Source organism: Bremerella volcania (assembly GCF_007748115.1).
Taxonomy (GTDB): Bacteria; Planctomycetota; Planctomycetia; order Pirellulales; family Pirellulaceae; genus Bremerella; species Bremerella volcania.
The window spans coordinates 980,416-1,095,758 of the sequence record NZ_CP036289.1 but is presented as its reverse complement, the minus strand read 5'-3'; the positions used below and the strand labels follow the sequence as shown (position 1 = coordinate 1,095,758).

General features: G+C 56.8%; 73 protein-coding genes (1 of these 73 running past the window's edge). 40 read left to right on the top strand and 33 right to left on the bottom strand.

The window, feature by feature from the left end; translation table 11 throughout:
- Nucleotides 1-481: 481 nt before the first annotated feature.
- Nucleotides 482-928 (top strand): hypothetical protein, encoded by a 447-nt coding sequence (locus Pan97_RS04295; protein ID WP_144970910.1) that lies wholly within the window; start codon nucleotides 482-484, stop codon nucleotides 926-928.
- 74 nt (nucleotides 929-1,002) lie between these two features.
- Here Pan97_RS04295 and Pan97_RS04290 read toward each other — a convergent pair whose 3' ends face one another.
- The 6 genes from Pan97_RS04290 to Pan97_RS04265 form a co-directional block, all read right to left on the bottom strand.
- A complete protein-coding gene (locus Pan97_RS04290; protein WP_144970909.1) occupies nucleotides 1,003-1,503 on the bottom strand; it encodes a fasciclin domain-containing protein in 501 nt (166 codons plus the stop codon).
- Between the two features lie 365 nt (nucleotides 1,504-1,868).
- On the bottom strand, nucleotides 1,869-2,867 hold the full coding sequence (locus Pan97_RS04285; RefSeq protein WP_196782277.1) for a response regulator: 999 nt from the start codon (nucleotides 2,865-2,867) through the stop codon (nucleotides 1,869-1,871).
- Between the two features lie 149 nt (nucleotides 2,868-3,016).
- Nucleotides 3,017-3,556 carry a GrpB family protein gene (locus Pan97_RS04280; protein ID WP_144970908.1) on the bottom strand — a complete coding sequence of 180 codons (540 nt, stop codon included), beginning with the start codon at nucleotides 3,554-3,556 and terminating at the stop codon, nucleotides 3,017-3,019.
- Nucleotides 3,557-3,624: 68 nt separating this feature from the next.
- The gene (locus Pan97_RS04275) at nucleotides 3,625-5,220 is read right to left on the bottom strand and encodes an arylsulfatase (protein ID WP_144970907.1); all 1,596 of its coding nucleotides are present in this window, start codon (nucleotides 5,218-5,220) and stop codon (nucleotides 3,625-3,627) included.
- A 157-nt stretch (nucleotides 5,221-5,377) separates the two neighbouring features.
- A complete protein-coding gene (locus tag Pan97_RS04270; protein ID WP_144970906.1) occupies nucleotides 5,378-5,818 on the bottom strand; it encodes a GNAT family N-acetyltransferase in 441 nt (146 codons plus the stop codon).
- A 10-nt stretch (nucleotides 5,819-5,828) separates the two neighbouring features.
- Complete coding sequence (locus tag Pan97_RS04265; RefSeq protein ID WP_196782276.1) at nucleotides 5,829-6,923, bottom strand: thiamine phosphate synthase; 1,095 nt, start codon at nucleotides 6,921-6,923, stop codon at nucleotides 5,829-5,831.
- A 257-nt stretch (nucleotides 6,924-7,180) separates the two neighbouring features.
- Here Pan97_RS04265 and Pan97_RS04260 point away from each other — a divergent pair, with 257 nt between their 5' ends.
- Both Pan97_RS04260 and Pan97_RS04255 read left to right on the top strand, forming a co-directional pair.
- Nucleotides 7,181-7,804 (top strand): tetratricopeptide repeat protein, encoded by a 624-nt coding sequence (locus Pan97_RS04260; RefSeq protein ID WP_144970905.1) that lies wholly within the window; start codon nucleotides 7,181-7,183, stop codon nucleotides 7,802-7,804.
- Between the two features lie 71 nt (nucleotides 7,805-7,875).
- Nucleotides 7,876-10,452 (top strand): ATP-dependent Clp protease ATP-binding subunit, encoded by a 2,577-nt coding sequence (locus Pan97_RS04255; RefSeq protein WP_144970904.1) that lies wholly within the window; start codon nucleotides 7,876-7,878, stop codon nucleotides 10,450-10,452.
- A 108-nt stretch (nucleotides 10,453-10,560) separates the two neighbouring features.
- On the opposite strand, the gene Pan97_RS04250 is transcribed toward Pan97_RS04255, so the two are convergent.
- The 6 genes from Pan97_RS04250 to Pan97_RS04225 form a co-directional block, all read right to left on the bottom strand.
- Complete coding sequence (locus Pan97_RS04250; protein ID WP_144970903.1) at nucleotides 10,561-11,283, bottom strand: UBA domain-containing protein; 723 nt, start codon at nucleotides 11,281-11,283, stop codon at nucleotides 10,561-10,563.
- 158 nt (nucleotides 11,284-11,441) lie between these two features.
- On the bottom strand, nucleotides 11,442-11,969 hold the full coding sequence (locus Pan97_RS04245; protein WP_144970902.1) for a hypothetical protein: 528 nt from the start codon (nucleotides 11,967-11,969) through the stop codon (nucleotides 11,442-11,444).
- A gap of 416 nt (nucleotides 11,970-12,385) precedes the next feature.
- A complete protein-coding gene (locus Pan97_RS04240; protein WP_144970901.1) occupies nucleotides 12,386-13,801 on the bottom strand; it encodes a carbohydrate porin in 1,416 nt (471 codons plus the stop codon).
- A 238-nt stretch (nucleotides 13,802-14,039) separates the two neighbouring features.
- Nucleotides 14,040-15,101, bottom strand: coding sequence for a hypothetical protein (locus tag Pan97_RS04235; protein WP_144970900.1), 1,062 nt, complete (start codon nucleotides 15,099-15,101; stop codon nucleotides 14,040-14,042).
- A gap of 349 nt (nucleotides 15,102-15,450) precedes the next feature.
- On the bottom strand, nucleotides 15,451-15,744 hold the full coding sequence (locus Pan97_RS04230; RefSeq protein WP_144970899.1) for a hypothetical protein: 294 nt from the start codon (nucleotides 15,742-15,744) through the stop codon (nucleotides 15,451-15,453).
- An 11-nt stretch (nucleotides 15,745-15,755) separates the two neighbouring features.
- Nucleotides 15,756-16,037, bottom strand: coding sequence for a DUF4236 domain-containing protein (locus tag Pan97_RS04225; RefSeq protein WP_144970898.1), 282 nt, complete (start codon nucleotides 16,035-16,037; stop codon nucleotides 15,756-15,758).
- Nucleotides 16,038-16,251: 214 nt separating this feature from the next.
- Between Pan97_RS04225 and Pan97_RS04220 the strand changes: the two genes are divergently transcribed.
- From Pan97_RS04220 to lpxK, 5 genes are all read left to right on the top strand, one after another.
- Complete coding sequence (locus Pan97_RS04220; RefSeq protein ID WP_144970897.1) at nucleotides 16,252-17,526, top strand: outer membrane protein assembly factor BamB family protein; 1,275 nt, start codon at nucleotides 16,252-16,254, stop codon at nucleotides 17,524-17,526.
- 83 nt (nucleotides 17,527-17,609) lie between these two features.
- Nucleotides 17,610-18,089 (top strand): hypothetical protein, encoded by a 480-nt coding sequence (locus tag Pan97_RS04215; protein WP_144970896.1) that lies wholly within the window; start codon nucleotides 17,610-17,612, stop codon nucleotides 18,087-18,089.
- 157 nt (nucleotides 18,090-18,246) lie between these two features.
- Nucleotides 18,247-19,137 (top strand): hypothetical protein, encoded by an 891-nt coding sequence (locus tag Pan97_RS04210; RefSeq protein WP_144970895.1) that lies wholly within the window; start codon nucleotides 18,247-18,249, stop codon nucleotides 19,135-19,137.
- A gap of 441 nt (nucleotides 19,138-19,578) precedes the next feature.
- On the top strand, nucleotides 19,579-20,679 hold the full coding sequence (locus Pan97_RS04205) for an isocitrate/isopropylmalate dehydrogenase family protein (RefSeq protein ID WP_144970894.1): 1,101 nt from the start codon (nucleotides 19,579-19,581) through the stop codon (nucleotides 20,677-20,679).
- A 93-nt stretch (nucleotides 20,680-20,772) separates the two neighbouring features.
- Entirely contained in the window at nucleotides 20,773-21,855 is a 1,083-nt protein-coding gene (lpxK, locus tag Pan97_RS04200) for a tetraacyldisaccharide 4'-kinase (protein WP_144970893.1), read from the top strand.
- Here the strand turns inward: lpxK and Pan97_RS04195 are convergent.
- From Pan97_RS04195 to Pan97_RS04180, 4 genes are read right to left on the bottom strand one after another with little or no spacing between them, the layout of a single operon-like run.
- Nucleotides 21,849-22,493 carry a histidine phosphatase family protein gene (locus Pan97_RS04195; RefSeq protein WP_144970892.1) on the bottom strand — a complete coding sequence of 215 codons (645 nt, stop codon included), beginning with the start codon at nucleotides 22,491-22,493 and terminating at the stop codon, nucleotides 21,849-21,851. The genes lpxK and Pan97_RS04195 overlap by 7 nt on opposite strands.
- A complete protein-coding gene (locus Pan97_RS04190) occupies nucleotides 22,490-23,464 on the bottom strand; it encodes an ABC transporter substrate-binding protein (RefSeq protein WP_144978123.1) in 975 nt (324 codons plus the stop codon). The genes Pan97_RS04195 and Pan97_RS04190 overlap by 4 nt, the downstream gene beginning before the upstream one ends.
- A 5-nt stretch (nucleotides 23,465-23,469) precedes the next feature.
- Nucleotides 23,470-24,255, bottom strand: coding sequence for an ABC transporter permease (locus Pan97_RS04185; protein WP_241676406.1), 786 nt, complete (start codon nucleotides 24,253-24,255; stop codon nucleotides 23,470-23,472).
- Complete coding sequence (locus Pan97_RS04180; protein WP_196782275.1) at nucleotides 24,255-24,998, bottom strand: ABC transporter ATP-binding protein; 744 nt, start codon at nucleotides 24,996-24,998, stop codon at nucleotides 24,255-24,257. Before Pan97_RS04180 ends, Pan97_RS04185 begins: the two co-directional genes overlap by 1 nt.
- 357 nt (nucleotides 24,999-25,355) lie before the next feature.
- Between Pan97_RS04180 and Pan97_RS04175 the strand changes: the two genes are divergently transcribed.
- From Pan97_RS04175 to Pan97_RS04160, 4 genes are all read left to right on the top strand, one after another.
- A complete protein-coding gene (locus tag Pan97_RS04175) occupies nucleotides 25,356-27,293 on the top strand; it encodes a DUF1592 domain-containing protein (RefSeq protein ID WP_144970890.1) in 1,938 nt (645 codons plus the stop codon).
- A 37-nt stretch (nucleotides 27,294-27,330) separates the two neighbouring features.
- The gene (locus tag Pan97_RS04170) at nucleotides 27,331-28,689 is read left to right on the top strand and encodes a DUF1552 domain-containing protein (protein ID WP_144970889.1); all 1,359 of its coding nucleotides are present in this window, start codon (nucleotides 27,331-27,333) and stop codon (nucleotides 28,687-28,689) included.
- 329 nt (nucleotides 28,690-29,018) lie between these two features.
- Complete coding sequence (locus Pan97_RS04165) at nucleotides 29,019-30,629, top strand: sensor histidine kinase (RefSeq protein WP_144970888.1); 1,611 nt, start codon at nucleotides 29,019-29,021, stop codon at nucleotides 30,627-30,629.
- Between the two features lie 4 nt (nucleotides 30,630-30,633).
- Nucleotides 30,634-32,001: a sigma-54-dependent transcriptional regulator gene (locus tag Pan97_RS04160; RefSeq protein WP_144978119.1), complete on the top strand. Its 1,368-nt coding sequence runs from the start codon at nucleotides 30,634-30,636 to the stop codon at nucleotides 31,999-32,001.
- 139 nt (nucleotides 32,002-32,140) lie between these two features.
- On the opposite strand, the gene lexA is transcribed toward Pan97_RS04160, so the two are convergent.
- Complete coding sequence (gene lexA / locus Pan97_RS04155; protein ID WP_144970887.1) at nucleotides 32,141-32,752, bottom strand: transcriptional repressor LexA; 612 nt, start codon at nucleotides 32,750-32,752, stop codon at nucleotides 32,141-32,143.
- A 259-nt stretch (nucleotides 32,753-33,011) separates the two neighbouring features.
- Here lexA and Pan97_RS26755 point away from each other — a divergent pair, with 259 nt between their 5' ends.
- On the top strand, nucleotides 33,012-33,200 hold the full coding sequence (locus Pan97_RS26755; protein WP_144970886.1) for a Flp family type IVb pilin: 189 nt from the start codon (nucleotides 33,012-33,014) through the stop codon (nucleotides 33,198-33,200).
- A gap of 236 nt (nucleotides 33,201-33,436) precedes the next feature.
- Nucleotides 33,437-34,270 (top strand): AraC family transcriptional regulator, encoded by an 834-nt coding sequence (locus tag Pan97_RS04145; RefSeq protein WP_144970885.1) that lies wholly within the window; start codon nucleotides 33,437-33,439, stop codon nucleotides 34,268-34,270.
- Between the two features lie 74 nt (nucleotides 34,271-34,344).
- On the opposite strand, the gene nagB is transcribed toward Pan97_RS04145, so the two are convergent.
- A complete protein-coding gene (gene nagB, locus Pan97_RS04140; RefSeq protein WP_196782273.1) occupies nucleotides 34,345-36,234 on the bottom strand; it encodes a glucosamine-6-phosphate deaminase in 1,890 nt (629 codons plus the stop codon).
- Between the two features lie 308 nt (nucleotides 36,235-36,542).
- Between nagB and Pan97_RS04135 the strand changes: the two genes are divergently transcribed.
- The 10 genes from Pan97_RS04135 (at nucleotide 36,543) to waaF (ending at nucleotide 51,428) form a co-directional block, all read left to right on the top strand.
- Nucleotides 36,543-40,982: a PVC-type heme-binding CxxCH protein gene (locus tag Pan97_RS04135; RefSeq protein WP_144970884.1), complete on the top strand. Its 4,440-nt coding sequence runs from the start codon at nucleotides 36,543-36,545 to the stop codon at nucleotides 40,980-40,982.
- Nucleotides 40,983-41,262: 280 nt separating this feature from the next.
- Nucleotides 41,263-41,532, top strand: a complete 270-nt coding sequence (gene rpsR, locus Pan97_RS26750; RefSeq protein ID WP_105350180.1) for a 30S ribosomal protein S18 — start codon at nucleotides 41,263-41,265, stop codon at nucleotides 41,530-41,532.
- A 204-nt stretch (nucleotides 41,533-41,736) separates the two neighbouring features.
- Entirely contained in the window at nucleotides 41,737-42,171 is a 435-nt protein-coding gene (locus Pan97_RS04125) for an acyl-CoA thioesterase (RefSeq protein WP_144970883.1), read from the top strand.
- A gap of 212 nt (nucleotides 42,172-42,383) precedes the next feature.
- Nucleotides 42,384-43,328, top strand: coding sequence for a prenyltransferase/squalene oxidase repeat-containing protein (locus tag Pan97_RS04120; protein ID WP_144970882.1), 945 nt, complete (start codon nucleotides 42,384-42,386; stop codon nucleotides 43,326-43,328).
- Between the two features lie 6 nt (nucleotides 43,329-43,334).
- Nucleotides 43,335-44,027, top strand: coding sequence for an ABC transporter ATP-binding protein (locus Pan97_RS04115; protein WP_144970881.1), 693 nt, complete (start codon nucleotides 43,335-43,337; stop codon nucleotides 44,025-44,027).
- 19 nt (nucleotides 44,028-44,046) lie between these two features.
- A complete protein-coding gene (locus tag Pan97_RS04110) occupies nucleotides 44,047-47,586 on the top strand; it encodes an ABC transporter permease (RefSeq protein WP_144970880.1) in 3,540 nt (1,179 codons plus the stop codon).
- Nucleotides 47,587-47,697: 111 nt separating this feature from the next.
- Entirely contained in the window at nucleotides 47,698-48,282 is a 585-nt protein-coding gene (locus Pan97_RS04105; protein ID WP_144970879.1) for a hypothetical protein, read from the top strand.
- Between the two features lie 22 nt (nucleotides 48,283-48,304).
- Nucleotides 48,305-48,670 carry an amidohydrolase gene (locus Pan97_RS04100; RefSeq protein ID WP_144970878.1) on the top strand — a complete coding sequence of 122 codons (366 nt, stop codon included), beginning with the start codon at nucleotides 48,305-48,307 and terminating at the stop codon, nucleotides 48,668-48,670.
- A gap of 165 nt (nucleotides 48,671-48,835) precedes the next feature.
- Nucleotides 48,836-50,338, top strand: coding sequence for a D-glycero-beta-D-manno-heptose 1-phosphate adenylyltransferase (rfaE2, locus tag Pan97_RS04095; protein WP_196782272.1), 1,503 nt, complete (start codon nucleotides 48,836-48,838; stop codon nucleotides 50,336-50,338).
- Between the two features lie 22 nt (nucleotides 50,339-50,360).
- Nucleotides 50,361-51,428, top strand: coding sequence for a lipopolysaccharide heptosyltransferase II (gene waaF / locus Pan97_RS04090; protein WP_165698606.1), 1,068 nt, complete (start codon nucleotides 50,361-50,363; stop codon nucleotides 51,426-51,428).
- 28 nt (nucleotides 51,429-51,456) lie between these two features.
- Here the strand turns inward: waaF and Pan97_RS04085 are convergent, their stop codons facing one another.
- The 3 genes from Pan97_RS04085 to Pan97_RS04075 form a co-directional block, all read right to left on the bottom strand.
- Entirely contained in the window at nucleotides 51,457-51,693 is a 237-nt protein-coding gene (locus Pan97_RS04085) for a BON domain-containing protein (RefSeq protein WP_165698605.1), read from the bottom strand.
- A gap of 178 nt (nucleotides 51,694-51,871) precedes the next feature.
- On the bottom strand, nucleotides 51,872-52,543 hold the full coding sequence (gene cysC, locus Pan97_RS04080) for an adenylyl-sulfate kinase (protein WP_144970875.1): 672 nt from the start codon (nucleotides 52,541-52,543) through the stop codon (nucleotides 51,872-51,874).
- A 52-nt stretch (nucleotides 52,544-52,595) separates the two neighbouring features.
- On the bottom strand, nucleotides 52,596-53,675 hold the full coding sequence (locus Pan97_RS04075) for an acyl-CoA dehydrogenase family protein (RefSeq protein ID WP_144970874.1): 1,080 nt from the start codon (nucleotides 53,673-53,675) through the stop codon (nucleotides 52,596-52,598).
- 404 nt (nucleotides 53,676-54,079) lie between these two features.
- Here Pan97_RS04075 and glgP point away from each other — a divergent pair, with 404 nt between their 5' ends.
- On the top strand, nucleotides 54,080-56,275 hold the full coding sequence (gene glgP, locus Pan97_RS04070; protein WP_144970873.1) for an alpha-glucan family phosphorylase: 2,196 nt from the start codon (nucleotides 54,080-54,082) through the stop codon (nucleotides 56,273-56,275).
- A gap of 321 nt (nucleotides 56,276-56,596) precedes the next feature.
- Nucleotides 56,597-58,768, top strand: a complete 2,172-nt coding sequence (locus tag Pan97_RS04065) for an SHD1 domain-containing protein (protein ID WP_165698604.1) — start codon at nucleotides 56,597-56,599, stop codon at nucleotides 58,766-58,768.
- A gap of 87 nt (nucleotides 58,769-58,855) precedes the next feature.
- Here the strand turns inward: Pan97_RS04065 and Pan97_RS04060 are convergent, their stop codons facing one another.
- Nucleotides 58,856-59,716 carry a hypothetical protein gene (locus tag Pan97_RS04060; RefSeq protein ID WP_144970871.1) on the bottom strand — a complete coding sequence of 287 codons (861 nt, stop codon included), beginning with the start codon at nucleotides 59,714-59,716 and terminating at the stop codon, nucleotides 58,856-58,858.
- Between the two features lie 516 nt (nucleotides 59,717-60,232).
- Here Pan97_RS04060 and Pan97_RS04055 point away from each other — a divergent pair.
- The 5 genes from Pan97_RS04055 to Pan97_RS04035 all read left to right on the top strand — a co-directional run bounded on the left by Pan97_RS04055 (nucleotide 60,233) and on the right by Pan97_RS04035 (nucleotide 63,840).
- Nucleotides 60,233-60,862 carry an antibiotic biosynthesis monooxygenase gene (locus Pan97_RS04055; protein ID WP_144970870.1) on the top strand — a complete coding sequence of 210 codons (630 nt, stop codon included), beginning with the start codon at nucleotides 60,233-60,235 and terminating at the stop codon, nucleotides 60,860-60,862.
- 116 nt (nucleotides 60,863-60,978) lie between these two features.
- Entirely contained in the window at nucleotides 60,979-61,560 is a 582-nt protein-coding gene (locus tag Pan97_RS04050) for an antibiotic biosynthesis monooxygenase (RefSeq protein WP_144970869.1), read from the top strand.
- 50 nt (nucleotides 61,561-61,610) lie between these two features.
- Nucleotides 61,611-62,162, top strand: a complete 552-nt coding sequence (locus tag Pan97_RS04045) for a DUF1697 domain-containing protein (RefSeq protein WP_144970868.1) — start codon at nucleotides 61,611-61,613, stop codon at nucleotides 62,160-62,162.
- A 215-nt stretch (nucleotides 62,163-62,377) separates the two neighbouring features.
- Nucleotides 62,378-63,343 (top strand): DUF1559 domain-containing protein, encoded by a 966-nt coding sequence (locus Pan97_RS04040; RefSeq protein WP_165698603.1) that lies wholly within the window; start codon nucleotides 62,378-62,380, stop codon nucleotides 63,341-63,343.
- 104 nt (nucleotides 63,344-63,447) lie between these two features.
- On the top strand, nucleotides 63,448-63,840 hold the full coding sequence (locus tag Pan97_RS04035; protein WP_144970866.1) for a hypothetical protein: 393 nt from the start codon (nucleotides 63,448-63,450) through the stop codon (nucleotides 63,838-63,840).
- Here Pan97_RS04035 and Pan97_RS04030 read toward each other — a convergent pair.
- Entirely contained in the window at nucleotides 63,759-64,424 is a 666-nt protein-coding gene (locus Pan97_RS04030) for a DUF456 domain-containing protein (protein ID WP_144970865.1), read from the bottom strand. The two genes, Pan97_RS04035 and Pan97_RS04030, sit on opposite strands and share 82 nt — an antisense overlap.
- A gap of 207 nt (nucleotides 64,425-64,631) precedes the next feature.
- Here Pan97_RS04030 and Pan97_RS04025 point away from each other — a divergent pair, with 207 nt between their 5' ends.
- Nucleotides 64,632-65,594 carry a deoxyhypusine synthase family protein gene (locus Pan97_RS04025; RefSeq protein ID WP_144970864.1) on the top strand — a complete coding sequence of 321 codons (963 nt, stop codon included), beginning with the start codon at nucleotides 64,632-64,634 and terminating at the stop codon, nucleotides 65,592-65,594.
- Between the two features lie 136 nt (nucleotides 65,595-65,730).
- Here the strand turns inward: Pan97_RS04025 and Pan97_RS04020 are convergent, their stop codons facing one another.
- Both Pan97_RS04020 and Pan97_RS04015 read right to left on the bottom strand, forming a co-directional pair.
- On the bottom strand, nucleotides 65,731-67,179 hold the full coding sequence (locus Pan97_RS04020) for a type VI secretion system contractile sheath domain-containing protein (RefSeq protein ID WP_165698602.1): 1,449 nt from the start codon (nucleotides 67,177-67,179) through the stop codon (nucleotides 65,731-65,733).
- 50 nt (nucleotides 67,180-67,229) lie between these two features.
- Nucleotides 67,230-69,566, bottom strand: a complete 2,337-nt coding sequence (locus Pan97_RS04015) for an FHA domain-containing protein (protein WP_144970862.1) — start codon at nucleotides 69,564-69,566, stop codon at nucleotides 67,230-67,232.
- 388 nt (nucleotides 69,567-69,954) lie between these two features.
- Between Pan97_RS04015 and Pan97_RS04010 the strand changes: the two genes are divergently transcribed.
- The 7 genes from Pan97_RS04010 to Pan97_RS03980 all read left to right on the top strand — a co-directional run bounded on the left by Pan97_RS04010 (nucleotide 69,955) and on the right by Pan97_RS03980 (nucleotide 87,414).
- Nucleotides 69,955-71,571: a methyltransferase regulatory domain-containing protein gene (locus tag Pan97_RS04010; RefSeq protein WP_144970861.1), complete on the top strand. Its 1,617-nt coding sequence runs from the start codon at nucleotides 69,955-69,957 to the stop codon at nucleotides 71,569-71,571.
- 247 nt (nucleotides 71,572-71,818) lie between these two features.
- On the top strand, nucleotides 71,819-76,630 hold the full coding sequence (locus Pan97_RS04005) for a hypothetical protein (RefSeq protein WP_144970860.1): 4,812 nt from the start codon (nucleotides 71,819-71,821) through the stop codon (nucleotides 76,628-76,630).
- Between the two features lie 307 nt (nucleotides 76,631-76,937).
- Nucleotides 76,938-78,161, top strand: coding sequence for a hypothetical protein (locus tag Pan97_RS04000; protein WP_144970859.1), 1,224 nt, complete (start codon nucleotides 76,938-76,940; stop codon nucleotides 78,159-78,161).
- Between the two features lie 258 nt (nucleotides 78,162-78,419).
- A complete protein-coding gene (locus Pan97_RS03995; protein ID WP_144970858.1) occupies nucleotides 78,420-83,723 on the top strand; it encodes a vWA domain-containing protein in 5,304 nt (1,767 codons plus the stop codon).
- Nucleotides 83,724-84,122: 399 nt separating this feature from the next.
- Entirely contained in the window at nucleotides 84,123-84,614 is a 492-nt protein-coding gene (locus Pan97_RS03990; RefSeq protein ID WP_144970857.1) for an Hcp family type VI secretion system effector, read from the top strand.
- Nucleotides 84,615-84,762: 148 nt separating this feature from the next.
- Nucleotides 84,763-87,099 (top strand): type VI secretion system Vgr family protein, encoded by a 2,337-nt coding sequence (locus Pan97_RS03985; RefSeq protein ID WP_144970856.1) that lies wholly within the window; start codon nucleotides 84,763-84,765, stop codon nucleotides 87,097-87,099.
- A 24-nt stretch (nucleotides 87,100-87,123) separates the two neighbouring features.
- Nucleotides 87,124-87,414 carry a PAAR domain-containing protein gene (locus Pan97_RS03980; protein WP_144970855.1) on the top strand — a complete coding sequence of 97 codons (291 nt, stop codon included), beginning with the start codon at nucleotides 87,124-87,126 and terminating at the stop codon, nucleotides 87,412-87,414.
- Between the two features lie 68 nt (nucleotides 87,415-87,482).
- Here Pan97_RS03980 and Pan97_RS03975 read toward each other — a convergent pair whose 3' ends face one another.
- The 3 genes from Pan97_RS03975 to Pan97_RS03965 form a co-directional block, all read right to left on the bottom strand.
- The gene (locus Pan97_RS03975; protein WP_165698601.1) at nucleotides 87,483-88,712 is read right to left on the bottom strand and encodes an FHA domain-containing protein; all 1,230 of its coding nucleotides are present in this window, start codon (nucleotides 88,710-88,712) and stop codon (nucleotides 87,483-87,485) included.
- A 186-nt stretch (nucleotides 88,713-88,898) separates the two neighbouring features.
- The gene (locus Pan97_RS03970; RefSeq protein WP_144970853.1) at nucleotides 88,899-94,364 is read right to left on the bottom strand and encodes a WD40 repeat domain-containing serine/threonine-protein kinase; all 5,466 of its coding nucleotides are present in this window, start codon (nucleotides 94,362-94,364) and stop codon (nucleotides 88,899-88,901) included.
- Nucleotides 94,365-94,564: 200 nt separating this feature from the next.
- Nucleotides 94,565-105,046 carry an autotransporter outer membrane beta-barrel domain-containing protein gene (locus Pan97_RS03965; protein WP_144970852.1) on the bottom strand — a complete coding sequence of 3,494 codons (10,482 nt, stop codon included), beginning with the start codon at nucleotides 105,044-105,046 and terminating at the stop codon, nucleotides 94,565-94,567.
- Nucleotides 105,047-105,492: 446 nt separating this feature from the next.
- Here Pan97_RS03965 and Pan97_RS03960 point away from each other — a divergent pair, with 446 nt between their 5' ends.
- The gene (locus Pan97_RS03960; protein WP_144970851.1) at nucleotides 105,493-106,485 is read left to right on the top strand and encodes a hypothetical protein; all 993 of its coding nucleotides are present in this window, start codon (nucleotides 105,493-105,495) and stop codon (nucleotides 106,483-106,485) included.
- Nucleotides 106,486-106,512: 27 nt separating this feature from the next.
- Here Pan97_RS03960 and Pan97_RS03955 read toward each other — a convergent pair whose 3' ends face one another.
- From Pan97_RS03955 to tssG, 5 genes are all read right to left on the bottom strand, one after another.
- Complete coding sequence (locus tag Pan97_RS03955; protein ID WP_144970850.1) at nucleotides 106,513-108,729, bottom strand: HlyD family efflux transporter periplasmic adaptor subunit; 2,217 nt, start codon at nucleotides 108,727-108,729, stop codon at nucleotides 106,513-106,515.
- A 12-nt stretch (nucleotides 108,730-108,741) separates the two neighbouring features.
- Nucleotides 108,742-109,626 (bottom strand): efflux RND transporter periplasmic adaptor subunit, encoded by an 885-nt coding sequence (locus Pan97_RS03950; protein ID WP_144970849.1) that lies wholly within the window; start codon nucleotides 109,624-109,626, stop codon nucleotides 108,742-108,744.
- 40 nt (nucleotides 109,627-109,666) lie between these two features.
- The gene (locus tag Pan97_RS03945) at nucleotides 109,667-111,685 is read right to left on the bottom strand and encodes an efflux RND transporter periplasmic adaptor subunit (RefSeq protein ID WP_165698600.1); all 2,019 of its coding nucleotides are present in this window, start codon (nucleotides 111,683-111,685) and stop codon (nucleotides 109,667-109,669) included.
- Between the two features lie 282 nt (nucleotides 111,686-111,967).
- Nucleotides 111,968-114,664 carry a type VI secretion system ATPase TssH gene (tssH, locus tag Pan97_RS03940; RefSeq protein ID WP_144970847.1) on the bottom strand — a complete coding sequence of 899 codons (2,697 nt, stop codon included), beginning with the start codon at nucleotides 114,662-114,664 and terminating at the stop codon, nucleotides 111,968-111,970.
- 82 nt (nucleotides 114,665-114,746) lie between these two features.
- Nucleotides 114,747-115,343, bottom strand: the 3' portion of a protein-coding gene (gene tssG / locus Pan97_RS03935; protein WP_144970846.1) for a type VI secretion system baseplate subunit TssG. The gene runs 543 nt beyond the window's last position; 597 of the gene's 1,140 nt are visible here — the last part of the coding sequence; its start codon lies off the right edge, out of view; it ends in the stop codon at nucleotides 114,747-114,749.

Here is a 115,343-nt window from a genome sequence, read left to right as displayed (position 1 = left end):
AGCATTGGGTTCACGATAGCGCTATGCTGCTTCGTCTCTGTCATCATCGACGAAACCCACCCTGCGGCTTCAGTAAGTTGTAACGATTAGAGAAACTATTCGCACACTTATTCATCTCGGCGGCTAGCAAGAATTGTCGGCGTGGCTAGAGCGTTTCCAAGTTAGGTGTAACGTCCTGGGCGTCGGCGAGGCAAGCTGGACAAGGCGACCGAAGCAGGCGAATCCTCTAGATTCGTCGATGCAGGTCAACGAAGTCCCGCGCAGCCGCAGCCAGCCAAAGACGCTACAGATAAATTGGAACCGCCCTAAGGCCGAACGATTTACCGCAATCCGCGGGAATGCTATTATCGAAAGCATTCGGTCCGTCGATAATTGTCCGACGAATCCCACCACCATCCACGTCGCGAGGGATTTCAGTTCGCGGCGTCCCCTTCTCCCCTACGACACGAGGCCGCAACTTCAACCGAAGCGGCAACCAACCATGATGGCAACCTTACGGGCCATTGTTTCGATTCCCTTGGGTGTCGTTGTCGGCATGGCCATGATGGTCTTGCTGTTGACTCCCTGCTTTTTGATGTACCCGCTACCCTCAGGAATTGACGTCAACGATCCCAGCGACGCCGAGGCGTTTGGCCGACATATCGCCTCGCTCCCCTTCACCGCGTTTGCATTGGTGTGGCTGGCCCACGCCGGTGGTTCGCTCAGCGGAGCCGCGTTCGGCCGCTTGATTGAAGGGGGAAAGGTATGGCGAGAATCGCTCGCAATCGGTGGTCTCTTCACCGCAATGGGAATCGTCAACGCCATCTCGATGGCGTTCCCTTTCTGGTTCGTCGCCATCGACCTGGCCCTGTACCTGCCAGCCGCGATCCTCGGCGGCTGGGGTTCCGATCAACTCCTGCAAAGTCGTGAAGCCGCCAGTAATAAGTAAGCCGAAGGGCTGGGCGCGTAAAAAAGGCCGAAGTCGATTCCGACCTCGGCCTCTCAATGTAGGTGGCAAAGGCGTTACGGCATGATGACCTTGTCAATCACGTGGATGACGCCATTCGAGGTGACGATGTCCGCTTTGATGACCTTCGCCTCGTCAATCATGACCGAGCCATCCTTTACCTGAATGTCGATCGTCGAACCTTCGACCGTTTTTGCCTCTTTCAACTTCATCGCATCCTTCGCCATCACCTTGCCTGGTACGACATGGTAGGTCAGAATTTTGATGAGCTTCTCTTTGTTTTCCGGCTTCAGCAGCGTTGCGACCGTACCTTCTGGCAGTGCAGCAAATGCGTCGTCAGTTGGTGCGAAAACCGTAAATGGACCTTTGCTCTTGAGCGTTTCAACCAGGTCGGCTTCCGTGACGGCAGCAACCAGTGTCTTGAAAGAGCCGGCGGAAACAGCCGTGTCGACAATATCTTTCGGACCTGCTTCCTTCTTCGCCTCATCAGCAAAGGAGGTCGTACAAATCAGTGCAACAGAGCAGAGTGCGGCGAACGCGATCTTGGGGAAAGCCATTGCGAATTACCTTTGAGTAATTGGAGGAATGTCAGATTTGGCAAATCCCGAAGCAAGGGGGGGACGCGTCAATGCCTCCGCCAACGCACTTGGCTACCGGGAACACGTGGACGAGATCTCGTGTTCTCGGTGAGCAACCGTGAGCGGTACGGTTCGATTAACGAAAGAATTTCGAAGTGGGCAGAAGTTGGCCTGACCGATCCAGCTAGAGCGTTTCCAAGTTAGCTGTAGCGTCATGGGCGTTGGCGAGGCAAGCTGGACAAGGCGACCGAAGCAGGCGAATCCTCTAGATTCGTCGATGCAGGTCAACGAAGTCCCGCGCAGCCGCAGGCAGCCAAGGACGCCACCGATGAATTGGAGCCGCTCTAGATCGATACTTCGTCGAAGGCCAGGTCGTCCCCCATCTTGGGACGGAAGATCATGGTGATCTCGTTGCCGACATCATTGAAGTTGACCTCGTCCATGAAGGTACGGATCAGAAAGAGCCCTCGTCCGCTCGGCCGGGTTAGCTGCATCGGATCGGCAGGATCGAATGCCTGACTCCGGACGTCAAACCCGGCTCCATGATCGCGAACGACGAAGCGTACTTCTTCACGACGGCAAGTCAGCGTGAAGTGAACTGTGCGATCGCGGTACGGATCCATCTGTTGGCGGCGTTCCGCTTCGGCGTAGAACTTCTCGGGATCCGATGCCCACAATTCCGATTCCAACTGCAAGTTGCCGTGGAACATCGCGTTGCGCAGCGCTTCGTCGAGCGCCACGCCCAGGCGTACCAGTTCGTTCTCAGGCACACCACGGAATTTCTGCAGATAGTTCTGGACGTGCCCCGTTACGGCACCGATCAAGGTCGCGTCGTTGGCCAACGTGAAGTGCGAGGTCGTTTCGTGCCAGCAATCGTCGAAACGTTTGGCGACACGCTCGTGATGGGCGGAGGCCAACACGTTGATCAGCGTCGAAGTGAGCTTTTGAATGAGGTCCTTCTTGGGAACGTAGCTCGCGGCCCCTTGTTGGAGGGCTTCGGCGGCGATCTCTTCACTTCCGTGGGCGGTCATCAGAATGCACGGAATGAATGGATAGTCATAGCGCATCGCTTTGACCAGTTCCAAACCATCCATGCCAGGCATCCGCAGGTCGGTCAGGACGATGTCGGGATCTTCGGCAGCAACCATCTCGAGGGCTTCTTCGCCACTTTCGGCAAAGTGGATTGTCAGATTGCCGGCATTGTTCTTCTGCAGAATGCCCCCGACTAATGCACGATCGACAGCCGTGTCGTCTACGACAAGGATCGTGATCTCTTCATACCCGGAGACAAAGATTCCTCCACTCCGAGGTTTGGCATTTTCCGAAATTTGAGTCGACTCCACGGGCAGCCTTCACACGACATCTTCACGGCGATTGAACACGCCGATGACCTTATTTTCCTATTAAGCTAATTAAGCTATCTCTCTGCGATGGATACCGTGTTCAGAGTTTGTAAAGATCCGATGAAGCCTGCATGGCACTTCATCGAATCCTAGCGCGTCGCCGACGAGAAATGGTCGACCGCTTCGGCCTCGATCCGCTGAATCCACTTGGACTTACAATCAGAATAGGCATGCGAGTCACCACGATGCCGCACCTGGCACTCTCTTTTAAGCTGCTCGTACTGACGGGCCAGGTCGGAATGTTTGCTCAGGTAATCTCGGAAAGCTAGGTGGCGAATGATCTCAGGCGACCCTTCTTCATAACAATGCAGCTGAGCCAGCCGAGCGGACGTGACCGAATCGTCCTTCGAGCAGTAGCGACGCCCCGGCAGACCAAGTTCTCCCCACCACTCGTAGCCGAGGGCTTCCACCTTGGATCGGCTTCGGTCGAGCAGTTCCAGACTGCCCACCACCGGCATCAGATCGATGACCGGCTTCGCGCAGATCCCTGGGATTGCCGTCGATCCGATGTGATAGACGGCAATCAGCAAGGTCCCCAGCGCCTCGGTCAGCTTGTGTGAGTACTCGGCGGCGATCTCTGCCCAGGCAGGATCGTGGGGAACCAATTCAACTTGGATGGGTGGAGGCATAAGATGTTATCAGGACAACGGTTCGATCGTGAGACCCCCACGATCAACGAGATCGCGTGGTAAGACGACTACTTTTTACCCTTCTTCTTCCCTTTCTTCTCTGGCTTGGGCATGACGTCGGAAGAAGTTGCCCAGTCTCGCCATTGTTTGCGAAGCTGCTCGACCTTTTGCGGATTGCTCTCGGCCAGGTTGACTTGCTCGGTGCGATCTTTGCTCAAGTCGTACAACTCCCAGCCCCTGCCAAGCCCCTGGCGTACCAGCTTGTCGTTGCCGATTCGGATGGCCGCGTTCCCTTCGTGCTCCCAGAAGAGGGCCCGCTGGGGGAAGCTTCCTTGTGCGGTCAGCAGCGGCTTCAAGCTTTGCCCCGGCATCGGCGTAATGGCACGATCGCCGATCTTCTCGGGATACTTCGCCCCGGCCAGATCGACGCACGTGCTCATGACGTCGATCACGTGGGTCGGCGTGTCGATCCACTGCGAAGACTCTTCCAACCTGGCAGGAATCCCCTTCGGCCAATGCGCGATCAGCGGCGTGGCGATGCCTCCTTCGTGGTTGTAATGCTTGTAAAGCCGAAACGGCGTATTGTTCAAATGGGCCCAGCAGCGGCCTATGAAGACGTTGGAATGAGGATCGCCCGGCGAGTCCCCTTCGTAACGGCCGTTGACGCCTGACTCGGCATTCCCGCCGTTGTCGGAAAGAAACAAGATCAGCGTGTTGTCGAGTTCTCCCCGCTTTTTCAGTGCCGCCACCAGGTGGCCGACGCTCTTATCGATCTCGACGATCATCGCCGCGTAGATGGCCATCATGTCGTCGTAACGAACCTTTTGCTCCTGCGACAGGCTGTCCCAACCCGGAATCGGTTCCGGTCGTGGTTCCAACTGCCAGGCTTTGTCGATCAGACCCGACTCAAGCTGTCGGGCATAACGCTCTTCACGCAGCTTGTCCCACCCTTGCATGTACTTGCCGCGAAACTGGGCAATCGTTTCTTCCGGCGCCATGCACGGAAAGTGAGGAGCCGTGTGGGCAATGTACAGAAAGAACGGCTTATCCTGCTCGATCGCCTCATCGATGAACTTGACCCCTTGCCGCGTCCACATATCAGTGCCGTACCACGGTGGATCGAACTGCGGATCGTCGCGTGAAACCTCCTGGCCATTGAGATAAAGCTTCGAGCCCCCTTTCGATCCGGTTTGATTCGAGAAGTGAATGCCCCCAGCCGGCAAGTTCAAGCTGCGGTCGAAACCTCGCTTCCAGGGAACCGTGCCGTGCTCGAAACCCACGTGCCACTTGCCGGTCATCGCGGTGAAGTAGCCAACATGCCGCAATACCTCGGCGATCGTCACGCAGTCGTCCGAAAGCTGACCGCGATACCCAGGTGCCCCTTGATCGGATGTCATCCAGCCAATACCGGCCTGATGAGAATAGAGCCCCGTGAGCAGCGAGGCCCGCGTCGGACAGCAGCGGCCGGTGTTGTAAAACTGCGAGAAACAAACGCCATCTTTGGCCAGCGCGTCGAGGCTGGGCGTGGGGATCTCGCTGCCATAAGGGCCAATATCGGAAAAGCCCATGTCATCGACCATGATCAGGATGATATTCGGGCGATCGTTCGCAAACAGAAGCGAAGGAGCGAGTAAAACCAAACCCAAAACGAGTAGTCGTGACATGAGAGAACCTCGCGGGAAGGACAAGACAAGAGCGGCGGCAAAAAACCGCGGTCAGGCAGCTTCAAAATTGACTCATCTGCGCTCGAGAATCAATGAGATTCCACGTAATGTCAGTAAGAATAATTGTCGCGTCAGGCAATCGCTGCCGGACAATTCTTTAATCGCCGTCCCAATTCTTCATCATCCGGTGCAAGATATCGCACTCGTAATACTCATCGCCGTAGGCATGAAAACCGTACTTCTCGTAGAAGCCAATCTTGTCGGCCTGGGCACTCATAAAGACGCGCGGCTTTCCCTTGGCCTTCAAATCCGCAAGAACAAACGCCAAGAGCCGCCCGCCGACGCCATGCCCGCGTTCCGCCTTGCGAACCGCGAACCGAGAGAGCTTGCACCCTTCTTCTTTATGGATCACCCGCGTCGTGGCGACGACGGTTCCATCCTTGACCAGCACATAGTGATCGGCGGTCAGGTCGTACGCGTCGAGCTCTTCCTCGGCTGGCACGCCTTGCTCGGTGACGAAGACTTCCCGGCGCAAAGTGAACGCCAGGTTGGCAAGATCGCTGAAGACGGGGACTTGCAGGATAAATTCATTGCTCATGGTAGGTTCCTCACGAGTTCGGAGAATCGAGCGTGAGAGACTTCCGCAATTCCCGAACCACCGCCCCCGGATCGTCCGCCTTCGTCACACATCCCGAAACAGCCACTCGCCGAATGCCTGCCTCCGCAACTTCCGTCACGTTGCTGACGTCAATCCCACCAATCGCGAAGCCTGGCAGCGTGATCTCTTTGGCGACTTCGCGAAGCAGTTTCACCCCTGGGAACGCATCAAACGTTTTCGTTCCGCTGGGGAAGGTCGGGCCGATGCCGATATAATCGGCTCCATCGCGCACCGCTTGCCGGGCCTGTTCGATGCTGTGGGTTGAAACGCCCACCAGCTTGCCCACGCCCAGCACGCTGCGCGCCTGGCTGACCGTTAACTCTTCCTGACCGACATGCACGCCATCGGCCCCACTGACCTTCGCCAAGTCGGTTCGGTCGTTGAGGATCATCTTCGTCGCCGTGCCGGCGGTTCGCTTGCGGAGCGCTTCTGCCCTGGCAAGAAGCGTGCGGTCGTCCAAGTTCTTATCGCGCAGCTGAATGACGTCGACTTCGGCTTCGACCAGCTTCGCCACGAACGTGTCGAACGACGGTCCATCGGCGCGGCCGTCGGTCAGCACGTAAATCGATACTTCCGGAAACGCACCACTGGCGGCGACCGTTGTCATTACCATCTTTTCCAACGAATAGGTGAGATAACGAGCCCGCTCGAAGGAAGCGGCCACTTCCGCGTCGATCAGCTTGGCATGTTCTTCCAAACTTCGCAGGGCTTGCTGAAGACGTTTGAAGTTGGCCGTCAGAAGGTCGGACCAGTCGGCCCGAGACTGTTCCAGCTTCCCTTGAACCGTCGTTCCGACGTCGCCGAAGGTGTCCCGCGATTGGATCGCTTGCGACCGATCGAAACGCTGGAGGGTACTGTCCAGTTGATGGCGCAGCGATTTGAGTTCGGTCGTAAGGAACGAATCGTTTTGACCATAGCGGACGAAGTCTTCGATGACTCGCAGCCCTTCACTGGCCCGATTGGCCGCGGCGTCGAGGGTGCGCCAAAGCGAAATGTCCATCGACGGCGGTAAGCCGCCATGGTCCAAATTGTTGGGATCGGTCATGGACTTACGGATTATGCGGAAAGATTGGCCCAGGCAATTGGTGCGTTTTCGGCCGATTTTGGGGCTCGGGAAAGGATGATTCCTCACCGAATGATGGGCTATTAACGATTGCCGGATGCTCCTAGTTTAGCTAACTGCAAGCACTCTGCCGACTTACCTTGCTCCCCCTGGTTTCTGAAGTTACAATTCCCCGGCGTTTCCTAGCGGACTGGGGGCTGAATTGCCAGCTACCTACCGCACATTATGGAATAGTAAGGATGCTATCAACGCCATGGATTACCTGCCTGTGGCCGGGGCTCAGCGAGCTTTGGGTACGCGGGCGCTGGACTGGACTGGTTTGGGCTCTAGGATTCACGCTACTACTCAATGTGGCGCTGGTATCCAAAGGAGTTTGGCCAGAGCTAGGAAACGTCTGGGTCCGTAGCGGACTCTGGTATTTCGTCCTTGGCTTCTGGCTGATGAACGCAGGGTGGATGGGCTTCCGAATTGCCTCGGGCAGTTGGGATGCCATTGATGCCACCATCGACCAACTCTACCAAAGCGCCCAAACTGCCTATTTAAAAGGTCAATGGTACCAAGCCGAGGCAGTATTACTTAGGCTTCTACGGCGCGAGCCGGATGACGCGGAAGCGCTCCTATTATTAGCAACGCTAAAGCGGCACACGAAGCAGTTTGACGAAGCGCATCAGACGCTCGAAAAATTAGAGCGGCTCGATGCAAGCCGACGCTGGTGGTTTGAAATCCATCGCGAGAAGCAGCTTCTCGCCGATCGAGAAGAGGGGGAATCGGAAGCCCGTGTCGAAGCATCCAAACCTTCGACAGACGACTTGGGTGAACAAAACGCGGAGAGTGGCGAACCCAGCCTACCGGAAGCCGCGTAATTGTGAGACAACATAGAGTTGGAACGACAGTAGTTGATGCAGTCGCCAACTCGAAATGAGGACGGATGACCATGTACGAACGATTTACAGATCGCGCTCGCAAGGTGATGCAGCTGGCCAACCAAGAGGCCCAGCGGTTCAACCACGAATATATCGGCACCGAGCACATCCTTCTGGGCTTGATCAAAGAAGGTAGCGGCGTGGCTGCCAACGTCTTGAAGACGCTGGAAGTCGACCTGCGTAAGATTCGACTCGAAGTCGAAAAGCTGGTCCAATCGGGTCCCGATATGGTGACCATGGGCAAGCTGCCGCAAACGCCAAGGGCCAAGAAAGTCATCGAGTATTCGATGGAAGAGGCTCGCAACTTAAACCATAACTACGTAGGCACCGAGCACATCCTGCTGGGCCTTCTGCGAGAACAAGAAGGCGTCGCCGCTCAGGTTCTGATGAACTTGGGTCTGAAGCTGGAAGACGTTCGCGAAGAAGTCCTCAACCTGCTGGGCCACGGCATGGAAGGGGACAGCAGCCGCGAAGGTCGTGGCGAGCCTGGCGGTTCTTCCGAGCCCGGCGGCAACCCCGGCAAAGGTAGCAAGAGCAAAACGCCTGCCCTGGATAGCTTCGGTCGCGACCTGACCGAACTGGCCAAGCAAGGCAAGCTCGACCCGGTCATCGGTCGCCAGCGCGAAATCGAACGTGCCATTCAGGTTCTCTGCCGACGTACCAAGAACAACCCGGTTCTGCTGGGTGAAGCAGGCGTCGGTAAGACGGCCATCGTCGAAGGTTTCGCCCAACGCGTGATCGACGGCGACGTGCCGGAACTTTTGGCCGAAAAGCGAATCGTCGTGCTCGACCTGGCGATGATGGTCGCCGGTACCAAGTACCGCGGTCAGTTTGAAGAGCGGATCAAGGCCGTGATGAACGAAGTTCGTCGTGCCAAGAACACGATCCTCTTCATTGACGAGCTTCACACCCTGGTCGGTGCAGGCGGTGCCGAAGGCGCCATCGACGCGGCCAACGTGCTCAAACCCGCCCTGGCTCGTGGTGAAATCCAATGTATCGGTGCGACCACCCTGGACGAGTACCGCAAGTACATCGAAAAGGACAGCGCCCTGGCTCGACGTTTCCAGGAAATCCAGGTCGATCCGGCCTCGAAGGACGAAACGGTCGAGATCCTCAAGGGTCTGCGTGATCGCTACGAAGAACACCATAACGTTCAGATCACCGACGACGCCATCGTCGCGGCGGCTGAATTCTCGGATCGGTACATCACCGGACGCTGCCTGCCCGACAAGGCGATCGACGTGATCGACGAAGCAGGTGCCCGCGTGCGGCTTCGCGTCATGACCCGTCCGCCGGATCTCAAGGAAATCGACGAAGAAGTCGAAACCTTGAACCGCAAGAAGGAACAGGCCGTCGCCGATCAAGATTTCGAGAAGGCCGCTTCCCTACGTGATCAGGCCGACAAGCTGAAGAAGAAGAAGGAAGACATCGTCAAAGAATGGCAAGCCAAGAGCCGCCAGAAAGACGGTGTGGTCGACGAAGAAGTGATCGCCGAAGTCGTCAGCAAGATGACCGGCATTCCGCTGACTCGTATGTCGACCGAAGACAGCATGCGTCTGATGCAGATGGAAGACGTGCTGCACAAGAAGGTCATCAGCCAGGACGACGCCATCAAGGCGATCTCCAAGGCAGTTCGCCGTAGCCGTAGCGGCCTGAAGGATCCGAAGCGTCCCACCGGTACGTTCGTCTTCGCTGGCCCGACTGGTGTCGGTAAAACTTTGCTGGCCAAGGCCCTCGCGGAATTCATGTTCGGCGACGCCGACGCTTTGATTCAAATCGACATGTCCGAGTACATGGAGAAGCACAACGTCAGCCGTCTGATCGGTGCCCCTCCCGGATACGTCGGTTACGAAGAAGGGGGTCAGCTGACCGAGAAGATCCGCCGTCGTCCTTACGCGGTCGTGTTGCTCGACGAAATCGAAAAGGCGCACCCGGACGTCTTCAACATGCTTCTGCAAGTGATGGAAGAAGGCCGCCTGACCGACAGCTTCGGTCGCAACGTCGACTTCCGGAACGTGATCTTGATCATGACCACCAACGCTGGTGCCGGCGCGATCAAGAACGAATCGGCTTTCGGTTTCCAGGCTCCTGACGAAGGCGCGGAGTACGAAAGCATGAAGGTTCGCGTGGAAGAAGAAATCGGCAAGGTCTTCCGCCCTGAATTCATCAACCGCCTGGACCAGGTCATCATCTTCCATCACCTGACGAAGGAAGACCTGAAGCAGGTCATCGACCTGGAACTGGCCAAGGTTCGCGAACGTCTGCAGGAACGTGGCTACGACCTCATCCTGACCGACGCCGCCAAGGAACTGATCATCAAGCGGAGCAACCAGTCGGACAAGGGCCAAGACTTTGGTGCCCGACCACTCCGCCGTGCGATCGAAAACTCGATCGAAGATCCGCTGTCCGAAGAACTGCTCAAGGGCGAGTTCCAAGGCCAGGACACGATCACGGTCGACGCCATCGCCAACGACGAAGGCAAACTGACTCGCTTGGACTTCAAGGGTTCGCTCCAAGAACCCGAAGCCGAAGAAGCAGTCGGCGCCGGCAGCAGCGGCGAAGGCAACGATTCGAGCGACGAAGGCTAAGCCTTTTCTCGCCGGTTCCTAATTGAAAATCAAAAGAGCCCCGCATCCCTTCGATGCGGAGCTCTTTTTTTGTGCTGGTCAGTTGTTCGCCTGTGTTCCACGAAATGCTTACACTCGAACACGCGTGGCAGACGTGTCGCCGATGAGTGCGAGCTGCTGCGGTGACAAATCAGCATCGGCCAGCACCCATTCCCTGGAAGCAAAGACGCCGTCATTGCTAACGTTCATTTCATGAACATTTACGATTCCGTGATCATCCAGTTTGGTTCGCTTGTAAACGACGAAGACCTTTCGCTTCGTCCAAAAAAGGAATCGCCGGTAAGGGTGCTGAAGGACGACGAAGTCGCATTCCCATTCCGACTGCGGCTTGGGCATCGTCACCACTGTTGCGAGGCGACTACCGGAATCAATCGTCTGGGCCACTGGCGGCGACTGGTTGTCATCATCACGGTCGATTAAGTTCCAGACCTCTTGCATGGCCCGGGTAGGATCATCAGCTACCATCTCACGGAATGTCTCGTCCGAAAGGAAGTACGCCGTGAGTTCCAACATAAAGACGACATTCAGCGGCCGAGTTCGCTGAGCGATGAAGTGATCGACAAGCGCGTCAACAAAGTCTTCCTCTTCCTTCGTGACAGGATCTTTGATCGACTGCCCGGCCATCCGTCGCACTCGAACACTCTGTTGAAGCTCAAGGGCTTTCTCTTCGGTAAGCATCGCCGTGGCGGCCTTGAAGAGATTGCCGTCGGCATCGATCAGCGCTTGCTTGCAATCGGACAACCCAGCATTGGTGAGCCGCCTAAGCTCTTTCAATTGCTTCGCATCGACCATGACTCGCCCAGATCAAATCCGCCGGAGAAAGTGTCGTATCGATCGCATCGCCCCGCCAACCACGCCGAGCGAGCCAAGTTGTATCTCGTTCAGGAATCGTAGCAATGAAATCGCCGATTTGTTTCGATCGCGTTACCAATTCCTTCGGCATAAACGAATTACTCGAGTGAAAGTTCAACATATCCGAATATCTTCGTTTGCCCCTCTTCCTTGCAGGTATAGGCCCACACCAGGATCGTCGGTTCTGGGCCGTTTGGCCCCGGAATCTCGAATTCAACATCACCGGTAAGCAGTTCCACGGGACCAGGCAACTCGTCTTCATCGATGTATTGTTCGTACGTCTGCGCGTTCATGGGTACAAAATGGAACGCTGAAATCGTTCCGACCCCACCCAGACGATCCAGCTTGCTTTCATAACTTTCGCGGAGATCGTCGGCCGTCACCGACATACCGGACCAGTGGAGCTTACGCAGCGTTTCCCAGTCGCGTTTCTCCAAGGCGACCTTCAGTTGGTCGAACAGTTCCCGAAGATCAGCATCGGCGGCCGGCGGACTGGCCGTTGGACCGGCGGCGGTATTGGCAGCCGGGCCGGAAGACGCCGCATCATCAGAACTTAAATCACTGATCGGCCCGCCACAGCCAACCAAAAGAAGAGACGACAAAGCCAACAAAGCAAATCGAAACATCGAACAAACACCCCGCTGTAAAACTCATGAAGCCCCTCACGGAACCAAGTCGCTGATTCCGCGTTATCCGCGAATACGCTGGCAGTTTCGCAGGGTCGATTATAGCCGTTGTCACTTCCGTGTCACGCCGCGCGTCTGTTCCTATTTTTTTCTTGTTTCACGAAACAAAAAACCCCGCATCCGATCGATGCAGGGCTCTGTTTGTCAGTAATGTAGCTACACTACGGTCTTGCAGACCCACAGGGCCCGCACGATCTGCCGCCTACCGCCATGCTGTTTTCAGTTCGCTACGCTCACTGAAAACAACATGGCTTTTTTTATGAGAACACACCCTCACCAAGATACAAGGGCCCTCGCGTCGCGGGTCGGATAGCTGGTACCCGCTTCAGGACCCGCGACACGCGGGCCCGACGCGACTAGAACTCTAGTTCCCCACGCAAGCCCAACACGACGGCCGTATCGTTGGCAACCAACCCGGGCTGAATCACCTGCAGGTCGGTCGTCAGGTGGAACCATTTGACGATTTCGGCGTTGTAATAGACTTCGCCGCCGTGCAGATCATCGATCGGTGCGATCAGGCTGACGGTGTTCTGGAAGTCGGAGTTCAGCCCGTTGTAAAAGTACCCTATCCCGCACCGGTCGTTCGGACGGCTGGCAAACGGGCCGAACTTTTCGATCGAAATGCTGGTCGTGAACTGGAACGGGCTGTTGTCCGGATCGGAGAACCCGATGTAGCCAAACATGCTAACCTTGCGAGCCGGATTGCATGGATCGGCCCAGAGTTGCTGCTGAGCCAAATAGGCAGCCGCCCAGGTTCCCTGCTTCGATGCCGGTGTCACGCCGTTACCGGGGACAACAATCCAGCCAGATGTGTCATACGAGGTGTATTCTCCAGTCGCATACACACCGATCAACGTATGTGAACCAGGCTGGCACATGAAATCGGTATATTTTCGGACGGTACCCACAATCGTCACGCCGTTAGGAAAGTCCATCCCCACAGTCGTTGGGCTCGATTGGCTCTCGAACACGAGCAACGCACGCTCGATGCCTCGCTCGCCGGCCTTGATGATCCCGGCACCGTTGGTGACCAGTGGCAAGCTGGGAATCACATTCAAAGGAAGCATCATTGACGTATTCATGAAGCCATCGATACCGCGTCCATACTCCGGATAAAACGTTGCCCACAAGTCGAGCATGTTAATTCGACCGGCAGTGACGAGGTGCCCCCCTCCGAGCATTTGCGTGTACTGCAAGCTCGTCGTCGCAAACGTTGGCTCTCCCACCTTCGGCAATAGCATAGCCGTATTCACAGGCGCAAGTCCGGTCGCGTCAACAATCGCATTCTGGCCCATCTGCCAATCAACGGCGTGAATGTCAATCTGACCCCCTTCCCAGAGGCCCATCTTGCCGGTGTCCATGATGACGAAGACATCGAGCTTGTCGCCGTAGCGGAAGACTTCCTTGTTTCCGCCACTGGAAGGTCCTTGATAGAACTGCGTGAACGCACCTTCGACGGTGATGCCGCAGTCCTTTAAACAGCTGCGATGGCCACCAAAGTCGCCGCCGCACTTATCACGGCAATAGAAGCAATCGCACGCCGCAGACGTACAGTAACCGCCGCAGCTGGGGGCAATGTCACCACATGACATTCCGCACGATTCATAGAACGACACCTTTTCGAAGGCGTCGAGGTAGTACTGCCCCGTTGTTGTCGTTTCCTCGGTGAGAACCGATTCGGGAAACGCAACCGATTGCTGAGCGAAAGCCGTCGTACTGACCAAACACAACAGCGTGGCAGTTACAAGACTCGTGGGGAAGGTCCTGCGCATGATGCCTCCAGTGCATCGAATGTTCGGGCGTCTGTGGGAGTTTCCGAGAATGAAGCAGTAATCGTATCGACGTCAGAACGAACGTCTCTGCATCGGTTGAAATGGAATATACGATTCCCAGCGTCGTCCTTGTGGGGGAATCACTACAACCGACATAGGGCTGCAAGAGTGCTAGCACGTGAGAGAGAAAAAACGCACCCGCTGCCGACCTGACCGGCAGCGGGTGCGTCGTCAATTGTTAAGGAAGTTCGACGGTCTTCAGCACAGTTGGCTGACCTTCGACCTGGGTCACGATGACGGCCTTGGTGTCGTTCAGCTTGTCCAGTTGCACAACGCCTTGCCAGTCGATCGCTTGAAACGCTTGTCCGGCAGTACCGCCACCCTTCACAGGCTCGGTCAAACCTTCTTCGCGTTCAATGTCCTTGGTGCTAACCTTCATCACGCCGCGGGCACTGTTGGCCATCAGCAGGTACTGCTGACCATCCTTTTCGTAGACCACCATGTCCAGCGGCTTGTTGCGGTTACCCAATTCGGCCACGGTCGTGCCGCGATAAGCCTGCTTCGCTTTGGCGATTTCACTCAATGGGAACTTCACCAGTGGCGTGCAGGTAAAACCAGCCAATAGGTGCGGCTTGCCATCGATGGTGAACGGAACGAACACGCGTGCGACCGCGTCATCTTCATAACGACCATGAGCGGCGTGATAGATTTCGATCGGCATCGCGCTGCCTTGTTCCTGGAATGGATAGGCGATCGAGTGCACCGCGGCCGAAGCATCGCCGGTGGTGCGGCCGGTGACGATCACCTGGTTGTCGACGTAAGCGATGTCGGTAATCGATTCCTCACGAGGATTGCCACGGCGGCGACCTTCCCCTACGACCTTGTCTTCGGGGGCGTTGGCCAGTTCGGCCACGGCGCGATTCACTTTATCGAGCGCCACCGGTTCCAGCTTGTCGCCGTTGACCCGCACGATGCCGGCCTTGCCGTCCGAGGTGACCGAAAGATAGATCACGCCGGTGTCAGGGCTGACGGCCAAGTCGGCCACTGTAATCCCATCGGGAATGGGCAGTTCCAATGCCTCTGGCGATTTGGTCGCGGTCTTGTCGAGTTGTACGGCATAGACCGTCGCGGCCTTCGGATCACCGACAATTAGCACATTGTCTGGGGCAAACGAAAGGGGCCCGGCCGATTTCAAACTGACTTCGCCAACCGAAAAGCCTGGCAAATCGACAGCCAAAACAGCGCTGGCACACAACATCACACACAAACTAGCGGCAGCAAACAACGACACGCGTCGCATGAGGATCTCCTCTTTGGGCAGACAGTGGGGGGAAACGGAATAGTCCGAACATCCGCGCAAGCTTTAGTTGAACGGTTCGGCAGGAGGGATGCAAGGATATTTGGCCACAGAGAGCCCAGAGGACACCGAGGGGAGGAAAAAAGAGAAGGCGAACCACGGATTTCTCGGATGAACACGGATAAGGGAGAATCGTCGTAGGGTGGCTACGCCTTCCCAGGCGATAGCCACCTTTTCCGTTACGCAGCGAGTACCCTTCTTCAAGATGGCTATCCGACGAGGACGCCGGTAGCTATCCTACGTCTCTTTCTTCCTCTCGGTGTTCTCTGTGCCCTCTGTGGCAAACCCTTCTTTAATCTTCCGCGCTCGAAAACGTCCCCACCAGTTCCCCTTGGGTGACCGTAAACGAGAGGTTGGCGTCTTCCATGCTGGCGGCCGGGACCAGTTGTTCGTCGATTTGCTCCAGCAACTGGCGGATGCCGGCTTCATCGGTCACCTTCGATGCGACCAGAAACAGATTGCCGGCGACCGTGCCGTCGGCCAGGAAGTGGAGGTCGATCATGCCCATTTCTTCGCTGCCATCGTCATGCAGCAGGAAACGTTCGGAACTGGACGTGCGGAAGATGCGGATGAACTTCGCTTTCATCGTGGGGGCCTTTACCAGAATGATTCTTTCTTTTTCAGTTGCTTCGCTGGCTTCTTCTGCGGTGCCTCTTCCTCTTCGCCGCCGAACCACTCGTTCCACAGGCCTGACAGCGACTTGGTCGACTTGTAGTACCGCGCCCCGGTGCCAGGCACACCCGCCGAAACATACTTGCGCCCGTTGGCACTGTACCCGGCACGCAGGCCTTTCACACCAAACGAAAACCCCACCCCAGACTTGCTGAGATTCACCCGCAAAGGACCGAACGTGTACGACTTACGAAAGGAAAAACCCATGGCGAGTTCTCCAAAGACGACCAACCTGTTTGTGCCGAGTCAGCATAGCCCCTACGTTTGCCCACCACAATCATTTTAACGTCTTGTGAAGTAAACACCTCACTGGTCTGGTTTTAATCGAGCCAGGTTTTGACTCGCCCCGCGAAGCGCTATAATCGCAGGTACTCACACCCTTCTCGAACTTCAGCTCCCCTGCCCTGTAAGGAATCGGTTGATGCCTCGTAACTTCCTCCAGCTTCTTTCCCTGCTTGCGGTCGTCGTCTTTACGCTGCCGCTGCAAGCAGACAACTGGCCTCGCTTCCGCGGACCTTCCCAGGCCGGGATCGCCAACGTAGACTCCGTTCCCACAAAGTGGGGCGACACCGAAAACGTCCTGTGGAAGACCGACATGCCAGGCCCAGGCGCCTCAAGCCCGGTCGTCTTCAACAATCGCATCTACGTCACCTGCTACACCGGGTACGGCCTGAACGAAGAAGAGCCTGGCGATAAGGCCAATCTGAAACGGAACCTCGTCTGCGTCGATCGCGAAAATGGCAGGATCCTGTGGAACCAAGAGATCCCGGCCGATGCCGAGCACACCAAAGACTTCAGCGGGTTCGTGGCCCTGCACGGCTTCGCTTCCAGCACGCCCAACGTCGACGATACCGGCGTCTATGTTTACTACGGCACCACCGGGGCCGCCGCCTACGATCTCGACGGCACGCACCGCTGGACGGTCAGCCTGGGGGATAAGACCCACGCGTTCGGCACCGCCAACTCGCCGGTCCTCTACAAAGACCTGGTCATCCTGAACGCTGGCGTCGAGGGAAACGCGATCGTCGGCCTCGACAAAAAGACCGGCCAAGAAGTCTGGAAGCACGAAGGGGTCAACCGTTCGTGGAACACGCCCATCCTGGTTACGGCCAACGGTCGCGATGAACTGATCTACAGCGAAGAAGGCGCCGTTCGCGCGCTCGATCCGGCCACCGGCGAGGAACTGTGGCACTCGAAGGGAATCGACGACTACATCTGCCCGAGCGTGATTCCCGTCGGCGACGACATGGTGGTCGCCATGGGTGCCCGCAAGAATACGACGATCGCCATCCGCACCGGCGGCAGCGGCGACGTGACCGACAGCCACCTGGTTTGGGAACTCGACAAAGGCTCGAACGTTTCGTCTCCCACCTACCACGACGGCCACCTGTACTGGGTCAGCGAAAGCAAAGGGATCGCCTACTGTGCCGACGCCAAGACCGGCGAAGTGGTCTACCAGGAACGAATGGAACCCCGCCCGAAACTGATCTACGCCTCGCCGGTGGTGGCTGGCGGCAAGCTGTACTACGTCACCCGCGAAAACGGCACCTACGTGATCGACGCGAATCCCGAGTACAAGCTGATCACGATCAACGAGTTCGAAGCAGACAAGTCGATCGCCAACGCCAGCCCGGCAATCGTCGACAACAAGATCTACCTTCGCACGAACAAGGCATTGTACTGCATCGGAAAGTAACGCCCCGATTTAGAATGCTCAATTAACGTAGGATGGCTACCGGCGTCCCCGCCGGATAGCCTTCTTTTTTCGGAGCCGCAATCATGAACACCAGTGCCAGCCTCCTAGGAAAGTTGCAGGGCTTCCTGATCGCGATGGAGCAGATCAACACGCGCGTCAATCACGGCTGTACTTTCAGCATCGATCCTATTGCGATGGATGCGGATCCGACCGCTTGCATCACGCGGGCACTCGCGGATCAATCGATCGAGTTCACAGATCTAAAGCTGGAACCGCTCGAACCGTGGCGACCGGCCGTGAAAAGCTGTTTGTCCCGCTGGCTTCTCCAATTCCAAGAGCCTGAGAATTGCGATCGGAGCCTTTGGAATCACGAGCACCTTCCCGAAATCGACCGGAAGCGGTTTCTCCAACCACCGCTGGAGTGGCTGGATGCCCTGGTCGGCAAGTGCGATGTGTATGAATTCAAGATACATCCGGTCGGCTTCTACGAATGCGACTGGAACGATTTCCTGATCCATTCCACCGAATCCGCCTACTGGCTTCATCTGGGCGTTTCTGATTAGCCCGCGTCATCCGTGGTCAAAAAAATTTTTCCCGCGCGCACTATCTCACTGAAGCGCTAGTCCTCTAAATTGCACGTACACCCGATGAAGCAATCTCGCTTCCGGGTGCCGTGCCCGCGTTTGCGTGGGCATGCAAACTTCAACACACTCAAACGTCATGTCCCATCAACACGCCTCACAACCTGAAACACACGGAGCGAACGCATCAGCGCACGCTCCGCAGGTTGCCGTGCGCGAGGGGAATCGACTGCTCTGCCCTTGCTGCGGAGAGGTGTTGATGATCTTGCAGGAAGAGCCGGCCAACGAGTCGCAGCCCAAGAAATTCTGGCCGCCGAAGATGGCTCCTCCGAAGCGAACGCCGCGGCCGCAATCGGCCACGCTCAACGAAATCATCCGCCGGCAAGAGGCCCAGGAGGAAGCCGCGTTTCAGGCTGCGATGGCGAAGGACGTTCCTAGCAAGGACCCGCCTGTCGAAGCGTTCGACCCCGATCGACCGCACTACCGGGCCGACAGCATCGTGGTCGAAATCGATCCGGAAATCAACGCGTACGAGTTCCCCGAAATCGATCCTCCCCTGGTGCCAAACGGCTTAACGCCCAAACGTTCGCGGAGTGACTCAGGCGAATACCGCGTGCCCCGCGAACGCGACGCGGTGACGCGCTACGAGGAACGAAAGCGCTATCGACTACGGCAGCCGCTGCGCGAGCCCCTCACGTACGAAGCCGCACGATTGTACGCGTGGATGTTCTACCGGATGAAGAAGCTCAACCTCCAGTTGATCGAGGAGATTACCGCGAAACAGGCCGAGATCGATGCGCTGGAAGAGGAACTCAACGCACCCGTCGAACAGGCTTCCAGCGAAGAACAACCGCCAAGCGAAACGCAGCCCCAAGTAATCTCCCGAGCCGAAACCAAGCAGATCATCACGCCCACACGACGCGAACGCGTGCTTCGTGCGATTGAGAAGCGTGTCCACGCGGATGTGAGGATGGCGTCCAACAACGAAACACGACAAGTCGAAACGGCCCACGAACGCGGGCCGCCATGAGTGTGTCAGCCCCAAGGGGGCGACCGTTTCAGCAGGCATCATTTCGACCGCTCTTTCAGGGCCTAAGAAGTCTTTTGGGGAACGCTTTCCAGGGGCTTCCACCCCTGGCTATTAATGGTCGCCCCTTCGGGGCTGACGTAAGAAACTGCTGCGTAAGATTCGTTCCGATGCCATCGCGAACGTCGGTCGCGCATGCGTTTTCATCAAGCTTGAAAATCCCTCACCCTGGCCCTCTCCCCTCAGGGGCAAGGGGACGGAAGCGGGTGCGCGCTATCCTTGCCAGGCACCCTACAGAACTAGGCCCGTAACCGTCGGCATGTCCTGGTACTAGGTTTACCTCTGGCGGTTGGTCTGGTATTTTGGGCTCTTAACGCAAGGTGTTCCATTCGCCCTAAATCGCTTATCGCAACTACGATATCCCTCAGCTGCCAGGAAAACCTCATGGCCTACGAAGTCACTCTCATTACCGGCGACGGTACTGGTCCCGAATTGGCGGAAGCTGCCCGCAAGTGTGTCGACGCAACCGGCGTCGAAATCAACTGGGACGTCCAGGAGGCCGGCGTCGACGTGATGGAGCGTGTCGGCACGCCCATCCCCGATTCGACCATCGAAAGCGTTCGCCGCACCAAGTGTGCCCTGAAGGCCCCGATCACCACCCCTGTGGGTACTGGTTTCCGCAGCATCAACGTTTACCTGCGTCAGGAACTGGGTCTGTTTGCCTGTATCCGCCCTTGCAAGTGGTACCCAGGCGTTCGCAGCTACTTCAGCGAGTTGGGCGTCGATATCGTCATCGTGCGTGAAAACACCGAAGACCTTTACGCCGGCGTCGAATTCGAGAAAGGCAAGCCTGAAACGGCTCAGCTGATCGAGTTCATCAACGGCCTGCCATCGGACCGCAAGATCAAGACCGGCGCCGAAGAGACCGGCGTTTCGATCAAGCCGATTAGCGTCAGCGGAACCGAACGTATCGTTCGCTGTGCGTTTGACTACGCCCAGAAGAACGGCCGCAAGAAGGTCACCGCCGTTCACAAGGCGAACATCATGAAGTACTCCGACGGCTTGTACCTGGCCACGGCCACCGAAGTCGCCAAGGACTACCCTGACATCGAATTCGAGGAACGCATCGTCGACAACATGTGCATGCAGCTGGTCCAAAAGCCAGAACTGTACGACGTGATCGTGCTGCCGAACCTGTACGGCGATATCCTCAGCGACCTGGGTGCCGGTATCGTCGGCGGCCTGGGTGTTGCCCCCGGTGCGAACATCGGTCCCGAAGGCGCCGTCTTCGAAGCCACCCACGGTTCGGCTCCGAAGTACAAAGGCCAGAACAAGGTCAACCCGACCGCCCTCATTCTGTCCGGCATGCTGATGCTTCAGCACATGGGCGAAACCGACGCGGCCAAGCGTCTGGAACAGGCCGTCGCCGACGTCATCGCCGAAGGCAAGGACGTCACCTACGACCTCAAGCCAAACCGCGACGACCCAACCGCCGTCGGCACGCAGGAAATGGCCGACGCCATTTGTGCCAAGCTGAAAGGCTAGAGCAAAGTCGCCAATTGATAAGTGATCGAAAGGGACAAGCCGCCAGGTTTCGTCCCTTTCGCTTTGAATACGCCACCCCGTAGTAACGAATCGATGCTCACTGCCCGAGACTTCAAAGCCATTGTCAGCGGCCGCCAAAGGGGAATCGGCACGTCGATGCTTCGCGGACTCATGTGGGTGACCTCGCTCTTCTACGGAATCGGCGTCGGCATTCGCAATCGTCAGTACGACACGAAGGTCAAACCAGGCGAAAAGGTCGACGTGCCGGTGATCAGCGTCGGCAACCTGACCCTCGGCGGCACCGGCAAGACGCCCATGGTTGCCTGGCTCGCGCGTTGGTTTCGCGAGCAGAACATCCGCGTCACGCTGATCAGCCGCGGCTACGGCGCCGAGCAAGGTGCTCAGAACGACGAGGCGAAAGAACTCGAACAGTTGCTGCCTGACGTTCCGCACCTGCAAAACCCCGATCGCGTCGCCGCCGCCCAGGTAGCCACTGAGGAACTCGCCGCCCAGGTACTGCTGCTGGACGATGCGTTCCAACATCGGCGAATCGCCCGCGATCTCGATATCGTGCTGATCGACGCCACCGAGCCCTTTGGCTACGACTACCTGTTCCCCCGCGGCACCCTGCGAGAGCCGGTCCAAAGCCTGGGCCGGGCCGACGTGATCGTGCTCACCCGCGGCGACATGGTCAGCGTCCAAGAGCGGGCCGCGATCTGGGAACGCGTCGCCAAACTGGAAGACGATGCCGTGCTGGTCGAGATGCGTCACCAGCCAAGCCGCCTGATCAATTTCAGCGGAGCGTCCGAGCCGATTGATCAGCTGAAGGGAAAGAAGGTGCTGGCCTTTTGCGGCATCGGCAACCCGAGCGGTTTCCGCCACACGCTGACAAATGCCGAGATCGACGTGGTTGAGCTCAAAGAATTCGACGACCACCACGATTACCAGCGCGAGGACATCCACGTCCTGGAGCACTGGACCACTGAGCACGACGAGGTCGAAGCGGTCGTCTGCACGCACAAGGACCTCGTGAAGATCGGCCTCGATCGCTTCATGGACAAGCCCCTGTGGGCCTTGACCATCGAAGCCAAGATCGTCGACGGCCAAGAGGAACTCGAAGAGCGGCTGCGGGAACTAGTCGAAAAAATCCCCGAAGATCCGTACGCCGACTACTGATTCAGCTCGCGTAGGTGAAAGGTCGAATTGCAAGTCACCAGTTCCGCCTTTTCCCCTTGATACCGAATCAGATTCACGCAGCAGTTGTCTTGCCGGATCGTCCGGAACTGCTTCAGCGGAATCTGGTACAGATGGGCGACCATCACGCGAATGACGATGTTATGCGCGACCACCAGGACCCGCTTGCCGAGGTTCTGCCGCAGGATCCTGGTCAGGGCTGGTACCGTCCGCCGAGCGACGTCGGTGGCCGATTCCCCTTCGGGATAAGGATGAATCGAGGGATCTTCCTGATGCAAACGGTACGCCTCGGGATCGGCCGCTTGGATGTCTGCCCAGTCGCGTCCCAGCCAGCGGCCGACGTCGGCCTCGACGATCTCCGGCACCGGAACGATCTCGCGGCCAGGCACGATGCGTTCGGCCGTCTCGATTGCTCGCACCATCGGACTGGCATAGACGCAATCGAACGTCAGCGAACTAAGAAACTTACCCGTTAGCGTCGCCTGCTGCTGGCCGATCGCGGCCAGCGGGCCGTTGATTCCATTGCCTTGCAGGACGGTCGGCTGCTTCAGATTGAAGTCGGTCGCTCCGTGCCGGACCAAATACATCCAACACGTATCGTCAGAAAGAGTGCCGCTCATGATGCCTCGGTAAAACAGTCTTCCGGCTTCACGGCGTCCTTCTCGATCAGCCCCACTTCGACGAGCTGCTCGACAAGGGTCTTCCAGCGGTCAAGCTGCATCTGACCGAAGTCGTCTTGCTGAACCGTCGTCAGCGGGACGATCGCCTTGACGCCAAACTCCAGGACGCCCGGCGTGAGTTCGGGATTGAGCGACTGAAGATGCTCGTTCGTCTTCAGCGGGTCCTTCAGATACGCCTGCCAACCTTTACGGCAAGCTCGCGTCATCTTGGCGACCAGTTCCGGATGCTCGCTCTTCAGCTTGTCCGACGTGAACAGCAAGCTGGCGTACGGGTTATAGCCGATCGCTCGAATGGGCAGCACACGCACGTTCGCTCCTTGCTGCTTGGCCAGAAACGGCTCGCTGAACTCGTATCCTTGCTGGGCGAAGTTCTTGTCACGCAGGAACGCCGCAATGCTGCCGTCGTACGGCACGATCCGCACGTTCTCCAGCGGGACATGCTTCTTGAGATACTCCGAAAAGGCCCGGCCGCTGTTCATCGCCAGGGTCACGTTCTTGAGTTCTTCCAGCGACTTGATGCCTGACTCTTCGTGCACCAGGAAGCAGCGCGGGCTTTGGTCAATCGCCGCCAGCGTGGCCACGACGTTGGCTCCTTGAGCACGGCCGAGCGGAATTTGATCGGCCGTGGCGACGCCGAACTCGATCGTGCCGCGTGCTACCTGCTGAATCACCGGCGAGCCAGGCCCGCCGGGGATGATCTCGACGTTAAGTCCTTCCTCGGCGAAGTAACCGTTGAGCTGGGCCGCGTAGAATCCGCCATGCTCGGCCTCGGGAAACCAGTTGAGGGCCAGCTTCACGTCGGTTCGCGCGCTGGGGTCATTATCACGCGGACCGGTGTGGTACGTATCGTCCTTCGTCTGACAACCACCGACCAAAGCGATGGCCATCAGTAGCAGACTTAGCAAAAGCATTCGTTTCACGGTGATCCCTCCCCTACCCAGCGCCACAATAGCAAACGGCCCAGCAGTGAAATGGTGGCAAACACGACGACACCCAACAGCGTACTGCATATCGTCCCAGCGAACAGGCTCGTCGTGTTAATTTGATTTTGTGATACGAGAATAAAATAGCCCAGCCCCTGATGACCACTCGAGTGCCCGGCGAAGAACTCACCGACGATCGCCCCGACGACCGCCAGCCCGGCGCTCGTTTTCATGCCGGTCAGCAGGTAACGAATGGCGCCTGGGAACTGCAGCTTCCACAAGATCTGCCATCGTGTTGCCTTGTTCACACGAAACAGATCCAATAGTCCCTGATCGACCGTGATCAGCCCGGTGGTTGTCGCGGTGATGATTGGGAACAGGCTGATCATCGTCGTCACCACGACCACGCTCAGCACGCCATATCCAAAGATGGCGATCACCAACGGAGCGACGGCAACGATCGGTACGGTTTGAAAGAAGATCGCGTAAGGGTACCCGCTTTGGCGGATGATCGACGACTGCGAAAACAGCAGCGACACGCTCACGCCCAGCACGACCGAGATCAGAAACCCACTGACGGCCACCATCCCCGTGCGCAGCGTATACAGCAACAGCGAATCGCTACGCTGCCACATCGTTTTGCCGACGTCCCAAGGGCCCGGCAGGATGTACGGTTCGAGCCCGCTGACGACGATGATCGCTTGCCACAGGGCAAGGGTCAGCACCAACACCAGCATCGGCAGCACGATGGTCTTCCAGCTGAAGCGATCCTCCTTCATCACGCGGCCGCTCCTGCCAGTTTGCCCATGACCTCTCCGCAAAATCTGGCGAAGTCGGGGTCGCTTCGAAGTGGACCGCGGCGCGGGTAATCGAACGGAACGGTCATGTCGGCCACGATCCGCCCAGGCTGGGCATGCATGACGAGAACCCGCTGACTTAAGAAGACCGCCTCGGCGACGTTATGCGTCACGAACAGCGTCGTCCACTTCTGCTCTCGCCACAGGTCGAGCAGTTGTTCGTTCAGCTGATTCCGCAGTAGGTCGTCGAGCGCGGCGAACGGTTCGTCCATCAGCAAGATGCGCGGCTGGGTGACCAGTGCCCGGGCGAGCGAAACCCGCATTCGCATCCCGCCGGAAAGCATTCGCGGAAATTTTCGCGAATCTTCCGCTTGCAAACCGACCATCCGAATCGCGGCATCGATTGCGTGTTGGTCGTCGCGCGTCAGCTGGCGGCGGAGTTCGAGGGGTAACTGAACGTTCTCCGAGGCCGTTCTCCAGGGGATGAGGCTGGCGTCCTGAAAGACGAAGGCCCGCTCGCCGGCCTGGTCGTCGGAAAGGGTGAGCTGGCCACCACTGGGCTGGTCCAAGTTGGCGACCAAACGCAGCAGCGTTGATTTACCACAACCTGAAGGCCCGACAAGGGAGACGAATTGCCCCGACGGGATCTCGAGCGCATCGACCGAAAGGACGAGCGATTCAGGCGAAAAACGCTTCTCAAGTTGTCGAAATTCAATCGCGGACACGACCACCTGTTTTCTGACAATCGGGATAGTTATTTTCCAGAAGAAAACCACGCAAAAACAATGACTTGCGCCAAATGTCCAGGGATTATCGGAAAAACGTATTCCCTCTAACCTGACCACCCTAAGGGGTAATTGCTACGGGCCGGGAATAAATCTTTACTTCTAGGACATCCCTCCCTACGATAACTAATTGAAGCCTTCCTTAGTGCGCGGTCACAACCCCCTCCATTTGTAGGACCGTGTTCGAAACAATTCAGCGAAATTTCCCGCCTCAATCATAATTTAAGCGACCTGTTTTATCGGTTGTTTCCTCTGAGTGCGGTGATTGCTTCGTCCCTGCCTTTCCAATCGATACTGATGCAACGACTTTCCCTCATTGCGATCTTCGTGCTTACGGCTGCTGTCAACGATAGCATCGCCGCCGAGACGAAACAGCCCAACACCGACTTCTCGAAGATCCAGCCGGTCTTGGAAAACTACTGCTATGGTTGCCATGGCTACGGTGCGGATGAAGGGGGCGTCGTGCTCGACACCCTGCCCGAGAACCCCCAGGCCTCGCACGAAACATGGCTGGCCGTCTGGCGAAACCTGCGCGCCCAAACGATGCCCCCGTCCGACGAAGACCAACCTTCTCCAGAACAGCGCGACCTGGTGAGCAAGTGGATCCAAGCGAGCGTCTTCAAGCTCGATCCGCAGAATCCCGACCCAGGCCGCGTCACGATCCGCCGTTTGAACCGCGACGAGTACCGCTACACGATCGAAGACCTCTTCGGTTACCGCTACAAGGTCGACGAGAACTTCCCGCCGGACGACACCGGTTACGGCTTCGACACCATCGGCGACGTCCTCTCGATGTCGCCGCTGATGACCGAGAAGTACTTCGACGCAGCACAAGAGATCGTCAAGGAAGTCGTGCCCACCGACGACAAGCAAGGCGTCATGTACAAACGCGTCTTCTTCGATGGTCCACCCCCCGAAGGCGAAAAGGAACGGGAAGCGTATGCCCGTAAAATTTTGCAGCACTTCAGTTCGAAGGCCTTCCGCCGACCGGTCTCCGACGAGACGCTCAACCGCCTAGTCGCAATCCAGAAGCACATCAGTGGCCTGCCCGACCGAACCTTCGAGCACGGCATCGCCCAGTCGTTCGCCGCTATTTTGATTTCTCCGCAGTTTCTATTCCGGGCAGAAATCCAACCGGAACCGAACAACCCCGGCAAAGTCGTCAACGTCGACGAGTTCGCGCTCGCCTCGCGGCTCTCCTACTTTCTGTGGAGTTCGCTGCCCGACGACGAGCTGACCCGGCTGGCCAGCGAAGGCAAGCTCCGCGAGAACCTCGATGCCCAGGTCAATCGGATGATCGACGATCACAAGTCCGAGCGTTTCGTCGAGCGTTTCGTCGGCCAGTGGCTGCAAGCCCAGGACGTCGAGTCGCTGAGCATCGATGCTCGCCGGGCACTGGGGCTCCGCGACCTTGGCGACTCCCAACGCATCTTCAGCCGAACCGTCCGCCGCGCCATGCGGGAAGAGACGGAAATGCTGTTCGAGTACGTCCTGAAAGAGAACCGCTCGGCAGGCGAACTGCTGACCGCCGACTACACCTTCCTCAACGAGCCGCTGGCCAAGTTTTACGGCTTGGAGGAGATCAAGGACCTCGACCGCAGCCGCATGAAAAAGGTCGACCTGCCCAAGGACAGCAAACGGGGCGGTATCCTCACCCAGGGGACTTTCCTCGTGGTGACCTCGAACCCAACCCGAACGTCCCCGGTCAAGCGCGGGCTGTTCATCCTCGATAACATCCTCGGCACGCCGCCGCCACCGGCACCGCCGAACGTACCGGCCCTGGAGGAAATCCGCCAGCGCGGCAAACGATTGACGATGCGCGAGCAACTGGAACTGCATGCCAGCGAAGCGCTCTGCAAGTCGTGCCACTCTCGGATGGACCCCTTGGGACTGGCGCTGGAGAAGTTCACCTACATCGGACAGTTCGAGGACGACGACGAGGTCGAAACCTCCGGCAAGTTGATCACCGGCGAAGAGTTCAAAAGCGTGAAAGAACTTTCCCAGGTGTTGGCCAACGAGCGAAAAGTCGATTTTTATCGCTGTTTGACCGAAAAGATGCTCACCTACGCCCTGGGGCGGGGTTTGGAATATTACGACACACCGACCGTAGACCTCATCGTCGACGACATGCTTGCCAACGACGGCAAGCTGCGCGACATGATTCACTCCATTGTAAATAGCGCCCCTTTCCAGAAGCGTCGTGGCGACGGCGACTTGTTGTCGTCCGCCAACTGATCCTGCCAGCTTTTAGCGCAACGAAGGAATTGATGCCATGAAAATGCAACCCACTCGCCGCCATTTCCTTAAAGGACTCGGTCTGGCCGTGGCTTTGCCCGCCATGGAAAGCCTGATGCCCGGCACCGCCCAGGCAGCCAGCCGAACCGCAACGACCGCCGCCGGCGATCCCCTTCGCTCCGCCTTCCTGTACGTGCCCAACGGCGTGAACGTGAGCAAGTGGTTCCCGGAAGGAACCGGCAAGGACTACAAGCTCAACGAAACGATGAAGCCGCTGGAGGACCTCCGTAGCGAGTTCCAAATCCTGAGCGGTCTCGCTCACGAACATGGTTTTGCCAACGGCGATGGCGCCGGTGACCATGCCCGAGCCCACGCGACGTACCTGACCGGTGCCCGTCCGAAGAAGACCGCCGGTTCCGATATCGAACTGGGCATTTCCATCGACCAGGAAATGGCCCAGTACCTCGGCTACGAAACCCGCTTGCCGTCGCTGGAACTGTCGTGCGATGGCGCCCGTAAGTCAGGCTCGTGCGACTCTGGCTACTCGTGTGCCTACCAGTTCAACCTGTCGTGGCGGAGTGCCAATACGCCGATGGCTGCCGAATCGAACCCACGCCTGGTGTTCGAGCGTCTGTTCGGTCGCGGCAACAGCGAAGAGCGACAACGCAACTTCGACCAGCGGATGACCGAGCGCCGTTCGGTGCTCGACTTCGTGATGGGTGAAACCAAGTCGATGTCGAAGCAGCTGGGCCGTAACGACGTGAAAAAGCTCGACGAATACCTGACCGGCGTTCGCGAAATCGAACAGCGTATCCAAAACGCCGAGAAGTTCCGCGACCTGCCTGAGGTCGAGATGGAGGCCCCCAGCGGCATTCCGAAGGATTACGCCGATCACATTCGCCTGATGTTCGATCTGCTCGCCCTTTCGTTCCACACCGACTCGACCCGCGTCGCTTCGTTCATGCTGGCTCACGACGGCAGCAATCGCAACTTCCGCGAAATCGGCGTTTCGGAAGGTCACCATAGCCTGTCGCACCATCGCGAAGACAAGGACATGAAGGAGAAGATCGCCAAGATCGACCACTTCTACGTCACGCAGCTGGCGTACTTCCTTGAGAAGCTCAAGTCGATGAAGGACCCCTCCGGGGCAAGCGTGCTGGACAACTCGATGATCGTTTACGGTAGCGGCTTGTCCGACGGCAACCGTCACCGTCACGACGACCTGCCGATCATCCTGGCCGGCAAAGGGGGCGGCACGCTGGAAACCGATCGCCACGTGCGACTCGACGCCAGCGCACGCACGCCGATGGCCAACCTGTTCGTCACGATGATGGACCGCATGGGCATCCAAGACCCCGACTTCGGCGACTCGACCGGCCCACTCACGGTCATCTAACGTTAACCGGGAACCGAACCATTCTCTTATTCCAGTCCCCTCTCCCTTCGCAGGGAGAGGGTTAGGGTTTCCGCCACGCCGCACCGCTCACCAACAGAGGGTGACCCAGAGAGATTCCTCTCTGGGTCACCCGTGGGCCGGTTTGCTAGCGACCTCTTTTACAGGCCGAAGCCAACTTCCTGTTCGAATTCCTGCACATCGGTCTTGTAAAAATTGCAAACCTATTGCTAGACTCAGTCCCGCGCACCAAACACGACTTGGCTGCGTAATGGATCAACCGGCCCCGATTTCCGGCCGGTCTCTGATGCTTCTGCGACAAGGAGGTCGCGGTGCTCAACCGACGTCCACTCAAACACAAATTGATCATTGGCAGCGGTCTGCTGCTGGCGTTGGTGCTCGCGCTGTTCATCGTGACCATCACCGGCGGTCTTTCGTATCGGCAGGTCGCGCGGGACATTAGCGCCCGATCGGTCGAACTGCCGCTGGCCATCGACTTCTCGCTGGCCGTGACCGAGCTTCGCCACACGCTCAATCAGGCCCGCAATTCCAAGCGATTCGGCTTCCACGATTCGGCGACCGACCCGCCGCTGCTGCGGGAAGAATTCCGAGCCAAGTTTCTTTCCGTCCAGGAAGCGCTGCGCCGCTACGAAGACCAGCTCAACCGCAGCGGTGCCGGCGATAGCGACATCGGCGACGACTCGGACGAACGCGATACGATCGGCGAGATTCACGGCTCGATCCAGAAGCTGGACGACCAGTACCAGGATGCCGATTGGTACCTGAACGATATCAAGAACGACGAACTGATCAGCGAGATCGATCAGCTGCACATGCTGGCCAAGAAGCTCCCCACGTTTCTGATCGAGGACATGCAGCAGCTCAAGGACGAAGTCCGCGGCCAGTATCGGCTCTGGATTACGGCCTCGGTCATGGTGATCTCGCTGACGGTCTGCGCGATCATTTCGGCCGCGTATGCCTGCTATCGCTGGCTGTTCAGTCCACTCAAGATCTTGATGGATGGTTCGCGGCGGGTTGCCAACGGCGACTTCGATCACCGCATTCAGCTGGAAGGACATGCCGAGCTGGCCATTCTGGCCGATGCGATGAACGCGATGACGCATCGTTTCCAGGCCATCGAAAGCAACCTGAACGAACAGGTTCAAGACCGCACCAGGCAGGTCGTACGTAGCGAACAGCTGGCCAGCGTCGGCTTTCTGGCCGCTGGCGTGGCGCACGAAATCAACAATCCGCTGGCCTCGATCGCCTTCTGTGCCGAGTCGCTACGATCGCGCATCAACGAAGGGGAAACCGATCCTGGCGGCGAAACGACCCATTTCCGCGATAGTGACGTAACGGTACTACAGACCTATTTGGGAATGATCGAAGAGGAGGCCTTCCGCTGCAAGGAAATCACGGAACGCCTGCTCGACTTTTCGCGTCTAGGAGACGTCGAGAAAACCGAAACCGACGTGCGCGATCTCGTTCAAGGCGTGATCGACATGGTCCGTCACTTGGGCAAGTATCGTGAAAAGAACTTGATCTTCGAGGACGACCAGGTCGCCCTCGCACCGGTGAACGGACCGGAAATCAAGCAAGTCGTGCTCAACCTGATTACCAACGCCCTGGACAGCATCGACCCAGGCGGACACGTGTTGGTGAAGGTGAGCGAAGAACGCGGGCAGGTCAAAGTGACCGTCAAAGATGACGGCTGCGGCATGACCGAAGAGGTTCGACGTCACTTGTTTGAACCCTTTTTTACCCGACGCCGGGACGGCCAAGGGACAGGACTGGGGCTTTCGATTTCGTACCGCATCGTGAGTGACCATGGTGGTCAGATCGATGCTTGGAGCGAAGGGCCAGGCCTCGGAAGTGAGTTTAGTTTTACGCTGCCATGCAGGGAAGCAAGTAAGCGCAATGACCGAAGACACCAAGCAGCCTGAGTCGCTGAAGATATTGTTTGCCGATGACGAGAAATCGCTCCAGAAGCTGATGGGGCTCGAACTGCCGCGTCTCGGCCATACCGTTACCGTCTGCCCCGACGGCGTCACTGCGATCGCCGCGATCGAAAAGGAAGACTTCGATTGTCTGCTGGTCGACCTCGATATGCCCGGCAAAGGGGGCATCGACGTCATCAAGAAGGCCAAGGAAACCAGGCCGGACACCGAAGCGATCATCCTGACCGGCAAGTCGTCGACCGAAAGCGCGATCGCCGCGGTCGAGTTCAAGGTCTTCGCCTACCTGACCAAGCCTTGCCGCTTGATGGAACTGAAGACGCTGCTGGAAGGGGTCGCCAAAAAACGCGAGCAAGATCGCCGCATTAAAGCCCTCACCAGCCGCCTGGATCGCATCGAAGGCAAGTCGAAGCTGATCGGTGATTCCGGCGCGATGGAGATCGTCAACAAGATGATCGCCAAGGTCGCCCCCTCGAACTCGGCGGTACTCATTCGCGGCGAGACCGGCACCGGCAAGGAGCTAGTCGCCAAAGCGATTCACGACCAGAGTCTGCGTCACGCACAACCATTCGTCGCGGTGAACTGCGGCGCGCTGCCTGAGAACCTGATCGAAAGCGAACTGTTCGGTCACCGCAAAGGGGCTTTTACTGGGGCGGAAGAAACCCGGATCGGCCTGTTTGAAGTCGCTCACGGCGGGTCGCTGTTTCTGGACGAGATCGGCGAGCTTCCCAAGGCACTGCAGGCCAAGCTGCTGCGGGTGCTGGAAACGGGCGAGATTCGCCGCGTGGGTGAGAACAGTTCGATCAAGGTCGACGTCCGCATCATCAGCGCGACGCACCGTCACATCGAAGACATGGTGCAGGATGGCGACTTCCGCGAAGACTTGATGTTCCGCATCAACACCTTCGAGATTCAACTGCCGCCGCTGCGCGAGCGGACCGAAGACATTCCCCTGCTGGCCGAGCACATCAGCCGCCGGTTCTGGCCGACCATTCCGATGACGCATACCGTCTTCGCTACGGAAACGATTCACGCGCTCAAGTCTCACTCGTGGCCGGGCAACGTGCGTGAACTGGCCAACGTGGTCGAGCACGCCACGATTCTGTGCGAAGAACTGCCGATCCAGCCGCAGCACTTGCCGCGCCGCTTCAGCGAACAATCGCCCAGCGGCGGCGATCGACCGGAACTGCGGGCGGTGAGCGGTCCGATGTCCCTGCGTGAACTTGAAATGCAAGCCATCCACGAGGCCTTGGACCGCCACGACGGCAACAAGCCGCAAGCGGCCGAAGAACTGGGAATCAGCCTGAAGACGCTTTACAATAAGCTGAACCAGGCAACGGCCGGCGAGAAGACGGCGTAAGTTGCGTAGGACCCGCGTGTCGCGGGTCGGAATCCTGGTACCCGCTTCGCGACCCGCGACACGCAGGCCCTACTTTCGTTTTGGCGGAAAGCCCCTCACCCTAGCCCTCTCCCCTCGCACGGAGAGGGGACAACATGCGTTAGAACTTTCTTACTACGCCGATGACCACGCCGCGGACCTTCGCGTTTTTGACGTAGATAGGCTGCATGCCGCTGTTGGCGGGTTGCAGGCGGATGCGGTTCTTTTCGGGGTACCAGTATTTGAGGGTCGCTTCCCCTTCGTCCGTTTCGGCCACGACGATCTCGCCGGGGCGGGCCGTTTCCTGCTGCTTGACGACGACGTAGTCCCCTTCGTCGATGTGGGCTTCGATCATCGAGTCGCCGGTCACTTCCAGAACGAAGTGGTCTCGGTGGCTGAACATCGTGCCGAAATCAACCCGTTCGTCCTGGCCGATCGCCTCGTGCAGCACGCCGGCGGCGATTCGCCCGACAAACGGCAGGCCGGCATCTTCCTCGACCTCGGCTTTGAGTTGGATGGCCCGGGACATGTTCTTTTCGCGCGAGATCAGCCCTTTGCGCTCGAGGGCTTTCAGATGGCACACGACGCCGTTGGGCGAGCTGATCTCGAATTCTTCCCCGATTTCCCGCACGGTGGGACCGTAGCCGCGAGACTGGATCTTCTCGCGGATGAAGTAGAAGACGTCCTTTTGACGTTTGGTAAGGGAATCGGTGGCCGATTGCGAACTTGCCATGTCCTGAGATCCTGATCCATCGCGGTTCTCCCCCTTCCGGCGCGGAAAGGTGATGTCGGAATTAGAGCCTAGCCCCATGCTGTACAGATGTCAACTCCTATAACGCGCAAGGGGGAGCGATTTTTTTGCTAAAGGGCGATTATGACGTACGTTTCAGTTGACCCATTGCCGTGAATCCCCGGCCAGCGGAACTCCCCCTCTCGTAGGCATGGACTTTCACGTTTCCTTTTTCGTCGGTCCTTTCTCAAGGAACGGTGCCATGCTCCCCAAGATTCTCCACTTTCTGCGTAGCGAAGACGGGCCCACGTCCGTAGAGTACGCCATCATGCTGGCCATGATCCTGATGGCAGTCATCGGCGCGATCACCTTCATCGGCATGCTGACCCAAGACAGCTACAACTACTCGAAGACCGAAATCGAGCGGACATTCCCCGACCTGGGCGTGTAACCAACATTCGCTGCGTGCGAAAGAATGCTCCATGACATTCTAAGTGGCGTAAGCGACTTCCGTACCTTGGTAGGCCGATCGCGTCTTGCCATCGCAATCGAGATGCGTGATGCTGCGGAACTGGCCAGGCTTATCTAACAAGGTCCGCTACACTTTTCTTAATGTCCGCAAGAACGATCAAGCGAGACTTCTCTTCTGCTTGGCAGAATGCCGGTAACGCAACTTGAGGAGACCGCATGAATCCCGTTCAAAAAGCTTGTTGGTACGTAGAAAGTCACCTACGTGATGACTTATCGCTCGACATCATTGCGTCGGCATGCCACGTTTCTTCTTATCACTTAACTCGCGCTTTTGCGGCATCTGCAGGGATCTCCTTAATGCGTTACGTCCGGGCACGTCGCCTGAGTGAGGCGGCACAGAGACTTGCTGATGGCGCAGACGACATTTTGACAATGGCACTCGACTATGGTTACGGTTCTCACGAGGCGTTTACCCGGGCTTTTCGCAGTCAATTCGGCGTCACGCCAGAGCACGTTCGAGCCCAGGGAAACGTCCTAGAATTAACGCTTGAGGAAATCTTTACCATGAATTCATCCGCCACGACAGACCTTTCAGAGCCCACCATCGAAGATCTTCCGGCGCTCCGTTTGGCTGGACTTGTGCAGCGATATCACTGCGAGTCTCCCGAGAGCATTCCTAGGCAATGGGAACGCCTGGACCCCTACTTAGGAAACATCAACGGACAGGTTGGAGCCACGGCCTATGGTGTCGTTTACGAATTCGATCCCGAAGGGAACTTCGCCTATCTTACCGGAGTCGAAGTAACAGAAGACCCGCAGATTCCGGCAGATTTTCAACGGCTGACCGTTCCACCACAGCGCTACGCTGTATTTTCGCAGAAGAGCCATATCGCTGGCATTCGCAACGTGTTCTCGGCCATCTGGAACCAATGGTTGCCGCAATCAGCATATCAAGCCGCCGAAGCTCCTACGATTGAACGCTACGGCCAAGAGTTCAATCCGAGTACAGGCCTGGGTGGCTACCAAATCTGGTTGCCTATTCGCGATTGACGTTCGATCATAGAAACAAAAAGGCCCGGATATCTATCCGAGCCTTTTCTTTTATCGATATATCACCTGTACGATTAAAGCGGTTGTCCATTCCAGCGAACGAACGCTTCCATCGCGAAGTACTCAGGCAAGCCGATCTTGTTGTACGAGTCGGCGGTGCCGGTGTTGCGGTCTTCGGCTCGTTCCCAGAACTCACGCGGGTCGGTCCCAGGGAACAGCGCACTATCTTTCTGACTCTCGTGCATGAAGATCGCCTGACGCTTCTTGAACATATCGTTCGGTGACAGCGGCACGCAAATCTCGATCTCGTGCAGCGGATATTCCTGCCAGGCACCACGATACAGCAGTGCTTCCGGACGGCTGCCCGTTTCCGCTTCGATTTCCAAAAGAGCGTTGAAGATCGCCATCGCACACACGCGGTGCGTACCGTGCGGGTCGGAAAGATCGCCGGCGATGTAAACCTGATCAGGCTTCACTTTGAGGATCAGTTCCTTCACGATCTTCACGTCTTCGTCGCCCAGCGGGTTCTTGGCAACCTTACCGGTGCGATAGAACGGCAGGTCGAGAAAGTGCAGATGCTCTTCCTGACAGCCAGCTTTCAGGGCCCCGGCGATCGCTTCGCTGCGGCGGATGAGGCCTTTGATGGTGAGTACCGCGTCGACGTCGGGCTCGCCAGGCGGCTTGGCCTTAAGCGATTCAACGACGAGCTTTTCGACTTCGGCCGACTTCTTTTCTTCGATGCCGAACAGGCGGTTGTACTGCGTGACGAAGTCGGCGAAACGCTGGGCGTCGTGGTCAAATACCGCGATATTACCGCTGGTCATGTAGGCGACGTGGGCCTCGTGACCGTCGTCGACCAGGCGAATGAGCGTGCCCCCCATGCTGATCACGTCGTCGTCCGGGTGAGGACTGAAGCAGATGGCCTTCTTCTTTTCCTTGCCAGCCGGATGATACTCGATGGTATCCATCATCCAGCGGAACACGCGGTGAGCCAGGCTCGGCGCGGGGCCATGATGACGCAGCAGTTGGTGCAGGTTGTGCTTACGGAAGTCATCGTCGTCGAGTTTCAGCAGGGCCTTGCCGGTCTTTTCGCAAAGCCACAGCACGGCCCGCTTGATCATCGTCTGGTCCCACTCGACTTCCCCTTCGGTCCAGGGTTCGGACACGGCGGTCAACTTGCTGGCCGCTGCCGAATCGATGTAGACCGACGTGTCGCGATGCTCCTGCAGGATGGTCGCCGGCACGCGATTGGTGATGGGACCTTGCAGGGTGTCGCGAATGATCGACGATTTGCCTTGCCCCAAGGCCAGCAGCAAGATCTTGCGAGCTTCGAGGATCGTCCCGATGCCCATCGTGATCGCCTGGTGCGGAACATTCTCTTCGTGGAAGAAGTCCGACGCGGCACTGCGACGCGTGATCGGGTCGAGCGTGCAGAGCCGGGTTCGGCTGTTGCGGATGCTGAACGGCTCGTTGAAGCCGATGTGCCCGTTCGTGCCGATGCCCAGAAGCATCAGGTCGATCCCCCCAGCGGCGCGAATCTTACTTTCGTAGTCATCGCAATACGCGTCAACTTCGTCCAGTGGAATAGTTCCGTCGGGGATGTGAATATTCTCCGACGGAATATTCACGTGCTGAAAGAAAACCTCGTGCATCGTACGGTGGTAACTTTGCAGTTGGTCCGGCTTCAAACCGTAGTATTCGTCCAGATTGAAGGTAATGACGTTGGACAGATCCAACCCTTCTTCCTGGTGCATGCGAACCAGTTCTCGATAGACGCCCATGGGCGTGGAACCGGTTGGAAGTCCGAGCACAGCGGTCGCTTTTTGAGCTTGTCTTTCGCGAATGATCGCGGCGACGATTTCAGCGACGTGGCGAGAGAGGGCTTCGCTGGTGGAAAAAACAGCGCACGGCAATGCGGTTGACTGGATCGACATCTCAGGTCGATCAGCGGTTCGTTCAGTCATGATTCTCGTTGTTCAGGTTGTAGGAAAGCGTAGGTGTCCCCACGCGACAGATTAAATCTCGAACCGAATCGGCAAGTATGAACGATCGCGCAGAGCTTGAATAGGGAGCCATTCGCTCCATTACGCGATTTCCTTGCAAAATACCTACAATCTGCGGGACTTATTTAGGAAGACGTTTGGAGAAACGCCACTATATTGGAATAAGTCGAAAAACTTAATTTTTGCCTGGGCTCTTCCCCTTTTTCCTGGGCAACGAACGCGACGAAAACTTGTCCTCAAACCGAATTCCTTCAGCCCACCCAAGTGCCATGCTACGCGACCATCGCAGCTATCGTTTCGCATCCATCGCCGCAAGCCTGCTCGTGCTGCTTTCGGGCGCAAGCCACCTTGCCGCGGCCGAACCGGCAAGCCCCAAGCAGCGCATCTCGGTGCTGTTTCTGGGTGACAACGGCCACCACCAGCCCGCCAAGCGTTTCGTCGAGTTGCAACCGGCCTTGGAAGACCGCGGCATCGATCTGAAGTACACCGATTCGCTGGCTGACATCAATCCGGAAACGCTCGCCAAGTTCGACGGACTGATGATCTACGCCAACATCGAACAGATCGATCCGGCCAGCGAGAAAGCGATCATCGACTACGTCGAATCGGGGCACGGGCTCATTCCTTTGCACTGCGCTTCGTACTGTTTTTTGAACTCCCCCAAGTACATCGCGTTGGTCGGTGCCCAGTTCAAGAGCCACGGCACAGGGATCTTCCGCACCCAAATCACCGAAACGTCGCACCCGATCATGCAAGGTTTCCAAGGCTTTGAAAGCTGGGACGAGACCTATGTACACGCCAAGCACAACGAAAAGAACCGTACCGTGCTGACCTATCGTGTGAACGACAGTGAAAAGGAACCTTGGACCTGGGTTCGCGAACAAGGCCAGGGACGCGTCTTCTATACGGCCTGGGGACACGATGCCCGCACGTGGACCAACCCTGGCTTTGCCAACCTGGTCGAACGAGGCGTGCGCTGGGCCGTCGGCCAAGATCCAAGCGTGGTCCCCAACTTCCCACCGCAGCAGGAAGGTCTGATCACGGCATTCGATCAACCAATGAATGTCCCTAAAGCTCAAGAGCCCAATAAAGACGTCAAGCCGTTCGACTACATCGACGTCGGTGCCAAGATTCCTAACTACACCGCCAGCAAGAACTGGGGCACACAGGCCGAGAACCTGAATTTGATGCAGAAGCCCCTGGCACCGGAAGAGTCGCAAAAGCATTGGGTATTGCCTGAAGGCTTCGAAGCGAAGCTGTTCGCCTCGGAAGAAATCTTTGACGGTGGCAAGCCGATCGCCATGACCTGGGATGCCAAGGGGCGATTGTGGATGTGCATGACGCTCGACTACCCGAACGAACTGCACACCAAGGGACCGGGCCGCGACCGCGTGGTGATCTGCGAAGACACCGACGGCGACCTGAAAGCCGACAAAGTCACCACCTTCGCCGATGGCCTGAGCATTCCGACCTCGATCGCCTTCCACGACGGCGGCGTGATCGTGCAGAACGGTACCGAAACCCTGTGGCTGAAAGACACCAACGGCGACGACGTGGCCGACGAAAAGAAGGTGATGTTCACCGGCTGGAACATGCGTGACACCCATGGTGGCGTGAGCAACTTCCAGTACGGTCACGACAACTGGATCTGGGGCATGCAAGGCTACAACGATTCGCACGTCGTGGTGAACGGCGAAGAACAGCCTGGCTTCCGCAATGGGTTCTTCCGCTTCAAGCCCGACGGCAGCAAGCTGGAATTCATCCGCTCGACCAACAACAACACCTGGGGCCTGGGCATCAGCGAAGAAGGGATCATCTTCGGCTCGACCGCCAACCACTGCCCGAGCGTTTACATGCCGATCCCCAACCGCTACTACGAACAGGTTCGCGGCTGGACGGCGCGCCTGGTGTTGGACTCGATGGCCGACTCGCACAAGTTCGATCCGATCACCGACAAGGTTCGCCAGGTCGATCATCACGGTGGCTACACGGCCGGTGCCGGGCACTCGCTCTATACGGCTCGTAACTACCCGGAAAGCTTCTGGAACCGCGTGGCCTTCGTCAACGGTCCGACCGGTCACCTTACCGGTGCGTTCGTGATCTCGCGTGATGGAAGCAACTTCCACTCGACCAGCCCGTTCAACCTGGTGGCTTCCGACGACGAATGGTCGGCCCCCATCCAGGCCGAAGTCGGCCCCGACGGCAACGTGTGGGTTCTCGACTGGTACAACTACATCATCCAGCACAACCCCACGCCGCACGGCTTCAAGACCGGTAAGGGCGCCGCCTACGAAACCGACCTGCGTGACAAGCGTCATGGTCGGATCTACCGCATCGTCTACACCGGCGAAGGTGCCAAGGCCGATAAAGACTGGCACTTGAACCTCGAACAGGCCGCTCCTGAAAAGATCGTCGCTACCTTGAAGAGCGACAACCTGTTGTGGCGTCGTCATGCTCAGCAAATCCTGGTCGAACGGGGTCAGACCGACGTCGTTCCGGCTTTGATCAACCTGCTGCAAGACGATTCGGTGGATAGCATCGGCCTGAACGTCGGAGCAATCCACGCGTTGTGGACGTTGCATGGCCTGGGCGTTTTGAAGGATGCCAATGGCACCGCAACGCAAGCCGCTTATACGGCGCTAAAGCATCCGGCTCCTGGCGTTCGCCGCAATGCGGTTCAAGTCTTGCCACGGATTGACGAAAGCACCGCCGCGATTCTCAACAGTGGCGTGCTCAACGATGCCGATCCCCAGGTTCGCCTGATGACGCTGTTGGCCCTGGCCGATCTGCCGGCCAGCGATGCCGCGGCGATCGATATCCTGGCGATGATCACGCAGCCGGAAAACGCCAACGATCGCTGGATCCCGGATGCCGCGACCTCGGCCGCCGCGAACCAAGGGGGCAGCTTCCTGAAAGCGGTCGCCAACAGCGACCAAGTCGACGACAAGGTCCTGAACCTGGTGGCGATCGTGACCGAGCACTACTCGCGTGGCGGTCCGGTCGATTCGATTGCCGATCTGCTGCCGGCGATTGAAAACGCCCAGCCAGAAGTGGCCCAGGCAATTGTTACTGGCTTGGCGAAAGGTTGGCCAGAGGACAAGAAGCCGCAGATCACCACCGCGGTCGACGAGTCGCTGGCCAGCTTGATCGAGAAGCTGCCGGCTTCCTCGCGTGGCCAGCTGATCAGCATGGCCGTGAACTGGGGCAGCACGAAGCTGACCGCTCAGCTCGAACAGCTGGTTGAGAACGCTTTGGAACAAATCGAATCGGGCGACCTCAGTGCCAGGGACGTGCAGCGAATCGCTCGCGAGATCGTTCAACTGAACGTGAAGATGGATCCACCGGTGGAAGCCGAACTGCTGGCCACCATCGGCCCGCAAACTTCGGCCGACGTCACCACCGCCCTGCTTAACAGTCTGAAAGCGAGCGAAAACGACGACCTGGGCAAATACGTTCTGGAAACGCTGCCTAGCTTGACGCCCACGGCCCGCAAGGAGGCCATCAGCCTATTGCTGGGTCGCCCGGCCTGGACCGCCGATCTGCTTGCTTCGATGGACAAAGGGGTGATCCAACTGAACGAACTGGCGCTTGACCAGCGTCAGGCCCTTTCGCAGCATCCTGATAAGAACCTGCGTAAGAAGGCCGAAGAGATGTTCGCTCGCGGTGGGGCTCTGCCCAACGCGGATCGTCAGAAGGTGATCAAGGAACTGTGGGCGACGACCGAAGCCAAGGGGGATGCCGCCGCCGGCAAGCTGGTCTTCAAGCGGGAATGCTCGAAGTGCCACGTGCACAGCGGCGAAGGCTCGAAGATCGGTCCCGACCTGACCGGGATGGCCGTGCATCCGAAGTCGCAACTGCTGACCGAAATCCTCGACCCCAACCGCAGCGTCGAGTCGAACTACCGCACCTACATGGTGGCCACCATGGACGGACGCGTGCTGAGCGGCCTGCTCGCCTCGGAAAGCCGGACGGCCATTGAACTGGTCGACGCCGAAGGCAAACAGCAATCGATCCTGCGGGAAGACATCGACGAACTGCTGGGAACGCCTCAGTCACTGATGCCGGTCGGTTTCGAGAAGCAGATCAAGCCGAAGGAATTTGAAGACCTGCTGGCCTTCCTCACCCAACGTGGCAAGTTCGTTCCTCTGCCGCTGGAAAAGGTCGCCACGGCGGTCAGCACCGAAGGGATGTTCATCTCGAAGGACGCCCCGGTCGAAACGTTGGTCTTCGACGATTGGTCTCCCAAGACGGTCGAAGGGGTGCCGTTCCAACTGGTCGATCCGCAGGGAACCTCCAAGCCGAATGTCGTGATGCTGTACGGCCCGAGTGGCTACTTGCCGCCGAAGATGCCCAAATCGGTCTCGCTGCCGTGCAACATGCCGCTCAAGGTGGTGCACATCCTGGGTGGCGTCGCCGGTTGGGCGTTCCCCTACAGCGACAAGCAGACGACCTCGATGATCGTCCGCTTCCACTACGAGGACGGCACGACCGAGGATCATGAACTGAAAAACGGCGTTCACATCGCGGACTACATCCGCCGCGTCGACGTGCCGGAGTCGAAGTTCGCCTTCGACCTGGCTGGTCGCCAGATCCGTTACCTGGCCGTTCGTCCCAGCGAAGCGAAGCCGGTCAAGACGATCGACCTGGTCAAAGGCAACGACAATACGGCCCCGGTCGTCATGGCAGTCACCGCGGAGGCTGCGGAGTAACGCAAGTTGTTACTACCACAATGTTTTGGGTGTCACGGCGACGTCGCCATGGGGATGGAAGCAGAACCGCAGAAAGAGACTGCGACTGCTATTGGCGTCGTCGTATCACCCGAAACAACGTGATTCTGTCATTGGGGGTTGCGACTTCGCCCGGTGAGTTATAAAATCTTGAGTTTCCACTCGAAGGAAATCCGAGGTTAGGGAGCTACCAGCCCCTAAACCTAAGTCATATCGAACGTTGCCACGTCAGCATGTGGCCAGAAACGCCCGAAAGAGAATTATGAGACCAGCCAATAAGACCAAAGCCCGTAAGCGTGCCAAGACCAAAGCTCGTGTATCCAAAAAGGATCCGATCTTCGTCGATGGCAAGCGTCCGCGTCCGATGTTCGTGGACTACAAGGACGTGGAACTGCTCAAGAAGCTGACCAATCGTCACGGTCGTATTGTCGGTCGTCGCAAGAGCGGTTGCACCGCGGTCAGCCAACACGCCGTTACGCAGGCCATCAAACGTGCCCGCTTCATGGCCCTGTTGGCTTACGTCAAGGACTAGTTCCTGATTGGAACATCCGCCCCCGGATACCCAAAAGCCTGCTTTCGACAAAGAGAGCAGGCTTTTTTCATGCGCCCCAGTGGGGGTGCCCCAGAGAGAAATCTCTCTGGAGCACCCTGCTTTCCTCTTGTTCTCTGGTCGCCCTCTGGTTGCCTCATATTGATTACCGGCCATAAGTGCCAACAATGGGACCAGGAGAACACCATGTCGCAAACCTTTCAAACGACCCGCCGCGTCGAATTCCGAGATACGGATGCTGCCGGCATCGTGCACTTTTCGGCCTTTCTGATTTACATGGAACAGGTCGAGCACGAATTCCTGCGTTCGCTGGGACTCAGCGTTCATCACCAGTTGGAAGACACGTCGATGAGCTGGCCCCGGGTATCTGTCGATTGCGACTACCGCGGCCCGGCCAAGTTCGAGGACGTGCTGGACGTTTCGCTGACCATTGCCCGGATCGGCTCGCGGAGCGTGACGTATCGTTTCCATTTCGAGCGTGACGAACTGACCTTCGCGGAAGGAACCATGACTGCCGTCTGCTGCCAGGTTCGTCCCGGTCACGCTCCCAAGAGCATGGAAATCCCCGAGTGGTTCAAAGAAAAACTAGAGCCCTTCGTCGATCAGACCGCCACCACCTAATGTCCCCTAGCCCCCGTCTGCGGGTTAGAGGGTTAGGGTGAGGGGACGTGTCGCCGGAATGGAATAGAGTCGCCGCCTGAGTTCCCAACGATTAATGCAGTACATTGACAGACGATGTTAGACTAACGTCGCTCAGCAAACTCTCACCCTAGCCCTTTCCCTGCGAGGGAGAGGGGACGAGAGATAATCCTTCGCGCGACAGCCACTGCTTCATGCTTTCCTACCACGAACAACTCACGCTGCGACTAGCCGCCGGCATCGGCGAACTCGACCAGGCGACCCGCGCGCGGCACACCCAGTTTCTGTTGGCCAAGCAGAGGGTCGATGGGGGCTTTGCCGGCCGGGAAGGTGCCAGTGACCTGTATTACACCAGCTTCGGCCTACGAAGCCTGGCCATCCTGGGCGAGCTGCATGGGGAAGTCGCCGAGAAGGCTGCGGCGTTCCTGCAAACCAAGCTGTCGGGGCACGAAGGGGTCGTCGATTTTCTTTCGCTGATCTACGGAGCGAAGCTGCTAGAAACGGCCGCGGGGATCGATATCTTCGCCGGTGCTTCATCCGACTGGCGGCGAAGTGTCGCGGATACGCTGAACTCCTTGCGTCGAAAAGATGGCGGCTATGCCAAGGGTCCCGAAGGGATGGCCAGCAGCACGTACCACACGTTTCTAGTGCTTTTATGCCTGCAACTGATCGAGCAACCGATCCCGCAGCCCGAAGCGATGGTCACGTTTCTGCTTTCGCAACAAGCGGAGGATGGCGGCTTTCGCGAGATCCGAGCCAGCAAAAGGGCCGGCACCAATCCGACGGCCGCCGCGATCGGGGCGCTGCGGATCCTCGATAGCCTGACCGAAGAGATTATCGAAGGAACGCTCGACTTTCTGGTCGAGATGCAAAACGATGAAGGGGGACTGCGTGCGAACACCCGCATTCCCATCGCCGATGTGCTGAGCACGTTCACCGGCATGCTGACCCTGACCGATCTGGATGCCCTGCACGAGATTGAAACGGAAGACGCGCTGACCTACGTGCGCGGCCTCGAGCAAGACACCGGCGGCTTCTTCGGAGCGGCCTGGGACGAGGTGGCCGACGTGGAATACACGTTCTACGGACTGGGCAGCCTCGCCCTGCTGCACGTACCCAACGACTTCACCCTGGAATGAACCATCATGGCAGACCTGGAAATCAAGCAGTTGGCCAAAGAGTACCCGACCCGGGCCGAATCCCTGAAAGTCCTGCGGGAGGTATCCCTCTCGCTTTCCCTAGGTGAAAGCACCGCGATCCTGGGGCCCAGCGGCTGCGGCAAGAGTACCCTGCTCTATTGCATCGGAACGCTCGAAGAACCCACCTCCGGCAGCATCACGCTCGATGGGAAAGATCCCTTCACGCTCAGCGAGGTCGACCTGGCCCGGTTTCGCAGTGAGAACATCGGCTTCATCTTCCAGGACCATCACCTGCTGCCGCAATTGACCGTGCTCGAAAACGTGCTCGTGCCGACCTTGGCCGGCGGCAAGTCGACGCCTCAGCAGATCGAACGGGCCAAGATGCTCATCGAGCGGGTAGGTCTCTCGCAGCGGATCGAACACCGCTCGGCGGAACTCTCCGGCGGTGAACGGCAACGGGTCGCCGTTGCCCGCAGTTTGATCCACCAGCCCAAGCTTCTGCTGGCCGACGAGCCTACCGGCAACCTCGACAAAACCAACGCCGAGGCGATCGGCAACCTGCTGCTGGAACTGCAGAAAGAAGAACAATCGATCTTGATCGTCGTCACGCACAGCCAGGAACTGGCCGCGATCTTCCAGCAGCAGTACCAACTGGACGACGGCAAGCTGCAAGGGCAGCAGCCAGCCACGCACTCGTAACGCCAAGGAGGCAACCATCATGAATCGTTGGCGTTTGGTCCTGCGAAGTGCTCAGCAGTTCTGGCAAACCAACCTGGCCGTTCTGCTGGGTGTCGCCGCCGCGACGGCCGTACTCACCGGTGCCCTGATCATCGGCGACTCCGTCAGGGGTAGCCTTCGTGATTTGGCCTTATCTCGATTGGGCTCGATTCAAGAAATCCTCCTCGCCGATCGCTTCTTTCGCCCGAATGTCGCCGAGCAGATCTCGCAGCACAATGCAAACACCACCACCGTTCCGATCGTCCTCATGCAAGGCACCCTGCAAACGGTAGCCAGCAAGCCCGACGAGCCGACCAAGGTCGCCGGCAACCTGGCGGTACTGGGCATTGATGAGGCCTTTTGGAAACTGGGGGACGTCCCAGGCTGGACGCCCACCCAGATCAGTGACGACGAGATCATCCTCAACCAGCCGCTGGCCGATGAGCTAGGTGTGAAGCAGGGAGACCTCGTCACGCTGCGTCTGCCAGGCGGTAACGATGTACCAGCCGATAGTCCCCTGGGACGCAAGACGGCGGAAACGCAAAGCCTGCCGCGATTGACCGTAAAAGCGGTGATTCCGGCCGAAGGACTCGGGCGTTTCGGCATGCATCCCACGCAGCAGTTGCCGCTCAATGCGTATGCCTCGAAGGCCGCCCTGCAAGATGCTTTGGAACAAGACGATCGCGTCAACGCCGTCCTGGTGAGCCACCCCGATGGACAAACGCTCGATCTCAGCAAGCTGTTTCTGACGCTGGCCGACTACAACTTCGAACTGACGAAGGTCGAGCAAACGTTCCAGCAGAAAACGATCTACGACTATTGGCAACTGACCAGTAGCCGGATGATCTTTGGCAATGCCGCGGCGGATGCCGTCGAGAGAGCCTTCGAAGGAGATGCCCATCCGACGTTCACCTACCTGGCCACGTCGATCGGGGTCGGTGAAGTACCCGACGGGGAAGACAAGAGTTCCATCCCCTACTCCACCGTCACGGCCTTGCAGTTCAGCGGCCTCGACTACCCACTGGTTGATCAGGACGGCAAACCGATCGAAAAGATCGGCAAGAATGAAATCGTCCTTAACTCGTGGACGGCCGAGCACCTCGCCAGTGCCCAGGCCAAGAAGCTGCAGAAGGCCAACCCCGACCTGAGCGACGAAGAGGCAAAGCAGCAATCAAAACTGAAGCCAGGAGATACGATCTACCTGCAATATTTCGCGCCAGAAAGTTCGCATGGCGTGGCCCAGGAGATCGGTCGAACGTTTCGCCTGGCGGCGATCACGCCGCTGACCGAGCCGGATCAGCCCTTCCGCCGGAGTCGTCCGCCGGTGTTCGACAAGGCACCCACCACGGCAAACGATCCCGATTACACGCCGGTCGTGAAGGGAATCACCGATCAAGACTCGATCGACGACTGGGACCCTCCGTTTCCGTACGACAACTCGCGCGTCGATGGAGACGACGAAGAGTATTGGGACAACTACCGCACCACCCCCAAAGCGTTCGTCGCGCTCGAAACGGGGCAAGAGCTGTGGGGAAGCCGCTTCGGTGAAGTGACTGCGTTCCGCTTTTTCGGCGAACAGTACACCGACGAGCATGCCCTGCAAACGAAGATCGAAGACGCCTTGGCTTCGCATCGCAGCGAACTTGGTTTTCGCCTCTTAACGGTACGCCAGGATGCCCTGCGTGCCGCAGCCGGGACCACTCCGTTCAACGTGTTGTTCATGGGGTTCTCGATGTTCATTATCGGTTCGGCCATCATGCTGGTGTCGCTGCTGTTTCGCCTGGGGCTCGAACAGCGAAGCCAGCAGATCGGCCTGCTGCAAGCGGTCGGCCTCAACCGCAAGGTCACGCAGGGCCTTCTGATGCGCGAGGCCGGGCTGATTGCCCTGGTCGGTAGCATCGCCGGCGTGATCATCGGCATCGGCTATGCCTGGCTGATGCTGGTGGGGCTGCGAACGTGGTGGTTGGGGGCGGTCGTGACGCCGTTTCTGACGCTGCACCTGGATAACCCCAGCAGTCTACTGATCGGCCTGGTGAGCGGTTCGCTCGTTTGTCTGCTGACGATTTTCTTCGGCATGCGTGGTCTGAAGAAGCTTTCAGTACGGGGGCTGTTGCAGGGAAGCACCACCGATACGCAAATAACGTTCGGCAAGCCTATCCGCTGGGCCATGTTCGCCGGAATCGCTTGTGCGCTGGGTGCCGTTGGCCTGTCATTTCTCGCCGCTGGTCTCGGAGGGGAAGCCCAGGCCGGGGCGTTCTTCGGCTCTGGAGCATTGGTTCTGACTGCCTGCCTGCTGCTGCTTTGGCACATGCTGCGCAGCGGTGCCGGGTCAGGCCGCGAAAGTTCGTTTAGCCTCGGGCAACTGGCCCTGAGCAATGCGGCCCGTAACCCAGGCCGCAGCACGCTGACGATCGGCTTGATCGCGTCGGCCGCGTTCTTAATCGTGGCGATCGGGGCTTTCCGGCTTTCGCCGACCGACACCGGCTCGGGCGGGATGAATCTGATTGCGGAGAGTTCCCAGCCGCTGTACCGCGATCTCAACACGCCGGAAGGCCGCCTGGAGACAGGCTTCAGCGATGAGGAAGACCAACAACTAAAGTCGACCACGATTCTCTCCCTGAGGGTTCAACCCGGCGACGATGCCAGTTGTTTGAACCTCTACCAATCGAACAGTCCTCGCGTGCTGGGCGTGACGCCGAGCATGATGCAGTATTACGCCCAGTCCGATGTAACGCACTTCGACTGGGTCGCTTCGGCCGCGACCAGCGGCGAGTCGAAATGGGAAGTTCTAGCAGAAAAAGCCGATGGCATCACCGAGCCGATTCCCGTGGTGCTCGACAACAACACCGCCATGTATGCCTTGCACTTATATGGCGGCATCGGCGAAGAGTTCACCACCACCGAAGACGACGGCCGCGAGACGAGGTACGTTGTCGCGGGTTTGCTTTCCAATTGCGTCTTCCAAGGGAACTTGCTGATCAGCGAGGCCAACTTCCTAGCGAGTTACCCCGATGTGAGTGGCTACGAGATGTTCCTCATTCGCACGCCGGAAGGGAAAGAGGAAGAAGTTCGCGACATCCTGGAGAATCGCCTGGCAGACCAAGGTTTCGACATCACATCGGCTGAGAAGATTTTGACCAGCCTTCTAGCAGTGCAGAACACTTACCTGTCGACGTTCCAAAGCCTGGGGGCGCTCGGGCTACTGCTGGGAACGTTTGGCCTGGCAGCCGTGCAGCTGCGAACGATTCTCGAACGGCGGTCTGAACTGGCTTTGCTTCGCGCGGCCGGGTTCTCCGACGGCCGGCTTTACTCGCTGGTGATGCGCGAGACGATGGTTCTGCTGCTGGGCGGGCTGGCGACGGGGGTGATCTCGGCCTTGGTCACGGTCGTGCCGCATATGGTGTTTGGCAACGCGTCGATTCCCTTTGCTTCGCTGGGGGGCATGTTAGGTGTGATCCTGGTTGTCGGTATCGTCAGCAGTAGCTTGGCGGTCCGTTCGGCGTTGAAAGGGAATATTGTTCCGGCCCTGCGCGGGAGTTGAACGCTTCACGCAGCTGGACCTCGCCAACGGTAGCTTTGCTCGTTAGAATGGGAAAAAGTCGTTCTAACAACTATTTCGCTTCCCCCCTGACTCAACTTGGAGTAGTTTTCCATGCATTTCATTTTCGTCATCTGCGGTATCGCGTTAACGGCACTGGCCTGGGGAAGCTACGGCCCGGTGTTGCACGAGGGGCAACACTACCTCGGCAACGACCGCATCAAGCCGTTGATCTGCGTCGGCCTGGCTTACCTGGTGGTTGCGGTGATCATTCCTTCGGCCATCCTGATTGCCCAAGGCAAGTTCACCACCGACTGGACCTTCAGCGGGTTCTCGTGGAGCTTCATCGCGGGTACCTGTGGTACGTTTGGCGCGTTCGGTTTGATTCTGGCGCTGACCAACGGTGGTAAGCCATGGATCGTGATGCCGCTGGTGTTTGGCTTCGCCCCGATCGTGACGACGATCATCTCGCTGTTCACCAAGAACCTCTGGAGCCAAGCCGGACCTGTTTTCTATGCCGGGATCATCATGACGATCGCCGGCGCTGTGACGGTGCTGCTGTTCGCCCCCAAGGGTGCTCCGCCGCAGAAGTCGGCCCACGCTCCGGAAAAGACCGAAGAGGTCAGCAAGGCAGAGCCCACCCAGCAGCCCAGCGCCATCGAGAAGCTGACTGGCAAATCGCAAGCCAAGTCCGAGTAACTTTCAGGGTTCGCTTGAATCGATGAATGAGTCGTCTCTTTCGCCGCAGTCCCAGATGGAGGCCATCGATTTGCAGATGGCCCATCTGTGGATGGTGCGTACGTTCCTCAAGCATGCCGAGGAAACGGAAGAAGACGAAGAGCTGCAGCAAGTGGCCCGAACGCTGTACGACTACATGCTGGCGCTCGGTCCGGCGGTTCAAGCGAACGATCCGGCCACCTATCTGAAGCAAGCGAAGAAGAAGTTCAGCAAGCTTCGTAAAGCGTGTGAACTGTTCGAGGAGATCCAGCCTGAGATCTCCGACCACACGAACTTCAAAATGGCGGCGGTCAGTTGTCGCCAGGTGATCAATCAGGTCGAAGCCATTCTGAGTGCTAGCAGCTACTAGGGTTGAACGTTGCCATCAACCACGAACACAACCGCTGGCAGGTTCTCTATTTGCCCAGTTCACCATTCTGGGTATAACCAAGTCCCGATAAACCTTGCCTGGGCTGTCCACGGATTGGAGTCGGCCTGGGTTTTTCGATCAAAGCCACGTCAAGGAAGACGAGCCGTGAGCCTCCCCCCGCTCTTGCAAGCGTTTAAATCGATGCGTCCCGCCAAGGTTCTGGTCTTGGGGGACATGATCCTCGATCGCTACACCTACGGCAACGCGCAGCGAATCAGCCAGGAATCGCCGGTCATCGTGCTGCATGCCGACGACCAGGAACTGCGTCTGGGCGGGGCAGCCAATGTTTGCAACATGCTGCGAGGGCTCGATTGCCACGTGGTTGCCGCTGGCGTGCACGGCCGTGACGAGTCTGGTAGCCAGATGGTGGAACTCGCCCAGCAGTCCGGCATCGATACGCGCCTGATTGCCTGCGATGCGTCGCGTCCCACCACGCTAAAAGAGCGATTCGTCGGCCGAGCCGGTTCGCGACACCCCAGCCAAATCTTACGCGTCGATCACGAAAAGACCGAAGCGATCGGCGACTGGCTTGTTGAGAAGATCTACTCCGGTATCGAGAATCAAATTGAAGACTTCGACGTCATACTGATTTCTGACTATGCCAAGGGAGTCTGCACGCCAAAACTACTACAAATGGTCATCCAGTTGGCCAATAAGCACAACATTCCGACGTTGGTCGACCCGATGCGGGGGCACGACTACGAGCGTTACCGAGGCGCAACGCTACTCAAGGCCAATCGAATCGAAACCGAACTGGCCAGCGGCGTTTCGCTGCAGACCGTCGCCGACGCGTCTGCCGCCGGCAGCCAACTGTGCCAACAGTTGGACCTAAAGGACGTGATCGTGACCCTCGATCGAGACGGCATGGCCCTGGTCAGCCGGGATGGTTCGTCGTGTCATTTCCCCACCCAGGCCCGCAGCGTGTACGACATCACCGGAGCCGGCGACATGGTTCTGGCCATGCTGGGCGCTTGCCTGGGGAGCGGTTTGGATCGTGAGAATTCGGTTCGTCTGGCCAACGTCGCCGCCGGACTGGAAGTCGAAAAGTCGGGCGTCGCCGTGATTCCCCTGGCCGAGATCGAAGCCGAACTTCGCACCGACCTGCTGCCGGGTCAGAAGAAGATCGTCACGCACGAGCAAATTGCCTCGATCGCCGAAGAACATCGCCGCCGCGGCGAGAAGATCGTGTTCACCAACGGCTGCTTCGACCTGCTGCACTTCGGACACGTGACCAACCTGACCGAAGCCTCGAAGATGGGTGAAGTCCTGGTCGTGGGACTCAACAGCGACGCCAGCGTCTCGAAGCTGAAAGGGCCGACGCGACCGGTGATCAGCGAGACCGAACGCTCGGCGATGCTGGCCGCGCTATCGTGCGTGGACTACGTGGTGGTCTTCGGCGAAGACACGCCGTACGACCTGATCAAAGCGGTCCGACCTGACGTCCTGGTCAAGGGAGGGCATTACGTACCGGAAGAAATCCCGGGGTACGACATTCTGCAGGAATATGGCGGAGAGATTCGCCTGGTCGACATTGTCGGTGGTTTCTCGACGACCGACATCATTCAGAAGGTTGCGGCCAACGAAACCATTCGCCGCACGGCTGCCTAGTCGGTTTCCAAGGATCGTCGCCATGGATGGCACACGAAACATTGCGGTCGTTTTACCCAATTGGATCGGCGACGTGGTCATGGCCACGCCGACCCTGCGCGCCATTCGCGAAGGGCTGAAGACAGGCGATCGCCTGGTCGGCATCATGCGTCCCTACGTGCAGGATGTGCTCGCCGGCACCAGTTTCCTGGACGACGTGATCCTGTGGAGCAAAAAGGCGAAGGAGCCGAGTCAGCGGTTTTTGAACGTCGCATCGACGCTGCGTCGGCAAGGCTTCGATCAGGCCATTCTGCTACCCAACTCGATCAGTTCGGCAGGGCTCGTCTACCTGGGCGGGGTCAAACAGCGCATCGGTTACCGCCGCTACGGCCGCGGTCCTCTCCTGACGCATGCGTTGGATCCACCGACGGAAAACGGCGAGCGAATCCCGGTATCGGCCGTCGACTATTATCTTTCGCTGGCCGAACTGGCCGGCTATGAGGTTCGTTCGCGTCACTGCGAACTGGGCTACACCGACATCGACGACCTGCGGGCCCAGGTCCTATGGCGACAGTATCGTTTCTTCGAGCGCCGCGTGATCGTGTTTAACACCGGCGGAGCCTACGGCGGCGCGAAGCACTGGCCGGCGGACTACTACGCGGCTCTGGCTCGTCGATTGGTCGAAGACCCACGCAACGCGGTGCTGTTGATTTGTGGCCCCAGCGAGCGCGAAACGGTGGCTCAGATCGAGCGGGAAGTGAATCACCCGTTCGTCCGAAGTTTGGCCGAAGAAGATCCAAGCATTGGCCTGAGCAAAGCGGTGATCAATATGGCCTCGCTGATGATCACGACCGATTCGGGGCCGCGACACTTCGCAGCGGCATTCCAAGTACCAGCGGTCGCCATCTTTGGCCCGACCGATCCACGCTGGGCCGAGAACTACAACCCGTACGAGATCATCCTCTCGGCCGACGCCGACTGTGCACCATGTGCCCAGCGAGAGTGCCCATTGAAGCATCATCGCTGCATGCGAGACCTGGCGGTGAATGACGTTCTGCTTGCTGCCCAGCGACAACTCGACTGGCAAGCCGATCAATCGCGCGCGGCCTAAGCAACGTTCGGCTCGATTCTATCTGCCGTTAGACGGAATCGTCCACTCGAAGATTGTTGCGGACCTGGACGTCGCCGTCGATCGAACGAACTAGTTCCTGGGCAAGTTGCTTTTGATAGAACGAGGTCACTCGACCGCTGAGGTAGACCGTGTTCTCGTGCTCTTCGTCGAGTTCAACCTGAATGAAACGGAGGCGGGGATTGCCACACGCCGCGAGCGCCGTGACGACGCGCGAGCGTATGTCTTTCATCGAGGAACTAATCATCCGTAAATCCTCAAGGGAGGGCCCATACCACGAAAAAACAGCACTTTCGCGCCAGGCCAAGACAGGTATGCGAGAGAAGGTAGTGATTGGCATCGCCACGGCAAATCCGTCGCGTCGTGTGTTCCTCAGAGCAGCGATGCACCCATTAGTTGTAGGACCTGATCAAGAAGTGGTCAAGTTAAACCTGAGGCAGCTTTCTCATCTTTCGAAGCTCTGCGATGACTTGATCGGCAAGTTGATCCGGCGAGTAATCTCCACCGGCCAAGTGAACTTCAGGTTTGGCCGGAGCTTCGTAGGGATTGTCGATGCCGGTGAATCCTTTGATTTCGCCTGCCCGAGCTTTCTTATACAGCCCCTTGGGATCGCGCTGTTCGCATACCGCTAGCGGCGTATCGACGAATACCTCAATAAAATCGCCGGCACTTCCGCTCGACTCGACAATTCGCCGCACGGCGTCACGATCGGCCTGATAGGGACTGACGAATGCGGTCAGCACCAAGACTCCTGCCTGGCAGAAGAGATCAGCGACGGCGCCGATTCGGCGAATGTTCTCCGCCCTATCCTGGGCTCCGAACCCGAGCCCAAAGCGCTGGGCAAATTCCGGCGAATAACTCTCTTCCAGAATCTTGCCGCTGGCATTCAAGCCGTGGCGTACGTTGTCGCCATCGAGCAGGAAGGTGTGGATTCCCATCTGGTGGAGCTTTCCGTCGACGGCGTTTGCGACGGTGCTTTTGCCGCTTCCGCTCAGCCCGGTGAACCAAACCACGCCACCTCCATGTCCATTAAGTTTTTCTCGATCGGCGCGGGAAACGTGGTGGTCGTGCCAGGTGATATCAACGTTTTCGGACATGGTGTGTTCTTACGCAGTTGCAATGAGGCGAATTGTTGAGAGCGGTTCCAATTTAGCCCTCGATTCTAGCAAGTTCGCAAAGATTCGCGGACAACACGTTGCTCGGGCAGCTCCACACCAGGAAGAATAACGCCTCGCGGCACCATCGCCCGACGTCATGGCTTTGCAAGTAACCAGCCCCTTTGGCCGAACTGAGTGCGGCCTGGGTGATCCGCAAAACCAGGCTGTTTGCGCGCGAGCGGATCTGCATCGGATCACACTGGGGTTCTCCGGCTGCGGCAGCGAGAAGATCGTTCTTCAGAGCTTCCAGTTCCGCCTCGAAGTGCTCGGTCGGCTGGGCGAACTCGCTCCGCTTTTCTCGCTGCGCGACCAGAAAACGATACGCCGCCGTGGAAAGACCCACCGCCAAAGTCGAAGTTTCCAGGCCGCCGGTGTTGGCTCCTTTCCCCTTCTTCATCACATCTTCGCGGGGACCATCCAAGACCCACTCGTGCGGGCAAAATGCGTCTTTGAAATGGACCGGCCCTGTTTGGCTGGCCGACAGTCCGACCAGTTCGGCCGGCTCACCGACTTCCACACCAATCCCTTTGGCAGGCACCGCCAGCAGCATTTGTCGACCATCTTCCAGGCAGGCGCCAATCACCAACGTATCGGCCGCTTTCGCACCGGTGACCCAAGGGCTGTACCCATCGAGCTTGTAGCCGCCGTCGACCTCGGTCGCCAGCAGGGCCGGTTTCTTTAAGTGCTGACGACTGGTCGTTAGATGCGAAATGCCAACGGTGGCAAATGTTCGGCCTGATAACAGATCTGGGAGCAGCGACTTCTTCAGGGCCTCGTTTTCGCTGGAAGCGATCCGTCGACATGCCCCGGTGCGCTGAGTGATCACGAAAGTGGTAGTGAGACACGCGGCCGAAAGTTCGAGATATCCACGTACGACATCATCGCCGGACCAGCCGAGCCCGCCTTGCTCTTGGGCGATGAACCAGCGGAAAACTCCGTGCTGTGCACAATTAAGTAGCTGCTGAGCAGGCCAATCCTGGGCGGTCTGCAAGGAATTCGCGTTTTCACTTAGTTGCGCGCATAGTGCCGCAAGGTTGGCAGAATCGGGCGTGATGATTTCTTTATCGGACATCGTCATCCCCATCAGAGGGTCAGGGCATGCCAGCAGCGCTGGCACGTTGGCATTCGATTTGCTTCTACTGCAAGTTATTCCGTTTCACTGAAACCATCATTCCCCGTGTCTGCGTAAGTGGCAAGCGGACTAAGTCAGGTCGACAAGGCGGTCTTCTTTGGAACTCACCCTTAACAATCGGCCTCCCGACTTTAGTCATTCACCCTTAAGCTACGCCAAGCTGGCAAGCTGCGAAAGAATTAAGGGAAGCCATTGGAGATCCATCTGACGCTTGTGCGAATTTCCTCCTACAATCCACCCCCTGCTTTTGCTTGCAGGGGTCGCATGCCGGAAGTCAACTCGCTACATTGCCTGTGTGCATGGATTCAGAAGCCCTTGTATCTTGAACCAGTTAGGTAACTGCGATGAGCCAGGCTGAAATGACCCGAACCGAGGACGACAACGTGACAGCACCCGTTGAACTCTCGGCCGAAAAACTTCACGAAAAGTGCATGGCGTTAGCCAACAATCTTTGGTGGACTTGGCAACCGGACGTATTCAATCTGTTTCGCGATCTCGATCCCATTCGATGGCGACAGTTAGACCATAACCCAATCGCGTTGCTCCGCGAGTTCACCCCCGAACGATTAGAATCGCGGGTCGCGGAGATGGTGCTTTATAGCCGCATCAATCATGCCTATCGCCGACTGAAAGAGTACATGGCCAGCAGTACTCCATGGGCAGATACCCATGCAGGCGTGCTCGGCGGCAAGCCGGTCGCGTACTTCTCGGCCGAGTTCGGCATCCACGAATCAATTCAGATTTACTCTGGCGGTCTGGGGGTTCTCTCTGGCGACCATATCAAGAGTGCCAGTGGACTGGGCGTGCCGTTGGTGGCGATTGGTTTGTTCTACGATCAAGGCTACTTCAAGCAGCACCTCAACGACGAAGGCTACCAGATCGAAGAGTACCTCGACACCAAAGTCGAGAACCTTCCGATGAAGCCAGCCAACGATCCCGATGGTAAGCACATCACCGTCACCATCAACATGAAGGGTGGCAAGCTGCTGGCCAAAGTCTGGCAGATGAACGTCGGTCGTGTGCCACTGTTCCTGTTGGACTGCGACGTCGAAGGGAATAACCCGGAAGACCGCGAACTGACCAGCCGTCTGTATGGTGGTGACGAACGCACTCGTATCCGCCAGGAAATGGTGCTCGGCGTGGGGGGCATCAAGGCCCTCAAGGCGCTGGGCATTACCCCAGGCGTGTATCACTTGAACGAAGGTCACAGCGCGTTCGCCACGCTGGAAGCCGTTCGCGATCACATGCACGAGGATGGCATGAGCTTCGACGACGCACTTCGCGAAGTTGCCAAGCGGACGGTCTTCACCACGCATACCCCGGTGCCTGCCGGTCACGACCGCTTCGATGCCGGTCTGATCGAAGAGCACCTGGGTGACCTGCGAGAGTCAGTCGGCATCTCGCACGAACAACTAATGGGAATGGGTCGCGTCGACACCAATAACCAGCACGAAACGTTCTGCATGACGGTGTTGGGCCTCAAGGCCTCGCGCCGAGCCAACGCCGTGAGCCAGCTTCATGGTCACGTCTCGCGTAGCATGTGGGCTCACCTGTGGCCATGGCGGGTGGAAGAAGAAATTCCGATCGGACACATCACCAACGGTGTGCATATCCCATCGTGGATCGCCTGGCAGATGATGCAGCTCTACGATCGCCACTTCCCCAGCGGTTGGTATCAACGCATGGGTGAATCGGACGTCTGGCAGTTCATTCACGACGTCGACCCCGGCGAACTTTGGGAAACGCACGCCACGCTGAAGAACCTGCTGCTGCAGTTCGTCCGTCGCCGTATCTCGCGTCAATGTCGTCGCCGAGGTGAAAGTGATGATGCCGTGGAACACGCACGAACCGTGCTGGATCCGAACGTCCTGACGATCGGGTTCGCGCGCCGTTTTGCCACCTACAAGCGAGCCGACCTGTTCATGACCGACGTCGATCGTCTGGTTGAAATGATGAGCGATCCCAAACGTCCGGTGCAGTTCATCTTCAGCGGTAAAGCTCACCCGAAAGATGAACCGGGGAAGGCCAAGATCAAGAGGATCAACAACCTGCGTCACGATCCTCAGTTCCGAGACAAGATCGTGTTCATCGAAGACTACGACATCAACGTCTGCCGTCACCTGATCCAAGGTGTGGACGTTTGGTTGAACAACCCTCGACAGCCGCTGGAAGCCTCTGGCACCTCGGGGCAGAAGGTCGTTCTTAACGGCGGTTTGAACTGCTCGATCCTCGACGGTTGGTGGGCAGAAGCCTACGACGGCCGCAACGGCTTCGCCATCGGCACCGGCCGCACGCACACCGACGTGGCCAAGCAGGATGCCCGCGACGCCGAAGACCTGTACAAGGTGCTGGAAAACGAAGTGATTCCGCTGTATTACGATCGCGACGTCGACGGTCTGCCGCGCGACTGGATCAAACGCATGATGTACAGCATCAGCACTTCGGCCTGGCGATTTAGTGCCCACCGCATGGTGGCCGACTACACCAAGCTGTGCTACGTGCCAGCCGCAGGCGGCTTAAGCAGCCAAATGCCTGGTTAAACACCAACGTAAAGACTCTGAGAAAACGAAAAAGGATTCGGTTCTGCCGGATCCTTTTTTCGTTGTCGTTCGTCTAATGCATAGGAAACAACGAGGGTTTTGTTTGAGTTTGGTCAAATCTCCGAGATTCCGGCTGACACGAGACATCATCGTTGCCATAATGGGTAGCTGGGGATGGTTATCTACCCCCCGATAGCTTAAGGACAGAGAAGCGGCAATCGGTTGGTCCATGCGTAGGCGATCCCGCGCGCCTATCCCCCCTCCAACCACATCCTCATGGCACCTTTATTTTACGTCCTTATCGCCTTGGGCATGAATCTGATGAATCAAAAAAATAGATTTCGGGCATGGCTATTTATTCCTCTCTTGCTGTTCCTCATTCCAGTGGTTGCTGAAGCCGGCAAATTCAAAGTCGGTGACGTCGTCCAGGTCTATGACGACTGGAAAAAAGAGTGGAAGAACGGCACGGTCGTCGACGTCAACCGACGCGGTGAGCTTCTGATTGAAACGGCGTCGTACGGTAATCTTCGTCGCGATGTTTATCAGCCGAAGGTCGTTCGATTTGCGTATGAAGATGGTGCGATCGGACCGGCCCGAACATGGACCGATACCAGCGGCACGTTCAAAATCATGGCCGCCCCGCTGGGAATCGTCGAAGACAAGATACGCTTGCGTCGTGAAGACATGTCGGAAATCGAAGTGCCGATTGCCAAACTCGGAGACGCCGATCAGCGGTATATCGACCGCATGAAGGCCGAGATGGGCATCCGCGCCGTACCGTCCCCTGACCCAATTCCGCCGATTCGCTTTGCTGGAACCGACAACGAGAACCTCAATGCGTTTGGTAGCGTCGGCTACGCGGAAGAACGCATCGCCATTCTGCCGGATCCGCTTCCGTCGTATATGGTGATTCCGCAAGGGGGGGTCGGCTTCGGCAAACATTACGAAGAAGAGCAATTCGGCCTGATTCAACCGATTGGTGGTCCAGACGGCCTAGTGCTTGTCTCGGCCGAGTACCCGGTCGATCCTCGCAAGGCGGACGAGTTCGATCGCACGCGTATCGCCTGGATCTCGCTCAAGGAAAAGAAGATCTCCAAAGAGCAGGCGCTTCCCGACGGCGAGATGGTTTTGGACTACCATCCCGCTTCGCACCGGCTGCTGACGTATCGTTACAAACGTATCAGCGGCAGCTTTGGTCGCCGGAAGTCGATTCTTTCGATCTGGGAAGTCTTGCCGACCGACGAATCGATGACGCCGATCGTCAGCTGGGAAGCCTACCCAGAGGATGGATACGACAAAGAACCGTGGGCACGTCTGATCAACGGCAACCTGGTACTCCACCGTTTTGCCGACAAGCAGTACGTCGGTTGGGATATCGCCAACAAGTCCGTCGCTTACCGCATCTTCCAGGACAACATGTGGTCGACGCCTCCCACGCTCAGCGGGACGTCGAAATATGGGTTCCTGGTCGAAAACAAGAGCGTGCGTATCTTTGATGCGGTAACCGGGACGACGATCACCAAACTGATCACCGAGAACCCCGTCAAGCTGGCGACCCCCAGCGAAGACGGTTCGAAACTGGCAACGCTGGAAGAGAATACGCTGACGATTTGGAACCTGACCGACCCAGCCGCCGAACCAGTGACGCATCCTGCCGAGTCGATCGGTGGTTCGATGGCCAAGGAAATGTACTGGGTCAACAGCGACATGCTGATGATCAAGAACTTCATGGAGATGATCCTGTACGACCTCAACGAAGGCATCGCCATTTGGAATTACCATCTGGAACATGGAACGGTCACCGCCGTGAAAGAGTCGGAAGGCCGCCAGACTATGGGCGTGCTCAATGGCCATTTGGTTTACGGAGCGGAGCTTCAAGCCAACGGTCGACGTGCCGGCCTGGCCGTCGGTAACGTCAAACTGCCTGGCCCTGACGTGCGAGAGAAAGTGGAAGGGGTCTCGCGAGAAGACCTGGTTGTGGTCAAGCCAGGCAGCAAGATCCGGCTGGAAGTACGCTGCGGCGATCAACACAATCCCGCGGTCTACAATGCCTTGGTGGCCAAGATTCGAGAGAATGGTTGGGAGCTAAACCAGGAAGACTACGACGCGATCATGCACGCGGAAATCACGCGCGGCGAGCCGGTCACGCGGACGTATCGCTTCTTTGGTTTTTCCCGGGCCCCTGAAACGGTCACCTATACGCCGATCATCTCGAAACTGGATATGACCATCGGCGACGCGACGATCTGGCTCAACCAAACCTCCACCGGGCCAGGCATGTTCGTCGGTGCCGATGAAACGATTCAGCAACAAGTCGATCGTCAGACGGAAGACGTTAATTTCTTCACCCGCAGCCGACTTCCGGCGATGATTCTGGATCCTAAGTACGGACGTGGATTTGGTTCGACCAAAGTCTCTACCAAAGGCCTGGAACCGAGCACCATGCAAAAGATGATCTACTCGAACGGGCGTCCCGTCTACTTGAAAGACTAACCCCACGTGATTGATCACTTCGCGTATACCAATGGCCAGTCGAATCGCATCGACTGGCCATTTTCTTTTCTTGTTCGAGTCGAATAGCTATGGCTTGATCACCAACTGACCGATCTTCTTGCCGGTGTTGTTGTACATCGCGTGCCAGTCGTTGATGTCAGGAAACCCATCCAGAAAGATCTGAATGAATCGCGGCCAGTCATTTGGCTGAATCGTCAGACAACCATCGGACCCGCGATTGTTGTTAAACCCATTGTGGACGTTGATCCCTGAAGAAGTCGTCTTGGCTGGATTGTCGCTTTGGACGTTGACTGGCTTTCGCATGTTGACCAAAAGCCCAGGACGAATCCCCTCTCGCTTCATTACCAGTTTGTCGGCCCCTTGCTTGGCGGCGTTTCCCCCTTTGTGAAAACCGATATGCAAAGGGTACGTACCATCGAGGACGCGTCCTTTGACGGTCATATCGTCTGGCCAAATCGATCCTTTGAAGGTGCCGTTCACGCCACCACCGGTGAGCATGAAGGTCGACTCATACATCCCATTGAAGGTCGCGGACTCGTTTCCCTTGCGCTTCGTTTTCGTCGGCATCTTTCCGCCGTGCTGTACCGTCAGCGTGATCAGGCCGCCCACCGGGACAGGCGGAGCAGCCGGAGGTGCCACGGCACCCACGATGGAAGTCATCGCCTTCCAGGTCTTCCCTCCCACGTCAATCCGTCCGTCGGCTTTGGCCATGCCGACACGCTTTACTTGGAAGTTGATAATTGCCTTGACCGTGTTGGAAGTCGCGCCTACCCGAGCAATTTTTCCGTCGATACCCTTGGGATCAAAGAGTGGATTGGCCGTCTTCTTGGCAACCTCCGTCAGCATCTTCTGCACGGTCTTGACATCCGCCATGTGGTTTACGGCACCACTCTCATAACTTCCCACCGACGCGCTAATCTTCCACATGAGCTGAATCCTTCGCAATTAGAGATGCCTGCTAATAAATGCGTTATCGCCGGCAATCTCGAGGGGTTGCGTAGAAAATCGCTTTTTTCCTGACAGAATGCGAGGCGACGCTCAGAATATCGAATTCGCTCTCCGCTGAATCATGAATTACCAGGGAATCCCCCCAGAGAATGTCACGAGGCAACCGCTTTGTCTAAGTGTTGATAAAGGGATAGGCAATGTCGAGCACAACTGCGTAAGAAAGCGACCATCGCGAACCAAAGGCACGCGTTGCGGAGACTTAACCACGACTTTACCCATCGTTTTTCATTCCTAAGTCATTCCCTTCTAGACTTCTGACGGCCTATATCCGGGCAAAACGCGAATCTTTGACCGGTTATCAGGACCTCTCGGCTCATTGATCACGAAAAGACCACCTCCGAGCGGGACTTTGGTGTGAAGTTTGCTGCCCTGAAAGATCGATAGCATCCCGCAAGGGAAATGAGGTCAACTTGTGACCATTCCAAGGAATAGACAATGGGCCAGTTTCACATCGCCATCACACATCAAGCCAAACCGGGCAAGGAGGAAGAATACGAGGCCGCCTTGCGCCAGTTCGCAAAAGAGTCGCTGGACGAACCAGGCACATCTGGGGTTCTGCTGTTGGCCCCGGCACCTGGAGCGTTAGGCAAGGAATATGGAATCCTGCGCACCTTCGAAGACCGAGCATCTTGCGAGGCGTTTTATCGCTCGGAACGTTATCGTGAATTCCATCGCCGGACACGGCCGTTGGTGGCGGATGATGCCAAGCGTCGTCCTCTGAGTGGCCTGGAAGTCTTTTTCCACGATCCCCGCACGAGCCCTCCGAAGTGGAAGATGTTCGTCGTGACCTGGCTAGGCGTATTCCCCAGTGCCCTGCTCTTTTCCGTGACCATTCCCCCGCTAATCAGCTTTATGCCGGATCTATTAATCCGGGCCATCGTCAACGTCTTCGTCGTCGCCTCGTTGGCCTGGATCATCATGCCCTTCTTAACGCGACTCTTTCGTCCGTGGCTGTCTCCTCCTCAAGAGCAACCCGCGATCCCCGACTTTGCGACTGCCCGCGAAGAACCGCAGCCTGAAGATCGAGAAGAGTTCTTCGAGCAACTTGAGTTGGAACGGATTTGATGTTTGCTTGATTGCGAACAATTCCAAGGGTACTGTGTCCCAGTGCCGTAAGCCGCTACTGCCTGCGCTTTCGACGGTCGCCTTTGATTCAATCCGAAGCTCAAGACGAGGCCCTCATGAGTCACGTTCATGTCGCGATTACTCACCAAGCCAAACCTGGGAAAGAGGCTGAGTACGAGGCGGCGCTGCGTGAGTTTGCCCGAGAATCGCTGCACGAACCAGGCACGGCCGGCGTGCTGCTGCTGGCCCCTGTGCCGGGAACGTACGGCTGCGAGTACGGCATCTTGAGATCGTTTGAGGATCAAGCATCATGTGACGCGTTTTATCAATCGGCCCGCTTTCGCGACTTCCACGAGTTGACCAAGCCGCTGGTCGTCGAAGAGGCAACGCGCCGGAAGCTGCACGGTCTGGAGGCCTTCTTCCGCGACCCCAAGCTGAGTCCTCCGCGTTGGAAGATGGCGGCCATCACCTGGCTGGGTGTCTATCCTTCGGTTTTATTCTGGGGCAATTTGCTGCCCCCGGCTCTGAGTAGCCTGCATAGTCTTGTGGCGACGGCGGTGACGACGATCTTCGTCACCATAACCTTGGCCTGGCTGGTCATGCCAATCCTGACCAAGGTTTTCGCCGCGTGGCTGCACCCGCCCATCTCGAGCGTTCCCATCTTGGGTGAAGCCCTTTCCGATCAGGCCTCGAATTGAGATCATCGGATCAGGACTGTTTGTTCGTTGTTGCCCGATGGAAGTGAACCATGGCGAACCTCAATCAATACGTTGCCTTTTTGCGTGGCATGAATTTGGGCAAACGAAGGCTCAGCATGGACCGGTTGCGAGGACTATTGATCGAACTCGACTACCAACAGGTCGAAACGTACATCGCCAGCGGGAATGTGGTCTTCTGGGTCCCCAAGACCGCCGAAGCGAAACTTGCCGCGAGCATCTCCCAGCATCTCGAATCTTCGCTGGGTTACCCGGTCGATACGTTCGTTCGGTCTGCGGCGGAAGTTCGGGCTGTCGCCGAGCGGGAAGTCTTTCCGCGACAGAACGAGCCTGACTGGAACGTTCACGTCTCGTTCTTCGCGAAGAAGCTGCCGCCGAAAATGGTCCGGAATCTCGAAGCGATCCAAACGGACACAGATGCATTCCGCGTGATTGATCGAGAACTCTTCTGGCTGCGGAAAGGGCGTATGTCAGACTCTCAGGTATGGGACCTGTCCGCCATGAAGGCGCTGAAGCTGCCAACGCATACCATGCGCAACATGAATACGATTCGCAAGCTAACCATCAAGCATCTAGCAAACTAAGTCAGGTTAATTTCCCTTAATCAGCCACAACGAGGCATAGGCAATGGCTTAGTGGTACTGAAAACCGCCTATAAATCGGGAAATGTGCGAATTTGCGTTGAAATCACAAGGTGATATCCCGTAAGATCACATGCCTAGTCTTTTCTAACCAGATTTTACTTTTCTTTTCTCTATATCTGGGAGATTTTGTTGTGAGAACGCGCGGATTCACACTTGTGGAATTACTTGTGGTAATCGCCATCATTGGTGTTTTGATTGCCCTCTTGCTTCCAGCAGTACAGCAAGCCCGGGAAGCGGCCCGGCGGATGAGTTGCAGCAACAACCTGAAGCAGATTGGGTTGGGCCTGCATAACTACCACGACACGTTTGGAGAGATGCCTCCTTGTTCGGTCGCTCCAGAAGATGGCGATCCAGCCGGTGGCAAACACGGTACGACAGGCTGGGTCTTTCTGCTGCCGTTTATCGAACAGAGTTCATTTCATGATCGCATCAGCCAGGCCTCAAACAATTTCAATCTCAACTTCTGGCTCGGCTCTGGCGCCGCGGCACCGATTCGCAATGCCGTTGACGAACTGTCCGTAGAATCGTATTGGTGCCCTTCGAGTCCTTTGGCTCGTTTCAAAACCCAAAACAGTCGGCAGATTCAACAGATCGACTACGTGTTCGTCGCTGGGGCAAATAATCATTCGCGTCGAGATCGCAAGGCCGAGAGCAACAGTCACTTTTCCGATGGTGGCGTGTTCCGGCAACAACTGGGAGTCTCGTTCCGTGACATCACCGACGGTACATCGAACACCTTCTGTATCGGCGAGCAGTCCGGCCACACCAGGAGCGGCAACAACAACACGTTTGATGCCCGCGCTCATCCAAATAGTGGCTGGTACATGGGATCGAAGAACTACACCCGCCCAACCGGTGCCGATGACTCGTGGGGAGCGGGCGGCGAGGACGATCGCTGCTACAACGTGACCACCATCCGTCAAGGAATCAACACCAAAGTAATTGGTGGCAACTGGGCGAAAGCACCACGCTGTAACACCCCGGTTCAGTCGGCCCACCCAGGCGGATCGCTGGTGATCGTCAGCGATGCTTCGGTGCGTTTCATGCCGGAAACCACGACGCTTTCCATCGTGAAAAGCCTGGCAAACCGAGACGATGGCAATCCGGTTCAGTTTCCGTAACTAGGCCGAGTTGCATCTTGAGGAGTGGCGCGAGGCAGCGCGTCACTTCTCACTCTTATTGTATCTCTTCTCATTCTCATAGACGCTTTATCGGAGTGCGCGATATGGCTAAGTATGGCCTTTGTCTGGTCGCAGTCGGCCTTTTGGTCGGATGTAGCGAGTCTGGCCCCAAGATCTATCCGGTCGATGGAAAGGTTACCATCGGCAAGAAGCCCATGAATGGAGGGTTCGTTTCCTTCGAAGATCCTACCACAGGAAAAGCAGCCCAAGGAGTCATCGAAGAAGACGGAAGCTACACGGTGCAACTGCCCGAAGGTAGCTACCAGGTGATGATCGAGCCGATCGAAATCGAAGTGAAGTCGAAGGACGGAATGTCCCCGCCCGAGATGAAGTACGCGCAAAACGTGCCGGAACGTTACATGTCGGTTGATACGACCGATCTTTCGGCTGAAGTGGGCGATGGCTCCACCACGTTCGACTTCCAATTGAAGAGATAGCTGACCTCGGCTTCGGTCGACAACTGCTCGGGAATCGGCTCCTTCTTCAAATCGAAAAACGAATCGAGCGTGACCAACACCAGCATGATCACGCCGACAATCAGCTTGCCGACGGTGCCCAGGATGCGTCCGATGAACGCTCCTTGACCAATCGCCATACGCTCTTGGTGCGTCTTCTCGGTGTTGTGCTCTCCGAGCCAGGCCCCACCAAACGCCCCGAGTGCCCCTCCCAAAAGCGCGCCGATCATCGTTCCCAAAATGGGAATAAAGCTCAGCAGAATGGCTCCTGCCAGGCTACCGACAAACGCCCCCACCAGCGACAGGAACACGCCCCAGCGGCTTCCTCCCTGCTTGGCTGCCCCGGCGGCACCGGCCAGAAACTCAACGATTTCCCCGATCACCGCCAGCACGGCAATGACGATCACCACGGTCCAGCTGACCCGTGGGAAATAGCCGGCGGGCAGGAAATAGGCATACAGAACCGTGCATAGCAGCAATATCCAATTACCCGGCAGCGTGACGAAGGTCGTCAGCCAGGCAACGGAATTGACCAGCATGAGCAAAACGGCAGCGACATAGACCATGGGGGATCTTCTCTGGGGGATAAGCTTTCCGTTGAGTACTTCGGATAGGCACCTAGATTATTGCGAATTCATTCCCGGCGGGTACTGGTTTCCGCACCCGCTCATGTCACCCGATTTCCCACTCTTTTCCCCCCTGTTATAATTTCGCGCCTTACATCCACCATGGTTGCCCTGGGGGTTTCCCCTTCTTTTAGCTGGAGATTGTCGATGAGCATCAGTGCGTTTATGGAAAAGCATTACCGCCACTTCAACGCGCGCGAGATGGTGGAAGCGGCCAAAACCTATAAATCGATGGTCGAAGGTGGTGGCAAGATGTTCATGTCGATCGCCGGGGCGATGAGCACCGCCGAACTGGGCATCTCGCTGGCCGAAATGATCCGCCAGGACAAGGTACATGCCATTAGCTGCACCGCGGCCAACTTCGAGGAAGACTTCTTCAACCTGGTGGCCCACGACGAATACGAGCTTTGCCCGAACTACCGCGACCTTTCGCCGGAAGATGAATTCCAACTTCGCGAAGGGGGATTCAACCGCGTGACGGACACTTGTATTCCCGAGACGGTGATTCGCCACTTCGAGCACAACTTGCTCGAGTACTGGAAGGAAGCCGACGAAAAGGGCGAGCAGCACTTCCCAACCGATTACTTCTTCCGCCTCTTGAAAGACGGCAAGCTGCAAGAGCACTACCAGATCCCGCCGGAAAACAGCTGGGTTCTGGCTGCCTACGAAAAGGGAATTCCCGTGTTCACCCCAGGCTGGGAAGACTCGACCCTGGGCAACATTTTCGCGGCTCGCGTTTATGACGGTACCCTTTCCACGCACAACGTGATCCACCCAGGCACCCGCATGATGCAAGACCTGGTGAAGTGGTACCTGGAGCACGAAAAGAAGGGGATCGGGTTCTACCAGATCGGTGGCGGCATCGCGGGCGACTTCGCAATCTGCGCCGTTCCGCTGATTCTGCAAGATCTGGAACTGCGCGACTCGAATCTGTGGAGCTACTTCTGCCAGATCTCCGATTCGACGACTTCGTTCGGCTCCTACAGCGGTGCGGTCCCCAATGAAAAGATCACGTGGTACAAGCTGAGCAAGGAAAGCCCCAAGTTCATGATCAACTCCGACGCGTCGATCGTGGCACCACTGATGTTCGCCTATATCCTGGGGCAGTAAGAGACCTCGAAGAGGAAGATTTTTTAACCACGGATTACACGAATGAACACGGATGTTTGCGAGTCGTCTTCGACGACTCCTGATTCTTCATCCGTGATATCCGTGGTTCTCTCTCTTCCTCCGAGGAAGCAAGCCGCTACTTCCAAGGCCCTTGTAGCTTGCCGCCGCGTAGCGATTGAAGACCGCGAATCTGGACGCGGTCTTGGTTCTTGAACGAGATCACCGGGCTCAGGCCAATCTCCATCAGCTTGGCCGACTCTTCATCGGTCAAAAGGCACTCGCCGCATGGATGGGCATCGCCATCGTCAGCGGGATCGTAGTAGACCGGCAAGTCGCTGAACTGCGAAACGGCGGAAGTATCAAGACCCCAGCCTGACTCGTTGTAACCATTGGCCAAAGCCGCACAAGCCAGCCAAACGGGGCTACCCCAGGCCAATTGGCTTCCGCCTGGCTTGGAAACTTCTTCAAAGTCGAAGCTATCGGTCGACTTGTATTTCTTGCCGTATGGCAATCGCAGTTGCACCCGCGGCCAGAGCCCGGTCACGTTGAGCATGGGACGCGACATGCGATTGGCATTCCACGCTTCATGAATGGACGCTTCCGGATTCAGCCACTGCTCTTTGGTCGCCCGCAGTTCGATTGCGGCTGCGGCCCCGGCGGATTGGCAGAGGTCACCCAGCTTCGCCGCCAGGACCAGGTCGTCCTGATTGACTCCAAAAGGAAACAGGCAGCCCACCAAGCCCAACGGCGTGGCACCCGGCGTCTTGGATGGCGTCGTAATCGTTTCTGCCAGCCAACCAGTTTGCCAGTTTTCGTCCTGCAGCGCTTCGCGAAACGCCTGGGCGGTGACGTCGAGAATATAGAACTTTAGCTTGGCATGCGTTTCGACCTGGAAGGTCAACATCCGCAGTCCCCGCCAGTTCATTTCCAGCGCGTGAAACTTCGGCCCTTGCAGCACACGCCGCATTGTTTCCTGGATCGCCTGATCGACGATGGCGACCAACTCGTCCTGACGCGGATCGACTTTCTGAATATTGCTGCCGGAGAGTACCTCTTCAATGAACGCTCCCCAGTTGCCGGTTTCCAAGGGGGAACCGCTGGCATCGCTCGATTGCGAGAGGACATCCGCGAACAGATCTTCCGAGCCTGGTGCCGCCGCTGAAGCAGGCATCATGTCCGCAGATGCCGTGGCCGCCGGTTCTTCCTGCTGGGGTGCCCAAGCCAACACTTCGGCTGCGGCCGCATCGAAGTGCTTGGGGTTTTGCAGACGACGGCGAAGGGTTCGGAGATTCTCGAACAGCGCCAGCTTCTCAAACAATTCGTCCGGCTCGAAGTCTTCGAACTCCTGGAATTCGATATCTTCGGTTTGGCCATCGGCCGAGGCCAGAATACCGTCGAGTCGCACTCCTAGCTTTTCAGGCAGTTCGTAGATATTGTCGCGATCGACGAAGACCGGCTTCGGGCTCTTACGATCGGCCTGGTGGCCTGTGCCCCGGAAATTGCCAATTAGCAGAATATGCAGCGGCGTCTTTTCGTTGACTTCCGGAGCATGAGAACGCGAACCACCAACTTGGATTTCCGCCATGATGTCTCCCCCCGACATTGCCTTGCTTGAGGTTGTAACGTGGTGCTGAACTATTGCGGCTGCTCGACAACGCGATTCATGCCCAGCTTCTTGAGTGATTCGGCCCACGATTTTTTGGTGAACAACTGCCAGCTTTCGGGCATGTCGGCCACTTCGGCCAACACCCCGACGACCTCAGTACCCAACAGTTCGTCAACCGTCTCTTGATCGCGCTGCGATAGGAACGTGGTCAACAGATTAGGCGAAAAGACGGCGAAAAATTGCGGGCCTGGTCCTGGGGTGGGCAGGTCACCCCGTTTGGGAGCAAACAACCCTTGCCGAAAGTGATCGACAACGCCTTGGGGATCTCCCGAGGTAAACATGCAGCTAATCGCGTCCAGTCCCCATAGCTCGTTGATGATCTCGCGAAACGGCTCGAGATCTTGCGGACAGTAAAGCATCGGTCCGCCCAGCGCCGCGAACTTCGCATCCAGGTCGCCACGCAGGGGTGTCCCCTCCAGGTTCTCCGGGATTTGCATTTCGGCTCTCATGAAGTGAATCGACAGCACCGGCTTGGCCACCTTCGACAACTCATGAATCAAAGCGAAGGGAGAAAAGGGAACCTTGGGAACCCCTTCGATGATGCTGTGATAAACGGGATAGCCAGAGTCGGCCGTCTCCTCTTGGAAGCACAACCCTCGGACCGAATCAGGGGATGCAGCCGCCGCGTTCTGTTCCCCTTCATCGATTTGCGATGGCGGGGGAGCCGCAGAGACGTAATCGGGATTCCGCCAGTTTGATGACGGAGTCGGCGGAGCAGGCTCAATCACATTCTGGGGGATGCCCGTCGGAGGAAGCGGTTCGTCCTCGGATGGCGGCCCAGTGACCTTGTTACCCGGGGGTTGGTCGAACGAAAAGTCGACTAGATTAGGGTTCCCACCGGCAGGGCCCATTTGATTGGTAAACGACGGACCACTTCCCCCGGCAAACGAAGGGGGACCAAACAGCGGCTCATCTTCATCGTCGGCTTCGTCCCCGAAATCAAGCGCTGGCCCGACGTTGGGACCGAAATCATCCGACCCGAAGTCGAGATTGGGATTCTTACCACCTCCCTGAGCTTCCCAAGGAGCCACATGCGGAGTACCAGGAGGCCCCTTATGCTCGGGCGGCTCAGTCCCATGCGGTAAGGGAGGCGATGCGAAACTGGAAAACTGCGGAGGAGCCGCCGGCTCGTCGAAGTTTGGAAAGCCACCCGGCGGCGTGCCTGGAGGCCCTGGCGGTGTTCCAGGTGGCAGGGGTCTTTCCGGTGGTGCGGCGAAATTGGTCGGCTTCTCTTGAGGTGGCTGCCCAGGAGTTTCAAAGCTGGGCGGGGCACCAGAGACCGCAGGAGGTTCCGCGTGAGGTGGCGTTTGAAATCTCGGATCGCCAGCCGGCGGGCTACCAGGAGGCGTACCTGGCGTGTGCCGAAAGCTGGGCGGCATACCCGGAGGTGGCCCTGCAGAAGCGGGACCACCGCTTCCTTTGGCGAACTTGAAGATCGGCCCTTCGTCTCCACCTCGTTTATGAGGTGGCGTAAACTCTTGATGGCTTGGCGGTGGCGAACCAGACGGTAACTGACCCGGGATGACTTGCCCCGGCATGGGCTGACCAGGTGTTACCGGCGTGGGAGCGGGGTGCGCCCAGGGAGGACTCTTGGAGGTACCCTGCGAAGCTGGTCCCGGCGGTGGCGGGCTGCCTGCTGGTGGGAATCCCGGCGGATGCCCCGGAGCCGTGCCGGTATCGGGCTTGGCGAATTCGGGTGGGCTGAAGTTTTCCACTCGAGGAAACTTGGGGGTTTCGGGAGTCGGCGGAAGCTCCATGTTGCCGCCTGACGGATGCTGAGGCACGCCGGACGGAGGTGGCGTGGGCATCACTGGCGGCATCGGCGGACCGGCAGGTGCCCCTGGAGGTAACGGCTGTGGATTGCCCTGAGGATTTTTCTCGGACTTGGGAAAACGCGGATCATCCTCGGCGTAGACCTGGCTGCCAAACGTCGTCGACATGAGCGAGCGATTTCGGACCGGCTCGAACGTGCCTACGCTGGTCGACTCGTACGGACTCTTGGCTCCCCCGTCGATCTTGACCAGGAACTCGGTCCGCCCGGCAAAGACCTTCTGGCCGTCCCGGATGACGAGACTCTCTTTGACGAAGTCATCGTCAACACGCGTTCCATTGCGGCTTTCCAGATCACGCAGCCAGCAATACTTTCCGTCGTTGCGAATCTCAAAGTGTTGGCCCGACATCATCACGTCGTCGGTGAAGGCCTCATCCGAGTAATTCGTGCGTCCAACCTTGCACGTTCGATCTTGCGGAATTTTGATTTGGCGTCCGACCTCCGAGCCGACAACCACCTCAAGGACAACCAACATGATGTAAAAACTTGCGCCTAATTTAGGGGGAATGAATCCAACAGTCGATTAGATCAGTATCTAAGTGCCTCGTCAAACAATTACGTCCTAAGGCTTTCGGGGAATGAAGTTTAAAGAGTGTACTGCCAGATAACGGTTCCATCAGATCGATCCCAGGCGTTAAAACCGGATTGTCTGGTAATATCGCGCATACCCCGCGGTTTACCCTAACTGTCTCGATGACTGCAATCGCCAAGAATCCCCCTAAAAACCGGAAGAATTCGCGGAGTTTCCCGACTTTGCCCACGACACTTTCCCCATTTGTGGGAAGAATGAAACCTTAACCAAGTAAGGGCAATCGGGCCCTGTTACCTCGTCCCATTCTTCTGACCCCTTCGTGAAAGAGCTCATGAGCACTGCCGATAACTTGCAACAGCAATCGCTGGCCGAAGAAGAGTACAGCTACGACGTCGTCCCGTACCCCAGCCACCCTTTCCGCCAATCTCACCCAGAACGGTTGGCAAGCGTCGGCAATCTGTTCGGGATCAAGCCTGCGGCGATCGATAACTGCCGCGTATTGGAAATCGGCTGTGCCGCCGGCGGTAACCTTATCCCCATGGCAGAAGCATTGCCGGGAAGTCAATTCATTGGCGTCGATCTTTCCAGGAAACAAATTGAGCGAGGCCAACTCAACATCGATGCGTTGGGGCTGACGAATATCGAACTCAAACACATGGACTGCACCGACATCGACGATTCGATGGGCAAGTTCGACTACATCATCGTCCACGGCGTCTTTTCCTGGATTCCCGAGGAGGTTCAAGAGCGGATCTTCGAGATTTGCCAGAAGAACCTGAACGAGAACGGCATCGCCTACATCAGCTACAACACCTACCCTGGCTGGCACCTGCGAGGCATGATCCGCGACATGATGAATTATCATGTGCGAAATCTCAAAGATGCTCCCCGACGGATTCAACAGTCGCGAGCCCTGCTGGAATTCCTCGCCAAGAGCGTTTCTGCTGATAAGGGTGCGTACGGCATGCTGCTCAACAGCGAGTTGCAACTGCTGCGTCGCCAGTCGGACAATTACCTGTTCCACGAACATCTCGAGAAAGACAACACGCCGATCTACTTCCACGAGTTCATCGAGCGGGCCAAGAACTACGATCTGCAGTACCTGGGCGAGTCTCAGCTCGCGACGATGTGGATCGGTAATTTCCCGAAGGAAATCGCTCAAACGCTCGAACGTATCGCCCCGGATATCGTTCAGCGCGAGCAGTACGCCGACTTCGTCCGCAATCGCACCTTCCGCCAGACGCTGCTGTGCCACAAGGACGCGCCAGTCTCGCGCTCGCTCAAGCTCGAGTCGATTGAAGGCGCCTACGTCACCGGCAACATGGACGAGAAGGTGGAAAAGGACAAGGAGCCGCAACCTGGCGATCCGCGAACGTTCGTCAATCCGGTAACCCGCCAGACGATGACCACCCAAGACCCGCTGGTAATTGAAACGGTTGTGAAGTTGAAAGAGGCCTATCCGTGTGCGGTCGCCTTCGAGGACCTCTTCCAGAATGCATTGGATAAGATGGTCGACGGCGTCATCGCGGATGCGACGAAGATCGAAGCACTCAAGCGATCTCTGGCTACCAATCTCATTCATATGACCGTCAGCGGGATCGTGGAACTGCAGTACAATCCTTCGATGTACACCGCCGACATCCCTGAGTTCCCCAAGACCTCGGCCGTGGCGCGCATGCAGGCCGAGAGCACCAACCGTCTGACCAGTTGCCGACACGAAACGGTCAATGTCGATGACCTTTCTAAGCATTTTGTGCCTCTGATGGACGGCACGCGAACGAAAGATCAGCTCGTCGAGGAACTGAAACGATTGGTCGAGGAAGGGAAGCTGGTCGTTCAACAGAAAGGCGAGAAGCCTGAGGGAATTTCCATGGATACGGTCATGGGAAAAGCGGTCGATGAAGTGCTCAAACGCCTGTCGACAGCAGCTCTGCTGGTTCGTCAGTAACCGATAATCACCCCCCAAATATGAAGCGGACCGCGGCAAGTCGGTCCGCTTTTTTCGTTCTTGAGACGATCAATAATTCACTGGAAAAACGGCTCCGACGATCCAGCCGCCGCGACCGTGTGACTTGCAACCCCATCTGGGTTTGATTTAATGACCGGAAGTGAAACTTGCGGCATCGTTTCTTTTGGAGGAGAACCGGTCCGCATCGACCGCCAATTGACAACCACGCCGTAGCACGAGATTCACCATGGCCAAGCTGACTCCCGGCATGAAGCAGGATTGGAAGCACCGCCCGTCCCAAGGCGGTCGGCCGATGAACCGAATGTTTCGCCTGATTTTTGTGGCGACTCTCTTTCTGCTGCTCGTTGGCGTACTCATCTGGTTTCTCTTGCCCCCTGCCCAGCAGCGGACTTATTTCTTTGCCGCCAACCCCATCGAATACGATCTTTGGGCAACCGTTCCATTGGTCCATAGCTCGGTTGCCCAAGAGCTTGCCAAAGAGGGTAATTACGATCCGAAATCGTTTCATATGGGCAGCATTGCCCTGGAAGAATCGTTTCCTCCGATCGATCAGTTGGCCGCGCAAGTCGCCAACGGCAACGTACCTGGCCAGAACGATGCCTGCGTCCTTTACATTCAAGCCCATACGTTACGGTATGACGTCGAAGACGTACCGCACGTCGTGGTGGCCACGCCGACGTTCCTGCGGAACTCGCTCGCCAATTGGGAGAACAGTGGCGTCCTCGATTTGAGCGTCGTGCTCGATTGGATGCAAACAGCCAATTGCCCGTTAAAGCTGGTGCTGCTCGACGCAGGCACGATCGTGACCGACGGACGCATTGATTTGTACGAGAACAATTTCACTTCGGCTTTGGAAAGCGAGATGCGCGGTCGGAAGGACCCGAACCTGTTTCTGATCACCTCGCACGAGAATGGCCAGAAGTCGCTCTCCTTGTCGCTGCAGAGGAACTCGATCTTCTCGCAGGCCGTTCAGGAAGCGCTGACCGGCAAGGGCATCAGTGATATGTCTGGCGATAACTTGCTGGACCTCGACGAGTTGTATCACCACATCTGCGTGCGCGTTCAAAATCACCTTGGCGAAGGGGTCATCGCCCAGACGCCGCGGTTGTTTCAAGGGGGACAAGGAATTCTGACCGAGGACTTCCCGGCCAAATTTGTTTGCCGCTACTACCAGGAAGAACCGAAAGAAGAAGGCGCAGAAGCGGCGTCCACAGAGGCGAAGGATGAGAAACCAGCACCACCGCCAGAGCCTAAAGCGGATGCCGAGAAAGACGATGCGGAAAAGGATGGGGATTCGGCCGCAGAGAAAGATCCCCGCTGGGCCACGCTTCACGAAGTCTGGCAACTTCGAGAACAACTCGCACAGCCCCCTGCTCGCCGCGGTGGAATGATCTGGAGTCCGATCGATTTTGCACCGCAATACTTCCGTCGTCTGGACAGCTACTTGATTGGCTACCAGTTTCGCCTGTTGTTCGATACCGGGAGCGTTCCCGAAGAAAAAATGGCGATGATGAAGCATTCGCTGGAAGTGCTGCTGGATCATCTTCAGCAGCAGCGCGAAGTCCAAATGATTCCGCCCATTAGCGACACGCCGGCAGACAACCTTATCGATGCTTGGAATAAGTTCGTCAACACACCGTATCAACTGGCCTGGAGTGCCGATTTAACCGACGACGGACTCAAGGCCCGCGACGCGGTTCTCAGTTGGAACTACTGCGTCTACCACGTTCCCGAACTGACGCAGATGTTCGAGCATACCGGCAGCGATTCGACATTGGCTGGCTATGAGTCGCTGCTCAAGGATATTCGCAACGTCACAATCGGTATGCTCGAAGTTCCTCCGAGCGGGTCATCGGGACCTGAATTAACGAACCTGCCGCTGGCAAGCGTCATCAATCGTTCGCTCAGCGACCTCGAAGGGATGCGACGATTCGCCAATGCCGAGATGACGATCGTCCCACGGGACAACGAGTCGTCGAACTTGAATGCCCAGATGGCCGACGCTCTGCGGCTTCTTGGTTACCTGCGCACCGCTATGCCCACCGCGGCTGATCGCAGGAAGATGGCCGACTCGCTCCGAGAATTCTCGCAGCAGCCGGTGCCCGAATACACGTATATCGATAACTCGGCCCCTTTCCTGGCGCGGCTGTCGACGGCGATGTTGCCGCGGGCCTCGGAGGAAAGCATGGAGAAGCTTAGGGATCTCTACTTGCAGATATCCTCAGCCGGCAGCCCACCCCCCGAAGACTCGGCAACTCCGTTCGTTGATTTAGGCGGTACGATCCAAGCCAACATGCCATCGGATACCGATTATCGTGACCAGGTCCGTTACCAGGTCCGGGTGCGCACACTCGATTGGCGCGACACGCCACAGATTGTTGGGCATGTGGCTCCCCTCCCCTTTCGTTTTCCCGTCAAGGAAAAGATACCGCGTCTAACGGTAAGACCCGGCAAGGAAACGCAATCGCTCCAGCTAGATCGTATCGACGAGCAGGTCGATTTCGAGTTTGAGTTGACGGCCGCGAATTTTCCGCCGGGGCAAGTCGTTTTCACCGTCGATTATGATCGCAATGCGTTAAGCGTCTCGTTCAAGAACGGCAGCTTCGACTCGTCCAGCGGGACGTTGAACTACACGATTGATGCCAGCGGTCCGATCACCATCCAAGGTCGTGTCTCGGCCAAGCTCGACCGCGAAGCGAATGCCTTGCGGGAAAACAAATCGGACATCCGAGCGGCCCAAAGCGAACCGATCGAGTTCACGATTCCCGCCAAGTTCATTCCGCCTGGCGCCGAGGCAAGTCGATCCGGCAAGCTGAACGTTTCTCTTCCGTGGGCCGAGCAGGTCGATATCGTCGTCCAACAAGTCGGCGCATCCGGGCCAGGCATCTACTACGGCCAGCGCGTACAGATCCCCTTGTTCGACAACCGGGAGTCTGAATTCCGTTTGGGTGTCATCAATCGCTCGCGGATCAATCGTAAAGTGAATGTCTCGCTATACCCGGTCATTCGACCTGAGACGAGCCTGATGCCGACGGGGCGTATTTTCTCGGACCAGTATCATCGCAAACCTCTGGAAGGTGGAGCGGATAGTCAAGCAGCCGAAATCGCCCCCTGGCGTGTGGCGACCTTCGAGCGTCCCATGGTGAACCTGGGCACCGATTTCCTGCCCACCGGCGTGGCAAGCGGTATCAGCCTGACGTCGTACGATCAGATCCCGCCACCCGCGACCAGGGCACGTGGACGCATTGTGAATGAGGCGGTCCAGCCCGAGCGATGCCAGTGGCTGAAATTTACCGGTCCGCCAGGCCCCCCTGGCCCCGACGGAAAGCCCGGTGAAACGGGCAAGGTCACGCCCACCGATATTTCCAACGGACTGTTGGTGGTCATCGAAGACCAGGAAAACAAGGACGCCAACAACAAGCCGGTTCGCTGGATGCGTTGGATCGAGTGGGTACCGCGTAAACCTCAATCGTACTTGGACGTCCAGACGGCGGTTTTACCAGCGGACAAGCTTTCACGCTTGGAAATGGTCGTTCAACCGATCACCGGTCCCCAATCGCTTCCGACGGCAACGTGGGACGAGCAACGACTGTTTGGCTTTCCTGGTCTTCCCCATAACCTGGCCAAGGTGCCTATTCGCGTGGAATGGGATTGGAAATGGGAAGAGACGTTCGGTGAATCAGAACTCATCAAGCGTCAGGCCTTCGGCACGATTGCTTCCCCCGAAGCCACGGTGACGCTTGGCGCGATTCTCAATCTCGATGGAACCAAGCCCGTCAAACGTCCTGTTCTGCTGGATGTTGCGTCCGGTGAAAAACTTCCGACGCTACGGCGTGCGTTTCGTAATGTCATGGATTTGGATTCAGGAAAACTCGATGCCGACGGCTCGGCCGGGTTCGAGGCTCTGCGTCTCGACTCTTACTTTCCACACGTTGAGGACGAAGAAAAACCTCTGCCGTCGATCCCAGTCATGGCCTCGTCCTGGCCGGCGAGTCGACTTCCCATCATCCTCCCCTCCAACATCGAAACCATTGACTGGATGATGGCGATCTCGACCGACACCAACAGCTTCAACGGTGCCAGCGAGATCAATCCCGACAAGATCCAGCTGGGGTTGCTTGAAGCAGGGAATGGTTTCGAGTCGGCTCGGCTGAACTTCACCGAGACGATTTACTCGAATCGGTCGTTCTCGGCCCAACTGACCGCCGCCCAGGCAGAAGGTCCACTCGTGATCACGGCGACGCTAGAAGACGTCGTTGCCTCTGGATTGAGTGCCAAAACGTACGAGACCTTTGTCGGAGACTTTGTCGTCGAAATCTACAATGGCCCCAAACGGGTCAACGATTTGCGAATTCCGGTCGTGATCGACAAAGACCCTCCCACGATCAACATTCAGCCGTCGCCCCTGACGATTCCCGTCAACGAAGGGCTCAAGGTGACGATCCCCACGCAAGACAATGATTCTGGCATTAAATGCCTGGAGTACGGTTCCCCCGGCCCAGGCGACACGATTGCCGACAAGCCTTTGAAACTGGAGCCGCTGGTTGGAAACATCTTGCCCAACCCCAACGATGCCTTCTTGCGGGTTCCCCAGTTCCTGCTGAACATCCAACCGGCAGAGCTAAAGTGGGATGTTGGCACCACCCACAAGCTGCGCGTTCGCGCCGTGAATCGCGCTGATCTGAAGTCGGAGCCACTGGACCTGATCGTGCGGGTTGGTCCCAAGAGTGACGAACCGATGAACGGGGACGGCCCGATGCGGCTAATGGTCATCAAGGCGCAAGTCGTTTTCGTGAACGGACGCCCTGCCACCGATCCGAAGTACAAGCCGAGCATCAAGGAACTACCTCTCCAGCCACGACTCGACCCGGACGGCGTTACCTGGGTCTTTGAAAGTGATATGCTCAAACCGGGGACAAACTACACGCTTGAGTCGAGTGGGCGGCAATCCTCTGGCGGAATCAAATCGACCGAGACCGTGGCCCAGGCCACCCCCGCCAAAGAACGCGCTCCGGTCTACAAACTGAAGTTCGACTAGTCGGTTTCTCTATTTTTGTAGTCCTCGCATCGCTAGCATTCGCTCAGCTTCGACAGTCTCCCCAGCCCCCACACCTTTCCAGATGTGGGCCTCGACCTGGAAAACTTGGCAAATATTACGGGTCGCGGTGAGTTCGCAACTTGGGGAGATCATTGCGCAAGCATCTTGAATACTGTTTTTATGGGACATGGACTCCGATGGTAGTGCATGTGGGGGGAATTTTAATGCCCGTTGATCCCGTGCATTTGAACTGACCACCACCAAAGGCATTCCTCGAATTTGCGACATAACCAACAGGAAGTTTTCCATGGTCAGGCCAGCTTTGCCGTACGCCGTGCTCGCGTGCGTAGCCATGTTCGTCAATGGATGTGCAATCCACTCAGCTCCTCCAACCGTAACGGTCTGGAACAAGCTGGGCATTCCCCAGGCATTTGATGCCGCCAATGCCAACTGGGTCAACCGTCGAGGTAACAACCCACAGCGGGAACGCACTCCTCCTCTGAAGCGCATTGCCGACCCAGCCAACTTGGAATCTCCGAACCCCGCAATCAAGGCTGCCGCCGAGATCAAGGCCGAGGAAGATCTGGCACCACAGAAGATCAAGGCCTTGAAGTATCTCGCGACCATCGGTTGTGGATGCTACGACAAGGAAGGCAAGGTCGAAGCCGCCCTGCTGGCCGGTCTGAACGATTGCACGGAAGAAGTGCGTAAGACCGCCGCCGAGACCGTTCTGACATTGGTGGGTAACTGCAGCTGCCACGACGGCTGCGGTAACAACTGTTGCACCGAAAAAATCCAAGAGAAGCTGCAGGACATGGCCTACGGCGAAACGGACGGATGTTGGCACGAACCTTCGGCTGAAGTCCGAGCAATCGCCATGCGTGCTCTGTCGGCTTGCCCACCGATCAGCGTACAGCCAAGTGATAACGAAAATCGTGAAACGGTTCCAACTCCACCGGTACCTGATCGCGAAACGGCTCCTGGCACTGGCGAACCGCTGCCACCGATTCCACCACCGGCACCGATGGAAGCCTCGAACTCGAAGCTGCAGAACGCGGAATTCGTTTCGCTGCCAGCCGCTCCGGTCAAGGCCCCAGAAACCAACTTCTATGCCCCGATCAACGTGGGATTCGCTGGCGAAATCCCAGCCCAGGTCGTCAAGAAGTCGGAAGTGAAGACGGTCTCGGCACAAGTGGTTTCCTCGGCGGCACCACTAGTTGTCCACGATCAACAAGAAGATTCCTTCCTGGTTCCCGAAGTACCGGTTGCGAAGGAACCAGCCATCGTGAGCACCAAAGTCGAGTTCGTCCTGGATCACGCCAACACCGCTGTGATGCACATGCCTAAGACAGCCAAAGTGGCTGTCGGCGAAGTGTTGGCTGTTCAGATTCACAGCCGCCGTGGCGATCACACGATCGACGGCAAAGTGAAGGTCATGAAGGTTGACGGCAGCCTGGTACACGTCAGCCCCGTCGATGGGTTGGCACTGCGAGTACTGCGACCAGGCAGCTCGATCTCGATTGCCCGCTAGTCGATCTGTCTCCGCAAGTTTGAATGCCATCAAACGCCACGTCATTGGCTATCCATGACGTGGCGTTTTGCTTTCTTGTCGCCCCCGGCAGATGCTCCGCGTCCATGATTTTCGGAGAATCTCGCTCTCTTAGGAAGTGTTTATCTGGTAACCTCGATGGAAAGGCATCAGGATTGTTTTACAATCACCGCCAGAGAACGATTGCGACCGAGATTCGATTGACTCCCATGTGCAATGGATAGGAGCTAGGCGAGTATCATGGCCGATTGGCGAGAAGGTAAGAGTAAACCAAAGTCCAAAAGCAAACCGGCTCATTCTCCTCAGCCTGCTCCCAGTTCGCCCAAAGACCCTTCTGATTGGCGTGGTCGCAAGAAGAACGAACCGGCAACCGGAGGCCACCGTTCTGAGAAGACCTATCTGCAAGATAACAAACCGAAGGGGCCGAAGAACATCGGCATTCTCAACCTTCTGTTATTTGCCCTGGTACTGCTGGTTGGCTCGTTCATCGCGATTATTGGTTGCCAACCCACGAAAACCCCGATGATGCACCTGGCCACGCTCGAGCACGATGACTCGTTGTGGGCTCCCAATGCTTTTGCCCAGGAAGATCGCAGCAACTTCACCCTCTCGATGGAGGACTCGGCAAGCAATATTGAACTCGTAGCCGGCCAAGGAATGGCCGCCGGGGCCGAGCAGAAGAAGCCATGGACCAATCTGAACGAAGCCGAATTTACCTCGGCCGTGACGAAGTACCTCGAAACGGCCAACGGCCCAGGGGGACCGCGTCCCGGCGGATGGATCTTCTATTTCAGCTGCCACGGCATCACCAACTTCGATGGCGTTCCGTACCTGGTGGCCAAGAACAGCCAGGCCCTTTCACCCAACAGGCCGGTGGCCGACGGCAAGCTTGTTCCCCTGGAATCGATCCTCCGAGCGATTGCCGATCACCCGAAGGTGAAGAAGCATCCCAAATCGTACAAGCTTCTGGTTTTCGACATGGGGCGTATGGAGTCGCAATGGTCGGCGAACCGTCTCTACAACGACTTTCCGTCTTCCGCTCAATTGTTAGCCAAGTCGCTTCCTCAGAACATTCAGCTTTCCAATACCTATCTGCTGCTATCCAGCAGCGACGGGCAAAAGTCTTGGGCCAATCCGTTTGAAGGGGGCACGAATTTCGGCCTCTTTTTTGGTCGTGGGATCATGGGCGAGGCCAACGAAATGCCCTCGTCGGTTGATGACGACAGCGTGTCTCTAGCCGAGATGGAAGCCTATCTTCAGAAGAATGTCGACGACTGGGCTGTCCAACATCGCAATTCTCGCCAGGTTCCACTTTTGATTCCGATTGGGCAATCTCCCGGCCCCGCCAATGTGCTGCTTAGCCGCGTGGGCGACGCCAAGTTCCAGATTAGCCCCAACAGTGCGGCTGGCTCAGGCACTTCCGACCAGGAGCGTTTATCGCAGCTATGGGACGCGCTGCAACTTCTCGGCGATCATGGCGCTCTGAAATTGGCGCCTTACCGATTTAGCTTGATTCAATACGACCTGACCCGGGCCGAGAGCCTGGCAGAGTCAGGCGTAGCTTATCAGTCAGAGCTCACGCAAAGCCTGAAGGCCCTCAACAAGTCGATCGACAGCCTGGCCATGACGCTCGCGCAGTACGATACCGGAGCGAAGAGTGCCATCATGAATTCCCAGTTGCCGTACTACCAGGGAAGTAGTCTTCAACGCGACCTGGCCGATGCCGAACCATTCCCGATAAGCAGCCTTGCCTGCTGGCGTTCGACACACCCTGGCCCACTCACCAAGATCCCCACCTTGGCGGAATTAAAAGCCAACTCGGACAAGATTGCGGAAGAAGAAAAGGATAAGGAACTTCCCACCGAGAAACGAACGAAGCCACTGGTCTGCCCAGACTATTACGCCGCGGCGGAATTCCTTCTCGATCATTACACGAAGGAAAACCAGCGGGACATGACCCCCGCGAACATCGACTTGATTCTCGAATATTTGCGTTCGGCTCCCAATTCGCCGGTCCAAGGTGAAAACGAAGGAATGCATGTCGTCGAGATCGAGTTTCTCGCAATGCTGCGTGATTTCTTCAAGACCTTAGAGACGAACTTCGGCATCGAAGCGAGTTCTTACGATGCCACCGACTATCGTAATGCCATGGTGGATGCGCTCGCGTGCCGACGCCGGATCGAAAAGATTGCCTTCGTCGAAGACCAACGCGTCTTCCCTTGGCTCGAACAAGGGCTCGACAATGCCGATGAAGTGCGTCGCGAAGCGGAAGATCGCTTGTTTGCTCTGCAACCCAAGCAAGCAATGGACCTGATTCGCCCTCTCGCTGAGGGTTCGAAGGGGCTCGAAGCGTTGGAGAAGAGGAAGGCTCGGTTGATTGAGGCCTACGTGGTGGTCGACAGCGTGCGGGTTTCCGCTCCGTTCCTATTGTCGTGGCTAACCCATCACCCTTACCCGAATGCCGATCGTCAGCTGCGTCTGGGTCAAGTAACCACCGCCATCGAGAAAACCCACGAATTGGCCAACGCACTCACTCCCCGCAAACTGGAGGGAGAGAGCCGCCCGGACTACACCAAGGTGGCCGTACCCGAACAGCAGTTGATCGATGAGATTACCCAGAACTATAGCGATGTGGTCCGGTTTCTCAATCGCGAATCCCAAGACATCATCGACGCCCAAGGGGGTAAGGACCGTTCTGATTCGGAAACGCTACTGGAAATCTACAACCTGTTGCGGGTTCGCTTTGTCGCGAAGCTTACGCCATCGATGACGACCTACGACCGAAATTCGCTGCGTGCGAAGAAGCAGTCGATCTTGGGTCAGTCGCTGGGCAACGTAAACGTCAAGCCTGACTCCATGAGCCCGTTGATTCTCGGGCTGTCCTCTTATGAGAAGGGGCCGTGGCAACTCGCATTGAATCAGGCCGGCGGGACATCCGACTATCGTATCGCCCCGTTAAGTCCCGATCGTGAGTCGAATGCCGCGCTGCTTTTGAAAGATACCGGGTCTGTGGTCTTGTTTGCGGAAAGGGTGGTTGAACAGGCATTGGAAAGCTCGCTGGCACCCACGCGGGAAATCGAATCGTTTCCGAGTGCCCCCAACGCAGCCGAGGCGACCGCATTTACCGGGCTTGTCGTCCGGAATCGATCGCGATTGGATGGCAATGAAAAGACCCCTTCCCAGATCGAATTCCGTATTCAGCGGAAGGAACACTTGGCCTGGTCGGCCAATCGAGCGATGGAAGATTTCTGGGGAAACAACTCGGTCAATCCTTACTTCGACCGGCTTTCGCAAAGTTTTCTCGGTCCGTTTAGCATCGAATCGGCGAATGCTCCCAGCGAATTGGCGGGCAAGGTCATTAACCGCTTAGCCACGTTGCGAAAAGACTATAGCCAATGGATCCAAGTCGGTAATCCGGACGAGTCGATCAACGATTCCTCTGACGACATCAAGCATAAACTGACCATTCACTTTCCACAGTCTATTCCAGCCGGCATCTCGGCGATCGACTTGCTGGTGGACGAAGGGAAAGCCATCGCCGTCGGAGACTCAACGGGCAAAGTCGAGCCGTGCCATCCGTTCGATACGCAGCCCCCGGGGCTCTACCAGTCACAGCGTCTGTTCGAGCAGGTCATCAAAACCAAACAGGTCTTGCAGACCACTTCCCGCACGGAGCGATTTCGTTTTCGCGGAAACGTTCGACGTTTTCCACTTAATATCTCTGGTACGCAACGGCCAGACAGCATAACCCAAGTCGTTGACATCAATCCTTTCCCGTTCCGTCAGCCCACGGTCTCGGTTACGGGAGAATTGTCCGGCACCGCGGACGTCATCTTCATTTTGGATTGTTCGGCGACCATGGCCAAAGTGGTTCCAGGCAACCCACCGGCGTCCCGCATGAGCGTCGCTAAGGGAGTGCTGAAAGACATTCTGGGAACGATGGCAAGTCCCAAGGGGCAATTCCGTGTGCTCACCTATGCATTCGGCAGCCGTGTCGGCTGGGATGCCAACAACCGAGCGATCCAACGTCCAGGCGTTGACGTCCCTGCCGGGATCGTCCCGGCAAATGACGTCATGGCACTGGAAAACCAGAATCTGACGCCGCTACTCAATCGGGCGCCGCAGCGCAACGAGCCCGGCGTGGACGTTGCCCGCATTCAAGATGCGATCGAAGGCCTGGAAGCTTTCGGCGAGACGCCACTGTACTACTCGATCTACCAGGCCCTGCAGAAAGTCGACCCCAGCAAACCCACCCAGATTATTGTGATTACCGACGGTGCCAACGATCAGGCCGACGACCCGCAAGGACGCCCCTTCCGCACCAGTGCGATCAACCTGATTGATGAGTTGGATAAGCCAAAGTATCGAAACACGCAACTTCAAGTCGTGGGGTTTGCCCTGGGGCAACAGGCACGCAACCTGGAAACCGATCCCACCTCTAAACCGCCGGCGAATACGCTGACTGAAATTGCCTGGCTAGCCAAAAACCGAGGCCGGGGAGGCTTCCTTCCGGCCGATCAGCAGATTCAGTTGAAGCAACGCATCGAGGAGTTGATAAAGACGAAGATCTTCTTCACGGTCCAGCGAACCGACGACCCCAAAGAACCCGTCCCTTACGATTTCGGGGCCATCTGGTACGCCAAGGATCGCTTCGATGACCGTCGCCACGACTACACCGTCCGCGAATTGCACACGAACGATACCGCCAAAATTCAGCTGCGAGGGGGTGAGAAAGTTCGCCTGGCTTACGATGGTAAACTCAAACAGTTGGTTTTCATCGAAGACCCGGCCGAAGAAGCCGCTCAGGCAAACATTTCGGTCAACGATGCCCTGAAATACGACGGTGAGTACCTCGCTCGGATTCTTAACTTCCAGGCCCCTGATCCCGACACAGGGACGCTCGAAATCCCAGTCCGTCTGGAAAATACCAACGACACGCACTTCACCGTTCGCCCTTTCCATGTCTGGGCAGAAATCGTGCCGAGTGTCACCAACGCGTTTCATACCAACGAAGTCTTCGAGACACGGTACTTCAGCGACCTGCTACTACGGAATGAAACGCAGTTTCCGGAATTCTTGATCCGCTTGAATCAGTGGCAGCCAGCTGCCAAATGGGCGCGGGTGAAGGTCTATACCCAGCTTGAAAAGCCGATTGAGCCGAAGAAGACCATCTCGCTGCGAGACCTGTTGGTCAACAATGTGACCAACAGCGGGGCCGATTTCGAGTCAGGCAATTTCAAAGTCGAGTCGTCGAACAGCCTGGACCAGTATAAATACCACATCGTGGTGCGAGTTGATCCCGGAACGCAGGGAATTCAGCCTCATCACGTGGGAATCACGCCATCTCCGCCGCGAATTCAGCGAACGTATACTCTGGCCGGCGACGGCAGCAAAGAGATCCTGAACATCACCCATCGATTTATGTATGAAAGCAAGACCGACGTCGAAGCGGCTGCCAATCCGCGCATCGATATTTGGACGCGCGAACAATTGACCACGGGAGCACCCTCCTTCAGCGTTGACGTACAAATTCCTAAATGGTGATATTCTGGCTCGACACTATGATCTGAACTACTTCTTCTGCGACACTTGAAGCCTGCAACTCTTTTCACCCCGGCCTCAAGCACGATCGCAGCAGCCGGCGCATGACTTGGATAGGCTCCGCGGCGGCGTAATCAGGCATCAAAAAAATTGCCGCAAACCCTTGAAATACAATGCCTTAGATGCATCTCCAGCCTTCTTTTTCCCAACGGGAAATGTTTTCCCAGATTCTTTCTAAAAACCACGCAACGATTTCCGAGACGCGCCGTAAACCTAGGTACATTCAGGGGAAGCGAGGCCAACCTGAGTTTAAAACACAGGGGTTTCGCATTGGACAAAAGAGCCAAAGCCGATTCCATCGTTCCATCTAACACATTTCACGATTTGAGGGAGAGTTAAGTAATGGCTGGTTACATCTTTTTCGACGCCATTCCAGGGGAAAGCACCGATTCGGAACACAAGAACTGGATCAACCTGTTGTCGGTGAGCGAGGCCATTTCTCGCATGGTGCAGCGTGGTAAGTCGGGTTCATCGCGTAACGTGCAAAGTGCCGTCTTCGACGACCTGGTCTGTGTCAAAGAATTGGACAAGTCGAGTCCAAAGATCATCGAGTCGGTCGCTTCCGGTAAGGTTCACCCGGTCGTTAAGCTCGACCTGTGCCAATCGCTGGGCGACAAGGGCAAGCGTCTGCCTTACTTCCAGTTCGAGTTGAAGAACGTGATCGTCACCAGCTACAGTTTCAGTGCTGCGGTTGACGACGACGGCACCGTGCCGACCGAATCGTTCGGCATGAACTTTGAAGAAGCCAAGTGGACCTACAATCAGTACGGTAAGGACGGATCGAACCAAGGTAAGGTCGAAGCCACCTGGAAGGTGGAAGAAGGCACCACCTAGTCCGATTGCGGATCAGCGACGCAGGGGAATCGCAATTCGCGCTCCCCTGCGTTTTTGCATTCGCACAGGGCAAGAACGTCAAACCAACGAGTCATTTTCAGATCGTTGGTTATTCTTCAGCAAAACCACCTCGGGCGTTCCACCGACCATGAATCAAGCACAAGAGCACCGCGCATTTGCCCTCGAAGACAGCTTGGGGGAAGATTTCTTTCTCTTGTCGTACACCGGGAACGAGGGAATCTCGAGACTCTTTAATTATCAACTTTCGTTGGTGTCTCGCCGAGAGAATCTGCAGCACAAGCCTGAAGAGATCATCAACAAGGAAGCCAAGCTTCGCTTCGCATACGGTGACAACGAAAAACGCTACATCAAGGGTTACATCAATCGTTTCTCGTCCGACTTCCAGCCTGGCACCATGGCACAATTCCATGCCGAAATGGTCCCCTGGCTGTGGTTTCTGACGCAAACGTCCGATTGCCGCATCTTTGAAGACAAAACCATTCCGGACATCATCGAGGAAGTCTTCGGCAGCGAACCAATCAGCAGTATCGCCAAGTTCGATACCAAGCTGCAAAAGACCTACCCGAAGCTGGAATACTGCGTGCAATATCGCGAGACCGACTTCAACTTCGTCAGTCGCCTGATGGAAGAAGCAGGTATCTTCTACTTCTTCGACAATTCGGGAGACGGCGAAAACAGCGACACGCTCATTCTCGCCGATAACGTCCAGGCCTACTTCGATACGGCCGAAAAAGAGACGATCCAACGTACAACGTCCGCCGGTACCCACGGCTACGAGTCCGAGATTCTCGACTGGGAACATCGATACGAATTCGTATCTGGTAAATGGGCCCATTCCGATCACACCTTTAAAGAACCGTACGAGAACTTCGAGAAGAACTCGGAAACCAAGATCAGCAATCAACTTAATTCCGACTTCAAGAAGTACGAGTTGTACGATCACCCAGGCGACTTTGTCGACTCGAAGTCCTCCGGGAACGCCAGTTCGCAGTCGACCGAACTCTCGAAGACTCGTATGGGTGAAGAAGAGGTGATGTTCGATCGCGTTGTGGCAACGAGCGACTGCACCACCTTTGCCCCTGGCGGAAAGTTCACGTTCAATTCCAAGCGGGTCCCAGATGACGACGGAAAAACGTTCGCCATCATCTCCATTCAACACACCGGATCGAACGCGAGCTACACCACCGGCACGGAGTCGGGAACCGAGTACAGCAATTCATTTACGTGCATTCCGGAAGACTCGCTCTACAATCCGCCTCGCACCACACCCAAGCCCATGGTCGCCGGTATCCAAACGGCGACCGTCGTGGGGCCGGATGGCGAAGAAATTCATACCGACGAGTATGCAAGAATCAAGTGCCTGTTCCATTGGGCACGACCCAAAAACAAGAACCGTAAAAAACCGGATACGGAAATTTCGTGCTGGGTACGCGTCGCTCAGGCTTCTGCCGGAAAGAAATGGGGGTTCCTCTCCATTCCACGTATCGGCCAGGAAGTTGTCGTCGACTTCCTCGACGGCAACCCGGATCGGCCACTCGTGGTTGGGTCGGTATACAACGAAATCCAGAAGACGGCTTACAACCTGCCTGACGACAAAGCGAAAACGTATTTCAAGACCAACAGCACACCTGGTGGTAATGGCTTCAACGAACTCTTCTTCGACGATAAAGCCGAGAAAGAACGAATCTTCCTGCATGCCCAGAAGGACTTGGATGTTCGTATCAGGAATGATTCACGCAACCGGACCTACGGAAACCGGTCGCAGATCATTGGCTGGGAAAAGGACGGCCAAAAAGGCGGTTCCCAGCGGGAGATGATCTACCAAGACAAAGAAATCAACGTCAAACGCCACCAAATCGAGCACATCGAAGGCAATCATCAAATGATGATTGGCAACGGCGAGGAACCCTCTGGCGGCAACCTGGCAATCGTCATCGAGAAGAACGTTGGCATTCTTATCGGGCAACAAGGTTCAGGGCTGACCAACGAAGGTGACTCCAAAACCTGGATCAAAGGTTCGCAGGATATTTCCGTCGATAAAGACTGGCGGCAGAGTTCGAAGTCACTGCATATCGGCGTCGATTCCAACTACAACTCGAAGGCAGGACAAAACATTAGCACCGAGGCCGGAATGGAGCTTCAGTCCAAGGCCGGCACAAACATGAATTATGCCGCTGGCATGGACTTGAATCTCAAGGGGGGGATGAACGTCAACATCGAAGCGGGGCTCAGTATTTCGCTGAAGGTCGGCGGCAATTTCATCAACATCAACCCAGGGGGCGTCTTCATTCAAGGTACGCTGGTCAACATCAACAGCGGTGGCTCGGCGTCGCCTGCTGTCGAAGCAAGCCCAACGGCTCCAGATCAACCGGTCAAACCCGAACAGAACGTTGAAGAAGCCGATCCTACCGAGCCAGACATGGCTCACAAGGAAGAAACGGGCTTCAAGTCCGCACCCGATTAGTGGTCCTGAAAAAAGAGGTCAATCATGCCGCCAGCCGCCCGAATCAGCGACATGCACACTTGCCCGATGGTCAATCCAGGCCCGGTGCCTCACGTTGGTGGACCGGTGTGCATGGGATCGCCCAACGTGATCATCGGTTTCATGCCAGCTGCTCGTGTTGGCGATATGGCCGTGTGCGTTGGTCCGCCGGACGTCATCGCAAAAGGTTCCGCGACCGTCATGATTGGTTTCATGCCGGCGGCACGCCTGGGGGATAACACGGCTCACGGCGGCGTCATCACGGTAGGTTTTCCGCAAGTAATGATTGGCGGATAACGGAGACCCTCACAACGGAACGGTCTCTGCCTGAAAGCTTCCTACATGCACGGTAGCGATGTTGCGTTCTATCCAACTAGTTCCGGCGGACAAGGCAAGCCAAGCGTTCGCCAGGTTCGGATCTCGGAATCATTCTTAAAGATCACCCACCGGGCACCTCGCTCGATCTCGAGCAACACCGCCGAGATTCCCTCGAGGAAACCATAGTTGGTGTACTGACCATCGGAATAGAGATGGTTCAGCAATTGAGCCGGACTCGCCAATTCATTGGTCAAGCGATAGGCCAAGCTCATGAACTCCAACTTATTCAGACGACTCGCCATGCAGATCATGGCGTCCTGCCCCCACGTATGCCGCAAGATCCCATGGAAGGCGGCGGCGTCGCGTTTGGGAATGAGAAGTTGGGTACTCGAAATCTGCACGGCTCCAGCGGCGATGGCTTCGTTATAAAAACCAGGTTGCTGCTGTGGCTGAAGACGACCGAAGTTGACCACCGCGTAAAGAAAACGATTTTGACCGATAAAGTCAGCGACGTCGGTCGGTGGCTTCACTTCGTTGCGAGGGCAGAAGTAGGTCATGCCCGAAGGCGCCATCCGCGTTTCATACCGCATTTGCAGCCCACGAGATAACTCCGCCGCCGACAACGATCTCTGGGGTAATGGCTGGTTGCTGGAAACACTTCCACTAGGCTGCGAAGGTATTGGCTGCTGTGCATCGCTACTGGAACTTGCACCGGGAAGTTGTACCGAACGTCGACCAGGATAGTCACTACCAAGGCCGGCGTTTCTCCGCACGTCCTTGAACGATTGACTGCTCAATCGCGGGTAGTTTTGTAGAGTCCTTGAATCGTGCGACTTGCTGGCAGCCTGGAAAAATGGGTTGTTCTCTGGCGAGATCGATTCGGTCTGATCGTAATCGAACTGCGCGGCGTTCACGCCTGGGTGCGAAGCGCCAGGCGATACCGGAGGAATGTTGCCAACATTGGTGCCTGGCAAATCGTTTACGGCGACGACCTGGAACTGAGTCTTGCCAGCGACGATGACGTCGCCATCGTGCAGTTCCAAAGCGCTGCCCACTTTGGCCCCGTTCACAAAAGTCCCGTTGCGGCTCTGAAGGTCCTTTAGAACAACCGAATCCGACTCGCGGGCGATTGAAAAATGGATGCCGGACAAATGTGGATCATCTGGGACGGTCAGGTCGGAGCGCGTAGTACGACCAATGCGAATCGTTTGACCCGGATCGAGCCAGACACGACGACTGCCAGAATTCATCGAGTAAATTTGAAGCGCGAAACGCAAGAGCGAAATCTCCATCAGAGAAAAAGACCGTTTGCCCGCAGATCTTCGTTTATCGCTATTCTAATTATCCAACAATAGAGATTTTCCATACCAGAATTTTCCCACTTTTCCGGCGTGATTTGGGAAATTTGCATGAAATTGGCAAGGATTCTTCCTTACACATCACATCACGTCGATGCATGTACGCTATCGCTGCGCGGCTGGCACCTCTGCCGAGGCAACCGCGTCCTTCTCCGGAGCTACGTTACCCGCCAGATTGTCAGGCAGATTGGTGGTAAACCAAAGTATGGCGCTTCGATCCAACGACGAAGTCAACAGCAATTCACTGTTGGGAGAGAATACGATCGACGAGATTTCTTTTCGATGTCCCTTCAAAGGCACGAATTGTTGGACATGTAATTCGCCCTTTGGCGCTTCTTCACCAGCCATATCGGCACTGGCCGCAGGACGATCCACAAACCAAACCGTCAACGATCCATCGAAGCTGCCTGTGACCAATCGCTCGCCGTTTGCAGAGAATGCGGCACTCGTGACTTCCGTTGAATGCCCCTCAAGCCGACGCGGCTCTGTCGTAGCCAACTCTGCTAGCGGAATATCCGCCCAGAGACGAACGCCTGTATCACTACTGGTCGCCGCGAAACGGGCGCCACTTTTCGATGCGGCGAGACTTCGATAACGTCCTGCATGCTCAGCAAACGCTTCTCCGATCGGCTGCCAGGTTCCTCCGTCGATCAGATTCAATGAACCTGCGAGACGCTCGCCGGCGTCCGCGTCGGGCTTCATGCGACTGGTGGCGACCATCAACGCCGGATTCTGCTGCGTGGATACCCATGCCAAGGCATCGATTGACGAGCCTTGGTAAGGCAACGCCTGCACGGCGGCCTTCTTGGCTAGATCAAATACGACCACCTCGCCTGCACTTCCACCAACCGCCAGTAGATCACCTATTCGAGCCGCAGCCTCAAGCGTTTGGTACTGGGCCTCGTATTGATCAACTACGTTGCCAGTTTTTGTGTCCCAAATGCGCACGAGACCATCGACATGAACCGTTAACACTTGCTGGTCGTTGTTATAAAAGTCGCAGTAGATCACGGCGCGCGACGGTGCCAATCGAGCAAGGCTCTTCCCGGTAGAAGTATTCCACACTTCGATATCACGATTGCTGAACGCCACCAAGACCTCGTCAGCAGATCCCGGAATCACTTCGACCTGCCCCACTTCCCGCGACGACGTGCCGGTTGCATCGGTTCCCTTTCGCGAGTACGCCAGGATTTCGCTTTCAGGCTTGGAAACCTCCCAGCGTGCGATGTCACGGTCGCCTGGTCGGTGCTGCTGCACGAAGTAAACTACCTTGTTGTCGTTGGAAACGGCAGGATAGGCGGCAACCCCTTTACACTGGACAGTGCTGACTGGTTTCTGGGGGTTATCCAGCGCATACAAGCTGATTTGGGATACCGTATTTTTGATATCGGCCGATTGTGAACCCGTGTAGTTCGTGTAGGCGATCGCGACATGAGACTCGTCAGGCGACAAGCCGAAGTGCAGGTAACGCAGATTGTTTTCGGAGGTCGGGAATTCATGGAGATCTTTTCGATTCTTGAAATCGACAATCGAAACGCGACCGGTTCCTTGCCCTGGATGGTAACCCAACAAGATGGTGTCATCCGATCGAAACTCCATTTGTAGTACCGGGTCGGAATCGGAATTCCAGATTTCGGCGGCCAGCTTGGTATCGCTGCCAGTTGGCATGGGGTAGACACGAATACCATTGGGGCTTCGCATCGCAAAGTAATTTCCGCTGGGTGCGACTACCAAGTCGAGAATTTGTTTCGCTTCCACCAGGCTATGAACATTAAAGACCGATTCTCCCTGGGAATTCGCGGCACGGATCATGGTCTTTTCAGCACCTTGGCCATCCTTGACGATGTCGACAAAGAGAAACCGGTCTGTCTTAGGGACCGCGGCAACCTGGTACGATTTTGCAAACGTTGGTTGTTTCCAGACAATCTGCTTCGACTTAATATCCCAAACGGCAACACCAACGTCCGCATCCGCCGTGACGACGTGCTTACCGTCTCCTAGGGGAATCGTGGCCGACTTCTGCGCTACGTTCTGCTTGGTCCAATCTCCAACCACAAATTCCTGAAGTGGCTTCTCACTGCTGGTATTGCTGTTCCAGATCCAAGCCCGACCGCCTCGATCGCCGGTGATGAATTGGTTTCCGTTCTCGGAAAAATTAACCCACAGGACGCTATCGTCGAGATCCAACTCTAACCGGTCCTGGTACGTTTCGTAATTCCAGAACCGGGAAGTGTTGTCCTCGGAAACCGAAACAAGGGTCGGCTGGCTGAGGTGCACGGCACAATCGAGAACGGAACCCTGATGTCCACGCAGCGTTTTGTAGTCGGACAACGCATTGGATGCTGGATCGAAACGCAGCAGCTTCACCGAGCCGTCCGCCAAGGCGACCGACATCAGGTTCTTTCGTCGATCGAAATGCAGCTGATTGGCCTGCGAAGGGAGCGTGTACACGATTTCGTTCAGCTTGCTCGGTCCTCCCCACAGCTTGATGCTACCGTCGGCCAAGGCCAATGCTGTCAGATCGTTGGTCAGGTAAACGCAATGTGTAGCTCGATCCTCAAGTTGCATTCTCGCGATTTCTTTGTACGTTCCGTCCGTCGGCAATCGCGAAACATTGTATTCACCACGAGACTCTTGCGTGTGGACATACTCTTTACCGTCGGGCGAAATTGCCAGATCGAACACGCTATCAACGTTGATCACCGCGCGTCCCTTGAGGTCGTTCGCGTTGAGCCTGTAGCAGCGTCCGCTGACGGCAACAAATACGACTCCGCTATTGTCCGGCACAAACTCGATCGCACTGACTATCGGGAATGTGGAATACGGATTGAGTCCACTCAAGGGCACCACCGCTGGTTTGCCTTTAAGATCCCAGATTTGCAGGTACTTCTGAGAATGATCGGTGCCAATCCACAACTGCTTGCCATCGTTGGAAAACTGTAGTGCCGTAATACGGCTGTCAGGCACATCCACATGTTGGGCCATGACGCCTGGGGCGACCGCATTTTGCGTCGGATAGACGTCCACGCCTCCGCCATCGGTTCCAATGGCAGTCCATTGGCCATCGGGAGAAATGGCCACCGAAGTCGCTGCCTCCTTAAACGCAATGCGAGGAACGTCCGGGTGGCAAAGATAGGCCAGGTGTTTCCATTCCCAGCCGCGGTATTTAACCGGAACGTCTTCCAAGAGATTCAAGGCCGCCGAGATATCGTTGGCCTCAACTTTGGACTGTGCGAGCCCCACGGAAGCAAACATACCTGCGAACGTAGCACGATTGCGTTCCTGTTCGACGGTTACCAGGGCCGTTTGCAGGTCTTTGGTTTGCTTTTGCAGCTTGGCATTTTGTCCTTCGATGGTCTTGGCGTTCATCGCGAGCTCTTCGTTCGCATTGGTAATATCCGCCAACGCGTCATCGAGCTTCTTGTTGGTTACTTTCAGCGTGTCTCTTTCGGTCTCCAGGGCCTTCGCCAGACCCTCTGCCTTGTCGCGTGCTTTCTGAGCTTCATCGCGCTGCTCGGTAGCTTCCTTTTCCGCCGCGATGGCAATCTGCGCGGCTTCTTCGGCCTTTTGATACAAGCCATTGATGATAAACAGACCAACCCCGGCACCGACCAATGCAAACATCAACGAACCGACGGCCACATAGCGGGCAACCTTCGCGTTGCGGGCCGTACGTTCCGCGTCCGCCTTGGCAGTGATCAGGTCTTGGTAAATGGGAGCTTCGTCTGGATCGGTCGGACTGACCAGTTGCAGCCCCAGGTCGTAGTCGGCCTTCTTAAGAGCACACTTGGCGTATTCCTGACGGGCTTCATGAATACCACGATCGGCAGCGTCGTTTTCGCCCCACAGCTTGAGGGCGTCCTCAAACCCGAACATCGCTCGCGAAAAGAGTTCGTAGTTATCGGTTTCCTTCGCCGTTTCAAGTTCCCTCTGAGCCGTATTGGTAAGTTCGATACTTTGGGCCGTCGCTTGATACTTGCGGACTTCTTCTTGCAGTAGCGCAACGGAGTTGAAACGCAGTTTGGGCGAGGTTGCCATCGCTTTTAACGCGATGTTTTTCAATCGACTGGTCGAATCTGAGCGAACAATGACGTTCTGTGCGGCGGCGACCAAGCACTCGGTGATCGTCGATGCCGCGTGCGGCGGAAAGCCCGTCACGATTTCATACAGCATCGCCCCCAACAGATAGATGTCGCTGCACTTGCCAATTCGCTCCAACGGGCCCTTGGCCATTTCCGGCGACATGTATGCCGGTGTGCCCCCCATGGTGAATTCTTCTTTGCGATTCAAATCGACTGCCAAACCCCAGTCCATCACAAGCACTTCACCGTACTCGCCCAGCATGACGTTTTCCGGTTTCAAGTCACGGTGGATGACGTTTTTGGAGTGGGCGAACGCAACGGCATCGGCCACTTTCAAAAAGATTTCGAGGTTCTCCGCTTCTGTCTTATTACGGACGACCTTGTGCCACTCGGTACCCGTCACGCATTTCATGGAATAGAAGAGCGTGCCGTCCTCGGTTTGACCAAGTTCGTGAATCGGCACGATATTTGGATGGTCGAGCACGCCGGTAATAACGGCTTCACTTAGGAACTTGGCGCGATCGTCGTCACGCTGTCCGATATCGCGCTTCAGCGTTTTGACGGCAACTCGGCGACGCAGCGACTTCTGCTTGGCCGCGTAGACGACCCCCATCCCCCCTTTGCCGATTTGATTGATAATCGCGTAGTCGGAGCCTTCTTCCTGATCGGAAAGAACCCGTCGCCGCAAGTCGACCCCCAGTTCTTTCGCTTTGCAAACGGTCGCCGTTCGCATCGTCTGCATAGGCGAGCCTTCGCCGGATCCCCAGAAACGCTTGACGTCGCTCGGGGAAAGAGGCTTCGAGCCAAATGTGACGTGTAAGTCTTCCTGGCCATGCTGACTATCGCCGATGTCGATCGTCTGCTGATTGTCGTCATTTAGCTGAAACGCCATCGTCTGGGCGGTTCGATTGACGTCCCCTTTCGATGCATCCAAATCGAGAGTCTGCATCGAGTCGGCACTTCCCCCTTCAGGAAGATCGATCGTCTGCATCGAATCGACACTGCCGCCAGCGGGCAGATCGATCGTTTGATTGGAATGAATGTCAGATGCGTCGTCCTGTTCGAGATTGACCGTCTGATTGGGATCTTCGCCGCTTGGAACCTTGTCAGGCACAATCGTCGCAGAGGTGTCTTCACCACTGAGCTGGATCGTTTGCCCCCCTTCCTCCTGATCGCTGCCCATGAATTCTTGACCGACATCGGCGGCTCCGGGCAAATCGATGGTTTGATTGATGCCAGTCGATGGACCGTCATTCTCTCTTTCTAGCTGAATCGTTTGTCCGCCGGATGGTTCGGGAGCAGATTCCGTGTCTTCATGGGGATGATCGCCAATACCTTCCTTATCGATATTGAGCGTCGTCGAATTTTCAGACGTGCTATCCTCGGCAGACGCGTCTTCCCATTTCGCATCGCAATAGGGACAGAATCCCGCCGCTTGCTGAAAATCTGGTAGTTCAGCCTGACAACTTGGGCACTTGAAAGTCGACATGAAGCTAAATCCCCCAATTCGTTGCGCGCACCTTCTCTCTCAACCCATGCACTGCTGGTGACTGGCGGCGCCTTTTCTCGATCCTAACTCAATTCTAGCCTGGGTGAATCAAGGATCTCAAAGAAAGTTCGATGATAACGCGCCGCGAGTCCATTCCCAAGGAAATGGACTCGCGAGTTTATCCAAATTTCAGACCTTTATCATAGCCATTGACGAACGCGGCGGCGTAGTCGACCGAGAGAAGTCTCGTCCAAAGAATCCTCAGGCTGCTCCCTTTGTTCGTCCGGATGATGATTAGGTGCCTCATCATCTCGACGTCCCTGGGCGGCAACCGCAGCCATCAGAGCCGCGCCACCAATCATCGCCCCATTCAGGCTGTCGCGGACGATGGATCGTTTGGCTCGCAATCGATCGGTCATCCGGTCGATTTCTTGCAAACTTACCGTTGTGACGCGTTCAAGGAGAATATCGTCCTCACTCGGGATCATATCGCCCGACTCACCTTCAGCGGAAGGCACTAAAAGGTCGTCGGCTGGCTGCATATCAGCGGCGGTCGGAAACCACTTTTCGTACTCTCGAGCCCAAACCTCTTCGGCCGAAAGCTGAGCTTTTGCCTGATCAGCCGCGGCCAGTTCAGCTGCCTGTGGGGCAACCGGCTTGGAACTGCGACTGAACAAGTCGAACGGATCAGGACGATCCTGCTTCCAGTAGAAGTGCTCTTCCGGCACTTCCGCGCCTGGGTAGAGGATTTCGATCTTGTAGAGCCCCGGTGGGAACTGATCGCCATTCTGGATGAACTCCTTGACGGCATCCAGCGTCATGAAGTCATCGTCGAGTTCGATTTCCTCGCCGATTTCCATGAAGTCGCTTGGGTCCACTTCGACGACCGTCACACCATCGATCTGAGTCGCCACACGCGTATCGTCGGCAATTTCGGTCAGAGCCGCATACGGTGCCACCTCAGGCTCAGGAACAATAATCGGCGTGAGGTACGGATTGTTCGGGGCAGCGAAGTTGCTCATCTCTGGCACGTAGTCGATCGGCGTGAGGAAGAAGATCTCAAACTGATCGATCACCACGTTCAGATTATTGAAACTCGATTCGTCGGCGGCGACATCCGCATAGAGGTTGATATTTGGGCTGTTGTAAGCCTGGAGGGTAACAACGGTCGAAGCATTCGTCGTCGCAAATTCCCACGGAATATCATGCAGGATGACCGTGTCCGAATTGAATGCGACGGGATACGGTTCCAACTGAGGTGGGGTCGTATCGTTAAAGTTCAGAACCACCTCGAAGTCCATTTCATCTGGGGCGCCTAGCGTACCAAGCTTGTTCAACACGATCGTTGCCGTCGAGTCCTTACCCGTCTGCGTACCGAGGACATAGGTATCGACGTTACCCGGTATGCGCGAATATGCCGGACCTTCGTTCGGCATGGCAACCGTGGTCGAGTTAGGCAACTCGAACTTGTTCGTCGGGTTATCCACGAAGCCTTCAATCGTGGTGACGACGGCAAATGCGGAAGCAACCGGATCCGCACCATCGGTAACATGCAACCAGCTTCCAGGCGTGATCGTCAGATCACCACTGGCCAGCGCCGTGATAACCCCAGAGTTTGCCAAACCGACGACAAGCCCCGCGCCCGTTCCGAAGGTCAAGTTGCCTCCCTCGGCTCGCACAAAGACATGGCCGGCTTCCGCTCCGTTTGTGCGGAGACCGTCAATCAGCGGCACTTTGCCACCGGCGATCGCATCGGCAACACTTCCAATGACCAATCCGTCGATATCAGAAATGATGATCGAGTAGGCCTCGCCATCGTCGATCATATTGCCATCGACATCTTGAAAGAGAAATGCATCGGCACGAGCGTTATCAGCAAACGTATCCGCATTCTCGGTTGGCAAAGACGAATCGATCACCGCCGTTGCCAAGTCGCCACCAAATCCATTGCCCTTGTTGATTCCAGCCGCGTCAAAGTCAAGCCCAACTCCCTGCGTGACAAACAGTGGTGTTCCACCTGCCGAGGCGGCAATTCGACCGACCTCAAGATCGGTCAACAGAATGCTGCCTTCGGAATCGAAGAGAGCGAAGCCGGCTTGAATGCGATCACCAGGCCCTGCAGTGCGAATATCGTTAACCTGGATGATATGACCGCCTGTTTGAATGGCCAGGGTTCCCGTGACCGTGGTGCCATTCATCACAGCGAGAGCCGTCTCTGTGTCGGTCATGCTGCTGAAATCAGAGTTTTCGATGATCGAAACGCTTCCGCCTGCATCGACAAGCAGGATTCGCAGATCGACTTCCGAATTCGTCGCGTTCCCGAGACTGATATCAGTGAACGCCCTGAATGCGGCCAAGTCGTTAACATCAAGCGTTGCATCGGCATTGGTTTCAATGCTGGCATTCTCGGACCGCAAGTACACCGTTTGGGCGACATTGTCACCTGCCAGGTTCATGGCACTGTTCTCGGAGATCGTCACGTTATGACCATCGGCCGAGAATGTCAGCGTACCGAGATTAACGGTTGCTGGTGCGACGGTCCCTCGATCCTTATCCGCTGCCGTCGTCGGAGTAACACCAACGTTGAGATCCCCAGTATCGACGGTGAAGCTGGCGTTATTGGCGACCGTCAGGCTATTCGCATTAGCCAGGGTAATGGTACCGGCATCAAACTGTGCCGTATCGCCAGCTTCGATGTCACCGCTTTGAGTTAGAAGGCCAGCGATAACAATGCGTAGATCATCCGTAATCTTGATTTCAGGAAGTGTCAGGGTCGGGGCATTGACGAATTCGAGTGTCAGGTCGTCGACCATTCCCCCCTTGACCACATTTTCGAAATCACCACCTGGTACTACGATGCCGCCGGCATTTTCGTTTCGAATCTCGAAGTCCCAGACTCGATCGATGTTGCCAGCGGTGTCAAGCTGGACATCCGTGGACAGATCGTTCCCGACATTCAGCAGTTCAATGGTTGCTTTGCTCGACAAGCCAAGAATGGTCTGCGTCAGAATATCCAAATGAGTTCCGGTGTCTTGCGTGATGTTCCCACCGGCGGTGATCTTGAGCTTGTTGCTGACGACATCCCCAAACTCGATGGCGTTGATGTCGACAAGCGTCACATCGCCAGCACGATTGGTTGCACCTTTGATGCTGACCGTGCCTTGGAAGTCGTTCATCTTATCGAGCGTGACCAATTCGCCTTCACCAACGGTCAGGTTCGTTATTCCGGTCACGGTGAGCGTGCCGTTAGGCTGCGTAATACCACCGCCTGTGGTTACCGTCAGACCGCCCTGAATGTCATTTGCCCCCACAAACTCGAAACCGTCGAGTTCCTTAAGTTCGGCATCACCAGCGGTCGTGACAAAGGTAACCTGATTCAAAGAATGACCGGTAACCGCCGTCGTATTGGCCAAGTCAATCGCCGTACCCTTAAGATCAGTCAGATCGTTGACCGTCAGCTTAGTATTAGTCTGATCAACAATGGCTCCCCCGGAGGTCACGGTCAGATTACCGAGAATCGTGTTTACGCCAGCGAACGTAAACCCGTCCAGTTCTAAGAGCGAGGCATTGTCGTTCGGATCCGTACCAGTGGTAACGAGGGTTACCAGATTCAACGCGTGACCCGTCACGGCCGTGGTATTGGTCAGATCGATTTGCGTACCGGTCAGGCTCGCCAGGTCACCGACGGACAGTTCCGTGTCGGCCTGATCGAGGATCTCGCCCCCAGAAGTCACGGTCAAGTTACCGAGAATCATGTTCACGCCAGCGAACGTGAACCCGTCCAACTCTAGCAACGAAGCATTGTCATTCGGATCCGTACCAGTGGTAACCAAGGTCACCAGGTTCAGCGCGTGACCCGTTACCGCCGTAGTATTGGTCAGATCAATTTGCGTACCGGTCAGGCTCGCCAGATCGCCAACGGACAGTTCCGTGTCGGTCTGATCGAGGATCTCACCACCGGAGGTGACGGTCAGATTACCGAGAATCGTGTTCACACCAGCGAAAGTGAAGCCATCCAACTCCAACAGCGAGGCGTTGTCGTTCGGATCCGTCCCGGTGGTGACCAGCGTCACTAGGTTCAGCGCGTGACCGGTTACCGCCGTGGTATTGTCGAGATCAATTTGGGTGCCCGTCAGGCTCGCCAGATCGCCAACGGACAGTTCCGTGTCGGTCTGATCGAGGATCTCACCGCCCGAAGTGACCGTCAAGTTGCCTAAGATCGTATTCACGCCCGCAAAGGTAAATCCGTCGAGTTCCAGCAGCGAGGCATTGTCGTTCGGATCGGTACCGGTGGTAACCAGCGTCACCAGGTTCAGCGCGTGCCCCGTCACTGCCGTGGTGTTCGTCAGATCGATTTGCGTACCGGTCAGGCTCGCCAGATCACCGACCGAAAGTTCCGTATCGGCCTGGTCCAAGATCTCGCCACCCGAGGTGACCATCAAGTTGCCTAAGATCGTGTTCACGCCCGCGAACGTAAATCCGTCGAGTTCCAAGAGCGACGCGTTATCGTTCGGGTCGGTACCTGTGGTAACCAGCGTCACCAGGTTCAGCGAGTGACCCGTCACGGCCGTGGTGTTCGTCAGATCGATTTGCGTACCGGTCAGGCTCGCCAGATCACCGACCGAAAGTTCCGTATCGGCCTGGTCCAAGATCTCGCCACCCGAGGTGACCATCAAGTTGCCTAAGATCGTGTTCACCCCAGCGAACGTAAAGCCGTCCAGTTCTAAGAGCGAGGCATTGTCATTCGGATCGGTACCAGTGGTGACCAGCGTCACTAGGTTCAGCGCGTGACCGGTTACCGCCGTGGTATTGTCGAGATCAATTTGGGTGCCCGTCAGGCTCGCCAGATCGCCAACGGACAGTTCCGTGTCGGTCTGATCGAGGATCTCACCACCGGAAGTCACGGTCAGGTTACCGAGAATCGTGTTTACGCCCGCGAACGTGAAGCCATCGAGTTCCAGCAGCGAAGCATGGTCGTTCGGGTCGGTACCGGTGGTAACCAGCGTCACCAGGTTCAGCGCGTGCCCCGTCACTGCCGTGGTGTTCGTCAGATCGATTTGCGTACCGGTCAGGCTCGCCAGATCACCAACGGACAGTTCCGTATCGGTCTGGTCGAGAATCTCGCCCCCGGAGGTCACGGTCAGATTACCAAGAATCGTGTTCACCCCAGCGAAGGTGAAGCCATCGAGTTCCAGCAGCGAAGCGTTGTCGTTCGGGTCGGTACCCGTGGTAACCAGCGTCACTAGGTTCAGCGCGTGACCGGTTACCGCCGTGGTATTGTCGAGATCAATTTGGGTGCCCATCAGGCTCGCCAAATCACCTACGGATAGTTCCGTATCGGTCTGATCTAAGATCTCACCACCGGAGGTGACGGTCAGATTACCGAGAATCGTGTTTACGCCCGCGAACGTAAAGCCATCCAACTCCAACAGCGACGCATTGTCATTCGGGTCGGTACCCGTGGTAACGAGAGTCACCAGGTTCAGTGAGTGCCCCGTCACGGCTGTTGTATTCGTCAGATCGATCTGGGTGCCCGTCAAGCTGGCCAGATCGCCGACCGAAAGTTCCGTATCCGCTTGATCAACGATGGCACCACCGGACGTTACGGTTAAGCTACCCAGGAATGTATTCACTCCGGCGAAGGTAAAACCGTCCAATTCCGCCAAAGACACATTGTCATTGGGGTCCGTACCGGTCGTGACGAAGCTGACCATGTTTAACGAATGACCCACCACCGCCGTCGTGTTATCCAGATCGATCTGGGTGCCTGTGAAGCTGGCCAGATCATTGACGGTCAGTTCCGTATCTGCTTGATCCGAGATCTCACCACCGGAAGTCACGGTCAGGTTACCGAGAATCGTGTTCACACCAGCGAAGGTAAAGCCGTCCAACTCCAACAGCGAGGCATTGTCATTCGGATCGGTCCCGGTCGTGACCAGGGTCACCAGGTTCAACGCGTGACCGGTCACGGCCGTTGTATTCGTCAGATCGATTTGCGTGCCCGTCAGGCTGGCCAGGTCACCGACGGACAATTCCGTGTCAGCCTGATCCAAGATTTCACCACCGGAGGTGACGGTCAGGTTACCGAGAATCGTGTTCACACCGGCGAAAGTGAAGCCATCGAGTTCCAGCAGCGAGGCATTGTCGTTCGGATCCGTACCAGTGGTAACGAGGGTTACCAGATTCAACGCGTGACCCGTCACGGCCGTGGTATTGGTCAGATCGATTTGCGTACCGGTCAGGCTCGCCAGGTCACCGACGGATAGTTCGGTATCGTTCTGATCCGAGATCTCGCCACCCGAGGTCACCGTCAAATTACCAAGAATCGTATTCACCCCAGCGAAGGTAAACCCATCGAGTTCCAAGAGCGAGGCGTTGTCGTTGGGGTCGGTACCCGTGGTAACCAGCGTGACCAGATTCAACGCGTGACCGGTTACCGCCGTAGTATTGTCGAGATCAATTTGGGTGCCCGTCAGGCTCGCCAGATCGCCGACCGAAAGTTCCGTATCGGCTTGATCCAGGATCTCGCCACCCGAGGTGACCATCAAGTTGCCTAAGATCGTGTTCACGCCCGCGAACGTGAAGCCATCGAGTTCCAAGAGCGACGCGTTATCGTTCGGGTCGGTACCGGTGGTAACCAGCGTCACCAGGTTCAACGCGTGACCCGTTACCGCCGTGGTATTGGTCAGATCGATTTGCGTACCGGTCAGGCTCGCCAGATCACCGACGGACAGTTCCGTGTCGTTCTGATCCGAGATCTCGCCACCCGAGGTCACCGTCAAATTACCAAGAATCGTATTCACGCCCGCAAAGGTAAATCCGTCGAGTTCCAACAGCGAGGCATTGTCGTTCGGGTCGGTACCGGTGGTAACCAGCGTCACCAGGTTCAGCGCGTGACCGGTTACCGCCGTGGTATTGTCGAGATCGATTTGCGTGCCGGTCAGGCTTGCCAGATCACCGACCGAAAGTTCCGTATCAGTCTGATCCAAGATCTCACCCCCGGAGGTGACGGTCAGACTTCCCAGGATGGTATTCACTCCGGCGAACGTGAAGCCATCCAACTCCAAAAGCGAAGCGTTGTCGTTCGGGTCGGTACCAGTGGTAACCAAGGTCACCAGGTTCAACGCGTGACCGGTCACGGCCGTGGTGTTCGTCAGATCGATTTGCGTACCGGTCAGGCTCGCCAGGTCACCGACCGAAAGTTCGGTATCGGTCTGATCCAAGATCCCACCCCCGGAGGTGACGGTCAGACTTCCCAGGATGGTATTCACTACGGCGAACGTGAAGCCATCCAACTCCAAAAGCGACGCGTTATCGTTCGGATCGGTTCCAGTCGTTACCAACGTCACCAGGTTCAACGCATGACCCGATACCGCCGTGGTATTGGCCAAATCGATTTGGCTACCCGTCAGACTGGCCAGATCACTGACCGAAAGTTCCGTATCCGCTTGATCCGAGATCTCTCCGCCCGAGGTGACGGTTAGGTTACCCAGGATCGTGTTCACCCCAGCGAACGTGAAGCCGTCCAATTCCAAGAGCGACGCATTGTCGTTCGGGTCGGTTCCAGTCGTTACCAGCGTCACCAGGTTCAGCGAATGACCCGTCACTGCCGTGGTGTTCGTCAGATCGATTTGGGTGCCTGTCAAGTTGGCCAGATCACCGACCGAAAGTTCCGTATCGGCTTGATCCGAGATCTCACCCCCGGATGTGACGATCAGGTTACCCAGGATCGTACTCACCCCAGCGAAGGTAAACCCGTCCAGTTCCAAGAGCGACGCGTTATCGTTGGGGTCGGTACCCGTGGTAACCAAGGTCACCAGGTTCAGCGAATGACCCGTCACTGCCGTGGTGTTCGTCAGATCGATTTGGGTGCCTGTCAAGTTGGCCAGATCACCGATCGAAAGTTCCGTATCGGCTTGATCCGAGATCTCACCCCCGGATGTGACGATCAGGTTACCCAGGATCGTACTCACCCCAGCGAAGGTAAACCCGTCCAGTTCCAAGAGCGACGCGTTATCGTTGGGGTCGGTACCCGTGGTAACCAAGGTCACCAGGTTCAGCGCGTGACCCGTTACCGCCGTGGTATTGGCCAGATCGATTTGCGTACCGGTCAGGCTCGCCAAATCGCCAACGGATAGTTCCGTATCGGTCTGATCGAGGATCTCACCCCCGGAGGTCACGGTCAGATTACCAAGAATCGTGTTCACCCCAGCGAAGGTGAAGCCATCGAGTTCCAAGAGCGACGCGTTATCGTTGGGGTCGGTACCCGTGGTAACCAAGGTCACCAGGTTCAGCGCGTGACCCGTTACCGCCGTGGTATTTGTCAGATCGATTTGGGTGCCCGTCAAGCTGGCCAGATCGCCGACCGAAAGTTCCGTATCGGCTTGATCCAGGATCTCGCCACCCGAGGTGACCGTCAAGCTGCCTAAGATCGTATTCACGCCCGCAAAGGTAAATCCATCCAATTCCAAGAGCGACGCGTTATCGTTCGGATCGGTGCCAGTCGTGACCAGGGTCACCAGGTTCAGTGCGTGACCCGTCACGGCGGTGGTATTGGTCAGATCGATTTGCGTGCCCGTCAGGCTGGCCAGGTCACCGACGGACAATTCCGTGTCAGCCTGATCCAAGATTTCACCACCGGAGGTGACGGTCAGGTTACCGAGAATCGTGTTCACACCGGCGAAAGTGAAGCCATCGAGTTCCAGCAGCGAGGCATTGTCGTTCGGATTGGTCCCGGTGGTGACCAGCGTCACTAGGTTCAGCGCGTGACCCGTTACCGCCGTGGTATTCGTCAGATCGATTTGCGTGCCGGTCAGGCTCACCAGATCGCCAACGGACAGTTCCGTATCGGTCTGATCGAGGATCTCACCGCCCGAAGTGACCGTCAAGTTGCCTAAGATCGTATTCACGCCCGCAAAGGTAAATCCGTCGAGTTCCAACAGCGAGGCATTGTCGTTCGGATCGGTACCAGTGGTAACGAGGGTCACCAGGTTCAGCGCGTGACCCGTTACCGCCGTCGTGTTCGTCAGATCGATTTGGGTGCCCGTCAAGTTGGCCAGATTACCAACCGTCAATTCCGTATCGGCCTGGTCAACAATGGCTCCGCCGGAAGTGACGACCAGGTCACCCGTTATATTGCTGATGCCCGCAAAGGTGAAGCCATCGGTTTCAGTAACGCTGGCATTTGCGGTAGCGTTGAGCGTCAACTTTTCAAAGTCATGCCCAGGCAGATGATTCGTCAAATTGATATTCGTGGCAGCGAATGAAGCGATATTCCCCACCACGATCTGTTTGCCGCTTTGATCGCTGAGATCACCTCCAACGCTAACAAACAAGTCCCCCAGGATATCGATCGCAGGCAAATCGAACGAAGCATCATTCGCAAATACGAGGGATACGTTCGTCATCGCCCCCGAAGCGAATCGACCGAGCAAGTTCGTTCCGAGAAGCGGAGTCGCATTGTCGTTGCTTAAGTGGAAACTCTTCAAGTTCGCCACAGTACCATCGACTTCCACTTCTCCCGCGAAGTCGTTTGTGCCGGTAAGAAGGTTAACGCTGCCGCCGGACTGCAAGGACAGGCTCGTCGCACCATCGACATCAATACTACTGCCCAAGACTTGCGTGACGTCACTGGCAGAGACGAGAGTTAAATCATTGCCAACATCGACTTGATCAAGCTGGATAGTACTGCCTGTTGCAGTCAGAGCAACGTCATTTCCCGTCAGATTAATGGAACCTGCGAAGGAACTTCCTGATTCCGTTATGTCAATGTTGCCGCCTGTGCCTGCGATGAATGTCGCCGAGCCAAGCGCGTCGGTTTGTTGAATCTTGAATCCCGTATCGAGGTTGATATCCCCCATAACGGTTTCCAAATACAGACTCGTGGCATTGACGTCGTTAAGCGTCAGCGTTCCGTCAGACTTGAACATCAGTTCAACGTCATCCTGGTTCGCTGAGATATAATCGACTGTGTGTGCCCCGCGCGACATGTCGATGGAAAGTTTGCCGCCTGCGGTATTATCTTCGAAGGCTTGGAATATTCCTGTCGAAATGAGTTGCCCAACTTGCGTTTCCGTAATGTCCGCATCGTTTACGACAGTCGTTTGATCGCTTGTGGCGAAGACACGGAAACGCGTTTCGCTGGTTCGCATCGTTCCCAGCAGATCTAGCTGATTGGCGTCCGCGTCATCAACATTCGAAGTAAACGCAAAATTGCCAAGATTCACATCGGCGTTGTCGCTGATGGTGAACTGGTCAACATTAACTAGTTCGGTCAAGCCAGTGACGAAGGACTTTCCATGTGCCGTATCGTCTAGGCTATCGAGAAGCGTTAGCGTTGACGGCGTTGTGCTGACGGCGTTGACGTCGTCATAAGCAAATAAATTCGTAACGGAATAGATGCTGCCATCCGTCCAGCCAGTGACCGTACCCAGGTCGCCACCCAAGACCAACTTGCCAGCCACGTCGCGACCGACCGTGACCTCACCTCCGTCTGCGTCGTAGGTGATGGTCAAGGTGTCCGTTCCGACGTTGTAATTAATGTCCGCCGCCAACACGACGCGCGGCTCCAACTCGCGAAAACGCAGCTTAGTGTCGAACTGCTCCTGGAATGCATGTTGCGCTTTGACCTTCTTGTCCGATTTCTGGCCAAAGATACGCTTCCAGAGGGTCTGCTTTTTCATGGTTCGCTGCTCAGCGTTTGCAAGTGGAGAGAGGGGGCTTCGTTCGCGGATAAGGGAGGAGGAGTTTGCAGGCGCACGACACGCCGCAAATTGCCCAATTTGCGCCAAATCCCCCAAACTAACGAATTCTCAGATAGAAGTTCATTCAAATCACGCTTTTGGGGTGTGTCAATGAACTTCCTGGGAAATTACAGAAGACTCCATAATTCAGGCCAAAACCACATTTGTAGGCACTTTAATTCCCTTAGAACGGCCCACCGCATGTCGCCCCTTCGTGTTGCACTTCCGCGACAAGATAGGAAAGCTGGGAAGCTATTTTCATTTCTCCCCATAATTGTGCGGGGGAGGATATTCAGTGGTCGAAACAACTTCTGAACCGTTCCCCCAGCGGAGCGGATCGTTCAGTGTGCCAATCGAGTGCCACGTCTGGTAGAGGAAGCCTCGCAATGCCCAGCGTCTTGCAGATTCAAAAGCTTTGTTTTCACAACTTGGGCCGCGCCTCCATGCTGCTGATGCTCACCCTGTGCCTAGTGAGCACCCTTTCGGCAGCGGAACCTGCGGCGAAACCAAGGTTGCGCATTCAGCCAGTGGTCAAAAAGGTCCAACCGGCTTCCGCTGAATCTACCCCTCAAGTTCAAGTGACCGCAGCAACGGCCCCCGCGGCGCTCAAGCCCGTGGTAAGAGCGGCGGCGTTGACGCTTTTTGACGACATCGCTCCGCCGGTGCCGGAACCGATGCCGGCCGTTGACCCGCCTGCAATCCCTGAAGCAGCTCCCATGGTCGAAGCTGCCCAACCAATGGCTGAGCCACCAGCGGTTCCGATGCCCATGCCAATGACGGAAGAACCGATCAGCCCTTCCGATGCTTCACCGCCGCAGCCGCTGCCATCGATCGCCAACGATCGCGGCCGCCTGTCGGGCAAGCCTGATAGCTTCTTCGAGAGCTTGACGCCGGAAGATCGCGAGATTCTATACGATGGCAAGCTGGCCAACCAGTTTGGTATCGGTCGTACCTTCGATTATGAAGTCGACGGCAAGGAAGTCGCACCTCCAACCAACATCGCAGCGAAGGTCTTCTCGCAAGAGCCAGAAGAAAACTTCCCCAACGGCTACCACCGCGACTGGTATCCCATGGTTGCCATGTGGGAAGCCCCTGCTTTCTATCACCGTCCGCTTTACTTTGAAGAAGTCAATCTGGAACGATACGGCCACACGCACAAGCACTTGCAGCCGGTTTACTCGGCTGCTCACTTCTTCGGCAACACCTTGGCTTTGCCATACAAGATGGGCGCTTACCCACCGTGTGAACGAATCTACACGCTGGGACATTACCGACCTGGCGACTGCAACCCGCACGACATCCACACCACGCCCTTCACGTGGAAAGGGGTTGTTTATACCGGGGTCGTTTACTCCGGCATCGGTGCGGCCTTCCCTTAATCGAGTCGCTGGCTTCCGCTTCTTCGCCTAACTGAAGAAGCGGAAGTTCAATTGGATGAATCGCGACACAATTTGCCATAGCGTTTGCGTTCGTCCAACGACAACCGCTCGGCCACACGTGCCCGGCAGAATCTCTTGCGACGAAGTCTCGTCGAGCGTAACGGTCACTGAATAAGCCCCGTCAATCAAAGCCACTGTGCCGTCCTCTTTGCGTTCTAGCCCGAGCGCCGGATTTGCCGTCAGATTGCGAGGAATTTGCACGGATTGGTCGGTGGAAACCTCTTTGACAGTCCCCTGAATGCTGTGGACCGAATTGCCGTCGAATAAAATCGACACCGGATCGCCAGGGCGGATCAATTCAATCTGATCCTGGTCGACGAACAAGCGAGCTTGTAGGGCACGGGCATCTCCGATTAAGCAGAGCAGTTCCCCGCGTTGCAAAAGACACCCGCGATTCTTCGGATCGAGCGGGCTGCCCGACCACCGCGCCAGGAATCGCTCGGAATGCCCCTTGTCATTCTTATGAGGTGCCGGAATGACGACCCCATCGACCGGTGCCCGAATCGTCAACTGATCTAACTGCCGCTGCAGTACAATCCGTCGCTGCTGAAGATCCTTCAGTGCAGATTCTGCTGTAGGGATCTGCGCGGCGGCCTCGGGATTGTTGTTGGATCGCAGTTCCAAACCTTCCAAGTGCTGACGCTGAATTGCGATTTCGCCATCCGTTTTCAGCAGATCGGCGTCGATGTCCTCGTTCTTCAGAACTGCCAGAACATCTCCTTGGGCGACGTTCTCTTCAGGAAAAACCGTCTCGATCACGCGTCCGTCGACCTGCACGTAAACGCGATGGTCGGAATCGATTTCCGCAATGACCGGCACATGAATTCGCGAAGGCACCGGGACCATGCCGAGGGCACAGCCAACCAGCACGATAACCCCTGCAGCGATTGCGACTCGGCTTTTCACCATGGCGTCTCCCCTTCCCTTTGGTCTCCTCAACCAATGAACCAAACTGATCGTCGGCTTCAACAAGAGGCCGATGACAAACATGGCCGCGACCGTGTGCCATAACGGAAGAATGTCGTTCTGCCGACATGCCTTGTAGAGAAACCAAAAGATGAGCCCAAAAACCATCGTCCGATAGATGATGGCCAAAATCGCATAAGTACGGAGTGTTGCCGCACGCGGCTCTGGCACAACGTATCGTGGATATCGGTAAAACCAGTTTTTGATCGGCGTCCAAAGCGCATCGGTGGCACGCGAACTCAAGTTCGGCAGGTGCAGAAGATCAGACAAGATGTAGTAGCCGTCGTAACGCAAGAGCGGGTTGGCATTCACCAGAATCGTACTCACCCCGCAAACAAACACCACATTCAGCAGCCAATCACTGACGGCACCTGGTTCGGAGAAGAACCAAAGCACGAATGCAATCGTCGCGAGCATGACTTCGACGTACATCCCGGCCGCCGAAACAAACACACGCTGCCATCGCTTGGGAAATAGCCACGCGTCGGAGACGTCGCAGTACATCGCCGGCGTAAAGACCATCAGCAAAATACCAATCTGATGACACTCGCCTCCCATCGCTTTACAACAATAGGCATGCCCTAGCTCGTGCAGCACTTTGACCAGGGCGAATGTAATCAGCAGCACGACCAGATTTTCGCCGCGAAAGAACTGCGACTCGTGCGGTAAACGGGCAGCGATCGACTCGATATGGATCAGCCCCAATAGCAACGCCATTGCCGCACACAGTAAAACGATGATGACCGTGGCCCGCTGAAACAGCCAGTCGACCGCACCATGCGTTGCCGCGAGGAACCGCTCGGGATCGATGCCCGGCAGGCGAATGGCCAAGACCTGCAGCGGCAGGCTGGCTCGCTGCATCCAGGCCTGTTTGTGCCGACGCTCAAGCAGGCCTTCGGCCTGATTTTCAGCCGGAGCAACCAATAATCCACGTTGGTACAGGCTGTGGCAAAAGCCAAGGATTTCCTGCTGCGAGATTCGATGGGGAGCAAATTCTTCGTCGTATTGCTCTTTGATCGATGCCAACGAATTATGGCCATCGATCCGCCGCATAATGTAGACTTCCGACGGACCAAAGTGAAAGTAGCGCAGCGTGACCGGGTCTTTCACGACCCAGGTTTCGTCGCCATCTTCGGTCCGGCGAGCATAGATCAAGTCGGGACGAACACGGACTTCGCTGCGCAAGTTGGGTTCGGACTGGATCGTCGCCGTCGCCACAGAATCAAGCCCTTACTGCTTCGGCTGGATCGTCATGGAAGCGCGAAGCCCTGGCCGCAGCTTTAGGTCTTCGTTTTCCAGATCAACCCATACCCGCACCTGACCGTTGACCGGATCGACTTCCGGATCGACGAACGTCACTTCCCCTTCGACCTGAATCGGTTCACGATTAGGAATCTCGACGGTGACGGTTGCCTTGGAACCGATCAGTTCGATCATCGCTTCTTCGTTACGAATGAACCCTTCGGCACGCAAGCGATCGATACGGACGACCTTAACGACCGAATCGCTCGTCTCGACCCACTCGCCCGAGCGACGGAAGACGGCGACCACCATCCCCTGAATCGGCGACTCGATTTGATGCTTCTTAAGCTGCGTTTTGACGATCTGTAGTTCGGCATCACGAAGTTCGGCGGTCAGCTTGGCGATCGCGGTCTTCTCTTCCGATTGCTCGATTTCTAAGCGGCTCTTCTCCACTAATAGACGGAGACGATCCATTTCGGTTTGTGAAACGCTCTTCTCGGCGATGGAAAGGGCCTCTTCCGATCGCATCAGCTCCGCTGCCGCGACCTCCAGGCTCTTCTTCGCGAAACGAATATTCACATCGTTCTTCGCTTCCCGCGCGGCAATATCGAAATCGACTTTGGCCTTCTGGACTTCCAGAACCTTTTCTTCATCGTCGATCTTCGCAATCACTTCCCCACGATCGACGATGGTTCCTTCCTGGGCCTTGACCATCTTCAATACGCCCGACTGCTGAGCGGGAATCTCGACCGATTCAATAATCTTCAGCAGCGTCGCCGAAACCTCAATCTCTTGAGCGACCACGGGAAAAGCTACAAGCAGCGTGATGAGCAAACCCAACCCCGCGAACGTGATTTTTCGTTTCCCTGACATCAATCAATCTCGTTTATGAACTTGCAGACAAAAAGAATTATTACCAGAACAAATAACGGCGGACCGTTTCCACCAATTGATACGTCCACACGTAGGCCACCGAACGCTGGCCGCACTCGATCCGACCGACGACACTCAGTCCATGTCGCAAGTGGGGAATCTCGGCCTTATCAATCTCCGCTTCCAGCGGCACGAAGGGTTCCTCGGAGCTCTCATCCAGGTCAACAATCGAAGCAGCTGACCTAACCTGCCCGCGGTATGTCTTGCCTGGCTCGTTCACCAGCTGAAACCGCACGACGAGCGGCTCGTTCGATTCTCTTTGGGCATTGACCACGTGATAGGTCCGCTTGTCTGGCAGTTCCAAGTCCAGCACCCAAGGGCCATCGACATCGGCAACCTTCATCAACAGTTCGCCACGGCTAACGGGGCGGGCCGCCAGAACCTGTTCGACTTCCCAATCGAGGATCTGACCATGGATCGGACTGAGCAGCTTAAGTTCATCTTCGCGCCTCTGCAGCAGGTCGCGGCGTTGGATCAGGTTTTCGATCTGCTTGGTCAACTTCAACTGGTCGGCCGAGAGATTCTCGAACGACTCTGGCGTGCGACTTTCGGAACGTGGATCTCTTCGCATTCCTTGAGAACGCTTGACCAGAATGGCATCGAGTTCGGCCTGAGCCGTTTGCAGTTGCCCGACGATTTCGGCACGCGCGAGATTGAATTCATTCGACCGCAGTTGCATCAACACCGCGTCTTTTTCGACGTGCTGGCCATGCTTAACGAAGATCTCTTCGACATAGCCGTCCGACGGCGCGAATACGTTTCGCTCGACCTCAGGCACCAATTGTCCGTGCACTTCAATCGAGAAGTCCGTCGGAATGAAACAAAGAGCGACGATCGTCACGAGAAGTGGAATGGCAATCTTGAGGGTTGTTGGCAATCGGTACCAGCCGATGGTTGCCAGAAAATTGCCCAAGGGAATCAATAGCGAAGCAAGCGGCAGCTGGCGATAGGCCCGGGCATTGCCCAGCGCCGTGGCTGCGTGCTGCACGATCGGTTCGGTCCGATGCAGTAGTTCGTGCCCGTTGAGCTGATCGATGCTCTCGATGGCGATCGCCCCGACGGGCTCGCTGGCTCGGCGTGGCTTCTTTTCTTCGTCATCGTCCGCAGGCTCGTCAAGTTGCAAAGGAACGATCGCCAGAACTTTGGACGGCGTTTCTTCCAGGTACTCGAGCAAAGCCTCTTCGACCTGCGGGGGGAGGTTCTCGGTTTCGCCGGTGTAGAGCAGCGTTTGCTTCGAGCCGACCACCACCGAGGCCAAGCGCTCCAGCTTTTGCACCGTATTGGATCGCCGGTGTGGCTTGTCGACGCCAGAGATGGCTTCAATCCGGCACTTGGCCCCGCGGGCAGATAACACGGCCACGCGATCGGCCTCCAAGCAGTTGCGAGCCTCGTTGGCAATTCGGTAAGCGGTTTTCTCGTAGGAAAGGTCGGTATGGACGAGGCCGGCGAAAGCAAGCTGCCGCTTCCAGTCGTATTGATGCTGCTGGAAATCTCGCAGCAGCGTCTGCTGCTGATAGTGCTGGGCGACCTCGGCGAACGCGTGCGTGATTCGCACGTAGGTTTGACGTACCGATTTAGCGAGATTGGCTGGCTGATAGCAAGCCATTACGCCCCAAGCTTCGCCGGCCACTTGCAGCGGGACCGCGACGATATCGTAGCCTGGTTGAACGGTCTGGCTTCCCGGAACGACATCCGACTCACCTCGATTGAAGATCTGAAAGAGGTGTGCCTCGTCGTCGCTGAGGGCCTTCGCAGCTTTCCCCGTAGGATAGCACTGCAGGAGGTCGGTCTGATGGGCTAAGAGCAAGTGACCGTTGGGACTCTTGGTCCATACGGCTGCCCCCATTGCCGAGGTAGCGAAGGTAAGTCGATCGAGCACCTGACCGTAGAAGACATCGGGCGCAATGGTCAAGTCGGATAGATCGGCAACTTCATCGAGCAGCGACTCGATTCTACGCCGTGCCTCGTCCGCCGTTCGCGGTGCGTCTTGATGATGCAACGATGATTCCATGGTTCGCGTGGAACGCTTGTTCTCTAGCCGCTCTTCCCGAGAAAGGATCAAACCTGAATTATCAGAAAATGGACCTGTCGCGGCAAATGCTTTTCAGTCCCGACCTGTCACCAACTGAGGCAAACGAGATTTCACTATAAACGCAAAGCGCGCAAGTCCCCCGATTTGACGAGTTAAACCTGACAAAAGGTCCATAAAAAACGGCAGCAAATCGCTGCCGTTGGAACAATCGTTAGAGGTTCGCCAATTGATTCAATCGGCACGATGGATCTATCCGATCGAATAGACAAAGTTGCCATCTTTGTCGATGTCGACTTCCGCAGACTTGATCTCCTTCCCCTCGGCCATGCGCGAGAGGAACTCGCCTGACATCTCTGGCAAGAGCGTCCGGGTCAGAATCTTGTCGACGTTGCGAGCGCCGGTATCGACTTCCGTGCAGCGGGCAGCGATGGCATCGACCAGGGCGTCGGAATAGTCGAACGTTGCTCGGTAGTGATCGTTCACGCGGCGTCCGACCTTCTTCAACTTCAGGCGAATGATCTTCTTCATCACCGCGTCATCGAGTGGGAAGTAGGGAATGATCGAAATACGCCCCAGGAATGCCGGCTTGAACGTTTTCAGTAGTTCCTCGTGCATTGCGTCGTGCAACCCCTGCGGATCAGGGCGTGTTTCGGGGTCTTTGCAAAGACTCATGATCAAGTCGGTACCAGCGTTCGAGGTCATGATGATGACCGTGTTCTTGAAGTCGATATCGCGACCCTCGCCATCTTTCATGTGTCCCTTGTCGAACACCTGGTAAAAGACGTCTTGCACGCCGGGGTGTGCCTTCTCCATTTCGTCCAGAAGAATGACGCTGTACGGTTTGCGGCGGACCGCTTCGGTCAGCACGCCACCTTCGCCGTAGCCGACGTACCCGGGAGGCGAACCCATCAGAAGTGACACTTTGTGCTCTTCCTTGAATTCCGACATGTTGATCGTGGTCATGTTCTGCTCGCCACCGTAAAGCAAATTGGCCAGCGTGAGTGCCGTTTCTGTCTTACCGACACCACTGGTGCCGGCCAACAGGAAGATGCCGATTGGTCGATTCGGATCTTCGAGATTGGCACGCGACGTCTTGATGCTTTCGGCAATCTGCAACATCGCGTGCGACTGGCCGACCACGCTTTCCTCCATCAAGTCTTGCAGCTTGAGAACGGTCGCGATCTCGTTGGCAACCATCCTTCCAACAGGAATACCCGTCCAGGCCCCAACCGTTTCAGCGACGGCATTGGTATCGCAGCAAATGTGTACCAGCGGTGATTCCCCTTGGATCTCCAGCAGTTGGGCCTGCTCTTTCTTGACCTTCTGCTTGATTTCGTCCCGCTTGGCGTCGCTCAGCAGTTCCGGCTTGGGCTCTCCTTCGACGACAGGCTGGCGACGTTTGACGTCGTCTTCCGCCAGTTCATCCTGAAGCTCGCGAATTTGATTGACCAACTCCTTTTCCTGCTCCCACCGTTTGGTGAGCGCTTCCAGGCTTGCTTCGGAAGTCTTCTTTTGCTCCTCGAGTTCGGCGATCGTCGTCTCGTGCCCTTCGGCCCCGGATGCCATTTCTCGATTCAGGATCTCGACTTCGGTTTCGATTCGATCGATCATCCGTACGAGGTGCTCGATCTGAGGGGGCGTCGAGTTTTGGCTCAGGCCAATCCGAGCACACGCCGTATCGAGCAAGCTGACCGCCTTGTCCGGCAACTGCCGGCCCGAGATGTAACGATGGGAAAGCTTGACCGCGGATTCGACCGCCTCGTTCAAGATACGAACGTTGTGGTGGTGTTCGAGGGTCGAAACGAGACCACGCATCATGCCGATGCACTTGTCTTCGCTAGGCTCTTCGACCTTGACCACTTGAAAACGACGAGCCAGCGCGGCGTCCCGCTCGAAGTACTTCTTGTACTCGGCCCAGGTGGTGGCGGCAATCGTGCGTAGTTCGCCGCGCGCCAAAGCTGGCTTCAGCAGATTGGCTGCATCACCCTGACCGGCCTGGCCACCGGCACCAATCATGGTGTGGGCTTCGTCAATGAACAGAATGATTGGCTTGGGCGAAGATTTGACCTCTTCGATCACCGATTTCAGTCGGTTCTCGAATTCCCCCTTCACGCCAGCACCGGCCTGAAGCAAGGCCAGGTCTAACGTGCGAATCGAAACGTTCTTCAAAGCGTCCGGCACATCTTCGGCGGCGACGCGCAGGGCGAATCCTTCGACGACGGCCGTTTTCCCGACGCCTGCTTCACCGGTCAGGATCGGATTGTTCTGGCGGCGACGACAGAGAATGTCGACGATCTGGCGGATTTCGTCATCGCGACCCAGAACCGGATCGATCTCGCCCTTCTTGGCTCTCTCGGTCAGATCGATCGTGAACTGATCGAGTCCTGGCGTCTTAGTCGGCCGCGCCGGCCCACCGCCGGGTCCTCCGGTTGCCGGTGCCGTCGCCAGGGAGGCTTGCGACTCTTCTTCTTCCGAAGTTTCCGCCGTTATCTTGGCGAGATGGGTCTTGAGGTCTTCCAGGCTGATCTTTTCGAACTCGGGGCAGGTGGAAAGAATTGCCTGGGCCGTGATCCGATCGGAAAGCATCGCAATAATCAAGTGCCCACTGCGAACGGTCGGCTCAAGGTAATCAACCGATGCCAAGAGCCACGCATCGCGGGCCAGGTCAACGACGGTTTGGCTCAAAGCTGGCGGCCGGGCATTGCCGGTCTTCAGTTTATCCATCGCCCTGGTCAACTCGGTCACCAGTTTGCTGGGATCGATCTCGTAGTTGCGCATGATCGCGTCGAGATCGGTGTTCGGGGTCTCCAGTATTTTGGTCAACCAATGTTCGACCTCAACGTTGTAATTCGTACGCGAAAGGCACAACCCCGCGGCGGCTTCCAACGTACGCCGACATGTACCATTGAGTTTCCCCACCAACGATTTCAAGTTCACGGATGCCATGGTAGGTCGATCCCTTTCAATTCAATCTTTGAATGTTTCCCTAGTTGATCCGACATGCCCCAATTCGTTCTCGAATTGATATCTACTTCGCTGATGCCTGGGTCGATCCCAGCGGATACCCCGAGTGCTGGAATACGGCATCTTCCACATCGTTGACGAATTCGCCAACTCGCAGCCACATGTTATACCCCAAAAAACATGGGTCTTCCTCACTCCCGAGGATGCACTGGGGAACCTCTGAATTTTTTAACACCAGTTGCATATCAAAATCCAATGAATTCCCGACGTAGGTCCGCGTCAGTTGAGCAACCTCGCCGAGTTGATCGCCGCTGGGCATCAGTCGCTGGTACTGCCGATAATCGACCGGACCGATCCGCAGCCGAAACCGCGTTTCGCAGTTCCACATACGATGCCCGATGACGGTCTCTTCACCAAGCCGATTGTTTCCACCAAGCATCCCCGCCGAGTCGGGCAAGCGAGATTGATCGGCCGGATCGATATACAACCAGTGGCCTGTGTATTGCTGCACAACGACGTCAAAGGAGAAGTAATCTTCCAGGATCTGCTGAAGCCCGAGCGCCGAACGCGGACGGTGCGCGAAGTGGCCGGCGTAGTACAGGAACGTTTCATCGTCGATCAGCAGGCGATCTCGGATGCCGTCGGTCCCCATCCCCACCAG

Coding starts and splice junctions, on each gene's coding strand:
- Pan97_RS04295 (WP_144970910.1), top strand. CDS start 482: ATGATGGCAACCTTACGGGCCATTGTTTCGATTCCCTTGGGTGTCGTT.
- Pan97_RS04290 (WP_144970909.1), bottom strand. CDS start 1,503: ATGGCTTTCCCCAAGATCGCGTTCGCCGCACTCTGCTCTGTTGCACTG.
- Pan97_RS04280 (WP_144970908.1), bottom strand. CDS start 3,556: ATGCCTCCACCCATCCAAGTTGAATTGGTTCCCCACGATCCTGCCTGG.
- Pan97_RS04275 (WP_144970907.1), bottom strand. CDS start 5,220: ATGTCACGACTACTCGTTTTGGGTTTGGTTTTACTCGCTCCTTCGCTT.
- Pan97_RS04270 (WP_144970906.1), bottom strand. CDS start 5,818: ATGAGCAATGAATTTATCCTGCAAGTCCCCGTCTTCAGCGATCTTGCC.
- Pan97_RS04265 (WP_196782276.1), bottom strand. CDS start 6,923: ATGACCGATCCCAACAATTTGGACCATGGCGGCTTACCGCCGTCGATG.
- Pan97_RS04260 (WP_144970905.1), top strand. CDS start 7,181: ATGCTATCAACGCCATGGATTACCTGCCTGTGGCCGGGGCTCAGCGAG.
- Pan97_RS04255 (WP_144970904.1), top strand. CDS start 7,876: ATGTACGAACGATTTACAGATCGCGCTCGCAAGGTGATGCAGCTGGCC.
- Pan97_RS04250 (WP_144970903.1), bottom strand. CDS start 11,283: ATGGTCGATGCGAAGCAATTGAAAGAGCTTAGGCGGCTCACCAATGCT.
- Pan97_RS04245 (WP_144970902.1), bottom strand. CDS start 11,969: ATGTTTCGATTTGCTTTGTTGGCTTTGTCGTCTCTTCTTTTGGTTGGC.
- Pan97_RS04240 (WP_144970901.1), bottom strand. CDS start 13,801: ATGCGCAGGACCTTCCCCACGAGTCTTGTAACTGCCACGCTGTTGTGT.
- Pan97_RS04235 (WP_144970900.1), bottom strand. CDS start 15,101: ATGCGACGCGTGTCGTTGTTTGCTGCCGCTAGTTTGTGTGTGATGTTG.
- Pan97_RS04230 (WP_144970899.1), bottom strand. CDS start 15,744: ATGAAAGCGAAGTTCATCCGCATCTTCCGCACGTCCAGTTCCGAACGT.
- Pan97_RS04225 (WP_144970898.1), bottom strand. CDS start 16,037: ATGGGTTTTTCCTTTCGTAAGTCGTACACGTTCGGTCCTTTGCGGGTG.
- Pan97_RS04220 (WP_144970897.1), top strand. CDS start 16,252: ATGCCTCGTAACTTCCTCCAGCTTCTTTCCCTGCTTGCGGTCGTCGTC.
- Pan97_RS04215 (WP_144970896.1), top strand. CDS start 17,610: ATGAACACCAGTGCCAGCCTCCTAGGAAAGTTGCAGGGCTTCCTGATC.
- Pan97_RS04210 (WP_144970895.1), top strand. CDS start 18,247: ATGTCCCATCAACACGCCTCACAACCTGAAACACACGGAGCGAACGCA.
- Pan97_RS04205 (WP_144970894.1), top strand. CDS start 19,579: ATGGCCTACGAAGTCACTCTCATTACCGGCGACGGTACTGGTCCCGAA.
- lpxK (WP_144970893.1), top strand. CDS start 20,773: ATGCTCACTGCCCGAGACTTCAAAGCCATTGTCAGCGGCCGCCAAAGG.
- Pan97_RS04195 (WP_144970892.1), bottom strand. CDS start 22,493: ATGAGCGGCACTCTTTCTGACGATACGTGTTGGATGTATTTGGTCCGG.
- Pan97_RS04190 (WP_144978123.1), bottom strand. CDS start 23,464: ATGCTTTTGCTAAGTCTGCTACTGATGGCCATCGCTTTGGTCGGTGGT.
- Pan97_RS04185 (WP_241676406.1), bottom strand. CDS start 24,255: ATGAAGGAGGATCGCTTCAGCTGGAAGACCATCGTGCTGCCGATGCTG.
- Pan97_RS04175 (WP_144970890.1), top strand. CDS start 25,356: ATGCAACGACTTTCCCTCATTGCGATCTTCGTGCTTACGGCTGCTGTC.
- Pan97_RS04170 (WP_144970889.1), top strand. CDS start 27,331: ATGAAAATGCAACCCACTCGCCGCCATTTCCTTAAAGGACTCGGTCTG.
- lexA (WP_144970887.1), bottom strand. CDS start 32,752: ATGGCAAGTTCGCAATCGGCCACCGATTCCCTTACCAAACGTCAAAAG.
- Pan97_RS26755 (WP_144970886.1), top strand. CDS start 33,012: ATGCTCCCCAAGATTCTCCACTTTCTGCGTAGCGAAGACGGGCCCACG.
- Pan97_RS04145 (WP_144970885.1), top strand. CDS start 33,437: ATGAATCCCGTTCAAAAAGCTTGTTGGTACGTAGAAAGTCACCTACGT.
- nagB (WP_196782273.1), bottom strand. CDS start 36,234: ATGACTGAACGAACCGCTGATCGACCTGAGATGTCGATCCAGTCAACC.
- Pan97_RS04135 (WP_144970884.1), top strand. CDS start 36,543: ATGCTACGCGACCATCGCAGCTATCGTTTCGCATCCATCGCCGCAAGC.
- rpsR (WP_105350180.1), top strand. CDS start 41,263: ATGAGACCAGCCAATAAGACCAAAGCCCGTAAGCGTGCCAAGACCAAA.
- Pan97_RS04125 (WP_144970883.1), top strand. CDS start 41,737: ATGTCGCAAACCTTTCAAACGACCCGCCGCGTCGAATTCCGAGATACG.
- Pan97_RS04120 (WP_144970882.1), top strand. CDS start 42,384: ATGCTTTCCTACCACGAACAACTCACGCTGCGACTAGCCGCCGGCATC.
- Pan97_RS04115 (WP_144970881.1), top strand. CDS start 43,335: ATGGCAGACCTGGAAATCAAGCAGTTGGCCAAAGAGTACCCGACCCGG.
- Pan97_RS04110 (WP_144970880.1), top strand. CDS start 44,047: ATGAATCGTTGGCGTTTGGTCCTGCGAAGTGCTCAGCAGTTCTGGCAA.
- Pan97_RS04105 (WP_144970879.1), top strand. CDS start 47,698: ATGCATTTCATTTTCGTCATCTGCGGTATCGCGTTAACGGCACTGGCC.
- Pan97_RS04100 (WP_144970878.1), top strand. CDS start 48,305: ATGAATGAGTCGTCTCTTTCGCCGCAGTCCCAGATGGAGGCCATCGAT.
- waaF (WP_165698606.1), top strand. CDS start 50,361: ATGGATGGCACACGAAACATTGCGGTCGTTTTACCCAATTGGATCGGC.
- Pan97_RS04085 (WP_165698605.1), bottom strand. CDS start 51,693: ATGATTAGTTCCTCGATGAAAGACATACGCTCGCGCGTCGTCACGGCG.
- cysC (WP_144970875.1), bottom strand. CDS start 52,543: ATGTCCGAAAACGTTGATATCACCTGGCACGACCACCACGTTTCCCGC.
- Pan97_RS04075 (WP_144970874.1), bottom strand. CDS start 53,675: ATGTCCGATAAAGAAATCATCACGCCCGATTCTGCCAACCTTGCGGCA.
- glgP (WP_144970873.1), top strand. CDS start 54,080: ATGAGCCAGGCTGAAATGACCCGAACCGAGGACGACAACGTGACAGCA.
- Pan97_RS04065 (WP_165698604.1), top strand. CDS start 56,597: ATGAATCAAAAAAATAGATTTCGGGCATGGCTATTTATTCCTCTCTTG.
- Pan97_RS04060 (WP_144970871.1), bottom strand. CDS start 59,716: ATGTGGAAGATTAGCGCGTCGGTGGGAAGTTATGAGAGTGGTGCCGTA.
- Pan97_RS04055 (WP_144970870.1), top strand. CDS start 60,233: ATGGGCCAGTTTCACATCGCCATCACACATCAAGCCAAACCGGGCAAG.
- Pan97_RS04050 (WP_144970869.1), top strand. CDS start 60,979: ATGAGTCACGTTCATGTCGCGATTACTCACCAAGCCAAACCTGGGAAA.
- Pan97_RS04045 (WP_144970868.1), top strand. CDS start 61,611: ATGGCGAACCTCAATCAATACGTTGCCTTTTTGCGTGGCATGAATTTG.
- Pan97_RS04035 (WP_144970866.1), top strand. CDS start 63,448: ATGGCTAAGTATGGCCTTTGTCTGGTCGCAGTCGGCCTTTTGGTCGGA.
- Pan97_RS04030 (WP_144970865.1), bottom strand. CDS start 64,424: ATGGTCTATGTCGCTGCCGTTTTGCTCATGCTGGTCAATTCCGTTGCC.
- Pan97_RS04025 (WP_144970864.1), top strand. CDS start 64,632: ATGAGCATCAGTGCGTTTATGGAAAAGCATTACCGCCACTTCAACGCG.
- Pan97_RS04020 (WP_165698602.1), bottom strand. CDS start 67,179: ATGGCGGAAATCCAAGTTGGTGGTTCGCGTTCTCATGCTCCGGAAGTC.
- Pan97_RS04015 (WP_144970862.1), bottom strand. CDS start 69,566: ATGTTGGTTGTCCTTGAGGTGGTTGTCGGCTCGGAGGTCGGACGCCAA.
- Pan97_RS04010 (WP_144970861.1), top strand. CDS start 69,955: ATGAGCACTGCCGATAACTTGCAACAGCAATCGCTGGCCGAAGAAGAG.
- Pan97_RS04005 (WP_144970860.1), top strand. CDS start 71,819: ATGGCCAAGCTGACTCCCGGCATGAAGCAGGATTGGAAGCACCGCCCG.
- Pan97_RS04000 (WP_144970859.1), top strand. CDS start 76,938: ATGGTCAGGCCAGCTTTGCCGTACGCCGTGCTCGCGTGCGTAGCCATG.
- Pan97_RS03995 (WP_144970858.1), top strand. CDS start 78,420: ATGGCCGATTGGCGAGAAGGTAAGAGTAAACCAAAGTCCAAAAGCAAA.
- Pan97_RS03990 (WP_144970857.1), top strand. CDS start 84,123: ATGGCTGGTTACATCTTTTTCGACGCCATTCCAGGGGAAAGCACCGAT.
- Pan97_RS03985 (WP_144970856.1), top strand. CDS start 84,763: ATGAATCAAGCACAAGAGCACCGCGCATTTGCCCTCGAAGACAGCTTG.
- Pan97_RS03980 (WP_144970855.1), top strand. CDS start 87,124: ATGCCGCCAGCCGCCCGAATCAGCGACATGCACACTTGCCCGATGGTC.
- Pan97_RS03970 (WP_144970853.1), bottom strand. CDS start 94,364: ATGTCGACTTTCAAGTGCCCAAGTTGTCAGGCTGAACTACCAGATTTT.
- Pan97_RS03965 (WP_144970852.1), bottom strand. CDS start 105,046: ATGAAAAAGCAGACCCTCTGGAAGCGTATCTTTGGCCAGAAATCGGAC.
- Pan97_RS03960 (WP_144970851.1), top strand. CDS start 105,493: ATGCCCAGCGTCTTGCAGATTCAAAAGCTTTGTTTTCACAACTTGGGC.
- Pan97_RS03950 (WP_144970849.1), bottom strand. CDS start 109,626: ATGTCAGGGAAACGAAAAATCACGTTCGCGGGGTTGGGTTTGCTCATC.
- tssH (WP_144970847.1), bottom strand. CDS start 114,664: ATGGCATCCGTGAACTTGAAATCGTTGGTGGGGAAACTCAATGGTACA.